The sequence below is a fragment of the Chitinophaga sp. S165 genome (assembly GCF_003182155.1).
Taxonomy (GTDB): Bacteria; Bacteroidota; Bacteroidia; order Chitinophagales; family Chitinophagaceae; genus Chitinophaga.
Genome location: NZ_QGTG01000016.1, coordinates 1 through 87,833, shown reverse-complemented (window position 1 = coordinate 87,833; position 87,833 = coordinate 1). Strand labels below are relative to the sequence as shown.

The following is an 87,833-nucleotide window of genomic DNA, read 5'->3' as shown; positions in this document are numbered from 1 at the left end:
TAATAAGCCTTTATTTCCGGATCCTCCAGCATGATATGTGCACGCATCGAAGCAATGGTCATCTTATGCCTTGCCTCCAGCTGCTTTTGTGTAGGCTTTTTCTTTGAAGGGCCGCGTTTCTTCGCCATAATGATCTGCCCGTTCCTTTCGTAGATCGTGATTTGTTTGCCGAGGGTGCCCCGCACCAATTGCATGAGGATATTGTCTTTAACAATGGCCATAAAAAGGTCGTTTTGAGGTTATAAATACAAGTTTACTGTATCGTTTCTCTAAGGTACGTAAAAGCTTACTAAAATGTCATTAAAAGGTCATCTAAAGGTCACTTCAATATCGATTTGATATATAAATGCCCTTTAAGTATCCTTTTGGTGATCTTTTAATAAGCTTGCATGAGGCCGATAGAAAGCCTGTTCGACCACTGTAGAAGGATAACTATAGTGAATTGATCCCCTGTTTCGTCAACCAGCTGCCGAAATACCCGTGGTAGAAGCGGGCAATATCATCGCTCTTCCGGTCGTTATGAAACATAACCTTTCACCGGAAGTTGAAACCAGTTCCATCATTTTCAAAAGCCAAGCGTGGATCTGGACAGGGTTCTTTGTATCATTCCGCCTATCTCCCTGCTAACCATCAGGTTATTCCGGGATATGCGGGAGCGGAAATGGCGGAATATTTTGACACCTACAACGATTTATATTTTTCCTTAATCTGTAAAATAGATTATCTTTATCCACATGAAGACTGTTGCTGTAAAAAATTATTCCAATCTGGTATTTGATCTGGGCGCCGTGCTGATAGACTGGAATCCCCGTTATCTCTACAATAAGATCTTTGCGACAGCAGCAGAAACCGACTTTTTTCTGAGCCACGTCTGTACATCCGCGTGGAACGAAGAGCAGGACGGCGGCAGGAGCCTCCAGGAAGCTACGGAGATGTTGGTAGACAAGTTTCCGAAGTTTGAGGCGGAGATCCGGGCCTATTACGGCCGTTGGAAGGAAATGCTGGGCGGGCCTATAGAAGAAACAGTCGATATTTTACGGGAACTAAAGGAAAGTAACCAATATAAGCTATACGCCCTCACCAACTGGTCCAACGAGACATTCCCGCTGGCCCTTCTGAATTATCCTTTTTTGCAATGGTTTGACGGCATTGTAGTATCCGGCCGGGAGAAGATCCGGAAGCCGGACGCAGCATTTTACAATCTGCTCATCAATCGTTATGAACTGGATGCCTCCTCAACCCTCTTTATTGACGATAATGAGCGTAATATACGCGGTGCGGCAGTCTGTGGCATAGATGGTATCCATTTTACCTCTGCAACGCAATTAAAGGCCATTCTGAAAGAAAAAGAGATCCTGCCAGGATCTTTGCTCCATTCACATACTTTTTAGGCAACCGGTAGCCCATTTACGCTGACGTGCCTGTCAAAGTAGTCCTTACATTTGTAAAGTCAATGCTGATCATCCACAATAAACTGTAAAGTTTTTCTGTATTAAAACAGCTCACTGAAGTACCGCTTTGCGGTATCTCAGCGGTATCTCAGCCGACCTCAAACAGGCAACAAGCTGAATTTCCTCTCTCCGTGATTTCCGAACACCCTCCTGATTTTAAGAATACCTTAACGTTTCGCAGATAAACTTTATGTAACATCCATAGTTCAAATACGTTAAAAGGTAGTGCAGCTCTTCAAATCCAGCTGTTGGCACACTTCCTGTTATACTGATACATAACAGCCCGTCTCATTTCCTCCCCGTACCTGTTGAAAGAACAACAAATAAAAACCCGTGAATATGAAAAGAGTCATGTTATTTATGAGCGCAGCATTGGGCGTAGTACTGTCATTCAGTAGTTGTGGGAAAGACCCGCTGAAGGATATGACAGAAGATGAATCAAGGATCTATGTAACAAACCGTGCAGACAGTGTTGATTTCACGTCCTACAAAACCTTTAGTATTGCCGATTCCGTAGCAGTCGCCACCAACTCAAATACAGAAGAACGTGCGCTGACGGACTATGACAAAAAACTCATCGCAGATGTTACGCAGTCCCTGACGGCAAGAGGGTACACACAGGTGAGCAGGGCCGCCAAACCGGATCTTGCAGTAAACCTTACACGTATTGACAATACCTACAGTGCTGTTATTTACGATCCCGGTTACTGGAGCGGTATAGGCGGCTATTTTGATCCGTTTTACTGGGGCTATCCAGGGTATGGGTACTACTGGCCTACGTACTACCAGGTATACCAGAAAGAGCGTGCTGTCTCTATCGACATTGTTGACCTGAAAAATCCAAAGAACAATCAGCTGATGGCTATATGGAACGCCATGTTACGAGGTAGCGGCGTATGGAACATCAATAACGTTGACAGTATGATTTCTGCAGTTTTTGCACAGTCAACCTACCTGAAAGCAAACAACAATTAATGAATCACTTTAAAGAGACTGAGATGAAAAGTATAAAGCTTTGGATACTGACGATGATCGCTTTCCTGGGAGTACAATCCGCTTTTGCACAGGTACGTTCTCCTTTATCCATTTACGCAGATTATTCCGTTGCACAACCCTTCGGTTCGTTGAAGGATTATTCAGATAAAACCAGCTTCCGTGGATGGAAAGCCGGCATTCAATATAACCTCAATGACAGGTTTGCAATTGGCCTGCAAAGCGGTTACCAGCAGTTTTATCAGCGGTTACCACGAGCAGTATATCCCACAAAAAGCGGCGATATCTCGGCTGTACAAACCCGTACGCTGGAGGTTACACCAATACTGGCCACTGTTCAGTACCAGCTGGTCAGGCCTGATGCCGCCATTATTCCATATGTAGGAGTAGGCGTTGGTACGGTAAATATGTTATACAATAAATATTGGGGTGAATTTACAGACAGAGATAACAGCTGGCAGTTTGCCGCTTCTCCTGAAATAGGCATTAATATTCCTTTTGGCAAGGGATCTCCGTTATTGTTCAATGCCAGTGTGCAGTATACCTATTCACCATATAAACTGGCTGAAATCACGAGCTATAACGCAGTGCAGGCGAACGTGGGATTGAGATTGCATATTAACTAAGTATACATATACTATAAAAAACCACTTTTCCGAGGGAGGGTCCTGTATCACTGCAGGACCTTTTTTTATCTGATAAGCAGTTGTTCAAAACCCGGGGAAAAACGTTCCTGTATTTTACCATTCGCATCCTTGTAAATGAAGTAAGCTTCCAGCCCGTATCGGGGGTGTTGCCGGATAAATGCCAGCCCCTTTTCCACCCCCATTAAGATCAGCGCATTATCAAATCCATCTGCAGTTATTGCATCCCGGGCAATGACCGTCACGCTGACGATGTTGCTATGCAATGCCTCTCCGGTAGCGGGATCAATGCTATGCGCAAAGCGGGTGCCTCCCTGATCAAAGAAGCGGCGATAGTTGCCACTGGTGGTAATCGCTTTACCATCCAACGCCAGTAAAGCCTGCATGGGATAAGCTTCATCATTGGCAGCAGGACGTTCAATGCCCACTGTCCATATCTTCCCATGCTGATTATGGCCGCAACTGCGCAATTCACCGCCAACATCCACCAGATAGTTACTGATCCCATTCTGTTCCAGCAAGCGGGCCATTACATCTGAAGTATATCCCTGTGCGATACCGTTACAATCAATCTCAACACCTTTCTTTAATCTAAGGAGTTGCTCTCCCCAAACCCATAGATACCTGTGTCCTACATATTTCAATATGCGCTTCAAAGTATCAGCATCAGGGGCCTGCTGTACAGCAGGCTTGCGTACACCAAATCCCCACGCATCTACCAATGGCTTTACCGTAATATCAAAGGCGCCCTTCGTTGCCTTACTGATCTGTAATGACCGCGTCACAACGGTGTACATATGATTGTCCATATGTACTGTTTTTCCTTCATTAAAACGGTTGATGAGAGAGCCTGGCTTATACAGGGACAAAGACTGGTCGATCTCTGCAAAAACTGAATCTATCGCATGCTGCATGGAAGTTGTATCGTCGGAAAGATACTTGATGATATAATAGGTGCCCTGCGCCTTTCCCTCCACTGTTGCCAATCGCTGGGCAAAAGTGTCAACACTGGCGCAGAGTATAATAAACAAAATAACAAGCTGTTGCACGATGACCCGTCTGTCCGTCATAGTCAGTATAAAAATTTATTGCGGAAGATAGGCAATTGCCTCAATGAAAAGCATCCAGACCGGTAATATCCTGTCCGGTGATGAGCAGGTGGATCTCATGTGTTCCTTCATAAGTGATGACACTTTCCAGGTTCATCATGTGGCGCATGATAGGGTATTCTCCGGTGATGCCCATACCGCCCAAAATCTGACGGGCGTCCCTGGCGATATTGGTGGCTATTTCACATGCATTACGTTTAGCCATTGAGATCTGGGCCGGCGTAGCTTTCCCTTCATTTTTCAGAACCCCCAGGCGCCAGTTCATCAGCTGGGCTTTGGTGATCTCCGTTACCATTTCGGCCAGCTTTTTCTGGGTGAGCTGAAAACCGGCTATAGGTCTGTCAAATTGGATGCGTTCCTTCGCATATCGCAAAGCCGTGTCATAACAATCCATCGCAGCACCGGTAACTCCCCATGCAATTCCGTAGCGGGCGGAAGACAAACAACTAAGTGGTCCTTTCAGCCCTTTCACATTGGGCAGGATATTTTCTTTGGGAACACTTACGTTATCAAATACCAATTCACCTGTAGCACTGGCTCTCAGGCTCCATTTACCTTTTGTTTCAGGAGTAGAGAACCCTTCCATTCCTCTTTCCACAATAATACCCCTGATAACACCTTCCTCATCCTTTGCCCATACAACAGCTATCTGTGCAAAAGGAGCATTGGAGATCCACATTTTGGCGCCATTGAGAATAACATGGTCCCCCGCGTCTTTAAAGTGTGTGATCATACCGGAAGGATTGGAGCCGAAGTCAGGTTCTGTTAGTCCGAAACAACCCATCCATTCTCCCGAAGCCAGTTTAGGCAGATATTTACGTTTTTGCTCTTCACTGCCGAAGGTAAAAATGGGATACATCACCAGGGAACCCTGAACAGAAGCGGTAGACCTGATCCCGCTGTCTCCCCTTTCCAGTTCCTGCATCATCAGTCCGTAAGCAATGTGGTCCATACCACCACCACCATACTCCTGTGGTATGGTCGGGCCAAAGCAACCCAGATCTCCCAGCCCCTTAATAATGTGCGAGGGAAAGGCGGCATGCTGACAGGCATCTTCAATGATAGGGGAAATCTCTTTTTTCACCCATTGCCGTACAGCATCACGTACCATCAGATGTTCTTCGGTCAACAAATCATCTATGTGGAAATAATCGGGGGATTGAAACAGGTCTTTAAGCATGTGGAACACGTTTTATAAGTCTTCCCAATTTAAGATTTCATCCACAAAAAAAGTCCATAGTCTGAAGAACATTCCCGATACGGGATAATTCCACTGACTATGGACTGCATTATTGGTGGCTTAGAGTTGCTTAACTGTTGGCCAGTGACTGATTTACTTCGAGACACTCCGCCATTTCCTGCTGCAGCTGCTGGGCAGCGATGCGGGCATCGTTGGCAAAGTCTTCTCCATTACCGGCATAAATGATTGAGCGGCTGGCGTTTACCAATAAACCGCAATCTTTGTTCATGGCCTGTGTAGAGATTTCCTGCAGGCTCCCCCCTTGAGCGCCAACACCGGGCACCAGGAAGAAATGGTCAGGTACCAGCTGACGGATATAACCTAACTGGGCGGTTTGAGTGGCCCCTACCACAAACATCAGGTTATCAGGTGTTCCCCAGGTCATGCCGGCCTTCATTACCTTCTCGTAAAGGTATTCATCGCCAGACTGCTGTAACTGAAAATCCTGGCTGCCTTCATTAGAGGTCAGTCCCAGCATGATGGTCCACTTCTCGTTGAAAGAAAGAAATGGCAGTACGCTGTCGCGGCCCATGTAAGGAGCCACGGTCACTGCATCGAAATTATATGTTTCAAAGAATGTTTTGGCGTATTGCGTGGAGGTATTGCCTATATCACCGCGTTTGGCATCTGCAATGGTAAACAGGCCGGAAGGGATATACTCAACCGTGCGTTGCAGGCTTTCCCATCCACGGATACCCATACACTCGTAAAAAGCCGTATTGATCTTGTAGGATACGCAAAGGTCCTTTGTGGCATCGATGATCGCCTTGTTAAAAGCAAATACCGGGTCGGGATGTGAGAGTAAATGGCGGGGAATCTTATGGAGATCCGTGTCTAATCCCACACAGAGATAAGATTGCCTCTCCTTAATCAGATTCACCAGTTCCTGTCTGTTCATAAAGATTGATTTGGGGCGCAAAGTTAAGTAAAACTTAAGCAATGCCGTTTGAAATGAAATATTAGCAAATTCTGGAATACAGTTTCCGGTTTTATATAAATATAATAAAAGAATCTGAAAGTATCTGGCCGTTTGGCCAGCTACCGCTCAACCCCGTCTATTTGGATTTCTAAAAATTAGTTCCTAACTTTTGACCACTGCGTTCATGAAAAAACTGATATGAAAAACTATTACAGGTCACTATTTTTAGCCCTCTTCCTTGCTGCTTTGCAATCGAATGCACAAGTGAAGGTACCACAGGTCGGAGTTGCCACTTCCCGCACCAATGACAGTCTGCTATATACAGCCGGGTATGATTACATTGAAGAAGGTGTCCAGAAATTGCTGTCGCCCGCCATACCGGAAGATACTTTCAGGCTACAGCTTGCACAGCTGCGGAAATTGAAAGTGAAGGTGCAGGCCTGCAATGTCTTTTTTCCGGGAGAGATCCGGCTGACCGGCAGCAATGTTAATGAGCAGCAGGTACTTACCTATGTAGACGGTGTAATGGCCAGGGCAAAACAGGCCGGCATTAAATTAATTGTATTGGGTAGCGGCAATTCCCGCAAGCTACCGGATAATTATAATAAGGATACCGCTACCCTTCAGTTTATCGACCTGTGTCGTAAAATGGCGGTGGTTGCCGGAAAATACGATTGTGTGATCGCTATCGAAAATCTGAACAGCACGGAGACCAACTTTGTGAATACCCTGGCGGAAGCAGATGCTATCGTAACAGCTGTAAAACATCCCAATTTCAAACTGACTGCAGATATCTATCATATGCTGAAGGAGCATGAATCGCCCGATATGATCAAAAAGGCCAGGAAGAACCTGGTACATTGTCATATTGCAGAAAGGGAGAAAAGAACGGCTCCCGGATCCACCGGCGACGATGTAGCTCCTTATATAGCGGCATTGGCCAGCATCAGGTATACCGGCAGAATATCTCTTGAATGCCGCTGGGACAATATGGCCACACAGGCAAAACCTACGCTGGAATATATGCACAACCAGATAAAAACAGCTTATAACAGTAAACAACTTTAAATCTATATAGAATGAAATCACGTCGTGAATTCCTGAAAGAATCCCTGCTCACCGGCGCAGGTGTTACAATCAGTGCCATGGGACTGCCCGCAAGCAGCTATGCGCGTATTATGGGCGCCAATGACAGGGTCAACGTAGGACTCGTAGGATTTTCTGATCGTGCGAGGCAGACCTTACTTCCCTGCTTCTTTAACAACAGCAAGGAACTGAACTTTGATCTGATTGCCGTATCTGATATCTGGAATCGCAGACGTGAAGAAGGAAAGGCATTCCTGGAAAAGAAAGCGGGACATGAAGTAAAGGCCTGCATCAACAATGATGAATTATACAAAATGAAGGACCTGGACGCCGTAGTGATTGCTACTGCCGATTTCCAGCACGCCTATCATACCATCGAGGCTGTAGGCAACAGAATGGACGTGTACTGCGAAAAACCATTCGCAGAAACCATGGACGACGCCCGTAAAGCGCTGAAAGCAGTGAAGGCCTCCGGAAAGATATTCCAGGTAGGTACACAACGCCGTAGCGGCGACAGCTACCATGCTGCCAACAAATTCATCAATGAAGGTAAATTCGGTCCTATCACTATGGTAGAGATGACCTGGAACGTAAACCAACCGGGCCGCTGGCGCAGACCATCGCTGGTAAATGAGATCCGCGAATCGGATGTGGACTGGCAACGTTTCCTGGCCGGTCGTCCAAAAGACAAATGGGACCCTCGCAAATACCTGGAATACCGACTGTTCTGGCCTTATTCCTCTGGTATCTTCGGTCAGTGGATGACCCACCAGATCGATACTGTGCACTGGTTCAGCGGCCTGAAACATCCGCGCAGCGCAGTAGCTAACGGTGGTATTTACATGTGGAAAGATGGTCGTTCCAATGCCGATACGATCACGGCGGTATTTGAATATGGTCCTCAGAATGATCCTACCACTGGTTTCCAGGTAGCTTACAGCTCCAGGTTCTCCAATTCCGCCGGTGGTACCAAAGAAATGTATTATTCTAACGGTGGTACTATCGATATCGACAAGAACAAGATAAGCCCAACTGGTGGCCTGACAGAAAGAGAAGCCAAAGAAATGGGCATGCATGCTAACCTGCTGCCTGAAATGACCCTGACTTCCAACGAAACTAAAGTAGCTACATCTGCCGACATGGGAGGCGATCCGCTGACCAACGCACATATGCGTAACTGGATGCAGAGCGTACGTGACCGCAAACCGGCAAATGCGCCTATCGAAGCGGCCTACTCCCACTCTATTGCCCTCATCATGGCAAATGCCGCTTATCGCACCGGCATGAAAGCCACTTTCGATGAGTCTACCCAGGAAGTTATGGTTGGTGGCAAGCCATTCTTAATATAATTTTCATCTTGTTATAATGAAAAAAGCCATCCGCATGCGGATGGCTTTTTCTTTGAAATAGTTTTAAGGCCTATACAAAGACTTCTACAATCTTTGTAGGGGCTACATTGGCATTTCTCATAGCAATGTTACGGGCTACCATGCTTGCGAAGCCCATAAACGCCAGTTTAGTGGCATTGTCTCCGCCTATCATCGCCGGTACTCCGTCATCTCCGCCTTCCCGGATGCTCTGTACCAATGGGATCTGACCCAGGAATGGTATTTCCAGCTGTTCTGCCAGACGTTTACCGCCTTCCTGACCGAATATGTAATATTTGTTATTAGGCAGTTCTGCCGGTGTGAAATAAGACATATTCTCTACCAGACCGAGGATAGGTACATTGATCTGGGAACCGCCAAACATAGCAATACCCTTTTTAGCGTCTGCCAGGGCCACGTCCTGCGGCGTGGTCACCATAACTACACCTGTTACCGGTACGGTCTGCACCAGTGTCAGGTGGATATCGCCTGTACCGGGAGGCGTGTCGATTACCAGGTAATCCAGTTCTCCCCAGTTCACATCTGTCAGGAACTGTTTCAGGGCGCTGCTGGCCATAGGGCCACGCCATACAACTGCCTGCTTCTCATCTATCAGCGACCCGATGGACATCAGTTTGATACCGTGTTTCTCCAGGGGGACTATCATGCCTTTACCTTCTACAGTCTCCATCATAGGACGCTCACCGCGTACACCAAACATAATGGGTACGGATGGTCCGTAAATATCTGCATCCATCAGTCCTACCTTGGCGCCGCCTTCAGACAGGGCCAGGGCCAGGTTAGCTGCTACAGTGGACTTACCTACACCTCCTTTACCGGAAGCTACAACGATGATATTTTTCACGTTAGGTAATACACTTCGGCCATCCTTCCTGTTGGAGTTTACGTTGGCTGTCATATTCACTTGAACTTCCGCATCTTTGCTTACAAGGTGGTGAATTGCATTCACACAAGCATTCCTGATCAGATCTTTCAGCGGGCAGGCGGGGGTAGTCAGGACAACGGTAAATTTCACCTTATTGCCATCAATCTCAATGTCTTTGACCATATTCAGTGTTACCAGGTCCTTCCCCAGATCAGGCTCTTCCACATTGCTCAAAGCCTTCAATATCTGCTCCGTAGTGATCATAAATAGTTGTTAATTTTAATTCCAGAATGCAAAGTTAACCCAATTGCGACTTAATTTGTCGACGCTGTCATAGTTTTTGTCGATCTCCCTTCCACTCATCATCTATATTGACTGGAACACAATCCTATGGCTACTGTTTTAAAACAAATAATTTATCTTAGAGGCGGCATGAATAAAAAGAGTACCTACATACTGCTATTTTTCCTGTTTTTTCCTTTCCTGCTGAAAGCCCAGTTCTCTCAGTTTAAAGACAGCATTATCCAGATTTCCGGTATTACCATGACGGCAGACAGTTTAAGGGCTGTGCCGGCAGTGAGTGTCCTGGTCAGGGGCCAGAACCGTGGTACTATATCCAATAACCAGGGTGTGTTCTCTATTGTAGCATTTAAAGGGGATACCCTTACTTTCAGCGCAGTAGGTTTTAAGAAAAAGGACTATAAGATCCCTTTAAACCTGCCTGGAAACAATTATTCCATGATACAGCTGCTGGTAGATGATACTACGTACCTGCCAGTGACTATCATTAAACCTTACCCTACCAAAGAGGAATTCGACAGGGCTTTCGTCAGTACCGATATTCCGGATGACGAATATGAGCTGGCCCGCAAAAATACCGATGAGGCCCGTATGCGCGCACTTTCCCGTTATACACCTCCGGATGCCCGCGAAGCGACCAACATGTTCCTGAATAAACAGGCGCAATCTCTCTATTATGCTGGTCAGCAGGCACCACAAAATATTCTTAATCCCCTTGCCTGGGCTCAATTCATTCAGGCCTGGAAGCGGGGCGACTTTAAGAGTAAGAACAACAAAAATTACAGCTATGGTTACTAACCTGGCTTAGCGCTATCTCTTAAATCAATACACCATGCAACAAATTGCTGTCATCGGCGCCGGTACCATGGGAAATGGTATTGCGCACGTATTTGCACAGAACGGTTTTAAAGTGAACCTCATTGACGTTTCTGGCCCTGCGCTTGAACGTGCCTTACAAACAATTGAAAAGAACCTTGACAGGCAGCTGTCGAAAGCAGTTATCACTGAAGAGACCAAACGCCAGACCTTACAGAACGTCACTACTTTCACCGATCTTCCTGCGGGCGTAAAAACCGCAGACCTGGTGGTGGAAGCAGCCACTGAGAATGTAGATCTGAAATTGAAGATCTTCAGGGAACTTGACCAGCATACCTCTCCTGATGCTATTCTGGCCACCAACACCTCCTCTATCTCCATCACCCGGATCGCGGCGGTTACCAAAAGAGCAGGTAAAGTGATCGGCATGCACTTTATGAATCCTGTTCCTGTCATGAAACTAGTGGAGATCATTAACGGCTATGCTACCGAGCAAACCGTTACCACTGCCATCGTAGCTTTGTCTGAAAAACTCGGAAAAGTGCCTTGTGTGGTGAATGATTATCCCGGCTTTATCGCTAACCGCATATTAATGCCGATGATCAATGAAGCCATCTATTCATTGTATGAAGGCGTGGCAGGCGTTAATGAAATTGATACCGTTATGAAACTTGGAATGGCGCACCCTATGGGGCCATTACAACTGGCGGATTTCATCGGTCTGGATGTTTGCCTCTCTATTCTGCATGTATTACATGATGGTTTCGGGAATCCGAAATATGCGCCCTGTCCCTTACTGGTGAATATGGTGACTGCAGGTTACCTGGGCGTTAAGAGCGGAGAAGGGTTTTACAAGTACGAAAAAGGAAGTAAAGACCTGGTGGTCAGTGAAAGATTCTCCGGGAAAAATTAATACATAAAAAGAGAGGTGGGTAACACCTCTCTTTTTAATTGATATCAGATCTTCTTTATCTCCAGTCCCCTGATATCGTTGAGCTTTAACAACGTTAACTCCTGCACGGCTTTGGGAATGCCGATTTCCATCGCACAGAATAATTGTAACTCCTGCGAGAACACCGTGCAATTCTGTTGTTTTAACACAGTCATGATCTCATTCAGAATAGTATAGTCAAAGCTCAAGTAATATTTTGCTTCCACATTCTTTTGCACCACGGGAATAAGCTGTAATACCATCGCTGTAGACATCTTATACGCATTGATAAGACCCGGCGCCCCCAGTAAAGTGCCACCGAAATAACGCACTACCACTACCAGCACATCCGTCAGTTGTTTACTGTCTATCTGGCCGAGAATAGGTTTGCCAGCGGTACCGGATGGTTCACCATCATCATTGGCCCTGAACTGCAGGCCGTCAGTGCCAAGCCGGTAAGCGAAGCAATGATGTGTTGCTTTGGGATGTTCTTTTTTCACTTCCTGCAAACAGTCTTTTACCTGATCTACCGTTTTCACGGGCCAGGCATATGCCAGGAACTTGCTGCCCCTGTCTTTGAACTCTGCGGTTGCTGTCTTTTCTATAGTAAAATAAACTTCCATGCTGTTATTGTTTGCCGGATAGATCTGCCTCCGGCTCGTAATTGATCAGTAACATGTTGTTCTGCTTCAGATCTGTCTTTATCGTCACATATTTTCTCAGCGCTCCTGCTACAATTCTCATTACTGCGGTGTTTGGAGGAATACTTCCAAGATTGTCGGCCAACATGATCAGCTTGTTCTCACCCTGTTGCAGGGTCACCTTCAATTGCTGCCGCTGCCGTTTCACCGGGAAACCTGTTACAACTTCCAGGCCATTCATTCGTATCGAAATACTATCTCCATCTTCGGCTGCATCATCCCACAGTTCCAGCGTCACCTCCGCCTGTTGCACTGTTATGGTCTCTAACAGGCTTGTCTGCCGCTCTCTGATACGCTTATCATCGACAGGCTTAAGTAACGAAGACCTTATACTATCCTTTACAGGATGGCCTGTATTGCGACCCTGAATATGTTGAATATCGGTGGTAGCTCGGACCGCTGTCTCCTGCATTTTCACCGTATCTTTAACGGGCGGACGGGGCAAACGGTTCAGTTGTGCAACCAGGAAGGTAGCATATATATTAGGTCTGTCAGAGAAGTCAAACATATACGTCCCCGTAGTCGTCTTTATCTTAAAGGCACCAGTGTTTGGTGGCAGACGGCCATAGTTGTCCGCAAACAATGTGACAATATTGATACCTGTATCCAACGGCAGCTGTAACACTGTTCCTGTTCCACTGATGAATGATTTGTCCAGCAGCTGTTTCCCGTTATGTAACAAGGTCACAGTATCCTTATCGATAGCATCTTCATCTCTGATCGACAACGGTACAATAGAATCGTACACATCCACTTTATCATAAATGCCAAAGTAAACGGAGTCTCCCTCGGGGTGTAAGATCCTGTGTATGTCCTTATGTTGCCAGGGGGTATTATTCTTTTTTTTCAATACTACATCCTTACGTGAAAGTAGCTCTCGCAGCAGATCTTTCATATATGCGTACATTTCATCGTCTGAATATAACCCCTGCATATATAACTCGTGAGAATTGATCCACATGCGTTCAAGACTGAGCTCTGGTCCCCCTTTATCCTGGTAGTTCAATGTCCCGTTCAGGTAAAGCATCCAGGCGCCCAGGTGAAATGGCGTTTCTTCAGTTGGGTATTTCCCGCGGCCAATGCCCAGCTGGTTATCGTTCTTTTTTGCCAGTAACACTTCGTAGGTCCCGGAAAAAGGAGGATAAAGCACCTTCAACTGCGCGGGATAGAGCGTATTCCTTTCAGGTTTACCTATCTGCAATTGCATTTTAATACCACCAGTTGTAGGCCAGGGCTTATATTCCATATACCAGGTACCGACCCATTTGTCAGTCTGGCCATAGGTTGTCAGGATGCAGCAACAGAGCACTACTAAAATACATATAGGGCGCCTCAGAAAGATCATTATACTGTTCCCTCCTTCCTGTTGCGGTAATATAATATCCTGTCGCCATCCAGCGATGTCTCTTCCCTTAGTAAACTATGAGACAATACAGGCGCATTCACACCATCCGGCAATGAATGACTGCCAATGATCACACGAGCCTCATCCCAAAGGCCGGCTTTTATAAATTCGTTCAGCACATAAGGACCTCCTTCCACCAATACACTTAATATGCGTCGCTCATGCAAAATCTGCATTAATTGTGGCAGAAGCGCCTTTTCAAAGTCGGCTGTAACCGTTTCGATCTCCCCCTGCTGTGAAGCAGCTTCCGCCGTGATGAACAGTGTTGGCGTTGCATCTTTCCACAGATGGTAATGCCGGGGCGTTTTTAATGTCCGGTCTATTACTATTCTAAGCGGGTCCTTGCCTGTCCAGTAGCGGTTGTTCAACCGCGGATCGTCTGACACAGCGGTATTGGTACCTACCAGTATGCCCATTTCCTCGCTACGCCAGCGATGTACCAGCCTGTCTGTCAGCGGGTTCGAAATACGCACCGGAGATCCGTCTGCAGCAGCCATATAGCCCGCAGCGCTCTGTGCCCATTTCAGTATAATATAAGGGCGCTGTTGTTCATGAAAGGTAAAAAAGCGATCGTTCAGCTCTCTGCAGGCAGCCTCCAACACACGCGTCCTCACGGTGATACCTGCATCTTTCAGTATAGCAATGCCTTTTCCGGAAACCTGTGAGAAAGTATCCACACAACCAATTACCACCTCACCTATCCGCTGGGCAACGATCAGTTCAGCACAGGGAGGCGTTTTGCCATAATGCGCACAGGGTTCCAGGCTTACATACATGGTGGAGGAAGGGATCAGTGGTTGATCTTCAGGTTTGACAGACCTGACACAGTTCACTTCTGCATGTGCATGACCATATTGCTGGTGATAACCTTCTCCGATAATACGGCCCTCATGCACCAATACAGCCCCTACCATTGGATTGGGCGCCACATTTCCTGCACCTGACTTCGCCAGTTGCAGGCATCGTTGCATATAAAATTCATCAAAGGAGCTGTCCATGATAGCGTCTGATATTATACTTTTGTGTGCAAAAATATCGTTTCAGCAGGGATTTTCCCTGTGCAGTACATTTTTATAACACGCTATATGACAATACAGACCGCTTTTACACAGATCATCACTGCCCTGGCGCCGATCCATGACCAGCGGGAAGCGGCCAATATCGCGCATATCGTGATGGAGCATGTTACCGGTCTGTCAAGGATGGATAGGATCGTTTATAAGGATAGAGAACTGACAGCAGAACAATCTTCGCAACTACAGGATGCCCTTAAAGCACTGCAGGAACATCAACCGGTACAGTATGTTACCGGCAGCAGCTGGTTCTATGGCATGGAACTCCAGGTCAATGCCAATGTACTGATACCTCGCCCGGAAACGGAAGAACTGGTGGAATGGATCGTACAGGATGTTCGCAATAGCAAATTACTTAACTGCAGGATACTCGATATAGGTACCGGAAGCGGCGCTATACCTATTGCACTGAAAAAGGAGCTGCCTACGGCCATCGTCTGGGCAGTGGATGTAAGCGAAGGAGCATTGGATACGGCCCGTAATAATTCACGATTGCAAAAGCTGGACGTTCATTTTGAACAGGTGGACATCCTCAATACAATGATGACAAGTGCGTTACCCACCTTTGATATTATTGTAAGCAATCCACCATATATCTGCCAGCGTGAAAGCGCCGATATGCAGGAACAGGTGGTGGCATATGAGCCGTCTATCGCTTTATTCGTTCCGGATGATGATGCGTTGTTGTTTTACCGGGCAATAGGCTTATTGGCGAAAGAGAAGCTGAATCCGGGAGGTGCTTTATATTTTGAGATCAACGAGGCCTTTGGACAAGAGACTGCAGCGTTGTTAAGAGGACAGGGGTATGTTGGTGTGGAGATCAAAAAGGACCTGTTTGGAAAGGATAGGATGGTGAAAGCCGTTTGGGCTTAAATAAGGAATAAAGGATTTTATTCTATAAATTTATCATAGAAAGAAACAAACTAATGCTGGATAAAATCAGAATACGGAACTTTAAATCTATTGACGATCTATCTATTGATCTGGGAAGATTTAATGTTTTTATTGGTGAGAATGGAGCGGGAAAGAGCAATATTTTAGAAAGTATGGTATTTGTATCTGCTGCATTTAACAGAAATATCGAAAATGATTTTCTATCTCTACGAGGTGCGAGAACATCTGAAGCAAAATTAATGAGAAGCGGTTTCGATGACGCTGGTATACACGAAGACATCATTATCGACATCGAAACTTCGGGTAATGAATTATCCATAAATTTCCAAAATGACAATCAGCCGTTTTCCAAATGGAAGCACCTCTTCAAATCAAAAGGTGATGAACTAAAAGATATTCGGTTAGATTATACTAAAGAAGAAGAAAAAATAGACCACTATTTAAATCTTCAAGCGGAACTGTTGCTAAAAGCCCAGGAAATCTCAGATACTTTACCTAAAGAAAAGAAATCAGAAGGTACTAATTCCCTCGCTCTTAAGGAGGTTTTGACCCAATTAAATGATATTACAAAAATACGCGAAATACTCCTCGATTACATACATAAAAGCTCATCTATAATCAGTGAACTCAATTCAACTAACAATAAAATAGTTAAGTTATTTGAAATTCATTCAGGTGCAGCTGACTACATTATTTTCTCACCTGAAAATTTCTTCTTGCGAAACTACTCTCAAGAGGATAATCATGTAGAGCCACTTGGGCATAAAGGCGAAGGATTATTGAAACTTGTCAAAATCATCAAAAAGGAAAAGCCTGATCAATATAGAAGTATAATAGAATCCTTGTCATTAGTAGATTGGTTTGATTCGTTTGACATAAGTGAGAATCCATCACTAGGGGAAACGGAGTTCCTGATCACCGACAAATATTTAGAAGAAGGTCTTAAATCGTTTGACATAAGAAATGCTAATGAGGGTTTCTTCTTTATACTATTCTACATTACACTTTTCACAAGTGATTACACACCCTCTTTCTTTTCAATAGACAATATTGATACTGCCCTTAACCCTAAATTATGCAGCAAACTAATAACTGTACTTTCCGACCTCGCAGTCAAAAATAACAAGCAAGTAATTATCACCACCCATAATCCTTCTGTACTTGACGGATTGAATTTAACCAACGACGAAGAAAGACTATTCGTTGTTTCAAGAAATGCAATTGGTAATACCCGTGTTAATAGAATTGAAAAAAGAGCGCCATTGGAGGGCGAACAACCTGTAAAATTATCTGAACAATTCTTAAGAGGATACATAGGAGGATTACCAAAAAATTTTTAAATGAAAACATTTGGGATAATAGCTGAAGGTCCAACGGATCAAATTGTTATTCAAAATATTCTGGTGGGTTTCTTTAATAACAATGATCTTACTGCTTCAATTAATTTCTTACAACCGTTAAGAGATACAACTGACGAAGCCAGGAGGCAGGGTGGCTGGCCAAAAGTAATTGAATACTGCCAATCCACATATTTACTGGAGGCATTTGAGCAAAACGATTATCTTATTATTCAGATTGACACAGATGTTTGCGAGCATAAAAATTTTGATGTACGTACTACGACTGAAGATGGAAGTGCCAAATCAGAGGAAGTATTAATAAATGATATCATTCTCAGGTTTGAATCACTTTTCCTTGCCTCTTTTGGTCCGGATAAGTATAATGAATTTAAAGAGAGGCTTATATATGCAATCTCTTTAGAAGAGATCGAATGCTGGTTGCTGCCCATTTACTTCACAGATAAGATAAAGTCAGCAACTAACAATTGTATTCATAAGCTAAATCCGAAGCTGAAGACAAGCTTTAACGGACTTTATATCGATGCGAACAATAAAAATAACATGGTGGGTAATTACTGGAAGTTCAGTAAACCCTATATGAAAAACAAAACATTGATGGACAAAGCCTATGATAATATAAGCCTGGGGATATTTATTGATAATCTTAAGGCAAAAAACATCATATTGGAGTAAATAACGGCTGCAATTTGGTTCTTTAGCATCAGATACCGGCAATCTAAAAACTATAAATCAAGCACTTAGCATATACTAAAACAAACTTGCGACCCAAAAATCGGGGATACCCAATTTCCAGATCGCAAGCCTTATAAATATATATTAATTACCCTTTACTCTGCGGATTGGCTGTAGCTAATACCACCTTCGCTCCTATTTCACGCGCCAGCTCCATTATCCTTACCACATCTTCTACAGGTACTGTTTTTTCCGCGTTGATCACAATTGTAGGATCCACGGTTTCACGTCCTATAGCAGGTATCAGCGCTTGTTTCAGGCTTTCGAAAGGTACTTTGTTGGTGCCTACGAAAAACTCCCTTTTATCATTAATGCTGATCACAACTGTTTGTTTAGCTTTGGTATTGCTTTTCGCTTTAGGCAGCGTCAGCTTGATAACGTTAGGATTAGCCAGTGTGGACACGATCAGGAAGAACAGCAGGAGGATGAACAGGATATCATTCAATGCCCCGTTATGCAATTCCATATGCCGCTTATTCCTTCTATTGCGTAAGTTCATATTTTACAATTACGAATTATCAATGAATTATCTCGTTGGTTCTTGCAAAATATCAATGAACTCTGCTGAAGCGCCTTCCATTTTATTAATAACCTTGTCGATCTGTGCATTCAGGAAGCTGTAACCGATGTAGGCTACCAGCCCGATGATCAGTCCTGAAGCGGAAGTGATCATCTTTACATAGATACCACCGGCAATGGTTCCCAATGTGATATCGGATGTGATGGAGATATTGAAGAAGGTCTGGATCATACCAGCGATGGTACCGAGGAACCCGAACATAGGTGCGATACCTGCAATAATAGACAGGATCACTAAGTTCTTTTCCATCTTATAGATTTCCAGTTTACCTACGTTCTCCATAGATTTTTCAATACTCTCGATAGGTTTGCCGATACGCTGTACCCCTTTATCGATCATACGTGCAATAGGACTGTTGGTGTTCTTTGATAAAGAACGGGCAGCGGAGATATTACCGTTGGAGATATGGTCCCGGATCATGGGCATGAAATTATCTTCCAGTTTACCGGCCTTTGAAATGGTAAGATACCTTTCCACGAAGCTATAAACAGCGATCACAGAAAGAATTCCCAGAGGGATCATCAACACCCCTCCTTTCATCAGGAGGTCGAGTAATTTTATCTGCTGATCAGCAGTAACAGCATTTGCGGCCGCGGTGGCAACGGTATCTGCCTTTGGCTGTAATAGAGAATCCTGTAATAATGTAACGAGTCCTAAGAGCATGAAAAAAATTTTAACCTTGCAAAAGTATTAAATTCAAGTGCAACAAGCTCGGAAGATAGTAATAATATGTTAAACAATTAACGTATATTCTGCCAATTTATTGCCAATCAATCAACTAAATCAGCTACGTTCTTCCCAAACCTGTGCCAGATGTACAATAGTCTGCACGGCTTTTTCCATATCCTGGATACTTACATACTCAGATTTACTGTGTAAGGCCATTTCACCGGTGAAGATATTCGGACAGGGTAGTCCCATGAATGACAGCCTGGAACCGTCAGTCCCTCCCCTGATGATCAGTCTTAAAGGCTCTACACCGGCACGGCGGATGGCTTCCTCCGCATTAGCTGTCACCTGTGGATGCAGGTCCAGCACTTCTTTCATATTGCGGTATTGTTGTGAAATGGTCAGTGTTGCATTCGCCTGCGGATGGCGGGCCATTACGGTATTCATTATATTCCGGAGAAAATCCGCGTGATCTTCCAGCTTCGCCGTAATAAAATCACGAAGGATGAAGTCTATCTCCGCATGCTCCACTATTCCCTGCATTCTTACTGGATGAATGAAGCCCTGACGGTCTTCGGTGGTTTCGGGGGATAATCTGTCCTTCGGCAGCGCATCAATGATCTCACCGGCTATCTTGATAGCACTGACCAGTTTATCCTTTGCAGTACCCGGATGCACGCTCACTCCCTGAATAATAATCTTTGCAGCATCGGCTGAAAAGCTTTCCTCTTCCAGTGAGCCACGTTCTCCTCCGTCCATCGTATAACCAAACTGTGCACCTAATCTTTTCATGTCCAGCTTTTCAACACCACGGCCCACTTCTTCATCCGGCGTAAACAGGATACGTATATCACCATGTTTGATCTCAGCATGTGCCAGCAGGAAATGTGCGGCATCCATGATCTCTGCTACGCCAGCTTTGTCATCTGCACCCAACAGCGTGGAACCGCTGGCGGTAATGATATCGTCTCCTTTTTTGGATTGCAGGTAGGGATGCTCTGCAGCTTTGATCACCGTACCTTCTTCCGGCAGGGTAATATCCCCACCATCGTATTGCCGGTGAACAATCGGTTTTACATTCTTACCGCTGCAATCGCTGGAAGTATCCATGTGTGAACAGAAACAGATCACCGGTACAGCCTTACTGGTGTTACCCGGAATAGTGGCATAAACATATCCATGTTCATCCATCACCGCATCCTTGATGCCCATTTCCTGCAATTCCTGCACTAATAATTTTCCCAGGTCCTTTTGCTTTTCAGTTGAAGGAAAGCTCTTGCTCAGTGGATCTGATTGCGTATCTATCTGTACGTAGCGCATAAAGCGCTCTGTTACGGTGTATTTATAATTGTTGAACATATTGCAAACGTAAGGAATTTCAGATTCCGGGGAATAAGCGCCAGATGATTTCTCTACATCAACAGAAAAAAACACTGTTTCAAATGCGCTTTCATTCTAAAACAGCACAATCACTCTTTTTATAACACTTAAAAAGAACAAACAACCAAATAAAAATATAATAACTATATTTTGTTCCATAATAATAAGTTTGCACAGTAAAACAACAAGGTTACTTATATTTGTGGCGGAACTTTATACGACTCAATTACTGTTTGCGGTTTCCTTTCTATAAAAAGTACAGGAATTAAAAAGGAACCGTGTGTGAATCACGGGCTGACGCGCAACTGTAAGTAACCTTCAGGGTTATGATCACTATATGTCCATTGCTGGTGCCGCTAACGGCGGCAACGTGAGAAGGACGATCATAACTGTTACAAGCCAGGATACTTGCCACAAACAGATTGATGCATGCTTTCGCGGGTAAAGCAGCGATCAGGAAATTGTTGTTGGTAGTGCGTAGTTGACAGCTCGTCAGCCACCCTGCCCTTTTCCCTGACAACTCCTCTTCTCCGCACAGCATCCCCGCTGTAAGTGTCCGGATTTTTTACCTTAAAAACATGTAAGTATGCAAACCAACATTCTTGGCTACCCGCGTATTGGTAGCAACCGGGAATTGAAGAAGGCAAACGAGGCCTACTGGGCAGGAAAGATCTCTTTAGAAAAGCTACAGCTCACCGCCAGACAACTACGCCGTCAGAATTGGGAAACACTCCACAACGCCGGTATAGACCTGATCCCGTCCAATGATTTCTCTTATTATGACCAGATACTGGACATGTGTGTGATGACAGGCACTATCCCTGCCCGTTTTAAAGCATTAAAAGAAAGCCTCGTAACACCAAGCAGCCCTGAGTTATACTTTGCAATGGCCAGAGGCTACCAGAAGAACGGCTTTGATGCCACCGCTATGGAGATGACTAAATGGTTCGACACCAACTATCATTACCTGGTGCCTGAGTTTGATGCTTCTCAAAAATACCAGCTGCTTTATAACAAATGTCTTGATGAATTTAAAGAGGCCCTTTCTCTCGGTATACAGACCAAACCTGTACTGATAGGTCCAGTCAGCTTCATACTGTCAGGTAAGATCAAAGAGGAAGGTTTGCAGACAGCTGGTTTGCTGGATAAATTGCTGCCGGTCTATATACAATTGCTGCAATCATTACAGCAGGCTGGCGCTACCTGGGTGCAACTGGACGAGCCAACATTAGTGCTCGACCAGACACCAGAACACCAGGAACTGTTCCATTATGCGTACACACAGATCCGGGAAGCAGTTCCTGCACTGAAAATACTTCTGGCCACCTACTTTGGCGGACTACAAGACAATACATCCCTGGCAATACAACTACCTGTGGATGCCTTGCATATAGACCTGGTACGTGCACCCGAGCAACTGGATGATATATTAGCTGCGTTTCCCGAAAATCTTCAGCTTTCCGTAGGCGTTGTAAACGGCCGTAACATCTGGAAGAACAATTATGAACAGTCCTTACAGCTGATACATAAAGCAATTGCTGCACTGGGAAAAGATCGTGTGATGATCGCCACCTCCTGCTCACTGCTGCATACGCCTTACGATCTTGATCTGGAAACAGATGAAACAGTACTAACTCCACAGATCAAGAACTGGATGGCCTTTGCTAAACAGAAAGTGCATGAAGTGATTGCGCTGAAAGATATCATTGCTGGCAACGACACTTTGCTGAAAGATAATCAGGCCACTATGCTGGAAAGAAGTACTGCTGCAATTATCCATAAACCTGCCGTAAAAGCAAGACTGGCAGCATTGACAGCAGCAGATGCCCAACGCAAAAGCACCTTCCCGGCACGGCAAAAAGCACAGGAAGAAATATTGAAGCTGCCGCTCTTTCCGACTACTACTATCGGCTCTTTCCCTCAAACAGAAGATATCAGGAAACTGCGTGCTGATTTCAAGAAAGGAGTGATTAACAGGGAAGAATATGAGAAGGACATCCGCAAAGCCATACAGGATTCCGTACAGCTCCAGGAAAACCTGCGCATAGATGTGCTGGTGCATGGAGAATTTGAGCGTAATGACATGGTTGAATATTTCGGAGAGCAACTCGAAGGATTTGTCTTCACGAAAAATGGCTGGGTACAGAGTTACGGTTCCAGGTGCGTGAAACCACCTGTGATCTACGGTGATGTACAACGGAGTGCACCTATGACCGTAGAATGGAGCAGTTATGCACAATCGCTGACCAATAAACCAATGAAAGGCATGCTCACGGGACCGGTCACTATCCTGCAATGGTCGTTTGTCCGTGATGATCAGCCACGTTCTGAAACTACCCTGCAAATAGCGCTCGCCATCCGCGATGAAGTGGTGGACCTGGAAAAAGCAGGTATACGTGTGATCCAGGTAGATGAACCAGCTATCAGGGAAGGCTTACCATTACGTGAAGCTGACTGGCAGACCTACCTTGACTGGGCGGTAAAAGCATTCCGTATATCAGTATCGGGCGTGGAAGATGCCACGCAGATACACACGCATATGTGCTATTCTGAATTCAATGATATCATCAGCAATATTGCAGCTATGGACGCCGATGTGATCACTATAGAAACGTCCCGTTCGCAGATGGAGCTGCTGGAAGTATTTTCCACTTTCAGATATCCCTATGAAATAGGCCCGGGCGTATACGATATTCATTCACCACGTGTTCCGACAGTGGAAGAAATGACAGTGTTACTTGAAAAAGCAACACAGCTACTGCCGGCGCGTAACATATGGGTAAATCCTGATTGCGGACTGAAAACACGCAAATGGCCTGAAACAGAGCAGGCATTGCGTAACATGGTGGCCGCCGCCCGCAATATGCGTGTAGCTATTACAGCAACAGCATAACCATACCCCTTATAACCATTTATCCGCCATCCGAAACCAGGAAGTGTAGCAGAAGCGAATTGCTTTTGCTGCACTTTTCACATTACAAATGGGTGCCTGCAGCAGCCAATGAAACAAATCCTGTTTCGTGCTTACTGATTCGTAACTTTACAACATGGCTTGTCATGAAACCATTAACTGCCCACGCTGTCAAACAGCTTTTGAGTGCCGTGTCGGTTCTATCCTCCGGTGCCAATGCCAGCAAGTAAAGCTCACAGAAGACGAACGCACTTTCATTGCTACCGCTTACACCGGATGCCTCTGCGCAGCATGTCTCATTGATATGAAAGTTTCCTACAGACAGGTACAATTTAAAGATCGCCTGCTGCAGTTACGCCTCCTGCGCTTAAAAGATAAAAACAGTAAATCAACAATATGGCATACGAAAAACAGATAGCCGATTCCGTGACACGGATCTTTAAAGCGGTATTTCCTAACACAGTGAACCATTATGATACCCTCTTCGGCGGTACAGCGATGCAACTCATGGATGAAGCAGCTTTTATAACTGCCACCCGTTTCAGCCGTATGCGTATGGTAACAGTATCGAGCGACAAGATCGATTTTAAAATGGCCATTCCTCATGGCACGATCATAGAACTGGTAGGTAAAGTGGTACATGTAGGCACTACGAGCCTGAAAGTAGAGGTTGATATTTATGTGGAGCAGATGTATAACACACGCCGGGAAAAGGCTATATCAGGCAGTTTCACTTTTGTGGCCATCGATGAGATGAAAAAACCAACGAAGATCGTGTTGCTGGAAGAATAGTGCAATAATATCACATGGTAATAAAGCAAAACGCTGATCACCTTACCGGTGATCAGCGTTTTGCTTTTAAGTATACTTGTGCTACTATTTGATCTCTACGAGTTCGATGTCAAATATCAGCGCTTCACCTGCCAGCGGATGGTTAGCATCCAAAGTGATGAATTCATTGCCGATAGCCGCCACTTTTACAGGAAATACCTGTCCTTGTGGGTTGCTCATCTGAAGGTCCATACCTACCTGAGGGTTCAGATCAGCTGGAATATTTTCTTTTGGAAATTCCATGATCAGCTCATCATTTTTCGGACCATATGCTTCTTCAACAGGAATATTCAGTGTTCTTTTATCACCCACCTTCATGTCCACTACACCATTATCGAAGCCTTTAATAACCATACCGGCGCCAACCTTGAACTCCAGTGGGTCCCTGCCCTCGGAAGAATCAAATGTTGTTCCGTTGGTCAGGCGGCCATGATAATGCACACGCACCGTATCTCCGTTTTTAACTGCTTGCATAAGAATTTAATTATAAGTGTTACAGGATTTAATTGCTGCAAGGTAAGAAAATAGTGAATAGATATTCAATTTAGGATAATTCCTGTAAACTACCAATCCCTCATATATCTTCCACGATTTAAACTATTTTTACGTTATGTATAAGACCATAATTCCTCTTTTATTGTGGCTGGCAGTCACTACTGCTGCACATGCGCAGGTAATAACAGGTGCTGAAAGGACCGGTGAATACCTTCCACTGCTAAAAGGCAAAAGGGTAGCATTGCTTGTTAATCAGACGGCTACATTAGGTAATACTCACCTCGTGGATTCACTGCTGAAACTGCATGTTCGTATTCAGAAGATATTCAGTCCCGAACACGGATTTCGCGGCAATGCAGATGCAGGTGAGAAAATAGGCGACAGTAAAGACAAACAAACCGGACTCTCCATTGTGTCCCTGTATGGTAAACATCGTAAAGCAACAGCAGAGGACCTGAAAGATGTGGACATCCTCATCTTTGACATACAGGACGTAGGTACCCGTTTCTACACGTATATATCCTCCTTACAGGAAATAATGGAGTCCGCTGCTGAAAACCATAAACCACTCATCATACTGGACCGTCCGAATCCTAACGGTCATTATGTTGACGGTCCTGTATTGCTCGATACCACACTCCGTTCTTTCGTAGGCATGCAATCCATCCCTATTGTGCATGGTATGACCATAGGGGAATACGCTAAAATGCTGAATGGTGAGAAGTGGCTGAAAAATGGTGTACAATGCAAGCTAACGGTGATAACCTGTCAGCATTACGATCACCATACTTATTATCAGTTACCGGTAAAACCATCGCCTAACCTGCCTAATATGGCGGCTATTTACCTCTACCCGGCTACCTGCCTGTTCGAAGGTACAGCCCTAAGCCTGGGCCGCGGAACAGACCTCCCGTTCCAGGTGTTCGGACATCCTTCTTACGCTAAGAATCTGTATTCCTTTACACCACGTAGTACGCCGGGTGCTAAGAACCCGCCGCTAAAAGACAGTACATGCTATGGTTATAACCTCACCGGTACACCCGATGCAGTAAGAAAGGAAATGAATGGCCGCATACAATTGAAATGGCTGATACAGGCTTATCAGCTATTCCCTGAAAAAGACAGGTTCTTCATTCCTTTTTTCAATAAACTGGCTGGCAATACCATCTTACAACAACAAATAAAAAAGGGTCTCAGTGAAGCTGAAATACGCAAAAGCTGGGAACCTGCTTTGACTCAATTTAAAACTACCAGGAAGAAATATTTATTATATGCAGAGTGAGTTAACGGATCATAAGAATATCAGGATCATCTTTATGGGTACACCAGATTTTGCAGTAGCATCACTGGATATCCTGGTGCAGAATGGTTACAATGTAGTTGGTGTTATTACAGCGCCAGACAAACCTGCCGGCAGAGGCTTACAGTTACAGCAGAGCGCTGTTAAGCAGTATGCCGTATCTAAAGGGCTTCACGTGTTGCAACCTGAAAAGCTGAAGAATCCTGAATTCCTCGAAGAACTGCGTGCCCTTAAAGCTGATCTTCAGGTAGTGGTAGCCTTCCGTATGCTGCCGGAACTTGTATGGGATATGCCTCCTCTGGGTACCATCAACGTACATGCGTCCCTGCTGCCTAACTACAGAGGCGCTGCTCCTATCAACTGGGCTATCATCAATGGCGAAAAACAATCGGGTGTAACAACGTTCAAACTGCAGCACGAGATTGACACCGGCGATATTCTCTTTAGTCAGTCGGTAGAGATCCGTGATGACGAAACCGCCGGTGAACTGCACGACGATCTGATGGCTACAGGTGCAGACCTGTTACTCAAAACAGTTCAGGCACTCGCTTCCGGTAATGCAAAAGGAACACCGCAAGCGCATATCAAAGCGGAAGACATCAAACACGCACCTAAGATCTTTAAAGAAGATTGTCAGATAAAATGGGAGCAGCCTATAGACCAGATACACAATCTGGTACGCGGTCTGAGCCCCTATCCTACCGCGTGGACAACGCTCAATGGAAAAGGCCTGAAAGTATTCAAAGCTTCAGGAGAACATACCAAACCAAATGTAGCACCAGGTGAAGTGATCACTGATAATAAGACCTATCTGAAAATCGCAGCTGCAGATGGCTATCTGTCCTTATTGGAGATCCAGCTGGAAGGAAAGAAACGGATGGATATTGAGGCATTTTTAAGGGGCTACAAAATCAATTAAAGTATCAGGTAACAAAAAAGCCGCGAATCTCTTCGCGGCTTTTTTGTTGCTAATTATTTTGTCTAGTCTTCGTAAGTCAGGTTACAATAAAACTTCGCTTCATTTGTTCCCAATGCCTCCAGTGCGGAATCACTCAGTTTAATGATCAGACCTTCATTTTGTTTGATCTGCGGAATGGCCTCCAACACTTTTGCGTAAATGAATTTGCCATTCAGTGGATTGGTCACTTTAATGATAGTACCTCTTGGTGCGCTATTATGCAGGGCATAATATTTACCGGCACTGGCGTTGCTCTTGAACCAGCCTCCCGGGCCTTTCTCAGAAGTTACATTCTTACCGCTGGCTGTCTGCTGATTATACAACTGCTCAAAGGAAGATCCTGCAGGTGCAGATGTAACCGGGGGTTTGCTACCTGTATTGTTGCTATCCGGAGTTTTAACTGGTTCCGGCGGCGCTGGCTGATCAGGTTTGGTAACGGGAGGCGCCGGCGTTGTACTGGCCGGAGGCGTTGCTACCGGAGTGCCAGGCGCCGGGTTTGACGGAGCAGGTGTAGAAGCTGGAGGTGTAGCTGCCGGATGATTTGCCGGAGGTGTAGCTACCGGTACATTGGCTACAGGTGTAGATGGAGCAGGAGCGCCACTACCGCCTTTCAGCCACCCTACAATTACGTAACTGTCCTTCTGTAAGCCGTCGCCTGTCATATTATTCCAGTGACGGATATTGTCTAGCGACACCTTGTTGTGATTAACACTCAGGCGATAAAGCGTTTCTTTTTCCTCTACCTTATGATATACAGGCGTACCACTTGCAGCATCTGACTTCTGTGAAAAGTTGGTGTTATTCAGCGGGATCTTTACCTGTTGTCCTAATTGCAATCCCTGTTCAAACGAAATATTGTTCTCAGTTGCTATTTCCTTCGGAGACAAGCTGTAGGACCTGCCCAGGCTGTAAAAGGTCTCTCCCTTTTTTACAGTGTGCAATACATACAGGTCGGGAGAGGTACCTTGTACCTGCACTCTATCCTGTGCCTGTATTCCACCGGCTACACATAATACAAGTCCTGCAATTGTCATGAACGTTTTTACCATTACTACGCTGTTTATACCTTTCAGGTAACTAAATTAAAAATTATTTGCCTACACTTCTTTCAGAATACGGAGTTCTTTAGGATAGTAATTGTTGATACGGTTCGGTAATATTTTCGCCCATCCGAGCGCCATTCCCTCATACATCATCAGTGCCCACCCCTTTACATCTGTGGTGGCTTCCGGGTCTTCTTTTCTCAGATAACGCAAGGCCTGTTCGCGGGTCAACGCTACCTGCGGGATCGTTTCCCGTATCATTGTGCTCATTGCCAGCTGGTGATCAGGTATCAGTTCCTTTGCTGCTAACTGGCCTGCCTTTATGCCAGCTTTCCGCAAATATAAGTGCTGTTGCAGTAAAGAAACAACTGACGCCATATTTTCCGGAAATATTAATACCTCTCCCTGATGCTCCATCAGGAAAAGGTTGTCTGTGTTTTTCACCCATTGCGCTACCTTCGCTTCATCTTTTTTAGCGACCGCAGACAGTGTATCACGCTGCTTTTTAGCAGTATATACATCACCTGCCGTCTTGCGGAAACAGCTGATGAAAAAACCTTCTCCCTGTACTTTATCAGGATAGAAGCGGTATCCTTCCGCCATTTGCTCCCCTGCTTCAGTCGTTACAATATTCCAGTTCTCATGAACCGGTATCGCGATATTCTCTACTGAAAGATTCTTCTGGATCCATTCCATGATCTCTTCATCTTCTTCCCTGGAATAAGAACAGGTAGCGTAAATAAGAATACCGTTCTCTTTTAACGCTCCCCAGGCGTCCGCCAGTATCCGCTGCTGCCGCTGACTGCAAAGAATGACGTTTTCCGGCGACCATTCTTCTACAGCTTCCGGTTCGCGGCGGAATAGTCCGGAACCGGAACAGGGTGCATCTACTACCATCACATCAAAATATCCAGGCAATCGTCCAAAGTCCCTGGGATCATTGTTCGTCACAATCACGTTAGCAGCGCCCCATTTACTGATATTATCAGCCAGTACTGCTGCCCTGCTTTTAATGACTTCATTGGAAACCAGTACGCTCTCGCGACTTAACAGGGATTGCAGCAAGGTAGATTTTCCTCCTGGTGCAGCGCACAGGTCCAGTACTTTCAATGATGTGGTCAGATCACAGGCATGGCGCATTACATGTTCCAGGAACATAGAGGAAGCTTCCTGCACATAATAAGCTCCTCCATGAAAAAAAGGATTGAACGTAAAAGAAGGCCTCGAAGGCAGGTAATATCCATACTGAGACCAGGGAACCCGGCTTACCGGCCCCTCTGTCATCGAGGCGAGTACCTTTTGTACTGCATCTTCATCCTGTATTTTATTGGGATTGATCCTGATAGAAGTGACCTTTTCACCTGCCTCATGTACACGCAAAAACGCTGCCAAATCCATACCTGGCAGTCCTGTTAATGTATCCGTAAATTTTTTTGGTAAGAAATCCAAGCCCCTTTTTTGCGGCAAAATACTGAAAAAAAGGGGGATGACCGATAGTGAGGCGCAACTGGTGCAGGCCGGGCACCTACGACAACCGATCGACGGATGGCCAATAAGTACTAGGAGTTAACTATTTCCGCCACCAGCTGTTGTATAACATGCTTTGCATCGCCAAACAACATGGAGGTCTTAGGCTGGAAGAACAGATCATTTTCAATACCGGCATATCCTGGCTTCATGCTCCGTTTATTGACGATCACACTCTTTGCGTTCTCCACCTCCAGGATCGGCATGCCGTAAATAGGACTGGCAGGGTCGTTTTTGGCGGCAGGATTCACCACGTCGTTAGCGCCGAGCACCAACACAACATCCGTAGTATTAAACTGGCCATTAGCCTGTTCCATTTCCAGTAGTTTCTCATAAGACACATCTGCTTCCGCCAGCAGCACGTTCATATGCCCCGGCATACGTCCTGCCACCGGATGAATGGCATATCTTACTTCTACCCCTCTTGCTTCCAGCAATGTTTCAAGCTCATGACAAGCATGCTGTGCCTGGGCTACAGCCAGACCATAGCCAGGTACGATCATTACTTTTTGTGCATAAGCCATAATAACAGCAGTATCCGACAAACTGATCTCTTTGTACGCCCCCTGCTCTTTGTTAGCGGAAGCCGCCTTCGGTCCGCCGAAAGAGCCGATCAGTACATTCCTTAAAGAACGGTTCATTGCTTTACACATCAGGATTGTCAGTATTGTACCTGCAGAACCGACCAGTATTCCGCCTGTTAGCATAACCGGGTTGTTGTACAAAAAACCGCCGCAGGCAGCTGCCACACCGGTAAACGAATTCAATAAGGAGATCACCACCGGCATATCCGCGCCTCCGATAGGCAAGACAAAACAAACTCCGTATAACAGTGACAGTATAAGTACTACTACAAAAAGTACGACCGTTGCCGGAGGAAGTACTGCGGTTACAACAACTGCAAGCAATAGTATTACAGCCAGTATCAGCAAATTAAAAATATGCTGCCCTTTAAAGGAGATATCCCGGATGCTGCCATTCAATTTTCCCCAGGCAATGACTGAACCGGCAAATGACACAGCGCCAATGATCATCCCCGCAAATATGATCACCAGCTGCATCCTGACAGGATCACTTTGACGGAAGATCGGGTCCATCATATGCTCAAACTCCACGACAGAGATCAATGCCGCACAGGCGCCACCCATGCCATTGAACAGACTGACCATTTCGGGCATAGCGGTCATCTTTACTCTTTTAGCAGATACCAGTCCGATAACGCCTCCTATGAGCAGACCTGCCATGATCCACCCATAATTATGCAATCCCTCACCATGATTTCTATAAAGAAAAATAGTACCCAATATTGCCAGCGTCATGCCACCCGCAGCAATAGCATTACCTTTCCTGGCAGAAGCGGGATTACTCAGCATCTTTAAACCTACGATAAATGTAACAGAGCCTATCAGATAGATCAGCGATAACATAGTGTAATGATTAGGTATAATTATTTGGTCTTTTTAGACCTGAACATTTCAAGCATTCTGTCTGTCACTACAAAACCACCTACTACATTGACAGTGCCCAGAATAACCGCAAGGAATCCCAGTATAAGTGCCAGGTAATTATCCGCCTCGGCCTCTCCCATTACAATGATGGCACCGATGATCACCACACCATGAATGGCATTAGCGCCACTCATCAATGGCGTATGTAATACGGAAGGCACCCTTGATATAACCTCCACTCCAAGAAAGATAGAGAGGATAACAATGTATATCGCATCAAGATGCTGTTCTAAGAAAGAGAAAAGAATTTCCATTATTGGCGATCATTGATTTCAGGAATAGATGACGGCACTACAATTTCACACTATCCGCCTGTCTGAGCCGCTCGCTGGTAATATTGCCGCTGTGGGTAATACAAGCGCCCTGCACGATATCATCAGAAAAATTCAATACCAGGTTGCCGTCTTTTACCAGTAATTGCAAAAAATTGAAAATATTCTTAGCATATAATTTACTGGCATCAGAAGGCATAGAAGAGGATAAATTAGAATCACCGATAATCGTGACGCCGTTGTGAACAACCGTCTTGTTATTCTCTGTAAATGCCGTGTTTCCACCCGTAGCTGCAGCAAGATCGACGATTACAGCGCCCGCCCTCATTCTTTCCAGCATCTCTGCAGTGATCAGTAGAGGCGCTTTTCTACCAGGTATCTGTGCCGTTGTGATAACGATATCTGATTTAGCGATGCTTTCGGCTATCTTGTCCTGTTGCCGCTGTTTATATGCATCTGTTTGTTCAACCGCATATCCTCCTGCATTAGATGCATCTGCTGCACCCTCTACTTCTATAAATCTGGCGCCCAGACTTACCACCTCTTCTTTTACAGCCGGCCGGGTATCAAATACTTCCACCACAGCTCCTAATCTTCTGGCAGTGGCAATAGCCTGTAATCCGGCGACGCCTGCACCCAGTATTAATACTTTTGCCGGGGCAATAGTGCCCGCTGCTGTCATGAACATTGGTAAATAGCGGCTGTAACTCCACGCCGCCAGCAATACAGCCTTATATCCGGCAATATTGGCCTGGGAACTCAACACATCCATGCTCTGTGCACGGGTAGTACGGGGTACACTATCAAGACTGAAGGTGGTCAGCTGCCGGTCAGCCCATTGCTGCATAGTTGCAGCATTGTTGAACGGCTGATAAATGCCTGTCAGCACTTTACCGGCGGGGATGGACTTCCAGGCCTGTTCAGCTGGGATCTGAATGCTGAGAATGATATCTGCCTGTTGCAGGATTTCAGTAGCAGACTTTAGTACCGCACCTGCCTGTACATAGGATTCATCAGGATAATAAGCCCGGGTTCCGGCATCCGGTTCTATCCAAACCGTTACTCCCTGTTTTCCTAACTGCTTAACAATGTCCGGCACTAAAGAAACCCTGTTTTCTCCTGGCTGTTCTTTTAGGACGCCTGCGATCATCTAATGGAATTTATAATCTGAATTTACGGTAGTTTTTTTAAATATAACGCTTAACAGCAAGTTGAACAAAAAGTTCCCCGGCTCATCAGGACAGGCTTGGCAGGATATTAGTGTTCTCAAAATAGTAACAGTCCTTATTCAGGCTGAGTTTGTTTTAGCAGAAAAATCAAAACTTTTATATTATGCCAAAAGATCAAAACGGAAAATTTACGCCGATTAAGGGAAAACCTTCAGGTAATGGCAAAGAAGGTCTGGGATTGAGAAGGTCGATCTCTCCGGAAGAACTGGACACAGACCTGGAAATGACCGAGAAATACACGATAGGCCCAGATGAACTGCAACCCGCTGTTCATATGCGGCACCCCAACAGGGATACTGCGAAAAAAGCCGTACAGCAACAAGGTGTCAGAGAAGCTCCTGCCGATAAAACAGTAGAAGAAACTTTTGATAAGGAACATTCAGCTATTGCTGCCCGGCAGATATCCGGAAGACCGGATAAAGAAGTATTTACCGGTTTAGCCGGACAAAAGAGTAATCTTTCTCTATCCATTTATTTACCCACTCACTCCTCCGGTAAAGAAGTAAATGAACAACAAGACCTTATTCTGTTCAAAAATATGCTGCAAAGATCGCAGAAACTACTGGAAGAAAAGAAGACGGATCCCGCATTGATACAAAAGATGCTGCAACCCGGATTTGACCTGCTCAGAGATGATCAGTTCTGGTTAAATCAACAGGAAGGACTAGCCTGCTTTATCACCGACAATTCATTCCGATATTTACAGCTTCCGGTAGCCGTACAAGAGCAGATATATTGTAACAATTCTTTTATGTTAACACCCTTACTGCCCATCATTAGCAGGAACGAGCAGTTCTATCTGCTGGCCTTCAGCAAGCACAATGCGAAGTTGTTCCTCGCTGACGCTTTCGGTATGCAGGAGATATCTGTGGAAGGGATGCCCAATGGTATGGACGATGTGATACATTTTGAAGAAAAAGGAGACCAGCAATTATTCCGCACCGGAAGCTCCGGCGGCGGACAAGGCGCTAACTATCATGGAATGAACTCGAATCCCGATCACAAAACAGACATCGCAAATTACCTGGAAGAAGTAGACAGGACAATATGGAAAGAAGTGTTGTCTGATAAACATATCCCGCTTCTGCTGGCAGCCGTAGACTACCTGCAACCTATTTACAGGAAAATATCCCGTTATCAGCATATCGCAACGGAAACACTGACAGGTAATTTTGAGCATGAAAAGCCCATTAACATCTACAAACAGGCAAAAGAAAAGATGGAGCCTTATTTTGGGAAGAAACAGCAACAGGCATTGGAAAGATATTACAACGGTTCAGCCGGTGCGCTGACCTCGTCCATACCTGATGATGTGATCCCTGCTACATACTATGGACAAGCAGATTGCCTGTTTGTTGAGAAAGGTGCACACCTGTGGGGTACATTTAATGCAGCTGAAAACAAAGTAGCTATCCATGAAACCGAGCAGCCCGGGGATGAGTGTTTATTGAATAATGCAATAGCACAGACAATTCTCCATAACGGTGATGTATTCATCCTGGAGAAATCGGAAATGCCGGCTGAGAGTAGCATAGCCGCTTCATTGCGCTATGCGTAAAATAGAAGACTGACCAGAACTTCTCTGGTCAGTCTTTCATTATTTATCATGCATGCCCAGCACCCTCGTCTTCAGGGATCACTGTATTATTCTGTACAGGCTTCGCATTTACTTTTAACTGATAACTATCGGGCGTTGCTGCATTCTCCGGTTTTACCGAAAGCGTTACCGCATCCTTATCCTTCAATGCTTCCGGCAGTGTATAGGTGAAGCTAATGCTGTCAGGTTTACGGTCTATGTCTTGTATGATATCATCTCCAATAGAGATATCTATCTTTCCTTCATCCATCTTCTCTCCTTTCAGTGTAATAACTGTTGACTGTCCTGCTTCCAGCGGAGCTGCATCCACACCAGTTATCTTTAGTCCGCCATTCTTCAATTGATCCGGACGTTCTTCTTTCGGCCTGAACAACACTTCAAATACTTCCTTTAATTTAAGGGTGGCACGATCAGTAAATAATCCGGATAATATTGAAATAGTCATTACCCCATAGATATTAATATTCGCACCGTCGTCACTCATATTCAGAAATCCGCCGCGAAAAACAAAGTAAACCGCCAGTGCCAGTGCAGCTGCTGTAAATGGCTTAACACAATACCAAAGTATCCAGCTTTTTCTGAATTTCCCTGCGCCGATGTAACTGGTAAATGAAGCGGAGATATGGATCATATTCCCCAAAAATCCCGCTACGGCAACCAGGATTAAAAGCAATGTATTTATGTGCATCAGTTTATCTTCGGATAAAATATCCATGCGTGTTACAGATATCTTCTGTCCGGAAACAGCTGCATCTTTGGGAAGAGGAACTGGGGTTGTACTATCAACAGTACTATCAGATTTTATCTGAGTACTATCTGCCGCATCACTTTCAGCTGTTACGGCTGTTTCCTGTTTCACTGTGCTCGTATCGGGCGTACTGTCAACAAGCCTGACATGAAACCACCTGAAAGTATAAAGTGGGGCAATATCATCTTTAGGCCCCGGTATTCTGTCCGGCCAATGTCCGACAAGATAAAAGGCGCTGAAGAATGTAAAAAAAATGATGATTACCCCGGCGTAAAACTTCCCGATAGCAGTTATTTCATTACCATCATTGTCTCTGTAAGGAGGACGGGGAGCCGCATTTTGCGTTTCAGCCATAACGATGCTTTAAATACTGTTGAAGAAAACGACAGCACTTTTCCGGACATCACAGCTATGTTATTTTGATTATTGATATTGTAGTATGAATATAAGGCTTATTCGAATAATTCCTGCTCATCCGTATAATATGTCTTCCTGCCATTCAGTTCTTTTTGCAGTATGTCACCGCCCGTCGGACTATGTGTTTGCTTCGGTTGATGGATCTTTAAGAAATCACGTATCTCACCGGCAATAATATCAGGATGTTCTTTACGGATATTTTTCTCTGCTTCTTTTAATACTTTATGAATAGCATGATGCAATGCTTTAACTTTTGCCGAAGGTATCTTATTGCTGATAGAAAAAGGCGATATACCGGCTTCCCATAAGATCTCGTCAGCATAAGCATTTCCTATTCCACGTATAATATGCTGATCAAGCAATATCTTCTTAACAGCAGTTTTCTTTTTACCCAACTGTTCCTCCAGGTATTTCACCGTAAACTCGTCTGACAAGGCATCGGGAACATCTGTTTCTTCAGGATTCAGAGAAGGCAATGCTATACCCTGATAATCGGTGAGTGCAAGCCCTGTTCCACCCTTAAACGAAATCTCAAGGATAGTATGTTTGTTAGTATTCTTTTCTTCAAAGAAGTAGAGCTTACCATGCAGCATCAGGTGCATACCCAACACCACATCATTTTTAAATTTAAAACGAAGCTCCTTTCCTTCCCTGTAAACCTTCTCCAGCTTCTCCCCTTCAATAGCTTTCTTAAAGGCTGCCGGTGTATCCTTTGCTTTTTTGGTATTCTCCAGTTTCACTTCTTCCACGACCTTTCCGGCCAGTTTTTTATCAAGGTTATGGCTAAACACCTGCAGATCTGGTAATTCGGGCATATGTTATATTATTTGGGTGATGATTGTATGATAGCATCTCCTATCGCGCCAACAAATTTCTTGTCTTCAATACCATCTATCTTCCAGCCTTTTTTCATTCTCCGGATGATTCCCATACTGGCATCATTGAGAATGATATCATATTCCTCGCAAAGACCGTCATGACAAGTTTGTCCGATGGGGATAGCTTCTCCAAGGTAATGCTTTTCATTGTATGTAAAATCAAGTGAAGCAGGTTCCTTCTCCAGCTGTGCTATGATCTCCTGCAGGAATTCAATAAGGTGTTTGCGTTGCGTTTTCCCTGAAAGGCTCCATTTATCTTTATCTGCGCGTTTATGTGCCAGTTTTAGCTTGAGACCAGCCATCGTGGTTGTATAATCATTCGCATTTAGTTTAGTGACATTCTGATGCGCCATTATATACCAGTGATAGCCTGTTCCTACCGGTACGCCCGATCCTTCCGGCGCGCGCCCGGCCCTGCGTTTAGTCACAGCGTAAGAGATCTCCCACAGATCGGGTGTGATCTTTGTTTCTCGCCATACACCTGCGTCATAGTTCCATTTATGGCTTCGCCCGATTTTCATGCCTGTATACTGCTGACCTTCAAACTCCTTAAACTCATTATATGTTTTGGATAAATCCTTTTTTACAACCTTCTTCTGAGCAACTGCGCTCTTCTTTGGCGTGGCCGCACCTCGCTTTGTCGCCTTTTTCACCGTAGTTTTCTTCGTTGCCGTCTTCATTATGTTAAGATTTTGTCAGTTCAATTAATTTCTTCGCGTTTTCTATAGCATAGCCATGACCGTCATTATTGAAGAATACCCATATCGTATGCCCATCCTTTTTCCATTCCAGCATTTTCTCTGCATATTGCTTTAATACTTTGTCCGGATAAGACTTCGCATAAGACCCATCTGGTCCGTGAAATCTCACATAAATATGTTTTGCCGTTACAAACTCCCCGTATGGCCATCTTTTTCCGGACTCCGCAATCACAAAGGCGATCTTATATTTCTCCAATAAAGCGATAGCAGTATCTTCAAGCCAGGTGTCATGACGAGGCTCAAGAGCAAACGTATATCCTTTGTATTTTTTGAGTGTTTCGAAAAAGTGTGTAGCCTTCTCTTCATGAAAGCCAAGTGTTGGTGGAAGTTGTAACAGAACAGGCCCCAGATGTTTGTGTACAGGATCAAAAATATCGAAGAACTTAGGCAGCGTATCCTCGGGGTCATTCAATTTCTTGATGTGTGTAATAAACCGGCTGATCTTGGGGCAGAACCGGAATCCTGCATTGACGGTCTCCATCCACTTTTCAATAGTTGACGGTTGAGGCAGGTGATAAAAACTGGTATTGATCTCTGTGGTCTGAAAATGACCTTTGTAATAAGCCAGATACTCGGTTGGCTTTAGTTCTTCAGGATAAAATATCTTCCTCCAATGTTTATAACTCCATCCCGATGTGCCTATGTGTATTTTACCAGTTGCCATAAGAATATAGCAATGGAAAAGCGTGCCAATACGGGCGTGCTCTGCGTAATCATAAATTATCTATCTCGTCGCAAATGCCGTAAATATGGTCCAGCCCGAAAAGAATTCTGTTTTAAAAAAGATGAGATGTTTTCAGAGAAGACAAAAAAACGAAACCCGGAAGTTTTGGCCGAAGCCAGGGACGACGGGGAATAAGATTACACTAAGTTAGTAAAAATGAATTCATATTCATTCTCAACTATACTCCTTCGCTGCCTTTATAATTGCCGGCACCGCCACACCCGTTACATAATTCCCTGCCAGCCTTATCCCCGGATAACGCTGTTCAAAGAACCGTATCTGTTGACGCAGCTGTGCATATCCTACATTCAATTGCGGTATAGCCCTGTTCCACTGGCTGAAATGCTGCATCTCCGGAGGAGTACGCAAACCCAGTAATGCCATTAATTCTTTCACAACTGTTTGTTGCAGCTTCTCAGCCCCGAGCTGATCAAACAGCTGTTCCTGACGCGCGCCGCCAACGAAAACGGTGAACAATGTTTTTCCCTTCGGTACGCGGGAAGGGAATATTGCGGCGTTACAGATGGCGCCAAGAAAATGCTTGCGTGATGCATGCGGCACCAGGAACCCGAATCCTGCGGGAGCTTTCTCCCTGGCTTCCGGGCCAAATCCCAGGTGTAATACGCCCATACGCGGATATGGAATATCATTCAGCTGTGAGGCCAGAGACGCGTCAAGTCCCTGTACAGCTACTGCTGTGCTATAAGCCGGTGTGGCAAAGATCACACGCTCCGCATTCAACATACCGGTATGACCGTTCTCGTTGTACTGTACGATATAATCTGATGCACCACGTGTAACGCCTGTAATAGCGCAGTTAAATCTTACTTTGCCTGTCAGTACGGATAACAGCTTTTCTGTAAGCACAGCATTACCACCTTTAAAAGCAATGATCTTACGCCCTCCCATAGCGTTTTTATTCGCCATGAGCCCTTTCGTAACACTACCATATTTCTTCTCCCATTGAGGCAACATAGGTAATACTTCTGTAATGGACATCAGGTCGGGGTTGCCGGCATAGATACCAGACAAGATCGGCTCAAACAAATATTCGCTGATCTCCCGTCCGAAGCGACGGGTTATAAAAGAAGTGACCGATTCCTCACCTGCAGGAGGCTGTGCCTTGCGGAACCTTTCTGTAAACAAACGCCACTTGGCACTGCCACTTACATAATTTGATTTTAGTATCTCAACAGGATTGGGAGATACTACATATAACTGATCATTCTTAACTAGAAAACGGTTCTTGCTTGCTGCGGATGCTTCCAATACCTGGTCCTGCAAACCCAGCTGATGAATGTAAGCCATTAATTCAGGCGACGCCGCAAGGGAATTCGGACCGGCATCCAGCTCATAACCATCAATATGTAATGATTTCATCAGACCACCGGCACGGGTACCGGCTTCCATTATCTCATAGGGAATCCCTTTCTGCTGTAATTCATAAGCAATGCTTAAACCGGCAATACCGGCGCCAGCAATAATAACAGGCTGCGTATTCATGGTTATGGCTATTTGTAGAATGTAATAACACCGGTCAGACTTGCAGAGCCGTCATCCATTTCACCACTGCCTGTACCCACAAAGGATGCACGTTCATACAGGGGATCATCGTAAAACTGTCCCCACCGCTGTTGATAAAAGTATGTTTGCCTTCCACCGCTATTTCTTCCAGGGTTTCAAGACAATCCGAAACGAACGCCGGACAAGCGACCAGCAAGCGTTTCACCCCCTTCTTCGGTAATTCTTCCAGTGTAGCTGCCGTATAAGGCTTCAGCCATTCTTCCCTTCCCAGGCGGGACTGGAAGGTCACACTCCATTTCTCACGTGGTATCTTAAGCTTCTCCGCAACCAGTTCCGACGTCACATGTACCTGGTGACGGTAACAAAATTCATGGGCAGGAGAATCCACCTTACAGCAATTCTCTACCTGCATACAATGCTTACCGGTGATATCACCTTTTCGTATGTGCCTTTCAGGTACACCATGATAACTGAACAACAGGTGGTCGTAGTCCTGTGCCAGGTACGGGCGCATACTTTCTGCCAGCGCATTAATATAATCAGGTTCATTATAGTAAGGAGGAACAATTGTCAGATCAAATGTATAGCCTTTCTTCTTATGCACCGCTTTCGCATGTTCCACAGCTGTCTCGTATGAAGACATGGCATAATGTGGATACAAAGGTAACAGGATAACTTCTTTCAGATTCGGATTCTGTTTCAGCAGGTTGTCGTAAGCCGCCTCCTGTGAAGGATTGCCGTAACGCATGGAGATCTCCACAGGCATCTGCAGATCATGCTGTACCGCGTTTTGTAATTGTTTTGTCAGTACTACCAACGGAGAACCTTCTTCCCACCAGATCGACTTATAAGCTTCAGCTGATTTAGGTGCACGTTTAGGTACTATGATGCCCTTTATCAATAATAAACGAAACAGATACGGATAATCAATCACCCGTTTGTCCATCAAAAACTCATTAAGATAACGCTTAACATCAGGTACAGCCGTAGAATCTGGCGAACCCAGGTTCATCAGAATAATTCCTTTATCAGATTTAGCTTCCATCCTTTACTTTAAATTGCTGCAAATTTAACAGCTTATCCCCCCTGCAAATGTCATACAATTGTTGAATTAAATTAATTATTACCTATCATCCATAGATAACACCTATCAGCGTCTAAACTGATAAAAATCATTTTTATCCATGCTCAGTTACCAGCTGTAGAAATGACACACTAATGACAGCCTGCTGCCCTTTCTTGCGGTTGTTGCAAGTATTTTTGCACCCGGAAGCTTATAAGAATAAAATGCAGGGTAGTCATTCAAAAGATATAGCCCATTTTCATATCGTTGGTATCAACTATAAGAAAACAGATGCTGCTATAAGAGGATCGTTCGCTATTAACCAGGTACAATACCAGCACTTACTTGAAAGTGCAAAGTCACAATACCTGGATGATATATTTGTGCTCTCAACTTGTAACAGAACTGAGATCTATGGATTTGCCGATGATCCGCAACAACTGATAGAACTGGTGTGTCACGAAACCGAAGGGGATTGTAACCTGTTCAGCCAGTTGTCGTACGTGAAATCCGGCGAAGAAGCCATTAAACACCTATATCAGGTAGGCACAGGCCTTGACTCACAGATCCTCGGAGACTATGAGATCATCGGTCAGATACGTACCGCCACTAAGTTTGCTAAAACAAACGGTTGTCTCGGCGGTTTCCAGGAAAGACTGGTCAACAGTGTCCTGCAGGTGTCTAAACTCATCAAAAATGAAACAGGCCTCAGTTCAGGTACCGTATCAGTAGCCTTCGCTGCCGTACGTATGCTGGAACATAAAGTGCCCGACATCCTTCAGAAAAAGATCCTGCTCGTAGGCGTAGGCAAAATAGGACGTAATACCTGCAAGAACATGATGGACTATCTTGGTGTGAACCAGGTAACACTTGTGAACCGCACCACCGCTGTAGCAGAGGAATTTGCAGCACAGCATGGCCTTCGGTATGCTCCTTATGAACAACTGGCGGAAGAATTACAGGCAGCAGATATCGTTCTCGTAGCCTCTAATGCTCCAGAACCGAACATTCTGCCAGCCCACTTTCAGCAGTCTTCTCCTAAACTGATCATTGATCTGTCTATCCCTTTCAATGTGGCGCCTGAAGTAAGAGATCTGCCACATATAGAACTGGTGAACGTGGATGAACTGTCTAAGATACAGGACGAAACATTACAAATGCGCCTGCAGGAAGTGCCTAAAGCATTATCCATTATCGAAGAGCACATGAATGAGTTCCTCTACTGGTATAAGATGCGCAAACACGCTGTAGTGCTTAAAGCAGTAAAGGATAAGCTGACAGAGATACACACTAAGGAAATACAACAACAAAAGAACGGCAACCAGTACAACCTGGAAGATATTGAAGCAGTATCCTCCCGCATCATCCAGAAGATGATCAACCTGATGGCTGGAAAGGTACGCCGGGAAACAGATAAAAGTGATCAATATATCGCCATGATCAATGATATCTTTGAGACAGGCGTTAACCAGGAATAATTCATGAATAAAGAAATACGGATAGGTACAAGAGAAAGCCAGCTCGCACTATGGCAGGCAAACAAGGTAAAAGGCCTGCTCGAAGCGCAGGGATATAAAACAACACTCGTACCTATCAAAAGCGAGGGAGATATCGACCTCGTCACTCCACTTTACGAAATAGGCGTTCAGGGTATTTTCACCAAAAGCCTGGACATCGCACTACTCAACGGCCGTATCGATATCGCCGTTCACTCTCTCAAAGACGTTCCGACACAATTACCTAAAAATATTATACAGGCGGCTGTCCTGGAAAGAGGTCCCGTAAAGGATTTGCTGGTATATAAACAGGATACTTCCTTTCTTGATCAACCCGGATATATCGCTAATATCGCCACCAGCAGCGTAAGAAGGAAAGCACAATGGCTGCGGAAATACCCACAGCATCAGATCCATAACCTGCGTGGTAATGTGAATACCCGCCTGCAAAAGCTGGCGGCCGAAAACTGGGATGGGGCCATCTTTGCAGCTGCCGGACTGGAAAGAATAGGGATACGCCCTGACACTTCCATAGAACTGGACTGGATGCTGCCCGCTCCCGCTCAAGGCGCCGTGGTAGCCGTATGCAGGGAAGATGATAATTATTGTCAGCAGGCACTTTCACCACTGAATGATCTTGCTACCGCTCTCTGCACCCGTGTTGAACGCGACTTCCTGCGCACGCTAATGGGCGGGTGTACTACGCCTATCAGTGCTTATGCTACTGTCAGCAATGAAACAGTACACTTCAGCGGAGAACTATGCAGCCTCGATGGCTCACAGTTGTTCACCATTACAGAACAGGCGCCGCTGCAGGATGCAGGCCACATTGGTAAAATAGCCGCAGAAAAGATCCTCTCGCAGGGCGGCGATAAAATTGTTGCAGAAATAAGGGATGCCATCAAATAAAAGATATCGCATATTCAGCACGAAAGCAGTTGATCAGTCACTGATCACAATGGCTGCGGAGCAAAATATAGATATCGAGGCAAAAGGATTCATCAGCATACAACCATTGATCACAGACAACCTGAAACAACGCATACACCAGTTATTTCAGGAAAAAGCAACTGTTATCTTCACCAGTGCAAATGCCGTTGACGCGCTTCACGACCATTACCTGCACCGGGATTCTCCCGGCTGGAATGTGTATTGTCTGGATGGCGCCACCCAACAGGCTTTGAAACGCATTGACATCCGGCACCGGATAAGCGGTACTGCGGCCAACGCAGCCTCACTCGCTGCAGAGATCATCAACAACAACGAGAAAGGCCCGCTGGTCTTCTTTTGTGGCAATAAACGCAGAGATGAATTGCCAGACCTGTTGCAGCAACATAATATCGCCGTAGAAGAACTGGTTGTGTATGAAACAACGGCAACCCCTGCTCTCACAGGACAGGATTATGACGGGGTACTTTTTCTTAGCCCCAGCGCTGTTGAGAGCTTCTTTTCGGTCAATAATCTGCCGCCGCAAACTATCTGCTTTTCCATCGGTCCGACTACGGCCCGTGCACTGCAGGAACATACAAACAACAAGATCATCACCAGCACCAGTCCCGCTATGGACCAACTGGTGCAGACAACGATACTTTACTTTAACAATATTAACTGACAAGAATGAGCGCCTTAAAGAATGACTTATTACTGAGAGCTTTACGCGGAGAAACAACAGAACGTGTCCCTGTATGGATGATGCGTCAGGCTGGCCGTTACCTGCCCGACTACATCAAGCTGCGGGAGAAATACTCCTTCTTTGAACGCTGCATGAACCCTGAACTGGCTACTGAAATTACCGTAATGCCTGTACACCAGGTAGGTGTGGATGCAGCCATCATCTTCTCCGACATCCTTGTGGTGCCACAGGCGATGGGCATGGAAGTTCAGCTGATAGAAAAGATCGGTCCCGTATTGCCCGACCCGGTAAAAAGTGTGGCCGACCTCCAAAAGCTTCGCGTACCCGATGTTAGAGAAACATTAGGTTACGTATTTGATGCGCTCTCATTAACTAGGAAAACACTGGACGGCGCAGTTCCCCTGATCGGCTTTGCTGGCGCTCCATGGACCCTGCTTTGCTACATGGTGCAGGGTAAAGGTTCCAAAACCTTCGACAGTGCCAAAGCATTCTGCTATCAGCAACCCGAAGTAGCCCACCAGCTGCTTCAGATGCTCACCGATACAACTATCGCCTACCTGAAAGAACAGGTAAAAGCAGGCGCTGACTGCGTACAGCTGTTCGATTCCTGGGGCGGTTTATTAAGTCCGCAGGACTTTGAAACCTTCTCCCTCCAATACATGCGTCAGATCGTGGCAGCCCTGAAAGATGTTTGCCCGGTAACCGTATTTGCTAAAGGAGCCTGGTTCGCCCTGGAAGAAATGGCCGCTACCGGCGCTAACTGCCTGGGTGTTGACTGGTGTATCCAGCCTGCCCGTGCAAGGCAATTTGCCGGCAACAACGTGACCCTCCAGGGTAACTTCGACCCCGCTAAGCTGCTGGCGCCTATTCCGGAGATCAAAAAAGCAGTGAAGGAAATGCTGACCGGCTTTGGTAAACATCGCTATATTGCGAACCTCGGTCATGGCATCCTGCCTAACGTACCGGTTGACCATGCCAAAGCTTTCGTTGAGACTGTAAAGGAATTCTAAAGGAGACCAGCCATGAGTATTAAAGACAACTTTATTTCCCTCATACATCGCCTGCAGAATGAAATTTGCACGGCGCTGGAAGATATAGACGGCAAGGCTAAATTCCGTGAAGACATCTGGGAACGTCCCGGTGGCGGTGGTGGTAAGTCGCGCGTTATTGCCGACGGTAACGTATTCGAAAAAGGCGGCGTAAGCACCTCCATCGTACACGGCGAACTGCCGGAACTGATGGCAAAACAGTTTGGCGTAGGACAAGCCAAATTTATGGCCTGTGGTATATCCCTCGTTATCCACCCGCTAAATCCATTCGTTCCTACTGTACATGCCAATTTCCGTTACTTTGAGCTGTACGACGACAACGGTACGCTGAAAGATTCGTGGTTTGGCGGCGGTGCAGATCTGACGCCGTATTACCTGGACGAACAGGATGGCGTTCATTTTCATCAGACATTCAAAAAAGCCTGCGACCCTTTTGATATAGCTTTGTATCCGGCGTTTAAAAAACATTGCGACGAATACTTTGTCAATAAACACCGGAATAACGAAGCCCGCGGCATCGGCGGTATCTTCTATGACTACCAGCGTCCGGGTGAGAAAATGACTGCTGAACAGTTGTTCGATCTGGCAAAAGCCAATGGAGAAGCCTTCCTGGAGGCCTACCTGCCCATTGTAAAGAAAACAAAAGATATTCCGTATACAGATGCACATAAAGACTGGCAGGAATACAGGCGTGGACGCTATGTAGAGTTCAACCTGATCCATGACAGAGGTACCCTGTTCGGACTGAAAACCAACGGACGTACAGAATCCATTCTAATGAGCCTTCCGCCCAGGGCCCGGTGGGAGTACGACTACCACCCTACTCCTGGCAGCAGGGAAGCTGAACTGGTTGAATTCCTCAAGCCCAGGGAATGGGTCATCTGAAACATTAAAACACATTTACCATGATACGTAGAAACAGGATATTGAGAACATCTCCCGCCATCCGTGCGATGGTTGCAGAAACAATACTGACGCCCGCAGACTTCATAGCACCGTTATTTATTGTGGAAGGAGAAAATGTGAAAGAAGAGATCATTTCAATGCCCGGCTATTTCCGCTATTCACTGGACCTGACCGTGAAAGAAGTGAAAGAGCTGTGGAGCATGGGTATTAAAAGTGTATTACTGTTCATCAAATGCGCTGATGAACTGAAAGATAATAAAGGCACTGAGGCGGTAAACCCCAATGGGTTGATGCAACGTGCCATCAGAGCCATCAAAGATGCCGTTCCTGACATAGTGGTGATGACAGACGTAGCACTGGATCCTTATTCATCCTACGGTCATGACGGTATTGTTGAGAATGGGGAGATCGTGAACGACATTACAGTAGAAGTGCTGTCCCGCATGAGTCTCAGCCATGCAGAAGCAGGCGCTGACTTTGTTGCGCCGAGCGACAAAATGGACGGTCGTATCCTTTCCATCCGCACCATCCTTGAGCAGCATAGCTTCCATAAAGTGGGCATCATGGCCTACAGTGCGAAATACGCATCCTGCCTCTACGGTCCTTTCCGCGATGCGCTGGACTCAGCTCCCGGCTTCGGCGATAAAAAGACCTACCAGCTTGATTTTGCCAATAGCGAGCAAGCCTTGAAAGAGACCCTGATGGATGTGGAAGAAGGTGCAGACATCGTAATGGTAAAACCTGCGTTATACTATCTGGATGTGATCCAAAAGATCAAAGATCAGGTACACGTACCAGTAAGTGCTTACCATGTAAGTGGAGAATATTCCATGATCAAGGCAGCGGCTAAAATGGGCTGGCTGAACGAAGAAAAGGCTATCATTGAAGCGCTGACCAGCATTAAACGTGCAGGCGCTGACCTCATCGCCACCTATTTCGCAAAAGATGCGGTGCGATTATTGTAACCATCAGCACATGCTTTTCAGTTAAAAATATTTATCACTACCACTATGTACACGCAAAGCAGATCATTATTTGAAAGAGCAAAACAGCTCATTCCCGGCGGTGTAAACTCTCCCGTTCGCGCATTCAAAGGCGTAGGCGGCTCACCCATATTCATGAAAAGTGCTAAAGGCGCTTATATGTACGATGTGGACGGAAACCGTTACATAGATTATATCAATTCATGGGGGCCGATGATCATGGGACATGCCTATGAACCGGTAGTGAAGGCCATCCAGGAATATGCAGGTTATTCTACCTCTTTCGGTGCGCCTACCGAACTGGAAATTAAGATCGCAGAGCTCATCATCAGCATGGTACCTAATATCGAGCAGGTACGTATGGTGAACTCCGGCACGGAAGCCTGTATGTCAGCATTGAGGCTGGCCAGAGGGTATACCGGCCGTAATAAATTCATCAAATTTGAAGGCAATTACCACGGTCACGCAGACTCGTTCCTGGTAAGCGCAGGCAGCGGCGTAGCTACACTTGACATACAATCTGTGCCTGGTGTTACGCAATCGGTCGCCGACGACACCCTTACCGCTCCTTACAATAATTTACCGGCTGTGGAAAAACTGGTGGCAGAGTATTCTGATCAGATAGCAGCCATCATTGTTGAACCCGTTGCTGGCAATATGGGCTGCATCCTGCCACAGGAGGGCTTCCTGCAAGGCTTACGTCAGCTGTGCGACCAACATAATATCCTCCTGATATTCGACGAAGTAATGACAGGTTTCCGCCTGGCCCGTGGAGGTGCACAGGAACTGTTCAATATTAAAGCAGATTTGGTTACCTTTGGCAAGATTATTGGCGCAGGTATGCCGGTTGGCGCCTTTGCCGGAAGTAAAGAGATCATGGAACATATAGCCCCTGCTGGGAAGGTCTACCAGGCAGGAACATTGAGTGGAAACCCGATTGCCATGATTGCCGGCTATACTTTGCTGACAACGCTAAACGAGAACCCGGATATTTACCGGCAGTTGGCGGAAAAGGCAGCTTATCTTGCCGGAGGATTGCAATCTGTACTGAGTGCAGCCGGGATTGTTCATCAGGTTAACAATCTGGGTTCTATGATGAGTGTTCACTTTGCAGAGTATCCAATCATTAATTTCGAAGCTGCTTCAGGTGCCAACAATGAATTGTTTAAACGTTTCTTTCATGCTATGCTGGAACGCGGTATATATCTGCCTCCTTCCGCTTTTGAAAGCTGGTTCCTCAGTTCATCCCTGACAATAGAAGATTTAGACGCGACCGTAGATGCTGCAAAATCAGCTATACAGTCTATACATAGTTAACAATTCAAATCCTGTGCAGAGTGGAAAAACGCCCCGGTCATGTGTCGGGGCGTTTTTAGTTTTAGTTCTTTTGGAAGAAGATCTGGTGTTGCTACCCCTCTCCCCATATCATCAAACCACACACTGATAATAGTCAAATTTGCAGTTGCACGGAATATCCTTATCCTACTTTTTCTTATGAGAAAACAACCATGGTAACAACTCCGGTTCAGCAAAAGCATTATCCCAGCTGTTATGCCCTACCCCCGGATATTCAGAATACTTAACATCTGCTTTCAACCCTTTCAGCGCAGCCACATAATCTCTTGATCCTGAAACCGGTACTGCATTATCTGCATCTCCGTGGAAGATCCACAAAGGCACTTTAGAGAATTTAGAAGCAGTACTAACATTCCCTATTCCGCAGATCGGAAAAGCCGCAGCCCATGTTTTCGGATAACGGGCCAGCAAATCATATGTTCCTATGCCACCCAGCGACAAACCGCCCAGGTACACCCGCTTACTGTTCACCTTATCTATTTTGATCAGGCTATCCACCAGGAGCTTCACCAGCATTCCAGGCGTCGATTCCCTGTCTGTACCATCTGAAAACTCCCGTTTAATCGCCTTTCCCTCGCTATCCCGTGTCACTTTCATTGACGCCCACATTGAATCCTTAGGACACTGTGGAAATATCACAAAAGTGGGGAACCGCTGACGCAGGGAATCCTTCAGAAAGAGGCTACCACCATGCAATAACTGGGCGGCATTATCGCTTCCCCTCTCACCTGAACCATGCAGAAAAACGATCAGTGGATACGACTTCTGCGAATCATATCCTGCCGGTTGCAGCATACGGTAACGTAATGTGTCGCCATTGTGTACGAAAGTCTCATAGCTGTAGGCGCTGAAATCAGGGGTATCCTGGGCACTCGCATAGAAAGAGGAAAACTGTATCATCAACAATACAGTCAGGGCGCTGAATAGTTTCATAATGGAATATTTGGATGTTTTAGATGTTATGTCTTTACTGAAATTTCTGTACTGAAATTAACTCTTAAAATCAGGAAATCTTATAGGTGAAACACCTGAATATAAATATCTGTAAGACAAACGATAATTGGGGCAACATTATGACAACCGGTTACTGACAAATATAGCGGGAAAGGGCATTAACGACCAACCGTCATTTCTCTCGTTAAACCACTATAATAAGTAAGTCCCTTGTGTCATGAGAAAGACAAGCAACACATTATTCACATTACATCCAGGCATTACAGCATCAAACGGTTGCATCACATAACGGGCGGCATCACTAAAAGCACCCCATACATACTCAGATTATTTGGAAAGCAACAAGGCATCCGGGAAACATTAACATAACACAGTGGAAGTTCTTAATATAATTGGGGACCGGACGCAGCGAACGGTGCAGGTGGGAATCACTGGCCTTAATTCTTGAAGTACGCTCAATACGACCTACCAGGGGTTAAAAAGAATTACCGAAGCCCATCCCCACCTAAAAGTTTAATAATAAGGAACTTCAAAGAATTACAGCCAGTGATCCCAGCCTGCAACGTGAGCAAGAAGGTCAGCGCTATAATAACAGCCCCAAAAAAAACAGCAACACATAATGCTGCTGTCAAATACGGTGAAACAAGCTTTTAATACTTTAGAATAAAATGCTGTTTAACCTTCATATCCGGCCGGAAAAACACCAACCCTATAAAGAACAGATCTATGGTAAAAGTAACCCGCGGGTGCTGTTGAATAATATGCCAGGCAGCCTCCATATCCGGCGTCCAGTGAATATCATCGAAGATAAACAGTGACCCGTCATGCACTTTTGCCAGGCATTGCTCAAAATAATCCAGCGTAGGCGCAGAACGATGATTGCCGTCAATATACACATAATCCAGTCGCGGCAATTCATTCAGCAACCCTGGCAATACCGTATCAAAATTACCAACATGCTGTTTGATATTCATCAGCTGTAAAGCTTCGAAATTACGGCCGGCGCGGCCGGCAATATTAGGACATCCCTCAATAGTATGTACAGTAACAGGAGATGCAGCTTTTGCCATATAAGAGGTTGACATCCCCATGGAAGTACCTAATTCTAGCAGATATTCCGGTTTGAAGTACTGTATAAGACGATAGAATAACTGTCCGAATTTGGGAGGTTTAGCCGCATGACGGGTAATATCGCTCACCTTCCGTTCCTTGCCGGCATTCATAAGCGATCCGGCGCCCAGGTCGGTGACCTGCAGGGTTTCTGCACTGTGTAATAAAGATTTCCGGACCTGTTCGATCTCCCGGAACACAGCCGGTCTTTTTTTGTCGCGTAAAACCTTCTCCATCAGGTCAAAAACGAAAGGAGAATGTACGTCGTGCCTGTTGCCCGCTGTGAAATAATAATGCAGGTATTTCTTAGCTAATTCCCACTGTAGGCCCAAAATTAAACAGTTTTATCAGTTATATATTTTCGCTTTGCCCAATCCCCACATATGTAGACGATGTTGCAGGGATACCCGCAATACGCCAAACCCATAGATGCTGCTGCGTTTAAAGTTAATACTTGAGGCTTCCTCAAAATATTTGGTGGGGCAAGTTACTTCACCTATTTCATAACCCTTCATAAAAATCTGGGAAATCATTTCATTATCAAAAATGAAATCATCGTCATTGGCCTTATAGTCAATGCTCTTCAGTACTTCTCCCGAGAATGCGCGATACCCCGTATGATATTCACTGAGCTTCTGCCCGATGAGCAGGTTCTGCACTAATGTCAGAAAACGGTTAGCAATATACTTGTATATGGGCATTCCCCCTCTTAGGGCGCCATTCCCCAGAATGCGGGAACCAAGCACTACGGGATACACATCATTGGCAATGATAGTGCTCATCGCCATAATAAGTTTAGGAGTATACTGATAATCAGGATGTAACATGATCACAATATCCGCCCCCAGTTCGAGGGCCTTGTTATAACAGGATTTCTGGTTTCCTCCATAACCTTTGTTGGAATCATGACGGATAATATGCCTGATTCCCAGTTGCTTCCCTACGGCAACTGTCTCGTCTTTACTGTCATCGTCTACTAATACGACTTCATCAACAATGTCAAAGGGAATTTCATTGTAGGTTTTCTCTAGTGTTAAAGCGGCGTTGTAGGCAGGTAATACCACCACTATCTTTTTATTATTCAACATGAAAGTGGGTAAATTTGCGGCCAAAGGTAATAAAGTAGTTGAAAGACTGGCAATTTCAACTTATTATAAATTGTTATCTTTGCGTAAACACGTTTTTTGGCACCATATTTTCATGGTTGTTAATGAAACGCAAAATATCGCATGCAGAAACAATTACAGGTCGCAACTGAAGGCGGACATCCTGGTCGGCTTTGTGGGGAGAGCGTACCCTATTGTGAATGTTTTGCATTTTTTAAATCAGTCAAGATCACGCATTTAAATTCTATGAGATATCTGACACTACTACTGATTTTACTTTCAAGTTTCCATTATGCGCAGGCACAGGAACCAGAAAAACCGAAGCTACCTACAGATCCAAATTCAGAACTGAAGAATGTGGTAATGCCTCAGGTAAGAACACAAGACACGACCATCCGCCGGATCATGGAAGAACTGCAACGCATTAACGACAGCGATAAGCAGAACTCTAATGCTATCCAGGGCTTATTACAGGGACGTGAGATCGACAACATTACAAAATATGAACTGATCCGCAACAACATCGTATTTGCAAGTGAAACTTATTACCTTCTTAATAAAAAGATAATAGATCTAAAGTCACGTACTACTACTAACAATCTGGACGTATTCATCACATCATTGAACAACCCGGAAAGTAAAGAGCTTGGCTTCTCCCTGAGTGACCGCATCGTAGAACTGGTAGAAAAAGTGGTGTTGAAAGGAAAGGCTGACAAAAATGAAAAGAACAGTAAGATCGTTGAATCTACTAAATCAATCATTTCCAGCCCTATCTTCCAGAGCTTTACCTCTCTGACTCCTCCGCTGGCTATCGCCAATTCAGTAATGAACTTCCTGCATAGCATCAGCGTGAACAATAAAGAGATTAATCAGAATACACTGAAAGAATTCGAAAAAGAGCTGAACAAATACGTAGTATATTATACAGCTTTGAACGATGCTAACCAGAAATTCGAATATGGTCTGAACTTCAACAAAGATCAGCTCAACCTCTTACAGGATAACCTGTACGATCACCTGATGTTCACTGCAAGCGCCCTGAAATATCAGCTGCCACAGCGCGGTAACAAATCTCTCGGTGAAACAATGAACGACTTCTTCTTTGACTTCAAGAGAGACAAAGTAGTAACTTTCTTCAGTGATCTGGAAGCTAAGTATACCAAAGGCAGAAAGGTTGATTACGAAGCGCTGTTGCGTGAGAATCCAAATCTGAAAGAAGTGAACAACCAACTGGAAGATCTGATCCTGCAGACCAAACGTTTCGAGAACCTGTATAACGAATACTTCACACTGCTGGATTCTTACTACGGTAAAGTAAATAGCTCTCTGAAGATCGCGCAGGACAATGGTCTGGCTGACAAGAACACCATCGATACCAAACAGGCTGAGTTCCGCAATCTGAAAGATGAAGCTGTGAAAGAGATACAGGCTTCAATTAACATCAAGGAGCTGTATAACAACACTGACAAGATCAAATACAGATACAGAATATTCTAGCAGATCATGCTGCATACTGAAAGGGACGGATTGTAATGATCCGTCCTTTTTTTATGCTAGAGCATGTTTAAGTAGCTCGGTTTGTTGTTTGTATAGAACGCGTTAAGTAGCTCGGTTTCAGTATGGGATCGCGGTCGGCGCCTCTTTGGCCGGATGGCTATTTAACTTTTTTCAAGCGTATGCGCCGTTGATCTCTATTTAGCTGCATCAAGCGTATCTCAAAGAGCCGAAGGCCCGCGATTCCCATCTGAAACCGCTACTACTTATACGCTTCCCATAGGAACAGCACAGACGCTTCAATGGCCAAAATTTTTAGGTACTTCCCTCTTCCTATTAAGAAATAATTTTCCCCGAGCACTTTTATCAATATGCATTACGCAGACGACTTGGATCACAGTATCCCCAACTACAATATGCAGCCCGGAAGCATCGGAGGTTTCAGGTGGAAACTGCGGGCCTTAGTTGTTTAAAGCATGCTCGTACGATTGAGGTAGTTTAATAGATATTCAATAGCCCATACGATTCCAAATGCTCAATAGCCAGGAGCTTTAAAGAACTACAGCCCCTAGTTCCAGCCTGAAACCGAAGTATCTTCCCGGCAAAACACATAGACGACTTGAATCACAGACCTCCCACTACAATAAACAGCCCGGAAGCATTAGAGGTTTCAGGTGGAAACTGCGGGCCTTAGTTGTTTAAAGCATGCTCCTACGATTGAGGTAGTTTAATAGATATTCAATAGCCCATACGATTCCAAATGCTCAATAGCCAGGAGCTTTAAAGAACTACAGCCCGTAGTTCCAGCCTGAAACCGAAGTATCTTCCCGGCAAAACACATGAATCACCGCAGCCAGACAATAATAATAAGCAATCGAATTCCTGATAGCGATCATACACTATTCCTCATTCTAATTCGTAATTTTGACGCATGACCACTGTTCAATTAGAATATATTGTTGCGGTTGACACTTACAGAAGCTTCGTTATAGCAGCAGAAAAGTGCTTCGTTACACAGCCGACACTCAGCATGCAGATACAAAAGCTGGAAGATGAGCTGGGGGTCAAGATCTTCGACAGAAGCAAATTACCAGTGATCCCGACCGAAATAGGTGTAGAGATCGTAGGACAAGCCCGCATCATTCTGAAGGAGAATGGTAAAATTAAAGAGATCATCGGCGAACATAAAAAAGAAGTACAAGGTAATCTGCGCGTAGGGATCATACCTACACTGGCGCCTTATCTTCTTCCACGGATCCTCACCGGCTTCATGAAGAAATATCCAAAAGTGAAACTGGAGATCTGGGAGTATCCCACAGAACAGATCATACAACAATTAAAACTCGAGCAACTGGATTGCGGATTGCTCGCCACGCCGTTACATAATCCGAATTTAGAAGAACAACCGCTGTTCTATGAGTCTTTCGTTGTATACGCAGCAAAGACCAACAGCCTGTTTGAAAAGAAATATATTAAACCGGAAGATATCGATGTACGTGAAGTATGGCTGCTGAACGAAGGACATTGCATGCGCAACCAGGTGCTGAACATCTGCCGGGATAAGTTCACTATGGGAGAATATAAAAACCTGGAATACAACACAGGCAGTGTGGAAACACTAAAAAGAATGGTAGACCTCAACGCAGGATATACGATCTTACCCGAACTCTCCCTCCAGGAAATGTCAGCCCGCCAGATGAACATGGTACGCTATTTTAAGTCGCCGGAGCCAGTGAGAGAGATCAGTATAGTAACACATCGCTTCTTCATTAAACAGGCCTTAATTGCGGCGTTTAAGAAGGAAATACTGGCACATGTGCCTGAGAAGATGAAAGTGCAGAAGAGCAAGAAGATAATTGATATAACAGTAGAGAAGTAAGCTATAGATAAGACATAAAAGAAAAAGCATCCGCCACTGACGGATGCTTTTTCTTTTGATATCGCTATTCGCTTATTTCTTGATAGGAGTATAATACTTCATCGCTTCAGGCATCAGCTTTTGCAGTTCTGATACACGACGCTCATCGCTGGGGTGCGTGCTCACTAACTCAGGTGGCTTTTGACCACCGCCTGCGCTAGCCATACGCTGCCAGAAAGGAATAGACTCCTGTGGGTTATATCCGGCCATCGCCATAAAGATAACACCCAGGTGATCGGCTTCCAGCTCGTTCTTACGGGAGTAAGCCAACATACCCAGGTTACCACCTACGCCAAATGATTGCAGGAAGATGTTCTGAGCTGCCGGATTACGGTTCAGTGCCACGGAACCAGCTACCTGGATACCCTGGGCAACAACCTGCTGACTCATACGCTCGTTACCATGACGGGCAATAGCGTGCGCGATCTCATGCCCCATTACGCAGGCAAGCGCAGTCTCGTTCTGTGTTACAGGTAATAAACCGGTATACACCACTACCTTACCACCCGGCATACACCAGGCGTTCACTTCTTTACTATCTACCAGGTTGAATTCCCATTTGTAATTAGCTACCTCGCTACCCAGTTTGTTGTCTGTCATGTAACGGGTAACTGCAGCAGCAATACGCTGTCCTACCCTCTTCACCATCTCAGCGTCTTTGCTGGTTGTAGCGGCTACTGTTTTGTTCTGGGAAAGGAAGCTCTGATATTCCTGCAGCGCCATAGATTGCATAGTGCTTTCAGGGATCAGGTTTAACTGGCTGCGGCCAGTAATAGGTACCTTTGCACACGCTGTAATAAGCGCAAGACCGGTACCGATAAGAAGGAATTTCTTTTGCATCTGAAACAATTTGTTTTTGACAGGTATCACCCCGTCCGAAAAAGTGCTACTACAGTTAAAGCAGTTTTGATTGTTACCTTATACAGCATGTGAATACCCTATAACGCAACAATCAAAATCCGAGGAAAGTTAATTATTTATATCATTCAGTGCAAGAGATATGCCAGAAAGGATACGGCATACCGTGTGCAGGCGCAGTCTATTTCTTGTCCCTCCTGTTTTTAAACAACGGCACTTTACTTTCATTACCGTTAATCAGGCGGAAGATGTTTTTCTGATGCGTTAATACCACCATTAGTGCAACAGCAATGGCGAAAATACGATAGAATACTTCAGGTTCATTAAAGATGTACAGTATCAGTATCGGAAATGCGATACTCGCCGAAATAGAGCTTAATGATACATATCTGGTTAATGAAAGACTTAACAAAAACACCCCTACACAGCAGATCGCCACCAGCGGTTGAATCGCCAATACCAGACCGAACAAGGTAGCAATACCTTTACCGCCACGGAAATTTGCCCAGATTGGGAAAATGTGACCTACAACAGCAGCCAGACCAAGACCGATCTGGAAGTTCACCAGCTGCGTGGTTACTTCCTGCAGATGTTCTGGATTCTGATAGTACCCCACCAGGTAAGCCAGACGTACTGCCATTACCCCTTTGAGCATATCCACCAACATCACAAAAGAACCCGCCTTTGGACCCAATACACGGAAAGTGTTAGTAGCACCGGCATTACCGCTGCCATACTCCCGGATATCCATCCCAAAAACACCTTTACTTACCCACACAGCAGTAGGTACGGAACCAATCAGATAAGCACAAAATAGTAACAATAATTCTGTCATACAACAAGTTAGGTTTTGCTAAGATAGTAAATTCGTTCGTTAAAATTAAGAAAACATTAAGATTTTCATTAACACGAAAATTGTATAGTTCTCAAAGTAATATTAACTAATTTATCTAGAGCAACCACAACTATCTTGCTAATAATTTCATTGCCAGCCAATTATCCTTCTCCAGCTGCGTTTCCAGCACCAGTGCGTTCTTTCTTGCTGCTTCCAGGATCGCAGTCTCATCTTCCTTTAAAATTCCGCTCAACAGTAAAACACCATCCCTGACGAGTATACGGCGCATATCGCCCATAAATTCCAGCAGAATGTTACGGTTAATGTTAGCGAGCACCACATTATAACTGTTCCGCACATTCTTTAACGTATCCGCCTGCCATACCTTCACAGGTTGTGCATTGTTATTGATAATGTTTTCCTTCGTGTTCTCCACAGACCAGGTATCTATATCGATCGCATCAATTACTGCCGCTCCCATCTTATATGCAAGAATGGCCAGAATGCCCGTACCCGTACCAAAGTCGAACACATTCTTTCCTACAAAATCAATGCCTTCCATTAACTTGATGACAGAATAAGTTGTGGCATGATGCCCCGTTCCAAAAGACATCTTCGGGGTGATCAGTATCTCATGTTGCGGCTGTGGTACAAAAGGCGCATGAAAGGCTGCCCTTATACCACAAAAATCATCCACCTGTACAGGCTGAAAATTACTTTCCCACACCGCATTCCAGTTAGTCTGCTCAATACGTTGCCGCGTATACGTTAATCCGAAATCGCTCGTTAATGCACTCGTTTCTTCTTCATTATAGTCCTCTTCAGGAATGTAAGCTATAAGAACATTACCGGGTTGTTCTTCAAACCCCTCAAAACCTTTTTCTGACAACACTGCTACCAGAATGTCTTTCATATCATCGGTACAGGTCAGGGTGATCGCTATATGTGCCATAGCAACAAAGATAGAGAAACTAAATGCATGATACATAACGCGTACGTGTGAGACCTGCGCCTGTCCTTGTTATTGTAATGTTAATAAGTTGTGCCCGCCATCAATACATGTATAAAATTATTTCATTATATTTGCATTATCTTTAATTGAAAACCATATTTTATGAGGACCTTGTTTTTAGCAGCGGCAATGCTGGTGACAGCCCTTGCCAGCTACGCCCAGGAGATCGTCAAATTGTACCCGGACGACACCATGAAAGATTCAATCATCTACAAGAACAGCACCAGTATCCTTGTTATCAATCGTGTAGACCTTGTCAATTACATGAAAGCATTGGACACTGTATTACAAAAGACTTGCTACAGCGATAACAAGGCTTTTCACAATGTGCAGTTCAGTCACCTGACAGCGCAGGAAATTGAATCACACTTTACATCAGCTCTTGCTTTTCTGGGCGATTCCACTCACACTAACCTGGAATACAGCACAGACAAATTCGTACAGTTCTGGACAGAAGACGAAAATATTCTCCTCCCTTATATCGAGGACATGTTATCCAGTCTGCTGATAGATGGCAGGATCAAAGTGATCGATAAAAGCACGCAGAAATCTGTACCACAGTACACCATCTTCTGGGAAGATATCGGTGGCCAGGGCTTTAAGATCTACAAATTACCTTCCGGTAAGATCATCTTCAAAGAAAGTAATCATTACGTAGAGCAGTTTGCCGGAAGCGGCGCTGCCAGATAAAAACAAAAGTAAATTCATCACGGATAGATAGTCGATAGTCAAAGAAAATAGGCTGTATCATACGATACAGCCTATTTTCTTTATTATGTATTATGAATGTAAATGCTTTCTGAATACCTTTTCAGCATTATGCATAACTAATAATGCTAAGAAAAATGCGAAGAAGTATTGATCACGATGCTTAGTTAATTCATGCAATTGATATTCGGGTGTGTCCATCAATATTTCAATTGCAATAGAGATAACAATCATGATAATTGCATGACCAGCTTATATCTCAGAATATTCTGCAGGTTGCAAAAACATGATCTGTGTCTTCGAAACATTATGATTATACTCCGGCTTTGCCAGTAAGGCTTTCCATTGTGCATCAGCGCTAAATGCTTTCCAGTGCTCATCCCTGGATGCTTTGTTCTCAAATGTGGTCATGTACATCAGGTTAGGCATATGACTGCCACTCAGCACATCTGCATAAAACACTGCATTGAAACCAAGTCTTTTGAAAATACCCACTTCGTCTCCCTTGTTAAACATATCCACCTTGTTACGGTATAATTTATCCGTCGGACTTTCATAACTGCGTAATTCGTATATGCGTTCACTCTTAGGTCCTTTCAAATCTGGCAATGCCATTTTAGTCATGCCAGGAAAGGCTTCCAGGATAATGGTTTCCTGGCGTGTATACGTTGGCTTGTCCCATGCTGCATCGATAAAGTCTTTGGCAGCGTTTACATAGGTAGTATTCTGTAACAATGTTCTTGGCAATTGTAATAACTGTTCCGCAGAATTACCCGGAATGAAAACATACACTCTGCGGTCAGCAGCCGTATCATTGCCAACAGGTTTAAATACACCTACATGTGCAGTACCTGCCTTATGCAAAGCCGGTATCAATGCGTCTTTCAGATAGCTGTCCATACGCGTTTCCTGTTCCGCATCTTTCAGATGATAGATCAGGATGCTGTAAAATTCTTTCTTCGGAGGTGCATAATGAGCGGCCTGTAAGAGGCATGGTAACAGAAACAGGGCTAAACCCAAAACAAAACGATGATATCTGTTTAACGAAATGCGCGTTGTTTTCACTGGTGTGGAAATTTTAGTTGATGAAATATAATGCGAATTATCCGGCAGTTAAATATAATTTATAAGAATGGCCTGATGCCGTGATGGTATTCCTGCCGGGCTGGCCATGAATACGTGGATGCAGAAGTCACTTTGTGTAGTACAGGCTATTATGATATGCGGCTACGGAACTGCTGCATAATAATGAGCAGAAGGGTATCACCGCTACAAAACCTCAAGCGATCTGCCGGAAGGGGAAAAGAATATGCAGCTGATACATAAACATTCATAAAATAAAACAGCCGCCCTGTTGTACAGGACGGCTGCTGAGTATATTTGATCTATAAGATCTGTTCAGATTATGATTCTTCGTCGAACATAGGCTCCTGAGGTTGATCAGGCGGTGTAGGACGAGGACCACGATCGTTACGGTCGCCACCATCACGTGGGCCACGGCGATCTCCACCACGGTCACCACGATCGTTACGGTCGCCGCGGAACGGAGGGCGTCCGCCACGGTCACCTCTATCACCTCTGTCTCCGCGATCGCCTCTGTCGCCACGATCACCACGCTCGCCACCTTCAGGTCTTTCTACATAACCTTCTGGTTTCGGCATCAGTATACGACGGCTCAGTTTGAACTTACCGGTTTTAGGATCAGTACCTACCAGTTTCACTTTTACCTTTTCACCTTCAGACAGTACACCGTCCATAGTTTCCAGGCGTTTCCATGAAACTTCGGAGATATGCAGCAAGCCCTGTTTACCAGGCAGGAACTCTACGAATGCACCGTATGGCATTACTGATTTTACGGTTGATTCGTATACTTCGCCGATCTCAGGAACAGCAACAATACCTTTTATCCATTCGAGTGCCTTCATCAGGCCTTCTTTCTGTGCAGAGAAGATGCTTACTTCACCAGTTTCACCAACTTCTTCGATGTTGATGTTTGTGCCGGTTTCGCGTTGGATCTCCTGGATCACTTTACCACCTGGTCCGATCACAGCGCCGATGAATTCGCGGTCGATGATCAGCTTCTCCATACGTGGTGCATGTGGTTTCGGTTCAGGACGTGCAGCTTCGAGACAACCATACATTGCATCAATGATATGCAGACGGCCGTTACGGGCTTGCTCCAGTGCTTTACGCATTACGTCCATGCTCAGGCCATCTACCTTGATATCCATCTGGATACCGCAGATACCATCACGTGTACCGGTAACTTTAAAGTCCATATCACCCAGGTGGTCTTCATCTCCGAGGATGTCAGTGAGCACTGCCCACTTTCCGTCAGATGCACGGGAGATCAATCCCATTGCCACACCGGATACGTGTTTAGGCAAAGGAACACCTGCGTCCATCAGTGCCAGTGAACCGGCACATACGGTAGCCATAGAGGAGGAACCATTGGATTCCAGGATATCGGATACTACACGCACGGTATAAGCATACTCGCTACCTGGCATCATCTGCTTCAGGGAACGCATTGCCAGGTTACCATGACCTACCTCACGACGGCCGGGGCCACGCATAGGTTTTACTTCACCTGTAGAGAACGGAGGGAAGTTATAGTGCAATATGAATTTGGAATATTTTGAAGTAGCAGCACTTTCAATCAGCAGCTCATCATCCGGAGTACCCAGGGTCACAGTAGTGAGGGATTGGGTTTCACCACGGGTGAACAGTGCGGAACCATGCGGAGAAGGCAGGATATCCACTTCCATGTTCAGCGGACGAACCTGGTCCAGGCTACGGCCATCCAGACGAACGGATTCGTCCAGGATCATGTTACGGATCACTTCTTTCTCGAGTGAGTGGAAGTATTTACCTACCAGCGGAGCATCCTCTTCTGGCAGCTCTCCCAGGAATTCTACCAGCTCTTCGCTGATCTTATCGAAGGCATCGCTACGATCGTGTTTCGCAGAAGCCGATTTCGCTACAGCAAGGATACGGTCTTTCGCAAATTCCGTAATCTTCGCTTTCAGCTCTTCGTTTGCATAAGGCAGTTCGAATGCACGTTTACCGGTAACACCAGCTTTATCGCGCAGTTCTTCCTGTGCTTTCACCTGTGCTTTGATAGCGGTATGTGCAAATTCGATTGCTTTGATGATATCTTCTTCACTGCACTCCTTGCTCTCACCTTCCACCATCATGATGTTCTTGTCAGTAGCACCGATGATGAAGTCCATGTCAGCTTTCTCCAGTGGAGTGCGGTTAGGATTTATAACTAATTGTCCCTCAATACGGGACACTCTTACTTCAGAAATAATTTCCTGGATGGGCACGTCTGAAACGGCCAGTGCAGCAGAAGCAGCAAGACAAGCCAGTGCATCCGGCATCACTTCAGGATCTGAAGAGATGAGGCTCACTAGTACCTGTACTTCGCAGAAATAATCATCCGGGAATAAGGGGCGCAGCGCGCGGTCGATCAAACGTGAAATCAAAACTTCGTAGTCAGACAACTTTCCTTCGCGTTTAAAGAAGGAACCTGGTATACGGCCTGCAGAAGCAAATTTTTCCTGGTAATCAACAGTAAGGGGGAAGAATGATTGTCCGGGTTTTGGAGTCTTCGCTGCAACGACGGTAGCCAACAGGATACAATTGCCCAGACGAACCGTCACGGCACCATCTGCCTGGCGGGCTAACTTGCCAGTTTCAATGGTCACAATCCGGCCATCTCCTATATCGAAATTAACTGAGATAGGTGTCAGATTCATAAAAATGAGAAGATTAAAATGGTATACCTAAAAAAAAACTATTCCCAACCTTATAAGTTGGGAATAGCGCTATAAAAAAGTTCTTATTATTTTCTGAGACCTAATTTCTCAAGCAGAGCGCGGTAGCCTGTGAGGTTAGTTTTAGAAAGGTAGGAAAGCAAACGCTTTCTCTGGCCTACCATTTTCATCAAACCACGGTGTGTAGAAAAGTCTTTTTTGTTTTCTTTCAGGTGACTGGAAATGCTGTTGATACGCTCAGTCAGCAGGGCAATTTGCGCTTCTACAGAGCCGGTATTTTTTTCGCTTCCACCAAATTCTTTAAAAATATTGGCTTTCTTTTCAACAGTTAAGTAAGACATCTTTAATTAAATAATAAAATGATAAAGGTTTATTTAGTCGCTATTTTTCCGGGGCAAAGGTAAATCAAATATTGTGAATTAACAATTTCACATAAATTTTACACGAAAGTCACACTGGCGTGATCTGTTACCTTGCCATTTTCGGTCCGTAGCACCCTCGACGGGAATTTCTGTAATAATATATAGTCATGGGTCGCCATTACCACGGCGGCCCCCTCCTCCCTGCTGATCCGGAACAACAACTGCATAATGCCGTCAGAAGTTTCAGGGTCCAGGTTACCGGTCGGTTCGTCCGCCAGGATCAGTTTTGGCGAATTAAGCATAGCACGGGCAATATCCACACGCTGCTGCTCCCCGCCACTCAGCTCATAAGGCATCTTAAAGCCCTTGGTATTCAGTCCCACCTTGTCCAGCACGTCATTGATCTTCTCGTCCATCTTTTTATTATCCGTCCAGCCTGTAGCTTTCAGGGCAAATTTCAGGTTGTCACATACGTTCCTGTCCGTCAGCAACTGGAAATCCTGGAATACTACCCCCAGGTTACGGCGCAGGTAAGGCACTTTTTTCCAGTCCATCTTTTTCAGATCAAACCCTACCACCTGTCCGGCGCCTTCCTTAAGTGAAAGATCACCGTAAAGCGTCTTCAGCAGGCTGGATTTACCGGTTCCGGTCCTGCCTATCAGGTATACAAATTCTCCTTTGTTCACCGTAATATTCACGTCAGCAAGGATCAGGGAAGTCCCCTGGTAGATATTCACATTGGATAATTGTATAATCGGTTGTTCTGTCATTTCTGCCGTATGGGTTTAGTCATAACAAAAATAGCTATTTATCCGGCAGAACCATCCGACCGCCTGGAATGTAGTCCAAATTTCTTTCAGATGGCCTTGAGATAATATCAAAACAGCATACTTCTTTATATCTAAAAGGGCCGTACGCCGTATCTACGCCGTATTTTCCATATCGATCGATACAGAAAATACGGCGTAACGCTATGTAGATAGCCTATACATTATAGGTTCATACCTGGATCGATCAACTCTGAAGCCTTTCAGCCACCTGCGATAGTCAAAACGGGCTAAAAGCAGAAACAAGAGAAAATGTTTAAGTCCAACCATGCGTCGGGGATGCGTCGGGGATGCGTCGTGTATGAAGCATGTATACGTCGTGTATAAAGCATGTATAAAGCGTAGTCTACTCCGACTTAAACAAAACACAATAGGACTCCGTCAGGAGTCCCCTGTTTGTAGCCCCGGGTGTCAACCCGGGATTAGGTGTCAACCCGGGGTTAACAGCATGCGCGGGTTCCCCGGGCATACACCATGCATAAAGCATATATAAGGTGTATACACCCCTCATCAACTAAATAAATAGTTTGAAAACTAAATTATTAGTTTTAACTTAGCTTCAGGTACTTAAAGCCCACGATATGACAACAGTAAAAACCTTGACTAAAGCCGAAGAACAGGTCATGCAGGCCTTATGGAAAACAGGGCCGGCATTCGTCAAAGACCTGATCGACGTTATGCCCGAACCCAAGCCGCACTACAATACCGTATCTACGCTGATAAAGATCCTGCAGGATAAAGGTTTTGTGGATTACAAGGCTTATGGTAAATCCTATCAATACTTTGCCCTCATCAGCAAAGATGAATACAGCCGGAATACCATGCAGCATTTTGTAAAAGGCTACTTCTCCGGCTCCTTCAAAGACATGGTATCCTTCTTCGTTAAAGAAAAAGAGATCAGTGTCAATGAATTAGAACAATTACTGGAACAAATTAAGGACGCTAAAAAAGAACAACCATGATTGCGCTGACCATTTACCTCGTTAAAATGCTGATCTGTGCCGGCATCCTGTATGCCTATTACGCACTGGCCTTGAAAAACAATCCTTTTCACAGGTGGAACAGAGGGTATCTCCTCCTCGCAACGGTGGCTTCCATCCTGCTGCCATTACTGCAATTATCATTTATTACCGCACCGGCGCCAACTTATTCAGGGCCCCTGGTAACTGTCGTTGCATATATGACAAGCCCTGTACAACAAGCTGGTGGCTTTGGTCCTACTTCAAATATCATAACCGGCATTTATGGTTTCATTACATTATTAATGGTCCTGAATATGGTCCGGAACTGGTTCCTGATCAAACGCCTGGCACGGCAGGGCGACCGGATGACTTTCGATAACTATCAGCTGATCAGGCATCCACAGGTTAAATCTACCTTCTCCTTTTTCGGCAACATCTTCTGGGGGGAAGAACTGACGCCGGATAGCGAGGAAGGCAAACAGGTGCTCAGACACGAACTGGAACACATAAACGGCCGTCATACGGCAGATAAGCTGTTCCTGCAATTGGCCTGTGCCATCTTCTGGTTTAATCCCTTCTTTCATCTCTTTAAACGGGAATTGGCAATGGTGCATGAATTCCTGGCGGATAAAGCTGCTGCGAACGAAAATGCTCCCGACGACTATGCAAGGACATTATTACAAATGACCCTGCAAACCAAACGCCTGCTGTTAACCAACACCTTCGCCCAGGCGCCGGTAAAACGCCGCATCCTTATGTTGTTCACCCACAATGCTAATCACACGTTTATGAAGAAGAGCATAATATTCCCCGTTTTTGTACTCATGGCCCTCGTTATTGGCTGTCAACAGGACTTAGATATCAAAATGCCTGATACAGCTAAAAACATGCTGGCTAGTCCGTTCCAATCCCAGGCAAGTGCTGGTGACAAAGTCTTCACCTTCGTAACCGATCCTCCTAAATTCAACGGTGGAGAAGCCGAACTCTCCAAGTTCCTGTCACGCAGTATCCGCTATCCGAAAGCAGCCTACAAAAAAGGCACCACAGGTACCGTATTCGTACAATTTGTGGTAAAGGCCGACGGTAGCATCGCCGATGTTAAAACGGTGGGTAAAGCGATCGGAGATGGTCTTGAAGAAGAATCCATTCGTGTGGTAGAAGCCATGCCTAAATGGACGCCTGGCAAACAGGATGGTCAGTTTGTGAATGTAGCATTCAATCTTCCTATACGCTACGTACTGCAGGAGTAAAATGCACCGTTCTCAATCTAAACAAAGGAGGCTGTCCATCTACGATGAACAGCCTCCTTTACTTTATATCCCTGATGAACAGGTGTTTGTTTGAACAGCTTAAAAACTATCCGCAGGATCAATTATACACAAACTCGCCCTGCGCGCTACGCACAGTTACCTGCTTCGCCGCCGCTTGCTCTACTCTACCCACGATCTGTGCATCGATATTGAAGCTTTGGCTTATTTTAATGATATCCGCAGCGATTTCTTCCGGCACATACAGCTCCATCCGGTGTCCCATATTAAATACCTGGTACATCTCCTTCCAACCCGTACCTGACTGCTCCTGGATCAGCTGGAACAATGGCGGAACAGGGAACAGATTATCCTTGATGACATGCAGGTTATCTATAAAGTGCAGCACTTTTGTCTGCGCACCGCCACTACAATGCACCAGTCCGTGTATACGCGAACGGTAGGCCTCCAGGATCTGTTTGATCACAGGTGCGTAAGTACGTGTAGGCGATAATACCAGTCTGCCGGCATCTATAGGGCCAAAACCAGGAATATCGACCTTATCCGTCAATGCTTTCTTTCCGCTGAAGATCAGGTTATAAGGAATACCCGGATCATAACTCTCTGGATACTTTTCCGCCACCTGTTTGTTAAATACATCGTGCCGTGCAGAGGTCAGTCCATTACTGCCCATACCACCGTTATAAAATTTCTCGTAAGATGCCTGGCCGTAAGACGACAGCCCTACGATAACATCTCCGGCCTGTATAGTATGATTGGATATAACTTCTGATCTCTTCATACGGCAGGTAACGGTGGAATCCACTATAATGGTCCGCACCAGGTCGCCCACATCCGCAGTTTCACCACCGGTGGAGTAGATACTGATACCATAGCTGCGCAACTCTTCCAGGATCTCTTCTGTGCCATTGATAATAGCAGCGATCACTTCACCCGGAATAAGCTGTTTGTTTCGGCCAATGGTGGATGATAACAGGATATTTTCGGTAGCTCCCACACATAACAGATCATCAATATTCATGATGATAGCGTCCTGCGCAATGCCTCTCCATACGTCCAGGTTGCCTGTCTCCTTCCAGTAAGTATATGCCAGTGATGATTTGGTACCCGCTCCGTCGGCATGCATAATATTGCAATAATCCTCCTGTCCGCCGAGAATATCGGGCACTATCTTACAGAAAGCTTTTGGAAACAGTCCTTTGTCAATATGCTTTATAGCATTGTGCACATCCTCTTTTCCGGCTGAAACGCCGCGCTGCGCGTAGATATTCTGATCCACCAGGTAATTTTATAAATGAACAATCTGCTGCAAAAGTAACTGATTAGACACTTATCTGATATCTAAATGTTGTAATTTGCATGGGATTTTGATCGTTTACAGGCAATTTATGCGGATACACAGGGACCTAACCCACTTGCCAGCTTTGAGGCGGGCTGTAATTACAATCGGTACTTTTGACGGCGTTCACAGCGGCCACCGTCATATTATAGAACAGTTGCAGGAAACTGCTGCTGCCTGTGACGGGGAAACCGTGATCATCACCTTTGACCCACATCCACGGGAAGTATTACACCCCGACGGGGCGCCCGTGAAACTGCTTACTACACTCGATGAGAAGATCGAACTGCTGGCACGCCAGGGGATTGATCACGTTGTTATCGTTCCTTTTACCAGAGCATTTTCAGAACTCTCGGCCCGGGCTTACCTGGAAGATTTCCTTATAGAAAAGTTCAAACCACATACCATCATCATTGGTTATGACCACCGTTTCGGCCACAACCGTGAAGGCGGACTGGAGCTATTAGAAGCAGAACAGAACAGGTATGGTTTCCAGCTGGTGGAGATCCCACAGCAGGTAGTACATGACCTGGCCGTTAGCTCTACCAAGATCCGTAACAGCCTGCAGGATGGAAATATTGAGCTGGCCAACGAATTGCTTGGCTACCCTTATTTCATGGAAGGTAAAGTGGTCCATGGCGATAAAATGGGCCGGCAGCTGGGCTACCCTACTGCTAATATCGAATTACCCGATCATCGTAAACTGATCCCTGCACAAGGCATATATGCCATAAAGGTCCATCTTGAAAAGCAGTCGTTGAACGGCGTAATGAGCATAGGCACCCGGCCCACCTTTAACGGTGTTGACCTCCGCCTGGAGGCACATATCTTCGATTTCAGCCAGGAAATTTATGATAAGGTACTGAGGGTGGAAATGATCAGTTACATCAGGGCTAACCTCAAATTTGACAATATACAGGACCTGATCATCCAGATGGATAAAGACAGCCTTGCCGCAAAAAGCGTACTGGCGTCCTGATCCCGGAAAAAACGGTTTGAGCAACCGCCGTTTTATCAGTACATCAGCTTGTAAACCAACTCTTTCATCAGCTCACCATCTTCCACACCGCTATCATTGATACCAATACTGCGCAGGTTATAGGCATGCAATAGCAGAATGGCCTTTTCCGTGCCTTCCAGACCATATTGCCGTGCTGCGTTGACATAGTCCTTAACAAAGAAAGGATGTACGCCTATAGCGGCTGCAATCTCCTTTTCTCCGCCTTTTATACCGAAGACCATGTTCATTTTGCTGAAGAAATTGTAAAGGGCAGGCAGCACCATTTGTATTGGCCCCGCTTTAGGATTAGCGGCGAAATAACGGATGATGCGCATCACCTTGGTGATATCCTTCTGTCCCAGGGCATTCTGCAATTCAAATACATTGTATTCCTTGCTGATCCCTACATACTTCTCAATATCATTCTCATCTATCTTTTTATCCGGCGGCAGGTTCACCAGCAGCTTATCTACTTCATTGGCCATCCTGGAAAGATCATTACCAATATGATCTACCAGCAGGATGCCTGCCTTTTGTGAAATGGCCCTCCCCAGACTGCTCACATAGGCTTCCACCCAGGCAGGCAGCTGGTTATCGTACATTTTCTTGGTACTCAGCAAGACCCCTTTCTCCTTGATCAGTTTCGCCAGTTTACTGCGTCCGTCGATCTTGCCCTGCTTATGGGCCACTACGAAAATGGTAGAAGTAAGCGGATTGTCAATATATGCTTCCAGCTTCAGGATATCTTTCATGGATTGCGCCTCTTTCAGCACAACAACCTGTCTTTCGGCAAACATAGGATAACGGCGGCAGGCATTGATAACCGTACTCCAATCCGTATCCTTACCATACAGGATGGTCAGGTTAAACCCCTTTTCCGAGTCGTCCAGCAAATGATGCTCTGCAAAATTGCTGACCTGGTCGATGAAAAAATCTTCCTCCCCTTCCAGCCAGTACAATGGTTTAAACTTCTTTTGCTTCCAGTCTTTTATAATATCCTGATATTCCATGCTTTATTATTTTGAATACACCACGTCTTCTGTTTCCAGTAAAGGGACACCCTTAAAACGCATCAGCAACTGCCCGACAGCTACGACATCTTTCTGGCAATAATTAGCGATCCTTTCAAGGTCTTTATCCTGCCAGTAAACCTTTCCCACCATACTGCCGTCAATATCGTCTTTGGGAGTCGGAATGCCCATAACAGCCGTTATCAGTTTCAGGGAAGTATAATTTTTAAAATCTCCGAAACGCCATAACTGCATGGTATCCAACATCGGCAACTCCCAGGGTTTAAACCCGTGGATCTGCAAAGGCAGGGGCAAAGATAGCTGATGAATAACAGAACGCCTGCAAATAAAAGGAATATCAAATTCTTTGATGTTATGCCCGGCAAACTGAAAACGGGGAAATTTTATATGGAATTTATTTACCAATTCTAAAAAACTCGTTAATACAACTTTTTCATCGTCATTATAAAATGATTTTATACGTAGTTGATAACGACCACCTTCCACATGGAAGAACCCTACTGATATACAGATGATTTTCCCGAATTCGGCATAGATCCCAGCCCTGTCGGCGTATGCTTCTGTAGGGTTCCCTGTTTCTGGCAAAGTTTTTGCAATTTTGTCCAGCCAGAGCGATTGCATGTTGTCAGGTAAAAAATCAAACGCCGCTACAGCGGGAGTTGTTTCAATATCAAGCAGCAATAACTGGTCTAAAGATATATTCGGTAACACTATTTTCTACGGTTTATATTTTTTTATAATAAAGTGCTTTTAACAATTACATTTGCATAAGGAGTTTTAACCATATAACAATTAACTATAAAACACAAAAACGACTATGACTGAGAACACTTTTAACACGCCTGCGGCAGGATCCCCTGGACCTGAAAAGCCTAGAAGCCGTAATGGTCTGATATATGGTATATTGATTGCAGCATTGGCCGGTACATGGATATACATGTTGTATGACAAAAATAAAACTACCGATCAAATTGCTCAACAGGCTACGCAGATAGATTCTATCTCTACCTCAAGAGATGCTTTACAGCAGGAATACAATGCCGCAAATGCCCGTCTGGATGACCTGATCTCTCAGAACAGCCGCATGGACAGCCTGGTAAAAACAAAAGATAAGGAAATTGCGGATATGAAAGCGAGGATCCAGGGTATCCTCTCTAACAAAAATGCTACCCAGAAAGAACTGGCTGAAGCCCGTCGTCTGATAGAAACAATGAAAGGTAACATCGAAGGCTATACAGCTACTATCGAACGCCTGGAAGGTGAAAAGATCGTACTGACCGGCGAACGCGATAATGCCCGTAAAGAAAGAGATGTAGTATCTGGTCAAAGGGATAGCCTGAACAAACAGGTGAACCTGGGTTCCGTATTACACGCTTCCAATATCCACCTCCTCCCTATCAACGTAAAAAAGAATGGCAAGGAAGTAGAAACTTCCAAGGCTAAACGCGCTGACATGATGCGTGTAAGCTTTGACCTGGATGAAAACAGGATCGCTCCAACCGGTGATAAAGAACTGTACGTTTCTATCACTTCTCCTGATGGCTCTCCGCTGGCAGTTGAAGCACTGGGTTCCGGCAGATTCACTCTGGAAGACGGTACTGAAAAATTATATACCGCTAAGAAAACTGTAAACTACGCTACCGGCCAGAAACAAACCGTAAGCATGGACTGGAAACAGAATTCAGATTTCAAACCAGGCGACTACGCTGTTGAGATCTACCATGATGGTTACAAGATCGGTGCAGGTAAAGTAACGCTGAAAAAAGGCGGACTGTTCTAATAGTCTTACCAGATCATAATAAAAATCCCGGATGTCTTACCCGCTCACGCGAACGGACATCCGGGATTTTTTTATGCATATAAATTTGTATTCTGAAGCAAACGCTACCATAAACAGTACTCCTTACATTTTGTTAACAATTAGTTATTGGCGGTTTATTATATATAAAATTATAATTAATTAGTGTTTATTTGTATCCAAGTATCATGTGAAAACCGGGGATTACATCAGCTCTGTTACCCCCCTTGTTAAGAAACTCTAGAAAGCTAAGTTGTTAAATCAGGTATATATGGTGGAAACCACTAAACAGGTGTATGTTGTTGACGACGATGAAATATTCCATTTCATCCTGAAAAAGATGTTGGAACAACAGGGAGAAAAACTGGAAGTGACCTCATTCCTTTGTGCGGAAGATGCGCTGGAAGAGTTATCGCATCCTAAAGGGCATCCCCTGCCATCACTGATCATCCTGGATATGAATATGCAACGCATGAATGGCTGGGACTTTATCGAGGCCTATCGCGACATTAAATGCACGTTAGCCCAGCAGATACCCATCATTATGTGCTCCTCTTCTATCGATATGCGTGATATACAGAAAGTAAAACGTACCCCCGAACTGAAAGCCTATATTACCAAACCGCTGGATTCTGAGAAAATGCAGCAGATCAAGGACTACCTCTAAAAAAAATCAGGAATCAGGATTTAAGAAATGATCTTAATTCCCAATTCCTAATCTATAAACATATAGCTCCTGAAAGAGCTGAATGATCTATTAAGAAATCGCTACCTTTTCTCCGTACATCTCTTCTCTCAGCGCTTTTACCCTTTCATCTGCCAGATATTCATCAAAAGTGGTCAACCTGTCGATAATGCCCCGTGGTGTTATTTCAATAATACGGTTTGCTACTGACTGCATAAAGGCGTGGTCATGCGTTGTAAACAGCACGATACCTTTAAAGTTGATCATACTTTCGTTGAAAGACTGGATAGACTCCAGGTCCAGGTGGTTGGTAGGCTCGTCCAGTACCACTACGTTAGGGTCCTGCAGCATCATGCGGCTGGTCATACAACGTACTTTCTCTCCTCCGCTCAGCACACTTGTCTTCTTCATGATCTCATCGCCACTGAACAGCATTTTACCCAGGAAGCCACGCAGGAACGGCTCATCCACATCAGTTACATGTGGTGGCACATACTGGCGTAACCAGTCCATCAGGTTCAGGGATGGGTCTGTAAAGAACTGGGCGTTGTCATTCGGCAGATAAGCGGATGTTACCGTCGTTCCCCACTCGAATTTACCACCGTCAGCATTCTGTTCGCCGTTGATGATCTCAAAGAAAGTGGTCAGCGCCAGGTGCTCCTTTGCCAGGAAAGCGATCCTGTCGCCCTTATTCACGGTAAAACTTACATTTTTGAACAGGACATTACCTTCGATGGATTTCTCCAGTTTTTCCACGTTCAGGATCTGATTACCTACCTCACGCTGCTGCTTGAAGATGATACCAGGATATTTACGGTTGGACGGCTGGATATCTTCGATAACCAGTTTCTCCAATGCTTTTTTACGGGAAGTAGCCTGTTTACTCTTGGAAGCGTTGGCACTGAATCGGGCGATGAAGTCCATCAGGTCCTTACGTTTATCTTCCATTTTCTTGTTCTTATCGGCTATCTGACGGGCCATCAACTGGGAAGACTCATACCAGAAACTATAGTTACCGGAGAAGATCTGGATCTTAGCACGGTCAACGTCCGCAACATGCGTACAAACGGCATCCAGGAAGTGACGGTCGTGGGATACTACGATCACAATGTTCTCATAGTCAGCCAGGAAGTTTTCCAACCAGCCGATCGTTTCCACGTCCAGGTGGTTCGTAGGCTCATCCAGCAGCAGGATATCAGGGTTACCGAACAGGGCCTGTGCCAGGAGCACACGCACTTTCAGGTTACCACTCAGGTCCTTCATCTGCTGTGAATGCAGGTCTTCCTTTACACCCAGGTCGCCCAGCAGTACACCGGCATCACTTTCCGCGGTATAACCACCCATTTCTCCATATTCAGCTTCCAGTTCACCTGCGCGCATACCATCTTCTTCAGTGAAATCAGCCTTGGCATAGATCTCATCCCTCTCGTGCGCTATTTCCCACAGCTTTTTATTTCCCATCAGTACGGTATTCAGAACAGTTACCTCGTCAAATTCGAAGTGGTTCTGCTTCAGAACGCTCATACGTTCTCCGGGCGTGATTTCGACAGTACCCTTGGTAGGATCGATCTCACCTGACAATATCTTAAGAAAAGTGGATTTACCTGCACCGTTGGCGCCTATTACGCCATAACAGTTACCTTTGGTGAAATTGAGGTTAACTTCATCAAACAACACCCTTTTTCCGAAAGAAAGCGATACGTTTTTAACACTGATCATGCTGGCTAAAGAAATTTAAGGCGCAAAGTTACTAAATGTTCCTGGTTTTATAGTTTGTGGTTTATTCTTTGTAATTAATCATCAAATGGACGTTTATACCCAACAAGTCAATAAAGAGCTCAAAACATGGCAAAAAGCCATGCAACGGGGCATTAGCATACCTGGCAAACTAACCCGGGGGCTTCAGCGAAAGATCAATAATGTCATTCCCGAAAAGGTACATGCCGCCCTGACCGCTGCCGTTAAACAAACTACGCGGGCTGTAGTGTCCGGCGCCGGATTTACCAGTCCGCCTCCCCTCTTCGAAGAAGACCTGGCTATCAGGGAGGCAAAAGTCAGGGACAGGATCAACTTTTACAAGACCACCGCCGCTACCGAAGGCGCCCTGACCGGCGCAGGCGGCATCCTGCTGGGATTAGCCGATTTCCCGCTCTTCCTGAGTATCAAAATGAAGATGCTGTTCGACATTGCCGCCCTTTACGGACGTAATGTGGATGACTACAAGGAACGGCTCTTCATCCTCCATATTTTCTTTATTACCTTCTCCACACAGGACTTCCGGAATAAACTCTATCCCATCATCGCCGACTGGGACAACTATAGCCGTGAACTGCCTGAAGATATCAACACCTTCGACTGGCGTAACTTCCAGCAGCAATACCGCGACTACCTCGACCTGGCCAAACTGCTGCAACTCATGCCCGTGATAGGGGCGGCCGTAGGCGCCTATGTCAATCACCGCCTTACCGACAAACTCGGCCAGAGCGCCATGAATGCATACAGACTACGGATATTGAAACAGTAATGGCCATCGTTGCTTATCTTTATGCCCCTATCAATGAACTATATACGAACCGGACAAACTTTTTAACTAACCAAAACTGCTTTCAATATGACCAGGTACGATGAGATATTTGAGAACAACAGACAATGGATGGCATCTAAGACCGCCTCCGACAAGCAATTTTTTGAAAAGCTGGCCGAAGAACAGAACCCTGAATACCTTTACATTGGGTGCAGCGACAGCCGCGTGCCTACCAATGAGATCATGGGACTGGATGCCGGGGAAGTATTCGTTCACCGTAATATCGCTAACCTGGTAAATAACATCGACCTGAACGTCATGTCCGTTATTAACTATGCCGTACGGCATCTGGGTGTTAAACACATTATCGTTTGCGGGCATTACAACTGCGGTGGCGTTAAAGCTGCTATGCAGCCTTCCGATCTCGGTCTGCTCAATCCATGGTTAAGGAATATACGTGACGTATATCGCCTGCACCGCCAGGAACTGGACGCCATTGAAGATGATCATGCCCGTTATAACCGCCTCGTAGAGCTCAACGTACAGGAACAATGTGTGAATGTCATCAAAACCGCCGCCGTACAGCAAGCCTATGTTCAGAATGGCTATCCTACGGTACATGGCTGGGTATACGATCTCTATACCGGCAAGCTCATTGACCTGAAGATCGATTTTGAAGGCATCCTTCATAATATCCAGGAAATTTATGACCTGACCGGTAAGGGTTTGATGAAAAAACAAGACGACAAATGACGGGGCCAATTGGTGTTTTTGATTCAGGCTATGGCGGGTTGACTGTATTGAAAGAGATCATCGCCACGCTGCCGCAATACGATTATATTTACCTCGGTGACAATGCCCGGGCCCCTTATGGCAACCGCGGTTTCGACACCATTCATACTTACACGCTCCAGTGTGTGCAGCACCTCTTCGATATGGGCTGCCCGCTGGTAGTGCTGGCCTGTAATACAGCTTCTGCACGCGCGCTCCGCACTATTCAGCAGAAAGACCTTCCCCGTATTGCTCCCGACCGCCGCGTACTTGGCGTGATCCGTCCTACAACAGAAATGGTAGGTACGCTTACGCAGACAGGTGAAGTAGGCATTCTCGCTACAAAAGGCACCGTCGCTTCTGAGTCTTATCCGATAGAGATCAATAAATTCTTCCCGCATGTAAAAGTCCATCAGCTGGCTTGCCCCATGTGGGTTCCTATTATTGAAAACGGCGAAGCCGATAGTGAGGGCGCTGATTACTTCGTTAAGAAGTATCTCCATCAGATCCTGACTGATGCACCTGATATTGATACTATCGTATTAGCTTGCACCCACTACCCTATTCTTACGAAGAAGATCCGGCAGTTCCTTCCCGGTGGGATCACCTTGTTATCGCAGGGTAAGATCGTTGCACATAGTCTTAAAGATTATCTTTTCCGTCATCCGGAAATGGAAGTTCGTCTCAGTAAGAATGGTGGCCGGAAATACTTTACTACGGATGATCCCGTAATTTTTGAAAAGCAAACAGAGATCTTTTTAGGAGAGACGGTGAAAACTGAGTTTATCAATCCGTGAGGTGTCTCCTAGATCCGTACCGTTTTTAACAGATGCTGCAGGGAGTTGATCGACTTTCTTTCTTTTAGTTTTTAACCAAATGCTGCTTGGGTTTCAGGCTGGGATCGCGGTCGGCGCCTCTTTGGTAGGATTGCCATTAAACTTTTTCAAGCGTATGGGCTTTTGATCTTTATTTAGCTGTATCAAGCGTATCTCAAAGAGCCGAAGGCCCGCGCTTCCCATCTGAAACCCTTTGCGCATCTGTTCTCCCTCCAATAGCTGCATTCAAATGCATCGTGGATATTTTTGTTTATAGACTTCCCATTGCAGCTAATCCTTTATTTCCTTATAGATAAGTGCCCCCTCTTTTTGAGGTCACAAACTGTGACCTCAAACCGTCAAATTCACTCTCGCTAAGTTCAAACATAAAATCCTCCGGAAATCTGTCAATATTTCTTTTTACGGCTTGCTTAAGTACTTTGGTAGGTACTTCATACATCTCAGCCAGATCGGCATCCAACATCACCTTTTGATTTCGCACATCAAAAATCTTGCTCTGCATCGTTGCTATCTGCATATTTTGTTAAATTAAAATCATCTCAAGCTTTATCCTTCAAAAGGATATAAGAGAAGCATATTAATTAATAATATTTTTTCAATGGTGAATGCGATGTTAATGATGCCAGAATTTGTGTAAATCTTCATAACAGCTGATTCAATATTTTCAACTGTTCGCCATTCATTGGCTTTCGTCCTTCTGATAGGTGGGAGTCCGGAAGTGGCAGGCGGTTTCAGTGGGAATGTCTGGCCTTCGGCTCTTTGACAAACGATTGATGTCGATAATAGATATTCAAAAGCCGATACGATTGAAAAAAGCTTAATAGCATTCCTTCCAAAGAGGCGCCGACCGACATCCCATCTGAAACCGCAGCTACTTCCAGTAACAAACAAGAAAGAGCAACTACCTCTAATTAGGAGACCGGAAAACAAAAAGCCCATAGATCTTCTACGACCTATGGGCTTTTAAATATCTATGTGTTACTACTTCCCTTCTAATCCAAGCAGGAATGCATACTGCAATGCAATATCCTCGAGTATCTTGAAACGGCCGGAAGCCCCGCCATGCCCCGCTTCCATATTGGTATGCAGCAGCAGCATATGGTTATCTGTCTTTAATTCACGTAACCTGGCAACCCATTTGGCAGGCTCCCAATATTGCACCTGCGAGTCATGCAGACCTGTTGTTACGAGCATATTAGGATATGCCTTTGCCGTTACATTGTCGTAAGGAGAATATGCCTTTATATAATCATAGTACTCCTTCTTCTTCGGATTGCCCCATTCATCGAACTCGCCGGTAGTTAAAGGAATGCTTTCATCCAGCATAGTAGTTACGACATCCACGAAAGGTACAGCTGCAATAACACCATTCCAGAGTCCCGGACGCATGTTCACAACTGCTCCCATCAGTAAACCTCCGGCACTGCCTCCCATTGCGTAGAGATGCGTACTGTCAGTATAATGATGTTTTACAAGATAGTCAGCACAATCGATGAAGTCTGTGAAAGTGTTCATCTTCTTAAACAACTTACCGTCTTCATACCACTGACGGCCCATTTCCTCACCACCTCTGATGTGCGCGATAGCGTAGGCAAAACCTCTGTCAAGTAAACTCAGGCGGTTACTGCTGAAAGAAGGTTCGATACTGTGACCATACGAACCATAACCGTAAAGCAATAATGGCCCTTTGCCATTTTTCTCGAATCCTTTTTTGTATACGATAGATACCGGTACTTTCACGCTGTCCCTGGCAGTGATATACACCCGTTCAGTGACGTAATTCTTCGGATCATAACCTCCAAGAACTTCCTGCCGTTTACGCAGTTCGTTCTTTTTGGAATCCATGTCGTAGTCGTAAGTAGATACCGGCGTTGTCATAGAAGTATATGAGTAACGCAGGGTCTTCGTATCAAACTCCGGATTGACGGAGATAGAAGCGACGTAGGCAGGTTCTTCAAATTTCAGGTAATGGTCTTCTTTGGTACGTGCATTCATAACACGCAGCTGTGTAAGACCATTTTTACGTTCGCTGAGTACCATATGATCGCGGAACAATTCTATGCCCTGTAACAGTACATCTGCACGATGAGGAACGACCTCTTTCCAGTTATCGCGTGCCGTTTTATTCAGTGAGCATTCCATGAGCCGGAAGTTCACGGCATCCCAGTTGGTAACGATGTAGAATTTATCGTCCTGATGATCTATGTCATAAAGATGATCGCGCTTGCGCGGTTCAAATATCTGGAATGCACCATCAGGTTTGGCGGCGTCAAGTATGCGATATTCAGACGATACTGTACTCTGACTTTGGATCATGATGTACTTGCCTGATTTGGACCGGGCTACATCAATGGAGAAGGTTTCATCCTTTTCATTGAAAACTTCCTTATCTGTACGTACGTCGGTACCCGTTACATGTCGCAGGATACGCTCCTCTCTTAAAGTAACCGGGTTCTTGGCAGTATAGAAGAAAGTTTTATTATCGCTGGCCCAGGCAGCACTGGCGGAAGTATTGGGGATGGCATCCGGTAATACTTCTCCTGTTTGCAGGTTCTTGATATGAATAGTGTACTGACGGCGGCTCACAGTGTCAACGCCATAGGCCAGCCATTGTGCATCCGGACTTACCGACATACCACCTACCTGGTAGTAATCATGTCCGGCGGCCAGGACGTTCACATCAAGGAGTATCTCCTCAGTGCCTTCCAGACTGCCTTTCTTGCGGCAATATACCGGGTATTCCTTGCCTTCGGTGAAACGGGTATAATAGTAGTAGCCATTCTTCAGATAAGGTACACTGGCATCCGTTTCCATGATGCGGCCCCTCATCTCTTCGTATAGCTTCTTCCGCATACCGGCGGCAGGTTCCATCATCGTATCGAGATAGTCATTCTCCGCTTTGAGATAGGCAATTACCTTAGGATCGTTCCGGTCGTTCATCCAGTAATATTTGTCGATCCTGGTATCACCGTGTATGGTCATTGCTGTATCTATCTGCTCCGCTACCGGCGGCTTTACTGTTTTGACTTCTGCTGACATACTTTTCTTATTTTCCTTACAGGCAAACAGGCCCATGCCTGACAACATTATGGTAAATGCAGCGGCTTTCCTCATAGGTGACAAATTGAGGCTACGAATGTAATACTTATCCAGTTACACAATCTTCATTTTTTGGGCGTCCCAGTGGATCACTTTTTTGCTGAAGTAACTTTCATTGGTAACCAATGCAGGACCCGCAGCACGAAGTCCGAAGGAAGCGTCTTCCACTACAGGTTTACCTGTACGTACAGCCTCAAAAAAATTGATGAAATGGTCTACACGCGAGTCATATCCTTGGGGAGCGGCATATGCGTTCTCTGACCGCTGTGCCGGTTTGCGCGTGTCTGCCGGGTATTTCTCATTGTATTGCTTTACATATGCTTCCTGGGTAGCCTTCGGAAACGTATTATAGGTATCCCAGCCACCATATCCCGGTGCAGAGGAGAGTTTATGCTTCTTTATCTTGAAATCGTCCCAGCCCAGTTCCAGTACGCCTTCCGTGCCGATAAAACGGGTGAATTCTCCACCTCCGCCGCCATCGGCAAAGTTTACGCGTAAAGTTACCTGGAAAGCGGGATGTGTTTTTGTTTCCGGGTAATCAAAGATCGCTACGACAACATCCGGTACGTCACGGCCATCCTTCCACTGTACCAGGTTGCCACTGGCGAAGATGCGTTCAGGCCCCAGGGAACCGGTAATAAAGTGAAGACCTGATATGAGGTGTACGAAAAGATCGCCGGGTACACCGGTACCATATGCCCGGTAGTTACGCCAGCGGAAGAAACGGGTAGGATCAAAAGGCACTTTTGAAGTATCCTTAAGGAAGGTATCAAAATCCATAGTAGCAGGAGAAGCATCCGGCGGGATAGAGTACTGCCATGCGCCCAGGGCGTCATGACGATCAATACGGGCTTCTACAATGTTCAGCTGACCTATTTCCCCGGCCTCGTAGCGCTTCTTTGCCTCTGCGAGGGCAATACTGCTTACACGCTGGCTACCCACCTGAAAAACGGCCTTTGTGCGCTGCTGAGTGGCAATCACTTTATGCCCCTCCTCTATCTGCTGTACCATCGGCTTTTCACAGTATACCGCCTTGCCTTTTTCCATTGCATCAATGGAAATGGTATCATGCCAGTGGTCGGGAGTGGCAATGATCACAGCGTCGATGTCTTTTCTGTTCAGCAGTTCGCGATAATCGCGGGTCGTAAAGATGTCTTTACCATACACTTCTTTGACTTTCGTAAGGTGACCATCATACAGGTCGGCAGCTCCTGCGAATTCCACACCGGGAACTTTCAGGGCAGCTTCTAAGTCGCCGAAGCCCATGATACCCATACCAATACAACCGATACGGATCTTATCGTTGGCAGAAATGCGGGTGTTGGGTTGCAGGATGTGGACATGTTCCTTTCCCATAGCGGCCAATGAACCGGCGCCCAACAGGGCGGCTGTACCTCCCAGATTGCGGAGAAATTTTCTCCTGGAGTTGTCTGTCATAACGTAAAATTTGTGTGCAAAAGGGTTTTAACTCCAAACAATATACAAAAAAAATCCCCCTCGTTTTAGCGAGGGGGATGTTGATATCGACTAATACAGTACGGTCAATTACTATTTTTCGTAAGTGAAACCAGCGTTGATGTATTCGCGGTTCAGACGTGCGATGTTTGTCAGGGAGATCTCTTTCGGACATTCTGCCTCACAAGCGCCGGTGTTGGTACAGCTACCAAAACCTTCCTTATCCATCTGAGCGATCATATTCAATGCTCTTGACTTCTTCTCAGGCTGACCCTGTGGCAGCAATGCCAGCTGGGATACTTTCGCTGAAACGAAGAGCATAGCGGATGAGTTCTTACAAGCTGCTACACAAGCACCGCAACCGATACATGCTGCTGCTGCAAATGCTGCATCTGCATCATCTTTTGGTACCAGGATGTTGTTGGCATCCTGGGCGTTACCTGTATTTACAGATACATAACCACCCGCTTCAATGATACGGTCAAAAGCACCTCTGTCAACGGTCAGATCTTTCACTACAGGGAAAGATCCTGCTCTCCATGGCTCAACGGTCAGTGTATCACCATCTTTGAAAGCACGCATGTGTAACTGACAGGTAGTAGTACCTGCCCATGGACCATGTGCACGGCCGTTGATATGCATAGAACACGCACCACAGATACCTTCGCGGCAGTCGTGGTCAAACGCTATTGGTTCTTTACCTTCATTGATCAGACGCTCGTTCAGCACGTCGAACATTTCCAGGAAGGACATTTCAGAAGAAATACCACTTACCGGATAAGTTTCAAATTTTCCCTGGGCGTCTGCGTTTTTCTGCCTCCACACTTTAAGTGTGAGATTCATGTTATAATGTTCCATATCTATTGGACTATTATTGTTGTGAAAATTATTTATAGCTACGCTGAGTTGGTTTACATTCTACAAACTCAAGAGCTTCTTTATGCAACTCGAACTGGCTTTCTCCTTTATATTCCCATGCAGAAACATAGGAGAAGTTTGCGTCGTCACGTTGTGCTTCCCCTTCATCTGTCTGTGATTCTTCACGGAAGTGACCTCCGCAGGATTCACGACGGTTCAGCGCGTCTACACACATCAGTTCTCCCAGCTCCAGGAAGTCAGCCACACGGCCTGCTTTCTCCAGTTCAGGGTTGAATTCGTTCGCATCACCTGGAATACGAACATCTTTCCAGAACTCTGCACGCAGCTGCTGGATCTCAACGATCGCTTCTTTCAGTCCCTGCTCATTACGCGCCATACCGCATTTGTCCCACATGATCTTACCCAGTTTCTTGTGGAAGTGGTCTACGGATTTGGTACCCTTAATGTTCATCAGTTTATCGATGGTAGACTGTACATTCTTTTCTGCCTCAATGAACGCAGGATGGTCCAGAGAATACGCCTTAGTACCAATTTCACCTGCCAGGTAGTTACCCAGTGTGTATGGTATAACGAAATAACCGTCAGCCAGTCCCTGCATCAGTGCAGACGCACCCAGACGGTTTGCACCGTGGTCGGAGAAGTTTGCTTCACCCAGCGCGTACAGACCGGTAACAGTGGTCATCAGTTCATAATCCACCCACAGGCCGCCCATCGTGTAGTGTACTGCAGGGTAAATGCGCATTGGCACTTCGTATGGATTTTCACCAGTGATCTTAGCGTACATATCAAAGAGGTTACCGTATTTCTCGGCTACCACTTCTTTACCCAGCTTACGGATCTCGTCAGCAGAAGGATTGGAGATCTGTCTTTTGCTGGCTTCGATCCTGCCGTAACGGTCCATGTTGAATGCGAAGTCCAGGTATACCGCCTGTTTGGAACTACCTACGCCATAACCGGCATCACATCTTTCTTTAGCTGCACGGGATGCCACGTCACGTGGTACCAGGTTACCAAAGGCAGGATATCTTCTTTCCAGGTAGTAATCCCTTTCGTCTTCAGGAATATCGGAAGGTTTACGTGTATCGTTCTGTTTTTTAGGTACCCATATACGTCCATCGTTACGGAGGGATTCAGACATCAGCGTCAGCTTGGACTGATGGTCTCCGGAAACCGGGATACAGGTCGGGTGGATCTGCGTGTAACAAGGGTTACCGAAGAAAGCGCCTTTACGGGTAGCTTTCCAGGCTGCCGTTACGTTAGAGCCCATTGCGTTTGTGGACAGGTAGAATACGTTACCGTAACCACCGCTAGCCAGCAGTACCGCATGACCGAAGTGACGTTCCAGTTTACCGGTGATGAGGTCACGGGCAATGATACCGCGTGCTTTACCATCTATCACTACGATGTCCAGCATTTCGTGACGGTTGTACATGGTCACGTTACCTAATGCTACCTGGCGCTCCAGAGCGGAGTATGCACCTAACAGCAGCTGCTGACCGGTCTGACCGGCAGCGTAGAAAGTACGTTGTACCTGTGTACCACCGAATGAACGGTTGCTCAGCAATCCGCCATATTCACGTGCGAAAGGAACACCCTGTGCCACGCACTGGTCAATAATGTTGCCGCTTACCTCTGCCAGACGATGCACATTCGCTTCGCGGGCACGGTAGTCGCCACCTTTTACAGTATCATAAAACAGACGGAACACAGAGTCACCGTCGTTCTGGTAATTCTTTGCAGCATTGATACCACCCTGTGCAGCAATACTGTGCGCACGGCGTGGGCTATCCTGGAAACAGAAAGCTTTCACCTTATAACCTAACTCACCCAAAGAAGCAGCAGCCGAAGCCCCTGCCAGGCCAGTACCCACGATGATCACTTCCATGTTGCGCTTGTTAGCCGGGTTTACCAGCTTACAATGCCCCTTATAATCTTCCCATTTCTTATCTAATGAACCGGCAGGAATTTTTGAGTTCAGCATATATCCTTACTTTACTAAATTGATTTGAAATATATAACCACGGGAATGATAGCAAAACCAATAGGAATCAGGATCCCGAAAAACCAAACACCTACGAAGTTGATGAGGCCATTGTACTTAACGTGGTTCAGGCCGAATGTCTGGAATGCGCTTTTAAACCCGTGTATCAGGTGAAAAGATAAACCGATCATACCGATCACATACAGGATCACCATCCAAAGTTGCGTGAATGCCTCCTGTACAACTGCATACAGATTGTTGTATTCCTCTCCGTTGTATGTTATCGGCCGTACATCACCATAGTGCATCCAGTACCAGAAATCTTTCAGGTGGATGATAATGAAGATCAGCAGGATGCTACCCATGATAGCCATCTGACGGCTGAACCAGGATGAAGTCTGGTTACCGGGATTGATAGCATACTTCACCGGACGGGCAGCCCTGTTACGGAACGTAAGCTGTAAGGCAAGAATAGCGTGAAGAAGAATGATGATCTTTAAACCCCAGGCCAGGAACTGGATGAAGGGGTTATGGCTCATGAAAGCAGCGTAGATGTTAAAAGCTTCGCCCCCATCGTCCTTGAGTAACGCGAGATTACCAGTCAGGTGCACGATAACAAAACTACACAGAAAGAGACCGGTAGCACCCACTAATAATTTTTTACCGATAGAGGTATTAAAGAACTGTGACCACTTCATAAGTTAAATTCTAAGCTTCCTTAAAAGATGATATGATAATATTTCGAATATATCGCGCAAATTTAGCGCAGGAAAAATTAAAACCAAATGATATTTCTCAGTTTTTGGTTTGATAGTGAGGGCCAATACATAGTTTAGCCAACAGCCATCAAGTTCACGGCTGTCAGGCCGGTTACTAACCTGGGGGTTAGTGTATAACCGGCACATAACGTGAATAAACAAAGAATCCGGGAGTTTGTTCTCCCCCCGCCACTACTCCAGACGGCGCATCATGGCGTTGTCAATGAGAGAATAAAGATGTTGTGGTTGGCAAGTACGCCACTTGTCGATATCCAGGAGGTGTACGTAGTTGTCCAGGTGGGCGCGTTCAAATTCCTGCCGCGTCTGTTCTGGCATATTGAGACTTACGATCCATCCTCCCTCGTCACGTATATCATCCCACCACTCTTCATAATAGCTGTCATCAGATGAGTGGAAATTCAGCACATTCTCTGTGATCAGGATGAACTTATTGATCTTGCTGGCAATCATGACATCAATCACGTCCCGCTTTAATACCATGATGTCGTTTTCGATACAATCGTTCCACTCTCCCAGCACTTCAATAATGGCATAGTTGAACTCGTAGTCGGCAAATAGCACCTTCAGATACAGGTTACGGGACCCGAATTCATCCCATTGAGGATGTACATAATAATTATATACGGTATTGGAGTAAGTAAACTCGCTGTACTCCCGTCCGTAGAACGGGGATTGTTCATCATCCTCTGCAGTATATAAATGGCGCCAGTTATAAAAAGGTTCTATATCATGCATGTCACACTAACTCTAAATGTTCGTTTCTACAAATTTCGGGGGAAATTTCAGAAAATAGAAACGCTGCATTTCTGGAAAAAGTTGTAACTATACATAGTCCTCAATCGCCTTTCTAACGCTGCCGGCCTTCAGTAATAACTCTTTTGCCTTTTCATAATCAGTCAGGGATAATTTCTCCATCAGCATCTTCACACCTCTGTCCACCAGCTTATCATTGCTCAGTTGCATGTTCACCATTTTATTATCTTCCACCCTGCCCAGCTGGATCATCACAGCTGTGGAGATCATGTTCAGGACCAGCTTCTGCGCTGTACCACTTTTCATACGGGTGCTGCCGGTAATGAATTCCGGTCCCACAACGACCTCAATAGGGAAATCCGCTTCTGCCGATATGGGCGCTCCCGGATTACAACAGATGCTTCCGGTCACAATACCTTCCTTACGGCATTTGTTCAGCGCGCCTATTACATAAGGAGTAGTACCACTCGCTGCAATCCCCACCACCACGTCTTTTTCGGTAATATTACATTCCTGCAGATCTTTCCAGCCTTGTTCCCTGTCATCTTCGGCAAACTCCACCGCTTTACGGATGGCGGCGTCCCCTCCGGCTATCAGCCCTATCACCAAACCATGAGGCACACCAAAAGTGGGCGGGCATTCTGATGCATCCACAATGCCTAAACGTCCGCTGGTACCTGCCCCCAGGTAAAACAACCTGCCGCCGGCCAGCATTTTATCTGCAATGGCGGTTACCAGTTTCTCTATCTGTGGCAATACTTTGGCTACAGCCTGAGGTACAGTGGTATCTTCCTGGTTGATATTACTGAGGATCTCCTGCACACTCATTTTCTCCAGGTGACGATAGTGCGACGTCTGCTCTGTTATTCTCTGAAAAGACATTAGTAGTGTATTTGATTATTGATGATATTCCACCAGTCCGTCCATAGGACTGCGCAATATCCGTCCCATCTGCAATTCATAGAGTTCACATAACTCTTCCAGGATGTCCCTGAAATGCCAGGCGATGCTGCCGGTAAAGTGCAAAGGGTGTGTCCAGCTTTCGCTGTATTTATAAATATGGTTAAAGAAAAACTCGTTTAAGCCGTCTTCCAGGATGTTTTCTATGATAAAATGTCCCCTGTTCTCTCCCAGGAACTTTGCAAAACCCGCCAGGTAGCGGTTCGGCATCGGTCTGCGGTACACATTTTCCAGTATTTCCTCATGATTGGTGTTATACTGTGCATCAAACCGGCTTTTCAGGTCTTCATCGAAGGTATTATACAGGTAATACTGCAGTAGCTTTTTGCCCAGAATGGCGCCACTACCTTCATCTCCCAGTACATAACCCAGTCCCGGGTTATTCTTTTTGATGGTTGTTCCGTCAAAAAAGCAGGAATTGGAACCTGTTCCCAGAATGCTGGCCACTCCCGGCTCGTTTCCACACAAAGCCCTGGCGGCTCCCATCAGGTCATGGTTCACTTCGAAAGTTGCTATCGGCCACACAGCCCGTAAAGCCGTCTCCACAATTTCCCTGCTCTTCCGCTGTAAACAGCCCGTTCCGTAATAATGTATTTCGTCTATCTGTATATCTGGCGGCAGCTGCGGTAAAAGCTCTTTTTCCAGCAGCTCCTGTATCTGTTGTGCATTCAGGAAAAAAGGACTGATCCCGGATGTTTGATAACGTGCGGCCTGTCCGGCTCCCAGCAGGCACCATTCAGCCTTGGTTGATCCACAATCTGCAATTAGCTGTACTTTCATGACACATCCGTTGAAGGTTGAGGTTTAATATACTATTTTTGCCACAAGTTAAATAAATAGCGACAAGATACAAGCTACCTTGCAGCTGTTTTCAATACATGATTATGTCGAACAGGAAATTGAATGTTTTTTTACCGCTGTTATTTGCAATAGTGCTTGCTTTGGGAATGTATCTGGGCCACAAAATGCCGGGGGCTAACACAGGAGCGCAAACATTGCTATTCAGCCGGGCGGGACGTGCACCACTGCAGGAAGTCATGGACCTGCTCAAAATAAAATACGTTGATACCTTACAGGTAGCCGATCTGCAGCAGGAAGCCATTGAAGGTCTGCTCAGCCATCTGGACCCTCACTCTATCTATATTCCGCCTTCCAATCTGCAAACCGTGAATGAAGACCTGGAAGGTCACTTCTCCGGTATCGGCGTAGAATTCAATATCATAGCCGACACCGTAAACATTGTTTCTGTTGTACCGGGAGGCCCTTCAGAAACTGCCGGCGTACAAACAGGCGATAAGATCATCAAAGTGAATGACTCCCTCGTTGCCGGCAATAGCATCTCCGGCGACAAGATCCGGAAATTGCTGCGTGGTCCGAAAGACTCAAAGGTGACGGTCAATATGTTACGCCAGCAGAAGCTTATCCCCGTTCAGATCACCCGCGGCGATATTCCGCTCTACAGCATAGATGCAAGTTACATAGCGACACCCGGTGTTGGCTACATCAAGATCAGCAAGTTTTCGGGCACCACCTATCAGGAATTTATGGACGCCATGCGTAAGCTAACGAATGCCGGTATGACAAAACTCGTCATCGACCTTCGCCAAAACCCTGGCGGTTATCTGGATGCTGCTACCCGTATTGCCGATGAGCTGCTCGACGAGAATAAACTGATCGTATACACTAAAGGGAAAAGCTATCCCCGTGCTGACTACCGCTGTCAAAAGCCTGGTCTGTTCGAAAAAGGTGATCTGGCCATTCTCACCGATGAAGGTTCTGCAAGTGCCAGCGAAATCCTCGCGGGTGCCGTACAGGAATGGGACCGCGGTACTATTATCGGCCGCCGTACCTTCGGGAAAGGCCTGGTACAGGAACAATTCGATCTCAGCAACGGCGGCGCTCTCCGTCTGACGGTAGCACGTTATTATCTTAATTCCGGGAGAAGTATCCAGAAATCTTATGCCAATGGCCGTGATGCATACGATGACGACATCCTGAACCGCTTCAATCATGGCGAATTCGTCAACCGTGACAGCATCCATCCGCTGGATACCATGCAGTTTAAAACTGCCAGTGGCCGCATTGTATACGGTGGTGGCGGCATCACTCCTGATGTCTTCATTCCTTTCGATACCAGCCGCTTCTCCAATGTGCTGACCAGTATGTATTCCCGTAGCACTTTCAGCAACTTTGCCTACCAGTATTACAATAGCCACAAAGACGAGTTCAAACAATATAAAGACGCCACTCAGTTCAGCAACCAATACCAGGTTAGTAATGAACTTTACAGCGCTTACAAGGTCTTTGCTGCGAAAGACAGTGTTCGTGGTGTGGAGTCCATCAATACTCATGATGAGACCGAGATCAGAACGCGACTGAAAGCGTTATTGGCGAGGCAGATCTGGAGTTATGCAGGTTTCTACGAATCGCTGAATAAGGATGATGAAATGATGAGGAAAGCGATAGAGTTATTGAAAAAGAAATAACTTCTTTCATGTTATAGTTTAAAAGCCATCTGGGTAATCCGGATGGCTTTTTTTTATCATCTTACTTTGTTAAGTAGTTTCATTTGTTTAGCGCACGTTTGTTGTTTTTCATAGAATGCATTGAGTAGCTCGGTTTGTTTACCTGGATGGGCCTTATCTGGTAGCCCGGTTTGTTGTTTGAATAGAACGCGTTAAGTAGCCCGGTTTGTTTACTTGGATGGGCCTTATCTGGTAGCCCGGTTTATTGTTTGAGTAGAACGCGTTAAGTAGCCCGGTTTGTTTACCTGGATAGGCCTTATCTCGTAGCCCGGTTTGTTGTTCGAATAGAACGCGTTAAGTAGCCCGGTTTGTTGTTTGAATAGAACGCGTTAAGTAGCTCGGTTTCAGTATGGGATCGCGGTCGGCGCCTCTTTGGTTGAATTACTTCTATACAACAATCGCTTTAAGTTGCTCCAGTCTTTTTTCTAATCTTTTTATTTTCAATTCATTATTTCTTTTCTGGTATTGGTCAAGCAAGG

At 45.4% G+C, this 87,833-nt stretch carries 80 protein-coding genes, 1 pseudogene and 1 riboswitch; of the genes and pseudogenes, 35 read left to right on the top strand and 46 right to left on the bottom strand.

Features of this window, described 5'->3' with window-relative positions; genetic code table 11:
- Window positions 1–221, bottom strand: a pseudogene (locus C7475_RS31915) (hypothetical protein); the annotation flags it as partial.
- 513 nt (window positions 222–734) lie between these two features.
- Between C7475_RS31915 and C7475_RS31910 the strand changes: the two are divergent.
- From C7475_RS31910 to C7475_RS31900, 3 genes are all read left to right on the top strand, one after another.
- Window positions 735–1,391: an HAD family phosphatase gene (locus C7475_RS31910; protein ID WP_110057501.1), complete on the top strand. Its 657-nt coding sequence runs from the start codon at window positions 735–737 to the stop codon at window positions 1,389–1,391.
- A 399-nt stretch (window positions 1,392–1,790) separates the two neighbouring features.
- Window positions 1,791–2,426, top strand: a complete 636-nt coding sequence (locus C7475_RS31905; RefSeq protein ID WP_110057500.1) for a DUF4136 domain-containing protein — start codon at window positions 1,791–1,793, stop codon at window positions 2,424–2,426.
- Window positions 2,427–2,449: 23 nt separating this feature from the next.
- Entirely contained in the window at window positions 2,450–3,070 is a 621-nt protein-coding gene (locus C7475_RS31900) for an OmpW family outer membrane protein (protein ID WP_158286668.1), read from the top strand.
- 65 nt (window positions 3,071–3,135) lie between these two features.
- Here C7475_RS31900 and C7475_RS31895 read toward each other — a convergent pair whose 3' ends face one another.
- The 3 genes from C7475_RS31895 to pyrF form a co-directional block, all read right to left on the bottom strand.
- Window positions 3,136–4,158: an FAD:protein FMN transferase gene (locus tag C7475_RS31895; RefSeq protein ID WP_110057498.1), complete on the bottom strand. Its 1,023-nt coding sequence runs from the start codon at window positions 4,156–4,158 to the stop codon at window positions 3,136–3,138.
- A 40-nt stretch (window positions 4,159–4,198) separates the two neighbouring features.
- Window positions 4,199–5,377 (bottom strand): acyl-CoA dehydrogenase family protein, encoded by a 1,179-nt coding sequence (locus C7475_RS31890; protein ID WP_110057497.1) that lies wholly within the window; start codon window positions 5,375–5,377, stop codon window positions 4,199–4,201.
- A 130-nt stretch (window positions 5,378–5,507) separates the two neighbouring features.
- Window positions 5,508–6,335, bottom strand: coding sequence for an orotidine-5'-phosphate decarboxylase (pyrF, locus tag C7475_RS31885; protein ID WP_110057496.1), 828 nt, complete (start codon window positions 6,333–6,335; stop codon window positions 5,508–5,510).
- Window positions 6,336–6,554: 219 nt separating this feature from the next.
- Here pyrF and C7475_RS31880 point away from each other — a divergent pair, with 219 nt between their 5' ends.
- Both C7475_RS31880 and C7475_RS31875 read left to right on the top strand, forming a co-directional pair.
- Window positions 6,555–7,424, top strand: a complete 870-nt coding sequence (locus C7475_RS31880) for a sugar phosphate isomerase/epimerase (RefSeq protein ID WP_110057495.1) — start codon at window positions 6,555–6,557, stop codon at window positions 7,422–7,424.
- A gap of 11 nt (window positions 7,425–7,435) precedes the next feature.
- Window positions 7,436–8,791: a Gfo/Idh/MocA family protein gene (locus tag C7475_RS31875; protein ID WP_110057494.1), complete on the top strand. Its 1,356-nt coding sequence runs from the start codon at window positions 7,436–7,438 to the stop codon at window positions 8,789–8,791.
- A gap of 70 nt (window positions 8,792–8,861) precedes the next feature.
- Here C7475_RS31875 and C7475_RS31870 read toward each other — a convergent pair whose 3' ends face one another.
- Window positions 8,862–9,959, bottom strand: coding sequence for an Mrp/NBP35 family ATP-binding protein (locus C7475_RS31870; RefSeq protein ID WP_110057493.1), 1,098 nt, complete (start codon window positions 9,957–9,959; stop codon window positions 8,862–8,864).
- A gap of 168 nt (window positions 9,960–10,127) precedes the next feature.
- Here C7475_RS31870 and C7475_RS31865 point away from each other — a divergent pair, with 168 nt between their 5' ends.
- Window positions 10,128–10,793: a carboxypeptidase-like regulatory domain-containing protein gene (locus C7475_RS31865; protein WP_233260038.1), complete on the top strand. Its 666-nt coding sequence runs from the start codon at window positions 10,128–10,130 to the stop codon at window positions 10,791–10,793.
- A 34-nt stretch (window positions 10,794–10,827) separates the two neighbouring features.
- Window positions 10,828–11,724: a 3-hydroxyacyl-CoA dehydrogenase family protein gene (locus C7475_RS31860; protein WP_110057491.1), complete on the top strand. Its 897-nt coding sequence runs from the start codon at window positions 10,828–10,830 to the stop codon at window positions 11,722–11,724.
- Between the two features lie 44 nt (window positions 11,725–11,768).
- Here C7475_RS31860 and C7475_RS31855 read toward each other — a convergent pair whose 3' ends face one another.
- Genes C7475_RS31855 through ribD form a run of 3 tightly spaced genes read right to left on the bottom strand, consistent with a single transcriptional unit; the run spans window position 11,769 to window position 14,846 of the window.
- Window positions 11,769–12,365 (bottom strand): YigZ family protein, encoded by a 597-nt coding sequence (locus tag C7475_RS31855; RefSeq protein WP_110057490.1) that lies wholly within the window; start codon window positions 12,363–12,365, stop codon window positions 11,769–11,771.
- A gap of 4 nt (window positions 12,366–12,369) precedes the next feature.
- The gene (locus C7475_RS31850; RefSeq protein ID WP_233260037.1) at window positions 12,370–13,752 is read right to left on the bottom strand and encodes a hypothetical protein; all 1,383 of its coding nucleotides are present in this window, start codon (window positions 13,750–13,752) and stop codon (window positions 12,370–12,372) included.
- A 35-nt stretch (window positions 13,753–13,787) separates the two neighbouring features.
- A complete protein-coding gene (gene ribD, locus C7475_RS31845; protein ID WP_110057488.1) occupies window positions 13,788–14,846 on the bottom strand; it encodes a bifunctional diaminohydroxyphosphoribosylaminopyrimidine deaminase/5-amino-6-(5-phosphoribosylamino)uracil reductase RibD in 1,059 nt (352 codons plus the stop codon).
- 87 nt (window positions 14,847–14,933) lie between these two features.
- On the opposite strand from ribD, the gene prmC reads away from it, so the two are divergent.
- The 3 genes from prmC to C7475_RS31830 are packed head-to-tail and all read left to right on the top strand — an operon-like array spanning window position 14,934 to window position 17,848.
- The gene (gene prmC, locus C7475_RS31840; protein ID WP_110057487.1) at window positions 14,934–15,794 is read left to right on the top strand and encodes a peptide chain release factor N(5)-glutamine methyltransferase; all 861 of its coding nucleotides are present in this window, start codon (window positions 14,934–14,936) and stop codon (window positions 15,792–15,794) included.
- 53 nt (window positions 15,795–15,847) lie between these two features.
- Window positions 15,848–17,155 carry an AAA family ATPase gene (locus tag C7475_RS31835; RefSeq protein ID WP_110057486.1) on the top strand — a complete coding sequence of 436 codons (1,308 nt, stop codon included), beginning with the start codon at window positions 15,848–15,850 and terminating at the stop codon, window positions 17,153–17,155.
- Window positions 17,156–17,848 carry a hypothetical protein gene (locus C7475_RS31830; protein ID WP_199236320.1) on the top strand — a complete coding sequence of 231 codons (693 nt, stop codon included), beginning with the start codon at window positions 17,156–17,158 and terminating at the stop codon, window positions 17,846–17,848. It begins immediately after the preceding gene.
- A 148-nt stretch (window positions 17,849–17,996) separates the two neighbouring features.
- Here the strand turns inward: C7475_RS31830 and C7475_RS31825 are convergent, their stop codons facing one another.
- From C7475_RS31825 to pepT, 3 genes are all read right to left on the bottom strand, one after another.
- A complete protein-coding gene (locus tag C7475_RS31825) occupies window positions 17,997–18,407 on the bottom strand; it encodes a biopolymer transporter ExbD (protein WP_110057485.1) in 411 nt (136 codons plus the stop codon).
- Between the two features lie 27 nt (window positions 18,408–18,434).
- Entirely contained in the window at window positions 18,435–19,151 is a 717-nt protein-coding gene (locus tag C7475_RS31820) for a MotA/TolQ/ExbB proton channel family protein (RefSeq protein ID WP_110057484.1), read from the bottom strand.
- 120 nt (window positions 19,152–19,271) lie between these two features.
- Window positions 19,272–20,516, bottom strand: a complete 1,245-nt coding sequence (gene pepT / locus C7475_RS31815) for a peptidase T (protein WP_110057483.1) — start codon at window positions 20,514–20,516, stop codon at window positions 19,272–19,274.
- 240 nt (window positions 20,517–20,756) lie between these two features.
- A riboswitch (cobalamin riboswitch) is annotated at window positions 20,757–20,968 on the top strand.
- Window positions 20,969–21,123: 155 nt separating this feature from the next.
- Here pepT and metE point away from each other — a divergent pair.
- From metE to C7475_RS31800, 3 genes are all read left to right on the top strand, one after another.
- On the top strand, window positions 21,124–23,430 hold the full coding sequence (gene metE / locus C7475_RS31810) for a 5-methyltetrahydropteroyltriglutamate--homocysteine S-methyltransferase (RefSeq protein WP_110057482.1): 2,307 nt from the start codon (window positions 21,124–21,126) through the stop codon (window positions 23,428–23,430).
- A gap of 154 nt (window positions 23,431–23,584) precedes the next feature.
- On the top strand, window positions 23,585–23,866 hold the full coding sequence (locus C7475_RS31805) for a cysteine-rich CWC family protein (RefSeq protein WP_110057481.1): 282 nt from the start codon (window positions 23,585–23,587) through the stop codon (window positions 23,864–23,866).
- Entirely contained in the window at window positions 23,845–24,240 is a 396-nt protein-coding gene (locus C7475_RS31800; RefSeq protein ID WP_110057480.1) for an acyl-CoA thioesterase, read from the top strand. Before C7475_RS31805 ends, C7475_RS31800 begins: the two co-directional genes overlap by 22 nt.
- 84 nt (window positions 24,241–24,324) lie before the next feature.
- Here the strand turns inward: C7475_RS31800 and C7475_RS31795 are convergent, their stop codons facing one another.
- Window positions 24,325–24,753 (bottom strand): peptidylprolyl isomerase, encoded by a 429-nt coding sequence (locus tag C7475_RS31795; RefSeq protein WP_110057479.1) that lies wholly within the window; start codon window positions 24,751–24,753, stop codon window positions 24,325–24,327.
- 136 nt (window positions 24,754–24,889) lie between these two features.
- Here C7475_RS31795 and C7475_RS31790 point away from each other — a divergent pair, with 136 nt between their 5' ends.
- Together C7475_RS31790 and fmt are read left to right on the top strand one after the other, a co-directional pair.
- On the top strand, window positions 24,890–26,056 hold the full coding sequence (locus C7475_RS31790; protein ID WP_110057478.1) for an exo-beta-N-acetylmuramidase NamZ domain-containing protein: 1,167 nt from the start codon (window positions 24,890–24,892) through the stop codon (window positions 26,054–26,056).
- Window positions 26,046–26,993: a methionyl-tRNA formyltransferase gene (gene fmt, locus C7475_RS31785; RefSeq protein WP_110057477.1), complete on the top strand. Its 948-nt coding sequence runs from the start codon at window positions 26,046–26,048 to the stop codon at window positions 26,991–26,993. Before C7475_RS31790 ends, fmt begins: the two co-directional genes overlap by 11 nt.
- A gap of 62 nt (window positions 26,994–27,055) precedes the next feature.
- Here the strand turns inward: fmt and C7475_RS31780 are convergent, their stop codons facing one another.
- From C7475_RS31780 to C7475_RS31760, 5 genes are all read right to left on the bottom strand, one after another.
- A complete protein-coding gene (locus C7475_RS31780) occupies window positions 27,056–28,081 on the bottom strand; it encodes a LysM peptidoglycan-binding domain-containing protein (protein ID WP_110057476.1) in 1,026 nt (341 codons plus the stop codon).
- A gap of 48 nt (window positions 28,082–28,129) precedes the next feature.
- Window positions 28,130–29,524: an RNA methyltransferase gene (locus C7475_RS31775; protein WP_110057475.1), complete on the bottom strand. Its 1,395-nt coding sequence runs from the start codon at window positions 29,522–29,524 to the stop codon at window positions 28,130–28,132.
- 110 nt (window positions 29,525–29,634) lie between these two features.
- Window positions 29,635–31,029: an NAD(P)(+) transhydrogenase (Re/Si-specific) subunit beta gene (locus C7475_RS31770; RefSeq protein WP_110057474.1), complete on the bottom strand. Its 1,395-nt coding sequence runs from the start codon at window positions 31,027–31,029 to the stop codon at window positions 29,635–29,637.
- A 20-nt stretch (window positions 31,030–31,049) separates the two neighbouring features.
- On the bottom strand, window positions 31,050–31,364 hold the full coding sequence (locus tag C7475_RS31765) for an NAD(P) transhydrogenase subunit alpha (protein WP_110057473.1): 315 nt from the start codon (window positions 31,362–31,364) through the stop codon (window positions 31,050–31,052).
- Window positions 31,365–31,401: 37 nt separating this feature from the next.
- The gene (locus tag C7475_RS31760; RefSeq protein ID WP_110057472.1) at window positions 31,402–32,532 is read right to left on the bottom strand and encodes a Re/Si-specific NAD(P)(+) transhydrogenase subunit alpha; all 1,131 of its coding nucleotides are present in this window, start codon (window positions 32,530–32,532) and stop codon (window positions 31,402–31,404) included.
- Between the two features lie 182 nt (window positions 32,533–32,714).
- On the opposite strand from C7475_RS31760, the gene C7475_RS31755 reads away from it, so the two are divergent.
- The gene (locus tag C7475_RS31755) at window positions 32,715–34,169 is read left to right on the top strand and encodes a hypothetical protein (RefSeq protein WP_110057471.1); all 1,455 of its coding nucleotides are present in this window, start codon (window positions 32,715–32,717) and stop codon (window positions 34,167–34,169) included.
- A 46-nt stretch (window positions 34,170–34,215) separates the two neighbouring features.
- On the opposite strand, the gene C7475_RS31750 is transcribed toward C7475_RS31755, so the two are convergent.
- From C7475_RS31750 to hemH, 6 genes are all read right to left on the bottom strand, one after another.
- Window positions 34,216–35,310 (bottom strand): hypothetical protein, encoded by a 1,095-nt coding sequence (locus tag C7475_RS31750; protein ID WP_110057470.1) that lies wholly within the window; start codon window positions 35,308–35,310, stop codon window positions 34,216–34,218.
- A gap of 98 nt (window positions 35,311–35,408) precedes the next feature.
- Complete coding sequence (locus C7475_RS31745; RefSeq protein ID WP_110057469.1) at window positions 35,409–36,188, bottom strand: Fpg/Nei family DNA glycosylase; 780 nt, start codon at window positions 36,186–36,188, stop codon at window positions 35,409–35,411.
- Window positions 36,189–36,196: 8 nt separating this feature from the next.
- A complete protein-coding gene (locus C7475_RS31740; protein ID WP_110057468.1) occupies window positions 36,197–36,931 on the bottom strand; it encodes a hypothetical protein in 735 nt (244 codons plus the stop codon).
- A gap of 4 nt (window positions 36,932–36,935) precedes the next feature.
- Window positions 36,936–37,676 carry a DUF72 domain-containing protein gene (locus tag C7475_RS31735; RefSeq protein WP_110057467.1) on the bottom strand — a complete coding sequence of 247 codons (741 nt, stop codon included), beginning with the start codon at window positions 37,674–37,676 and terminating at the stop codon, window positions 36,936–36,938.
- A gap of 234 nt (window positions 37,677–37,910) precedes the next feature.
- Window positions 37,911–39,239: a protoporphyrinogen oxidase gene (gene hemG, locus C7475_RS31725; protein ID WP_110057465.1), complete on the bottom strand. Its 1,329-nt coding sequence runs from the start codon at window positions 39,237–39,239 to the stop codon at window positions 37,911–37,913.
- Window positions 39,240–39,273: 34 nt separating this feature from the next.
- Window positions 39,274–40,305: a ferrochelatase gene (gene hemH / locus C7475_RS31720; RefSeq protein ID WP_110057464.1), complete on the bottom strand. Its 1,032-nt coding sequence runs from the start codon at window positions 40,303–40,305 to the stop codon at window positions 39,274–39,276.
- A 242-nt stretch (window positions 40,306–40,547) separates the two neighbouring features.
- Between hemH and hemA the strand changes: the two genes are divergently transcribed.
- Genes hemA through hemL form a run of 7 tightly spaced genes read left to right on the top strand, consistent with a single transcriptional unit; the run spans window position 40,548 to window position 47,707 of the window.
- Window positions 40,548–41,801 (top strand): glutamyl-tRNA reductase, encoded by a 1,254-nt coding sequence (hemA, locus tag C7475_RS31715; RefSeq protein WP_233260035.1) that lies wholly within the window; start codon window positions 40,548–40,550, stop codon window positions 41,799–41,801.
- A 3-nt stretch (window positions 41,802–41,804) separates the two neighbouring features.
- Window positions 41,805–42,728 (top strand): hydroxymethylbilane synthase, encoded by a 924-nt coding sequence (gene hemC / locus C7475_RS31710; RefSeq protein ID WP_110057462.1) that lies wholly within the window; start codon window positions 41,805–41,807, stop codon window positions 42,726–42,728.
- A complete protein-coding gene (locus C7475_RS31705) occupies window positions 42,715–43,431 on the top strand; it encodes a uroporphyrinogen-III synthase (protein WP_110057461.1) in 717 nt (238 codons plus the stop codon). Before hemC ends, C7475_RS31705 begins: the two co-directional genes overlap by 14 nt.
- Window positions 43,432–43,436: 5 nt before the next feature.
- On the top strand, window positions 43,437–44,462 hold the full coding sequence (hemE, locus tag C7475_RS31700) for a uroporphyrinogen decarboxylase (RefSeq protein WP_110057460.1): 1,026 nt from the start codon (window positions 43,437–43,439) through the stop codon (window positions 44,460–44,462).
- Between the two features lie 12 nt (window positions 44,463–44,474).
- A complete protein-coding gene (hemF, locus tag C7475_RS31695; RefSeq protein ID WP_110057459.1) occupies window positions 44,475–45,386 on the top strand; it encodes an oxygen-dependent coproporphyrinogen oxidase in 912 nt (303 codons plus the stop codon).
- A gap of 20 nt (window positions 45,387–45,406) precedes the next feature.
- The gene (hemB, locus tag C7475_RS31690) at window positions 45,407–46,372 is read left to right on the top strand and encodes a porphobilinogen synthase (protein WP_110057458.1); all 966 of its coding nucleotides are present in this window, start codon (window positions 45,407–45,409) and stop codon (window positions 46,370–46,372) included.
- A gap of 45 nt (window positions 46,373–46,417) precedes the next feature.
- Window positions 46,418–47,707 (top strand): glutamate-1-semialdehyde 2,1-aminomutase, encoded by a 1,290-nt coding sequence (gene hemL, locus C7475_RS31685; protein WP_110057457.1) that lies wholly within the window; start codon window positions 46,418–46,420, stop codon window positions 47,705–47,707.
- A 165-nt stretch (window positions 47,708–47,872) separates the two neighbouring features.
- Here hemL and C7475_RS31680 read toward each other — a convergent pair whose 3' ends face one another.
- The 3 genes from C7475_RS31680 to C7475_RS31670 all read right to left on the bottom strand — a co-directional run bounded on the left by C7475_RS31680 (window position 47,873) and on the right by C7475_RS31670 (window position 50,898).
- The gene (locus C7475_RS31680) at window positions 47,873–48,679 is read right to left on the bottom strand and encodes a dienelactone hydrolase family protein (protein ID WP_233260034.1); all 807 of its coding nucleotides are present in this window, start codon (window positions 48,677–48,679) and stop codon (window positions 47,873–47,875) included.
- A gap of 671 nt (window positions 48,680–49,350) precedes the next feature.
- Window positions 49,351–50,142 (bottom strand): O-methyltransferase, encoded by a 792-nt coding sequence (locus tag C7475_RS31675; RefSeq protein WP_110057456.1) that lies wholly within the window; start codon window positions 50,140–50,142, stop codon window positions 49,351–49,353.
- Window positions 50,143–50,157: 15 nt separating this feature from the next.
- A complete protein-coding gene (locus tag C7475_RS31670) occupies window positions 50,158–50,898 on the bottom strand; it encodes a glycosyltransferase family 2 protein (RefSeq protein WP_110057455.1) in 741 nt (246 codons plus the stop codon).
- A 264-nt stretch (window positions 50,899–51,162) separates the two neighbouring features.
- Between C7475_RS31670 and C7475_RS31660 the strand changes: the two genes are divergently transcribed.
- Complete coding sequence (locus C7475_RS31660; RefSeq protein WP_110057453.1) at window positions 51,163–52,413, top strand: hypothetical protein; 1,251 nt, start codon at window positions 51,163–51,165, stop codon at window positions 52,411–52,413.
- A gap of 928 nt (window positions 52,414–53,341) precedes the next feature.
- Window positions 53,342–54,289 (top strand): hydrogen peroxide-inducible genes activator, encoded by a 948-nt coding sequence (locus C7475_RS31655; protein WP_110057452.1) that lies wholly within the window; start codon window positions 53,342–53,344, stop codon window positions 54,287–54,289.
- A 72-nt stretch (window positions 54,290–54,361) separates the two neighbouring features.
- On the opposite strand, the gene C7475_RS31650 is transcribed toward C7475_RS31655, so the two are convergent.
- The 3 genes from C7475_RS31650 to prmA all read right to left on the bottom strand — a co-directional run bounded on the left by C7475_RS31650 (window position 54,362) and on the right by prmA (window position 56,973).
- Entirely contained in the window at window positions 54,362–55,168 is an 807-nt protein-coding gene (locus C7475_RS31650) for a M48 family metallopeptidase (protein ID WP_110057451.1), read from the bottom strand.
- Window positions 55,169–55,367: 199 nt separating this feature from the next.
- Entirely contained in the window at window positions 55,368–56,021 is a 654-nt protein-coding gene (plsY, locus tag C7475_RS31645; RefSeq protein WP_110057450.1) for a glycerol-3-phosphate 1-O-acyltransferase PlsY, read from the bottom strand.
- A 130-nt stretch (window positions 56,022–56,151) separates the two neighbouring features.
- Entirely contained in the window at window positions 56,152–56,973 is an 822-nt protein-coding gene (gene prmA, locus C7475_RS31640; RefSeq protein WP_158286667.1) for a 50S ribosomal protein L11 methyltransferase, read from the bottom strand.
- A gap of 162 nt (window positions 56,974–57,135) precedes the next feature.
- Between prmA and C7475_RS31635 the strand changes: the two genes are divergently transcribed.
- On the top strand, window positions 57,136–57,723 hold the full coding sequence (locus C7475_RS31635) for a hypothetical protein (protein ID WP_146217720.1): 588 nt from the start codon (window positions 57,136–57,138) through the stop codon (window positions 57,721–57,723).
- Between the two features lie 270 nt (window positions 57,724–57,993).
- On the opposite strand, the gene C7475_RS31630 is transcribed toward C7475_RS31635, so the two are convergent.
- The 4 genes from C7475_RS31630 to C7475_RS31615 form a co-directional block, all read right to left on the bottom strand.
- On the bottom strand, window positions 57,994–58,761 hold the full coding sequence (locus C7475_RS31630; protein ID WP_233260033.1) for an NIPSNAP family protein: 768 nt from the start codon (window positions 58,759–58,761) through the stop codon (window positions 57,994–57,996).
- 383 nt (window positions 58,762–59,144) lie between these two features.
- Window positions 59,145–61,502: a polyribonucleotide nucleotidyltransferase gene (locus C7475_RS31625; protein WP_110057446.1), complete on the bottom strand. Its 2,358-nt coding sequence runs from the start codon at window positions 61,500–61,502 to the stop codon at window positions 59,145–59,147.
- An 86-nt stretch (window positions 61,503–61,588) separates the two neighbouring features.
- A complete protein-coding gene (gene rpsO, locus C7475_RS31620; protein WP_012794085.1) occupies window positions 61,589–61,861 on the bottom strand; it encodes a 30S ribosomal protein S15 in 273 nt (90 codons plus the stop codon).
- A 98-nt stretch (window positions 61,862–61,959) separates the two neighbouring features.
- Complete coding sequence (locus tag C7475_RS31615; protein ID WP_110057445.1) at window positions 61,960–62,652, bottom strand: cell division ATP-binding protein FtsE; 693 nt, start codon at window positions 62,650–62,652, stop codon at window positions 61,960–61,962.
- A gap of 638 nt (window positions 62,653–63,290) precedes the next feature.
- On the opposite strand from C7475_RS31615, the gene C7475_RS31610 reads away from it, so the two are divergent.
- Window positions 63,291–63,671 carry a BlaI/MecI/CopY family transcriptional regulator gene (locus tag C7475_RS31610; RefSeq protein WP_110057444.1) on the top strand — a complete coding sequence of 127 codons (381 nt, stop codon included), beginning with the start codon at window positions 63,291–63,293 and terminating at the stop codon, window positions 63,669–63,671.
- Window positions 63,668–64,921 carry a TonB family protein gene (locus C7475_RS31605; RefSeq protein ID WP_110057443.1) on the top strand — a complete coding sequence of 418 codons (1,254 nt, stop codon included), beginning with the start codon at window positions 63,668–63,670 and terminating at the stop codon, window positions 64,919–64,921. Before C7475_RS31610 ends, C7475_RS31605 begins: the two co-directional genes overlap by 4 nt.
- 118 nt (window positions 64,922–65,039) lie before the next feature.
- Here the strand turns inward: C7475_RS31605 and C7475_RS31600 are convergent, their stop codons facing one another.
- Window positions 65,040–66,218 carry an AIR synthase related protein gene (locus C7475_RS31600; RefSeq protein ID WP_110057442.1) on the bottom strand — a complete coding sequence of 393 codons (1,179 nt, stop codon included), beginning with the start codon at window positions 66,216–66,218 and terminating at the stop codon, window positions 65,040–65,042.
- 145 nt (window positions 66,219–66,363) lie between these two features.
- On the opposite strand from C7475_RS31600, the gene C7475_RS31595 reads away from it, so the two are divergent.
- Window positions 66,364–67,257, top strand: coding sequence for a bifunctional riboflavin kinase/FAD synthetase (locus tag C7475_RS31595; RefSeq protein WP_233260032.1), 894 nt, complete (start codon window positions 66,364–66,366; stop codon window positions 67,255–67,257).
- Window positions 67,258–67,292: 35 nt separating this feature from the next.
- Here C7475_RS31595 and holA read toward each other — a convergent pair whose 3' ends face one another.
- Window positions 67,293–68,288 (bottom strand): DNA polymerase III subunit delta, encoded by a 996-nt coding sequence (gene holA / locus C7475_RS31590; protein ID WP_110057440.1) that lies wholly within the window; start codon window positions 68,286–68,288, stop codon window positions 67,293–67,295.
- 6 nt (window positions 68,289–68,294) lie between these two features.
- Window positions 68,295–69,020 (bottom strand): ribonuclease H-like domain-containing protein, encoded by a 726-nt coding sequence (locus C7475_RS31585; RefSeq protein WP_110057439.1) that lies wholly within the window; start codon window positions 69,018–69,020, stop codon window positions 68,295–68,297.
- Between the two features lie 106 nt (window positions 69,021–69,126).
- On the opposite strand from C7475_RS31585, the gene C7475_RS31580 reads away from it, so the two are divergent.
- Both C7475_RS31580 and C7475_RS31575 read left to right on the top strand, forming a co-directional pair.
- The gene (locus C7475_RS31580) at window positions 69,127–70,089 is read left to right on the top strand and encodes a hypothetical protein (protein WP_110057438.1); all 963 of its coding nucleotides are present in this window, start codon (window positions 69,127–69,129) and stop codon (window positions 70,087–70,089) included.
- Between the two features lie 289 nt (window positions 70,090–70,378).
- Complete coding sequence (locus C7475_RS31575; RefSeq protein ID WP_110057437.1) at window positions 70,379–70,774, top strand: response regulator; 396 nt, start codon at window positions 70,379–70,381, stop codon at window positions 70,772–70,774.
- A gap of 90 nt (window positions 70,775–70,864) precedes the next feature.
- Here C7475_RS31575 and C7475_RS31570 read toward each other — a convergent pair whose 3' ends face one another.
- On the bottom strand, window positions 70,865–72,511 hold the full coding sequence (locus tag C7475_RS31570; RefSeq protein ID WP_110057436.1) for an ABC-F family ATP-binding cassette domain-containing protein: 1,647 nt from the start codon (window positions 72,509–72,511) through the stop codon (window positions 70,865–70,867).
- Between the two features lie 85 nt (window positions 72,512–72,596).
- Here C7475_RS31570 and C7475_RS31565 point away from each other — a divergent pair, with 85 nt between their 5' ends.
- The 3 genes from C7475_RS31565 to murI all read left to right on the top strand — a co-directional run bounded on the left by C7475_RS31565 (window position 72,597) and on the right by murI (window position 74,884).
- Window positions 72,597–73,316 carry an EcsC family protein gene (locus C7475_RS31565; protein ID WP_110057435.1) on the top strand — a complete coding sequence of 240 codons (720 nt, stop codon included), beginning with the start codon at window positions 72,597–72,599 and terminating at the stop codon, window positions 73,314–73,316.
- 87 nt (window positions 73,317–73,403) lie between these two features.
- Window positions 73,404–74,069, top strand: a complete 666-nt coding sequence (locus C7475_RS31560; protein WP_110057434.1) for a carbonic anhydrase — start codon at window positions 73,404–73,406, stop codon at window positions 74,067–74,069.
- Window positions 74,066–74,884, top strand: coding sequence for a glutamate racemase (murI, locus tag C7475_RS31555; protein WP_110057433.1), 819 nt, complete (start codon window positions 74,066–74,068; stop codon window positions 74,882–74,884). The genes C7475_RS31560 and murI overlap by 4 nt, the downstream gene beginning before the upstream one ends.
- Before the next feature lie 325 nt (window positions 74,885–75,209).
- On the opposite strand, the gene C7475_RS31550 is transcribed toward murI, so the two are convergent.
- The 9 genes from C7475_RS31550 to C7475_RS31505 form a co-directional block, all read right to left on the bottom strand.
- The gene (locus C7475_RS31550; protein ID WP_110057432.1) at window positions 75,210–75,440 is read right to left on the bottom strand and encodes an ORF6N domain-containing protein; all 231 of its coding nucleotides are present in this window, start codon (window positions 75,438–75,440) and stop codon (window positions 75,210–75,212) included.
- 464 nt (window positions 75,441–75,904) lie between these two features.
- Complete coding sequence (locus C7475_RS31540; protein ID WP_110057430.1) at window positions 75,905–78,037, bottom strand: S9 family peptidase; 2,133 nt, start codon at window positions 78,035–78,037, stop codon at window positions 75,905–75,907.
- A 39-nt stretch (window positions 78,038–78,076) separates the two neighbouring features.
- A complete protein-coding gene (locus C7475_RS31535) occupies window positions 78,077–79,459 on the bottom strand; it encodes a Gfo/Idh/MocA family protein (RefSeq protein ID WP_110057429.1) in 1,383 nt (460 codons plus the stop codon).
- Between the two features lie 111 nt (window positions 79,460–79,570).
- Entirely contained in the window at window positions 79,571–80,335 is a 765-nt protein-coding gene (locus C7475_RS31530) for a succinate dehydrogenase/fumarate reductase iron-sulfur subunit (RefSeq protein WP_110057428.1), read from the bottom strand.
- Window positions 80,336–80,363: 28 nt separating this feature from the next.
- The gene (locus tag C7475_RS31525; RefSeq protein ID WP_110057427.1) at window positions 80,364–82,337 is read right to left on the bottom strand and encodes a fumarate reductase/succinate dehydrogenase flavoprotein subunit; all 1,974 of its coding nucleotides are present in this window, start codon (window positions 82,335–82,337) and stop codon (window positions 80,364–80,366) included.
- 14 nt (window positions 82,338–82,351) lie between these two features.
- Window positions 82,352–83,035, bottom strand: a complete 684-nt coding sequence (locus C7475_RS31520) for a succinate dehydrogenase cytochrome b subunit (RefSeq protein WP_110057426.1) — start codon at window positions 83,033–83,035, stop codon at window positions 82,352–82,354.
- Between the two features lie 252 nt (window positions 83,036–83,287).
- Window positions 83,288–83,851, bottom strand: a complete 564-nt coding sequence (locus tag C7475_RS31515) for a hypothetical protein (protein ID WP_110057425.1) — start codon at window positions 83,849–83,851, stop codon at window positions 83,288–83,290.
- A gap of 87 nt (window positions 83,852–83,938) precedes the next feature.
- Window positions 83,939–84,751: an N-acetylmuramic acid 6-phosphate etherase gene (murQ, locus tag C7475_RS31510; protein ID WP_110057424.1), complete on the bottom strand. Its 813-nt coding sequence runs from the start codon at window positions 84,749–84,751 to the stop codon at window positions 83,939–83,941.
- 15 nt (window positions 84,752–84,766) lie between these two features.
- Window positions 84,767–85,609 carry an N-acetylglucosamine kinase gene (locus C7475_RS31505; protein ID WP_110057423.1) on the bottom strand — a complete coding sequence of 281 codons (843 nt, stop codon included), beginning with the start codon at window positions 85,607–85,609 and terminating at the stop codon, window positions 84,767–84,769.
- 104 nt (window positions 85,610–85,713) lie between these two features.
- On the opposite strand from C7475_RS31505, the gene C7475_RS31500 reads away from it, so the two are divergent.
- Window positions 85,714–87,315: a S41 family peptidase gene (locus tag C7475_RS31500; protein ID WP_233260031.1), complete on the top strand. Its 1,602-nt coding sequence runs from the start codon at window positions 85,714–85,716 to the stop codon at window positions 87,313–87,315.
- The last annotated feature ends 518 nt before the right edge of the window (window positions 87,316–87,833 follow it).

Bases quoted from the DNA above. Each gene is read 5' to 3' on its own strand.
- C7475_RS31910 (WP_110057501.1), top strand. From the start codon at position 735: ATGAAGACTGTTGCTGTAAAAAATTATTCCAATCTGGTATTTGATCTG.
- C7475_RS31905 (WP_110057500.1), top strand. From the start codon at position 1,791: ATGAAAAGAGTCATGTTATTTATGAGCGCAGCATTGGGCGTAGTACTG.
- C7475_RS31900 (WP_158286668.1), top strand. From the start codon at position 2,450: ATGAAAAGTATAAAGCTTTGGATACTGACGATGATCGCTTTCCTGGGA.
- C7475_RS31895 (WP_110057498.1), bottom strand. From the start codon at position 4,158: ATGACGGACAGACGGGTCATCGTGCAACAGCTTGTTATTTTGTTTATT.
- C7475_RS31890 (WP_110057497.1), bottom strand. From the start codon at position 5,377: ATGCTTAAAGACCTGTTTCAATCCCCCGATTATTTCCACATAGATGAT.
- pyrF (WP_110057496.1), bottom strand. From the start codon at position 6,335: ATGAACAGACAGGAACTGGTGAATCTGATTAAGGAGAGGCAATCTTAT.
- C7475_RS31880 (WP_110057495.1), top strand. From the start codon at position 6,555: ATGAAAAACTATTACAGGTCACTATTTTTAGCCCTCTTCCTTGCTGCT.
- C7475_RS31875 (WP_110057494.1), top strand. From the start codon at position 7,436: ATGAAATCACGTCGTGAATTCCTGAAAGAATCCCTGCTCACCGGCGCA.
- C7475_RS31870 (WP_110057493.1), bottom strand. From the start codon at position 9,959: ATGATCACTACGGAGCAGATATTGAAGGCTTTGAGCAATGTGGAAGAG.
- C7475_RS31865 (WP_233260038.1), top strand. From the start codon at position 10,128: ATGAATAAAAAGAGTACCTACATACTGCTATTTTTCCTGTTTTTTCCT.
- C7475_RS31860 (WP_110057491.1), top strand. From the start codon at position 10,828: ATGCAACAAATTGCTGTCATCGGCGCCGGTACCATGGGAAATGGTATT.
- C7475_RS31855 (WP_110057490.1), bottom strand. From the start codon at position 12,365: ATGGAAGTTTATTTTACTATAGAAAAGACAGCAACCGCAGAGTTCAAA.
- ribD (WP_110057488.1), bottom strand. From the start codon at position 14,846: ATGGACAGCTCCTTTGATGAATTTTATATGCAACGATGCCTGCAACTG.
- prmC (WP_110057487.1), top strand. From the start codon at position 14,934: ATGACAATACAGACCGCTTTTACACAGATCATCACTGCCCTGGCGCCG.
- C7475_RS31835 (WP_110057486.1), top strand. From the start codon at position 15,848: ATGCTGGATAAAATCAGAATACGGAACTTTAAATCTATTGACGATCTA.
- C7475_RS31830 (WP_199236320.1), top strand. From the start codon at position 17,156: ATGAAAACATTTGGGATAATAGCTGAAGGTCCAACGGATCAAATTGTT.
- C7475_RS31825 (WP_110057485.1), bottom strand. From the start codon at position 18,407: ATGAACTTACGCAATAGAAGGAATAAGCGGCATATGGAATTGCATAAC.
- C7475_RS31820 (WP_110057484.1), bottom strand. From the start codon at position 19,151: ATGCTCTTAGGACTCGTTACATTATTACAGGATTCTCTATTACAGCCA.
- pepT (WP_110057483.1), bottom strand. From the start codon at position 20,516: ATGTTCAACAATTATAAATACACCGTAACAGAGCGCTTTATGCGCTAC.
- metE (WP_110057482.1), top strand. From the start codon at position 21,124: ATGCAAACCAACATTCTTGGCTACCCGCGTATTGGTAGCAACCGGGAA.
- C7475_RS31805 (WP_110057481.1), top strand. From the start codon at position 23,585: ATGGCTTGTCATGAAACCATTAACTGCCCACGCTGTCAAACAGCTTTT.
- C7475_RS31800 (WP_110057480.1), top strand. From the start codon at position 23,845: ATGGCATACGAAAAACAGATAGCCGATTCCGTGACACGGATCTTTAAA.
- C7475_RS31795 (WP_110057479.1), bottom strand. From the start codon at position 24,753: ATGCAAGCAGTTAAAAACGGAGATACGGTGCGTGTGCATTATCATGGC.
- C7475_RS31790 (WP_110057478.1), top strand. From the start codon at position 24,890: ATGTATAAGACCATAATTCCTCTTTTATTGTGGCTGGCAGTCACTACT.
- fmt (WP_110057477.1), top strand. From the start codon at position 26,046: ATGCAGAGTGAGTTAACGGATCATAAGAATATCAGGATCATCTTTATG.
- C7475_RS31780 (WP_110057476.1), bottom strand. From the start codon at position 28,081: ATGGTAAAAACGTTCATGACAATTGCAGGACTTGTATTATGTGTAGCC.
- C7475_RS31770 (WP_110057474.1), bottom strand. From the start codon at position 31,029: ATGTTATCGCTGATCTATCTGATAGGCTCTGTTACATTTATCGTAGGT.
- C7475_RS31765 (WP_110057473.1), bottom strand. From the start codon at position 31,364: ATGGAAATTCTTTTCTCTTTCTTAGAACAGCATCTTGATGCGATATAC.
- C7475_RS31760 (WP_110057472.1), bottom strand. From the start codon at position 32,532: ATGATCGCAGGCGTCCTAAAAGAACAGCCAGGAGAAAACAGGGTTTCT.
- C7475_RS31755 (WP_110057471.1), top strand. From the start codon at position 32,715: ATGCCAAAAGATCAAAACGGAAAATTTACGCCGATTAAGGGAAAACCT.
- C7475_RS31750 (WP_110057470.1), bottom strand. From the start codon at position 35,310: ATGGCTGAAACGCAAAATGCGGCTCCCCGTCCTCCTTACAGAGACAAT.
- C7475_RS31745 (WP_110057469.1), bottom strand. From the start codon at position 36,188: ATGCCCGAATTACCAGATCTGCAGGTGTTTAGCCATAACCTTGATAAA.
- C7475_RS31740 (WP_110057468.1), bottom strand. From the start codon at position 36,931: ATGAAGACGGCAACGAAGAAAACTACGGTGAAAAAGGCGACAAAGCGA.
- C7475_RS31735 (WP_110057467.1), bottom strand. From the start codon at position 37,676: ATGGCAACTGGTAAAATACACATAGGCACATCGGGATGGAGTTATAAA.
- hemG (WP_110057465.1), bottom strand. From the start codon at position 39,239: ATGAATACGCAGCCTGTTATTATTGCTGGCGCCGGTATTGCCGGTTTA.
- hemH (WP_110057464.1), bottom strand. From the start codon at position 40,305: ATGGAAGCTAAATCTGATAAAGGAATTATTCTGATGAACCTGGGTTCG.
- hemA (WP_233260035.1), top strand. From the start codon at position 40,548: ATGCAGGGTAGTCATTCAAAAGATATAGCCCATTTTCATATCGTTGGT.
- hemC (WP_110057462.1), top strand. From the start codon at position 41,805: ATGAATAAAGAAATACGGATAGGTACAAGAGAAAGCCAGCTCGCACTA.
- C7475_RS31705 (WP_110057461.1), top strand. From the start codon at position 42,715: ATGCCATCAAATAAAAGATATCGCATATTCAGCACGAAAGCAGTTGAT.
- hemE (WP_110057460.1), top strand. From the start codon at position 43,437: ATGAGCGCCTTAAAGAATGACTTATTACTGAGAGCTTTACGCGGAGAA.
- hemF (WP_110057459.1), top strand. From the start codon at position 44,475: ATGAGTATTAAAGACAACTTTATTTCCCTCATACATCGCCTGCAGAAT.
- hemB (WP_110057458.1), top strand. From the start codon at position 45,407: ATGATACGTAGAAACAGGATATTGAGAACATCTCCCGCCATCCGTGCG.
- hemL (WP_110057457.1), top strand. From the start codon at position 46,418: ATGTACACGCAAAGCAGATCATTATTTGAAAGAGCAAAACAGCTCATT.
- C7475_RS31680 (WP_233260034.1), bottom strand. From the start codon at position 48,679: ATGAAACTATTCAGCGCCCTGACTGTATTGTTGATGATACAGTTTTCC.
- C7475_RS31670 (WP_110057455.1), bottom strand. From the start codon at position 50,898: ATGTTGAATAATAAAAAGATAGTGGTGGTATTACCTGCCTACAACGCC.
- C7475_RS31660 (WP_110057453.1), top strand. From the start codon at position 51,163: ATGAGATATCTGACACTACTACTGATTTTACTTTCAAGTTTCCATTAT.
- C7475_RS31655 (WP_110057452.1), top strand. From the start codon at position 53,342: ATGACCACTGTTCAATTAGAATATATTGTTGCGGTTGACACTTACAGA.
- C7475_RS31650 (WP_110057451.1), bottom strand. From the start codon at position 55,168: ATGCAAAAGAAATTCCTTCTTATCGGTACCGGTCTTGCGCTTATTACA.
- plsY (WP_110057450.1), bottom strand. From the start codon at position 56,021: ATGACAGAATTATTGTTACTATTTTGTGCTTATCTGATTGGTTCCGTA.
- prmA (WP_158286667.1), bottom strand. From the start codon at position 56,973: ATGGCACATATAGCGATCACCCTGACCTGTACCGATGATATGAAAGAC.
- C7475_RS31635 (WP_146217720.1), top strand. From the start codon at position 57,136: ATGAGGACCTTGTTTTTAGCAGCGGCAATGCTGGTGACAGCCCTTGCC.
- C7475_RS31625 (WP_110057446.1), bottom strand. From the start codon at position 61,502: ATGAATCTGACACCTATCTCAGTTAATTTCGATATAGGAGATGGCCGG.
- rpsO (WP_012794085.1), bottom strand. From the start codon at position 61,861: ATGTCTTACTTAACTGTTGAAAAGAAAGCCAATATTTTTAAAGAATTT.
- C7475_RS31615 (WP_110057445.1), bottom strand. From the start codon at position 62,652: ATGACAGAACAACCGATTATACAATTATCCAATGTGAATATCTACCAG.
- C7475_RS31610 (WP_110057444.1), top strand. From the start codon at position 63,291: ATGACAACAGTAAAAACCTTGACTAAAGCCGAAGAACAGGTCATGCAG.
- C7475_RS31605 (WP_110057443.1), top strand. From the start codon at position 63,668: ATGATTGCGCTGACCATTTACCTCGTTAAAATGCTGATCTGTGCCGGC.
- holA (WP_110057440.1), bottom strand. From the start codon at position 68,288: ATGGAATATCAGGATATTATAAAAGACTGGAAGCAAAAGAAGTTTAAA.
- C7475_RS31580 (WP_110057438.1), top strand. From the start codon at position 69,127: ATGACTGAGAACACTTTTAACACGCCTGCGGCAGGATCCCCTGGACCT.
- C7475_RS31575 (WP_110057437.1), top strand. From the start codon at position 70,379: ATGGTGGAAACCACTAAACAGGTGTATGTTGTTGACGACGATGAAATA.
- C7475_RS31570 (WP_110057436.1), bottom strand. From the start codon at position 72,511: ATGATCAGTGTTAAAAACGTATCGCTTTCTTTCGGAAAAAGGGTGTTG.
- C7475_RS31565 (WP_110057435.1), top strand. From the start codon at position 72,597: ATGGACGTTTATACCCAACAAGTCAATAAAGAGCTCAAAACATGGCAA.
- C7475_RS31560 (WP_110057434.1), top strand. From the start codon at position 73,404: ATGACCAGGTACGATGAGATATTTGAGAACAACAGACAATGGATGGCA.
- murI (WP_110057433.1), top strand. From the start codon at position 74,066: ATGACGGGGCCAATTGGTGTTTTTGATTCAGGCTATGGCGGGTTGACT.
- C7475_RS31550 (WP_110057432.1), bottom strand. From the start codon at position 75,440: ATGCAGATAGCAACGATGCAGAGCAAGATTTTTGATGTGCGAAATCAA.
- C7475_RS31540 (WP_110057430.1), bottom strand. From the start codon at position 78,037: ATGAGGAAAGCCGCTGCATTTACCATAATGTTGTCAGGCATGGGCCTG.
- C7475_RS31535 (WP_110057429.1), bottom strand. From the start codon at position 79,459: ATGACAGACAACTCCAGGAGAAAATTTCTCCGCAATCTGGGAGGTACA.
- C7475_RS31530 (WP_110057428.1), bottom strand. From the start codon at position 80,335: ATGGAACATTATAACATGAATCTCACACTTAAAGTGTGGAGGCAGAAA.
- C7475_RS31525 (WP_110057427.1), bottom strand. From the start codon at position 82,337: ATGCTGAACTCAAAAATTCCTGCCGGTTCATTAGATAAGAAATGGGAA.
- C7475_RS31520 (WP_110057426.1), bottom strand. From the start codon at position 83,035: ATGAAGTGGTCACAGTTCTTTAATACCTCTATCGGTAAAAAATTATTA.
- C7475_RS31515 (WP_110057425.1), bottom strand. From the start codon at position 83,851: ATGCATGATATAGAACCTTTTTATAACTGGCGCCATTTATATACTGCA.
- murQ (WP_110057424.1), bottom strand. From the start codon at position 84,751: ATGTCTTTTCAGAGAATAACAGAGCAGACGTCGCACTATCGTCACCTG.
- C7475_RS31505 (WP_110057423.1), bottom strand. From the start codon at position 85,609: ATGAAAGTACAGCTAATTGCAGATTGTGGATCAACCAAGGCTGAATGG.
- C7475_RS31500 (WP_233260031.1), top strand. From the start codon at position 85,714: ATGTCGAACAGGAAATTGAATGTTTTTTTACCGCTGTTATTTGCAATA.